Source organism: Streptomyces daghestanicus, assembly GCF_020521275.1.
Taxonomy (GTDB): domain Bacteria; phylum Actinomycetota; class Actinomycetes; order Streptomycetales; family Streptomycetaceae; genus Streptomyces; species Streptomyces griseoviridis.
In genome coordinates this window covers 1,826,335-1,941,677 of record NZ_BNDX01000008.1, presented here as the reverse complement: position 1 = coordinate 1,941,677, position 115,343 = coordinate 1,826,335, and the positions used below count along the sequence as shown (strand labels likewise).

The following is a 115,343-nucleotide window of genomic DNA, read 5'->3' as shown; positions in this document are numbered from 1 at the left end:
CATCGACCTCGTCGACGAGGCGGCCTCCCGCCTCCGCATGGAGATCGACTCCTCCCCGGTCGAGATCGACGAGCTCCAGCGCGCCGTCGACCGGCTGAAGATGGAGGAGCTGGCGATCGGCAAGGAGACCGACGCCGCCTCCGTGCAGCGCCTGGAGAAGCTCCGCCGCGACCTCGCCGACAAGGAGGAGGAGCTGCGCGGCCTCACCGCCCGCTGGGACAAGGAGAAGCAGTCCCTCAACCGGGTCGGTGAGCTGAAGGAGAAGCTCGACGAACTGCGCGGGCAGGCCGAACGCGCCCAGCGCGACGGCGACTTCGACACCGCCTCCAAGCTCCTGTACGGCGAGATCCCGAACGTGGAACGCGATCTGGAGGCCGCCTCCGAGGCCGAGGAGGAGGTCGCCAAGGACACCATGGTCAAGGAGGAGGTCGGCGCCGACGACATCGCCGACGTCGTCGCCTCCTGGACCGGCATCCCCGCCGGCCGCCTGCTGGAGGGCGAGACGCAGAAGCTGCTGCGCATGGAGGACGAGCTGGGCAAGCGGCTCATCGGCCAGACGGAAGCGGTCCGCGCGGTCTCCGACGCCGTACGGCGTTCGAGGGCCGGCATCTCCGACCCGGACCGCCCCACCGGCTCCTTCCTCTTCCTCGGGCCGACCGGCGTCGGCAAGACCGAACTGGCCAAGGCGCTCGCGGACTTCCTCTTCGACGACGAGCGGGCGATGGTCCGCATCGACATGTCGGAGTACAGCGAGAAGCACAGCGTCGCCCGCCTGGTCGGCGCCCCTCCCGGCTACGTCGGCTACGAGGAGGGCGGCCAGCTCACCGAGGCGGTCCGCCGCCGCCCGTACAGCGTGGTCCTGCTGGACGAGGTGGAGAAGGCCCACCCCGAGGTCTTCGACATCCTGCTCCAGGTGCTGGACGACGGCCGGCTCACCGACGGGCAGGGCCGCACGGTCGACTTCCGCAACACCATCCTGGTGCTCACCTCCAACCTGGGCAGCCAGTTCCTGGTCGACCCGCTCACCAGCGAGGCGGAGAAGAAGGAGCAGGTGCTGGAGGTGGTCCGGGCCTCCTTCAAGCCGGAGTTCCTCAACCGCCTGGACGACCTGGTCGTCTTCTCGGCCCTCACCAAGGACGAGCTGAGCCGCATCGCCCGCCTCCAGATCGGCGCCCTCACCCGCCGCCTGGCCGAACGCCGGCTCACCCTGGAGGTCACCGACGCGGCCCTGGAGTGGCTCGCCGTCGAGGGCCTCGACCCGGCGTACGGCGCCCGCCCGCTGCGCCGCCTGGTCCAGACCGCCATCGGCGACCGCCTCGCCCGCGAGATCCTCTCCGGCGAGATCAAGGACGGTGACACGGTACGGGTGGACCGGTTCGAGGACGGTCTGATCGTGGGGCCGGTGTCCGGAAAGACACTCTGACGCCGCCGCGCCGCGGCACAGGGCCGCCGGGGCTTGCCACCCCCCTCCCCGGATGAGGGAGGATGGCGGAATCCGTACGAAGGGAAAATCACGGTGAGCATCGACCCGTCCTCGATTCCGAACTTCGGGGGCAAGCCCGAGCCGCAGCCCCAGGGCCCGGCGGGCCCCGTGGTCCCGGATCAGGACCTCGTGAAGCAGCTCCTCGACCAGATGGAGCTGAAGTACGTCGTCGACGACGAGGGTGACCTCGCGGCGCCGTGGGAGCAGTTCCGTACGTACTTCATGTTCCGCGGCGAGGGCGACCAGCAGGTCTTCTCGGTGCGGACGTTCTACGACCGCCCGCACGACATCGAGACCAAGCAGCAGCTGCTGGAGTCGGCCGACGACTGGAACCGGCGCACCCTGTGGCCGAAGGTGTACTCGCACACCCACGACGACGGCACGGTCCGTCTGATCGGTGAGGCGCAGATGCTGATCGGCACGGGCGTGAGCCTGGAGCACTTCGTCTCGTCCACGGTCAGCTGGGTGCGCGCCGCCATCGAGTTCGACCGGTGGCTGGTGGAGCAGCTCGGCCTGGAGCAGGAGATCGACGGGGCGGAGAAGCCCGAGGACGACGACGAGTAGTCCCGGTCCGTCCCCGCTGCGCCGGCGGCGCCGTCCACAGGCTGTGGACGGCGCCGTTCTCGTGTCAGCCGAGGGCCTTCAGGCGCCGCACCGCGTCGGCGAGGACGGCCGTCCTCTTGCAGAACGCGAAGCGGACGAAGGGGGCGCCCGCCTCCCGGTGGTCGTAGAAGACCGCGTTGGGGACGGCGACCACGCCCGCGCGTTCGGGCAGGGCCCGGCAGAAGGCGACGCCGTCGGTGTGGCCGAGGGGGCGGATGTCGGTGGTGACGAAGTAGGTGCCGGTGGGCCGGTGGACGCCGAAGCCGGCCTCCGCGAGGCCCGTCGCGAGCAGGTCGCGCTTGGCGCGCAGGTCGTCGCGGAACGCGGTGAAGTAGCGGTCGGGCAGCGCGAGGGCCTCGGCGATCGCGTACTGGAAGGGGCCGGCCGAGACGTACGTCAGGTACTGCTTGGCCGAGCGGACCGCCGTGAGCAGGGCGGGGGCGGCGGTGATCCAGCCGACCTTCCAGCCGGTCAGCGAGAAGGTCTTGCCGCTCGACGAGATGGTGACCGTGCGTTCGCGCATGCCGGGGAAGGACGCCAGGGGGATGTGCTCGGCGTCGTCGTAGACCAGGTGTTCGTAGACCTCGTCGGTGATCACCAGGAGGTCGCGGGCCACGGCCAGCTCGGCGACGGCGGCCAGCTCGGCGCGGGTCAGGACGGTGCCGGTGGGGTTGTGCGGGGTGTTGATCAGCAGCAGGCGGGTGCGGTCGGTGACCGCGTCGCGCAGCTCGTCCAGGTCCAGGCGGAACTTCCCCTCGTGCGGGCGCAGGGTGACCGGGACGCGGGTGCCGCCGGCCAGCGCGACACAGGCGGCGTAGGAGTCGTAGTACGGCTCCAGCGCGATCACCTCGTCGCCGGGTTCCACCAGGGCGAGCAGGGCGGCGGCGATCGCCTCCGTGGCGCCGGCGGTGACCAGGACCTCCGTGTCGGGGTCGTACGACAGGCCGTACCAGTGCCGCTGGTGGGCGGCGATCGCGGTGCGCAGCTCGGGGACGCCGGGGCCCGGCGGGTACTGGTTGCCGCGGCCGTCGCGGACCGCCCGGACCGCCGCCTCCCGGACCTCCTCGGGGCCGTCCGTGTCCGGGAAGCCCTGGCCCAGATTGATCGCGCCGGTCCGCACGGCCAGGGCGGACATCTCCGCGAAGATCGTCGTCCCGAACTCGGCGAGACGGCGGTTGAGCAAGGGGCGCGCGCTGGAGGTCATGCCGGCCATCCTGCGCCGAAGCCCGGACGATCCTCAACCGCTCTCGTCGGCTCACCCGGGACGCGCGGGGACCCGTATGGACCCGAATGCCCCGGTGTGGTCGCCGCGCGGACGCCCCCGGGCGACGCTGTGACGGTGACGGATGCGCTCGTTCCCGCCGTGCCGTGCCGTGCGGCGCGGTGCGCGACCGCGCCAGGACGAAGGGCTGACAGGCGATGACGGACATGCCGCACGGAGCACGACCGCGGACCACGGGCGCGCGGGACGACGGCCGGGCGGCCGGACCGCTGCGGTACTTCGGGGTGTTGCTCCTGCTCAGCGGTGTGCTGAGCGTCCTCCAGGGCATCGCCGGCATCGCCGAGGACCGCCTCTTCGGCGTGCCCCGCGCCTACGAGTACCGGTTCGACCTCACCGGTTGGGGCTGGATCCACCTCGTCGTGGGCGTCGCGCTGATCGTGGCCGGGGTGGCGGTGCTGCGGGCGATGCCCTGGGGCCGCGCGGCGGGGGTGGCGGTCGCCGCGATCAGCCTGGTCACCCAGTTCATGTTCATCCCCTACTACCCGCTGTGGTCGATCAGCGTGATGACGCTCGACCTGATCATCCTGTGGGGCATGGCGCGGATCGCGGTCACCTGACCCGGGCTGTCCGCACGGCCGGCCCCGGAGGCCCCCCACCAGCGCTTCGGCGCAGGTGAGGGGGCTTTTCCGAGCCATGACCCTCAGAAGTTGCTCAACTCTGCTTTGGCGCGTCGTGGCCGCGGGCATCTCCGGTGCAGCGCAACGGGCGGAGCACCCACGGGGGGTCGCTCAGGGGTTGCTCGTCGGGTCGCTCAGGGGAAGGAGGGTGGCGCCATGATCATCGGCATCATCCTGGCAGTGATCGTGATCTTCATCGTGGTGCGCAGCGTGTCCGTCGCGCGCTCGGGAGCGCGCGCCGGTGGGACGCGCCGGCGGGCGGGCCGTCGGACGGGGGGCGGGGACGGCGGGTACGCCGGTGGCGGCGACTCCGGTGACGGCGGGAGCTGGTGGGCGGACGGCGGCTCGTCGTCGGACGGCGGCCACTCCGGTGGTCACTCCTGCGGTGGCGGGTCGTCCTGCGGCGGTGGCGGGGGATGCGGTGGCGGAGGCGGTGACTGACACGGGGCAGTCGGCGCCGCGCGAAGGGGGAACCGCATCCCCGGACCGGGAAGGCGTCCGCCGGGCCGTGCGCCCGGCGGGCGCCTTCGGCGTACTGGCGCGCGGTGTACCGGTAGGCGCACGCCGTGGTGGAACAGGTGAGCTGTTGAGCCCCCTGAGGGATGGAAATACCACGAAGTTGGGTAAAAACGCTGTGGCGCCGCCACCGTCCATGATTGCCTCTCATTCACCCAAGCAGCCCCTCGGGCGTCCCGCGGACCTCTTCTGACCGGCCGACCGGGCTGTGACAGGGCCGCGCCCGGCCGTGGCCGGGATCACGGGACCCTGCCCTTCTTCCCCCCTGTGTGCTTGCGGAGCCTTCCATGCTCACGACCCTGAACACCGCCTACACCGACACGCGCGCGGCCGACCTCGCCTGGGCCCTCGGGCGGGAGCCGCTCCCGGCCCTGGCCACCCTCGAAGTCGAACTGGAGGGCGCCGCACTTCAGTTGAGACTCCTCGGCGCCTCCCACCAAGTGCTCCTGGAGGAGGAGCGGGGCCTCTGCTCGGAGACGGTCGCGTGCATCCCGGGCAGCCGGACGCCGCTGCCGCTGGGCGTCGCCAAGCGGGTGGGCGACTGGGAGTACGAGTTCGCCGCCCGGGTGGAGGTGCTGTCGCCCGACGCGTTCGCCGGCCGCGCGCAGGAACTGCTCGCCCTGGTCGCCGACCACCCGCACGGACTGGTCGGCGTCTTCCCGGGCAGCCCGTACGCCTTCACCGCCCTGCTGGCGCAGCGCACCGACGGCCAGGTCACCTGGCGCACCTGGCACGCCTATCCGCAGGAGGGCCATCTGGTGGCCACCCGGACCCGGGTCGGCGTCCGCGCGGCCGCGGGCCGTCCGGCGCGTGCGCCCGCTGGACCGGGGTGCGCGCCGATAAACCTGTGACCGCCCACCGCGCGCCCTTTCCACTCCTGTGGGTGACGAAGCGCGATAAGATAGTGACGTAACGTCACAGCGTGATCGAACGGCACGCCCCCGCCCCGCCCGGCTCCCGGCCACCCCGGGGCGGTCCGAGCGGCCCCCGTGGCACCCCCGCGCCGCTGCCCGTGCGGCCGGCCACCGCACGGTTCCTGGTCCTCGCGGGGGTCTTCGTCTGCGCCGCCTGCGGCCTCGTCTACGAGCTGGAACTGGTCGCCGTCGCCTCGTACCTGACCGGCGACTCGGTCACCCAGGCGTCCATCGTCCTGTCGGTCATGGTGTTCGCGATGGGCATCGGCTCGCTCGTCGCCAAGCGGCTGCGGCGGCTCGGCGCGGCGGGCTTCGGCGCGGTGGAGACCGCCCTCGCCCTGGCCGGCGGCTCCAGCGCCATGGCGCTGTACGCGGCCTTCGCCTGGACCGGCGACCGGGGCGGTCTGTGGGCCGACGCCCCCCGCGCGCTGCTGGTCGTCTTCTCGCTCACCATCGGGCTGCTGATCGGCGCCGAGGTGCCGCTGCTGATGGAACTGATCCAGCGCGTCCGCCGCCAGGACGTGGGCGGCGCCGTCGCCGACCTCTTCGCCGCGGACTACGTCGGCGCGCTGATCGGTGGTCTGGCCTTCCCCTTCCTGCTGCTGCCGTTCCTCGGCCAGCTGACCGCGGCCCTGGTCACCGGGACGGTCAACGCGGTGGTGGGCGCCGCCCTGGTGCTCGGCCTGTTCCGGCGTGACCTGACCGGCCGGGCCCGCCGGCTGCTGCTCACCGCCGGCGTCCTCGTCATCGCCCTGCTCACCACCACCGCCGTCCTCGCCGACGACTTCGAACGGGCCGCCCGGCGCGCCCTGTACGGCCAGGACGTCCGGGTGGCCGTGCGCACCGGCACCCAGGAGATAGTCCTGCGCGGCGACGCCGACGGCCGCCCCCTCGACCTCTTCCTGGACGGCCGGCTCCGGGTCGCCGGCGGGGACGAGCGCCGCTACCACGAGGCGCTGGTGCACCCCGCCATGGCCGGCCCGCACGCGCGCGTGCTGATCCTCGGCGGCGGGGACGGACTCGCCGCCCGCGAGGTGCTGCGGTTCCCCGGGGTGCGCCGGGTGGAGATCGTCGAGGTGGACGCCGGGCTGTCCCGGCTGGCCCGGCACGACCCCGGACTGTCCGCGCTCAACGGGCACGCCTACGACGACCCCCGGGTGCGCGTCACGACGGACGACGCCTTCCACCGGCTGCGCGGGGTGCCGGCCGGGGCGTACGACGTGGTGGTCTCGGACCTGCCCGACCCGGGCCTGACGGCCGGCGCCAAGCTGTACTCGCAGGAGTTCTACGGCCTGGCCCGGCGGGTGCTGGCGCCCGGCGGGCGGCTGGTGGTGCACGCCGGGCCGTACGCCGCGCGCCCCCGGGTGTTCCACACGGTGGAGTCGACCCTGCGCGCGGCCGGTCTGCGGACGGCGTCCTACCGGGTGAGCGGTTCCCCCGGCGGCGACTGGGGGTTCCTGCTGGCCGGGGCCCGGACGCCCCCGGCGCTGCGCCTCGCCCCGCGCGGGCCGCGGCCGGCCACGCTGACCCCCGGGTCGCTGGCCCGCGCGGGCCGCGCGACGGCGGACCCCCGCGGCGGGGAGCGTCCGCCGCCGTCGACGCTGGTGCATCCGCGGTACTGACGCCGCCGCCCCGGGTCCGTCCCCCTCGTACAGGGAGAGTTCCGGCCGACGGGGCGTGTTCCCGTCGCACGCTGGGTAGGCTCGGCTGACATGGAGCATGAGGTGTTCGTTCCGGTTCCGGCCGAGCGGCTCAAGGAGGCGCTGGCCGACCCCGCCCGGGTCGCGGGCGCGGTGCCCGGGCTCCAGCAGGAGGCCGGCGCCGAGCCCGTCACGGGACGGCTGAAGGTCCGCGTCGGCAGCCACTCCGTCACCTACCGCGGCACCGTGCGGCTCACCGCGCGGGACGACGGTGCGTACGGCGTCGAGGGCGAGGCCGCCGAGGCGCGCGGCACCGGCACGGCGGCGCTCGCGCTGACGGTCCGGATCGCCGGCGCCGAGGGCGGCGCCACGCTGACGTTCACGGGGACGGCCACCGCGGACGGCCGCCTCGGCGACCTGCCGCCGGACGCGGTGAGCGCGGCGGTGACGCGGCTGCTGACCCGGTTCGCGGAGAACCTGGGCCGGGCGGCGGACGACCGGGACGAGCCGGAGACGGCGGAGCCGAACGACGCGGCGCGTGCGGGGGACGCGGCGGGCACGGCGGACGCGGTGCGGTCGGCCGACGCGGAGGACGTGAACGACGTGAACGACGCGGAGGATTCGGCGGACCCGGCGCGGACGACGGACGCTGACGGCTCGGCGGACGCGGCGCGGTCGACGGACGCTGACGGTACGGCGGACCCGGCGCGGTCGACGGACGCTGACGGTACGGCGGACGCGGCGCGGTCGACGGACGCTGACGGCTCGGCGGACCCGGCGCGGACGGCGAACCCGACGAACGCGACGGACGGGGCGGACGCGACGCAGCGGACGGACCCGGCGCAGACGGCGAATCCCGCGGACGCCGCGGAGCCGCCCGCCGACGCGCCCCCGTCCGTCTTCGAGACCGAGGTGCCCCCGCCCTCCCTGGACCGCGGTGCGGACGAGCAGGGCGGGGCCGCCGCCGAGCCCCCCGCCGAGGCCGCCCACGCCCGCCGCACGATGATCGGGCGCAGCGCCGAGGAGGTCGACCACGCCCCGCCGCGCGGCCGGTACGCGCCCGTGCCCGCCCCCGAGGCGGTCACCGCCGGTACTCCGCTGCGCTGGGCCGCCCCCGCCGCCGCGCTGGTCGTCGCCTCCGCCATCGTCGTCGGCCGCGCCCTGCGCAGACGCCGCTGAGCCCCGGAAGCCGGGTCGCCAGTAGGGTCAGGGCGTGAGCAACGAAGAGATCACTCTGAGGGCGGGCGACGCGGAGGCCACCGTACGGCCCGGCAACGGCGGCCGGATCGGCTCGCTGCGCGTCGACGGCGTGGAGCTGCTCCGCCAAGGCGACCGGTACGGCTGCTTCCCGATGGCCCCCTGGGTCGGCCGCATCCGCGACGGCCGCTTCCGGGACGGCGCCACCGTCCACCAGATGCCGCTGAACTCCGCGCCGCACGCCATCCACGGGCCCGCCCGCGACGGCGCCTGGGTCACCGCCCGCGCCAGCGCCGACGAGGCGGTCCTCACGTACGACCTCGGTGACCCCTGGCCCTACCCGGCCAAGCTCACCCAGGTCGTCGCGCTCGCCCCGGACGCGCTGACGCTCACCCTGGCCGTCGAGACGTACGGCTCCTCCTTCCCGGCGCAGCTCGGCTGGCACCCCTGGTTCAACCGGACCCTCGACGGCGGGACCGGCGTCGAGATCGCCTTCGACGCCGCCTGGCAGGAGGAGCGCGGCGCCGACCACCTCCCCACCGGCAACCGGATCGACCCCCGCCCCGGCCCCTGGGACGACTGCTTCGGCATGCCCGACGGCGTCGACGTCACCCTCACCTGGCCGGAGCGGCTCGAACTGAAGGTGACCAGCCGCGAGCAGTGGGTCGTGGTCTACGACGAGCAGGAGGCCGCCGTCTGCGTGGAGCCGCAGACCGGCCCGCCCAACGGGCTGAACACCCTCCCGCGCCTGGTCACGCCCGTGGAGCCGCTGGAGGCGACGACGACCTGGAGCTGGCGGCGCCTCTAAGCTGGCCCCCATGAGTGACGTACGTGGCGCGCTGCTGCAGCAGATCAAGGACAAGGCCGTGGTGCACGGCAAGGTGACCCTCTCCTCGGGGCTGGAGGCGGACTACTACGTCGACCTGCGCCGCGTCACCCTGGACGGCGAGGCCGCGCCGCTGGTCGGGCAGGTGCTGCTCGACCTGACCGAGGACCTCGACTTCGACGCGGTGGGCGGGCTGACCATGGGCGCCGACCCGGTCGCCGCGAGCATGCTGCACGCCGCCGCCGCGCGCGGCCGGCGCCTCGACGCGTTCGTCGTCCGCAAGGCCGCCAAGGCGCACGGCATGCAGCGCCGCGTCGAGGGCCCGGACATCGCCGGCCGCCGGGTGCTGGTCGTCGAGGACACCTCCACCACGGGCGGCTCCCCGCTCACCGCGGTCGAGGCGGTGCGCGAGGCCGGCGCCGAGGTGGTCGCCGTCGCCACCATCGTGGACCGCGCGACCGGCGCCGCCGAGAAGATCCAGGAGGGCGCCGGGGTGCCGTACCGGTACGCCTTCTCCAAGGACGAGCTGGGCCTCGACTGAGCCGTCTGGGAAGATGGGGCCGACGATGACGTCGCCCCAGGTGCCCCACGGCGCCGCATGGTCTAGGTCAGGGCCGTAAGCACGCACCACACAGCCCACCCGCACATACAAGGAGCGGACAATGCCCATCGCAACTCCCGAGGTCTACAACGAGATGCTGGACCGGGCGAAGGCAGGCAAGTTCGCCTACCCGGCCATCAACGTGACCTCCTCCCAGACGCTCCACGCGGCGCTGCGCGGTTTCGCGGAGGCGGAGAGCGACGGCATCGTCCAGATCTCCACCGGCGGCGCCGAGTTCCTGGGCGGCCAGCACAACAAGGACATGGTGACCGGCGCGGTCGCCCTGGCCGAGTTCGCGCACATCGTCGCCGAGAAGTACGACGTGAACATCGCGCTGCACACCGACCACTGTCCCAAGGACAAGCTGGACGGCTATGTGCGCCCGCTGCTGGCGCTCTCCGCCAAGCGCGTCCAGGCCGGCCTGAACCCGCTGTTCCAGTCGCACATGTGGGACGGTTCCGCCGAGACCCTGGCCGACAACCTCGCCATCGCCACCGAGCTGCTGGAGCAGGCCCGCGCCGCGAAGATCATCCTCGAGGTCGAGATCACCCCGACCGGCGGCGAGGAGGACGGCGTCTCCCACGAGATCAACGACTCCCTCTACACCACGGTCGACGACGCCCTGCGCACCGCCGAGGCGCTCGGCCTCGGTGAGAAGGGCCGCTACCTGCTCGCCGCGTCCTTCGGCAACGTGCACGGGGTGTACAAGCCGGGCAACGTCGTCCTCCGTCCCGAACTGCTCAAGGAGCTGAGCGTGGGCGTCGCCGCGAAGTACGGGCAGGAGGCCGGCTCCAAGCCGTTCGACTTCGTCTTCCACGGCGGTTCCGGCTCCACCGCCGAGGAGATCGCCACCGCGCTGGACAACGGCGTGGTCAAGATGAACCTCGACACCGACACCCAGTACGCCTTCACGCGTCCGGTCGCCGGCCACATGTTCGCGAACTACGACGGCGTCCTGAAGGTCGACGGCGAGGTCGGCGACAAGAAGACCTACGACCCGCGCACCTGGGGCAAGCTGGCCGAGGCCGGCATGGCCGCGCGCGTCGTCGAGGCCTGCGGCCACCTGCGCTCGGCGGGCACCCGCATCAAGTAGCGCCTCGCGCTCGGCGGGCACCGCGTCAAGCAGTGCCCCGCGCCGGGCGGGCACCCGCGTCCGGCGGTGACGCCTCGCGTACGACGGGCCCGGCACCCTCGCGGTGCCGGGCCCTCGGCATGCCGCAGACTGGGAGCTATGGCCATTCACGAGAACCTGCTCGGGGGACCGCCCCCGACCCACCTCCCCGACGACCCCGGGCCGCGCGAGCTGCTCGCCGCCGGCACCTCGCCCGCCGAGGTCGCGGCGCGGTACCCGACGTCCTCCCTGGCCTGGGCGCAGCTCGCCGACGACGCCTTCGAGCGGGGCGGCGTCGTGGAGTCGTACGCGTACGCCCGGACCGGCTACCACCGGGGCCTGGACGCGCTGCGCCGGAGCGGCTGGAAGGGGCACGGGCCGGTGCCGTGGGAGCACGAGCCCAACCGCGGTTTCCTGCGCGCCCTGCACGCCCTCGCCCGCGCCGCCCAGGCGATCGGCGAGAAGGACGAGTACGAGCGCTGCACGCAGTTCCTGCGCGACTCCTCGCAGGAGGCGGCCGACGTCCTCGGCTGACCCCGCGCCCATCCCCTAGGGGCCCGTCCGAAGGGGCGGGCCTTGCGCGTGCCCGGGACGATTGCGGAGTATGCCGGTGGGGACCGGGGCCCCGTGCCGGTAACGGCAGGGCGGACCGCCACCCGAAGCACATACGCAGGAGACAGCGATGTCCCAGGAAGCCCCGAACCTCGATTTCGAGGGCAGCACGCCGTACGAGGACTACGTCAGGGCGGACGTCCTCACCCACCTCCAGCACACCGTCTCCGACGATCCCGGCGAGATGGTCTTCCTGGTCACCAGCCAGGTCATGGAGCTGTGGTTCACCGTCATCGTCCACGAGTGGGAGACCGCCGCCCGCGCCCTGCGCGAGGACCGCGTCGGCGTGGCGAAGGACGCGCTGAAACGGTCGGTGCGGGAGCTGGAGGCGCTCAACGCCTCCTGGAAGCCGCTCGCCGGACTCACCCCGGCCCAGTTCAACTCCTACCGGGGCGCCCTCGGCGAGGGTTCCGGTTTCCAGTCGGCCATGTACCGCCGGCTGGAGTTCCTGCTCGGCGAGAAGTCCGCGTCCATGCTGGTCCCGCACCGCGGCACCCCGCGCGCCCACGCCGAGCTGGAGAAGGCGCTGCACGAGCCGAGCCTGTACGACGAGGCGGTCCGGCTGCTGGCCCGGCGCGGGTACCCGATCCCGGAGACGGTGCTGCACCGGGACGTGTCCCGGCCGTACGAGCCGTCGCCCGAGGTCGAGGCCGCCTGGACGGACGTGTACGCCGGTGACCAGGACGGCGAGCTGGCGCGACTGGGCGAGGCGCTCAGCGACGTCGCCGAGCTGGTGTGGCGCTGGCGCAACGACCACCTGGTCGCCACCCGCCGGGCGATGGGCGCCAAGACCGGCACGGGTGGTTCCGCCGGGGTGGCCTGGCTGGAGAAGCGGGCCCGCAAGAACGTGTTCCCGGAGCTGTGGACGGCGAGGTCGTATGTCTGAGCTGATGAGCGCCGCGTGGGAACTGGACGCCGAGGACCCCCTGGCCGGGGTCCGGGAGCGCTTCCTCCTCGACGACACCGTCTACCTGGACGGCAACTCGCTGGGCGCGCTGCCCGCGCACGTGCCGGGCCGGGTCGAGGACGTCGTCCGCCGGCAGTGGGGCGAGCTGCGCATCCGTTCCTGGGAGGAGAGCGGCTGGTGGACCGCGCCCGAGCGGATCGGGGACCGGATCGCGCCGCTCGTCGGGGCGGCCCCCGGCCAGATCGTCGTCGGCGACTCCACCAGCGTCAACGTCTTCAAGGCCCTGGTCGCCGCCGTGCGGATGGCGGGGGAGGGGCGGGACGAGATCCTCGTCGACGCCACCACCTTCCCCACGGACGGGTACATCGCCGCGTCGGCGGCCCGGCTGACGGGCCGTACGCTGCGGCCGGTGCTCCCGGCCGAGGTGCCCTCGGCGCTGACCGGCCGCACCGCCGCCGTGCTGCTCAACCACGTCGACTACCGCACCGGCCGGCTGCACGACCTGCCCGGCCTCACCGCCGCCGTGCGCGCGGCGGGCGGGTACGCGGTGTGGGACCTGTGCCACAGCGCGGGCGCGCTGCCGGTCGGCCTGGACGAGCACGGCGTCGACCTGGCGGTGGGGTGCACGTACAAGTACCTCAACGGCGGCCCGGGCGCACCCGCGTACCTGTACGTCCGCCGCGGTCTCCAGGGCCGCTTCGACTCGCCGCTGCCGGGGTGGAACTCGCACGCAGAGCCGTTCGGGATGACGTCCGCGTACACCCCGGCCGACGGCGCCGTGCGCGGGCGGGTGGGCACGCCGGACATCCTGTCGCTGCTCGCGCTGGAGGCGGCCCTCGACGTGTGGGACGACGTCCCGGTCGCGCGGGTGCGGGCCAAGTCCCTCGCGCTGACCGACTTCTTCCTGCGGTGCGTCGAGGCGTACGTGCCCGCGGGCCGGGTGGAGAACCTGACGCCGGTCGCGCACGCCGAGCGGGCCAGCCAGGTGGCGCTGCGCTGCGCGGACGCCGGCGAGGTGATGCGGACGCTGATCGAGCGCGGTGTGGTCGGCGACTTCCGGGCCCCGGACGTCCTGCGGTTCGGCTTCACCCCGCTGTACGTCGGCTTCGCGGACGTCGAGCGGGCGGCGCGGGTGCTGGGGCAGGTGCTCGGCACCGCGTAGGGGCCGGGGAGGGGCGGGCGGCGCGCGAGCGGGGCCACCCTCCTCACCCAGCGTGATATCCCCGTGTCGGTGCACGTCACCGGCCTGGTACCGTCCCGGCAGCGGCCGATTTCCATCTCCTGGTCGGCCAACACCGTTTCCCCGCTGAGAGGTTGGAGCATGCCGGACGCCGCCGCTGAAAAGGGGACCCCCGCCGGGCGGAACGAGGCGGAGGAGAAGTCGCTCCTCGCGCACCCTGCGGTCGCCCCCGACCTCACCGCCGCCTACGGCACCCACCCCGACCAGGTGATCGACTTCTACGTCCCCCGGGTCCAGGCCGGTCCGGGCGGTCCCGCGCCCGTGGTCGTCGTCCTGCACGGCGGGGCCTGGCGGGGTCCGTACGACCGGCGGCACATCAGCCCGTTCGCCGGGTTCCTGGCGGGCCGGGGGCTCGCGGTGGCCAGCGTGGAGTACCGGCGCGGTGACGGGGGCGGGGCCGCGGGGCGCTGGCCCGAGACCCTCGACGACGTGGCCGCGGCCCTGGACGCGCTGCCCGCGCTGGTCCGGGAGCACCTGCCGGACGCCGATCCGCGCCGTACGGTGCTCACCGGTCACTCGGCGGGCGGTCACCTCGCCCTGTGGGCGGCGGCCCGGCACCTGCTGCCCGCCGACGCCCCCTGGCGCACCGACCGGCCGGCGCCGCTGCGCGGCGTGGTCGCCCTCGCCCCGATCGCGGACCTCGCGGTCGCCGACTCGCTGGCGGTGTGCGGCGGCGCGGTGCGGCAGTTCCTCGGCGGGGACGAGACCTTCGCCGAGCGGGTGCCGTACGCCGACCCGGCGCTGCTGCTGCCCACCGGTATCGCCACCACCCTGGTGCAGGGCCGGGCCGACGCGGACGTGCCGCAGGAGGTCGCCGAGGCGTACGCCGACGCGGCGGCCCGCGCCGGGGAGGTGGTGGGGGTGACCCTGCTGGAGGACGTCGGCCACTTCCCGCTGATCGACCCGGCGGCGGACGCCTGCGCGGTGGTGGCGGAGGAGATCGCACAGCTGGCGTGGTGAGCGGGCGGTACGGGAGTGCCGCGGGCGGTTCGGGGAGTGCCGCGGGCGGTTCGGGGAGTGCCGGTAGTACGGGGGAGTACCGGTATGGGGGGAGTACCGGTAGTACTTGAGACGGACCCGGCGAAACCCGTCTCGCTGCGGACGACGGGGTGCCGCACCGCCCCCTACGGTGCTGTACGTGACCGAGACGACCCGTATACCGTCCTCCCCGCCGCGCAGCCCGGAGGCCCGCCTCGCGGCGGACGCCCTGCGCGGGCTGCGGCAGGACCTGATCCACGACGCCTTCGCCTACCGCCCGCTGCCCCCGATGCGCACCGACGGCCCACTGACCCGGCGGCTGCCGGGCGCGCTGCGGGAGTACGCGCAGTGGACGCCGCACGCCGTGGTGGTGGCCGCCGGCCTGATCGCGATGGCCTTCTCCTTCGCCGGGACGACACAGGGAAGCGAGGCCCTGGAACTCTTCAACGCCCTCCTCGCCCTGGTGCCCGTCCTGCTCACGCTGGTGCGGCCGGTCGGTGCCTTCTGGGTGTCGTGGGCGGCGGCCCCGTTCGTCGTGCTCTTCTCCGAGCGGTGGGACGACTGGCCCTGGTCGCCCGGCAGTTTCGCCTGCCACCTGATCGTGCTGACGCTGGTGGCGTTGCGGACCCGGCCCCGGACGGCGGCCTGGATGTGGCTGCTCACCGCCGTCTACAGCCTCGGTGCCGACACCCTGCTCGGTGGGGAGTACCAGAATTCCAACAGCGCCCCGCTGCTGGTGCTCACCGCGATGGTCCTGCTGGTGGTCGCCGTACGGCAGGTCCGCCGGGAGGCCCGGCAGGAGGTCACCGCCCAGCGGACGGTGACGGCGCGGGAACGGTCCCGGCGCACGCTGCTGGAGGAGCGCACCACCATCGCCCGCGAGCTGCACGACGTGGTCGCCCACCACATGTCGGTGGTCGCCATCCAGGCCGAGGCGGCGCCCTACCGGGTGGAGAACCCGCCGCCGGAACTGGAGCGGGCCTTCGCCACCATCCGGGAGAACGCGGTGGCCGCCCTCACCGAACTCCGCCGCGTCCTCGGTGTCGTCCGCGCCGAGGACTACGAGGCCCCCGACGCCCCGCAGCCCACCCTCGCCGACCTGGACGCGCTCCTCGCCAACGTGCGGGACGCGGGCCTGCCGGTCGACAAGGCGGTCACCGGCGCGGTACGCGAACTGCCTCCCGGCGTGGAGCTGTCGGCGTACCGCATCGTCCAGGAGGCCCTGAGCAACACGCTGCGGCACGCACCGGGCGCGTCGGCCCGCGTGGAGGTGTCCTACGTCCTCGGCGGCCTGGGCCTGCGGATCGTCAACGGCCCGGTCCCCGCGCCCGCCCTGGTCAAGCCGTCACCGGGCGCCGGCCACGGCATCACCGGCATGCGGGAACGGGTGTCGATGCTGAACGGCGAGATGACGGCGGGACCGACCGGGGAGGGCGGCTACGAGGTGGCGGTCTTCCTGCCGGTGGCCCTGGCGTCCGGGGACGAGGCATGACCGGCCGGCCGATCCGCGTCCTGATCGCCGACGACCAGATGATGGTCCGCGAGGGCTTCTCGGTCCTGCTGAACGCGATGCCGGACATCGAGGTCGTCGGCGAGGCGGTCAACGGCCGCGAGGCGGTCGCCATGGTCCGCGAACTCGTCCCCGACGTCGTCCTCATGGACATCCGGATGCCGGAACTGAACGGCATCGAGGCGACCCGTGAGATCGTCGCGGCCGACAGCACGTCGAAGGTGCTGGTCCTGACCACCTTCGACCTCGACGAGTACGTCTACCAGGCACTGCGCGCGGGCGCGTCCGGCTTCCTCCTGAAGGACGCCTCGGCCCGCCAACTCGCGGACGGCGTACGGGTGGTGGCCTCCGGCGAGGCCCTGCTCGCCCCGTCCGTCACCCGCCGCCTGATCACCGAGTTCTCGCGGCTGGCGGACAGTCCGCGTCTGCTGCCCGCCGCGCACGCGGCGTACGGCGACCTGACCGAGCGGGAGACGGAGGTGCTGGTCCTGATCGCGCAGGGCCTGTCCAACAGCGAGATCGCCGAGCGCCTGATGGTCGCGGAGTCGACCATCAAGACCCACGTCAGCCGCGTCCTGGTCAAACTGGGCCTGCGCGACCGCACCCAGGCGGCGGTCTTCGCCTACGAGGCCCGGCTGGTGACACCGGGGTGAGACGGGGCCGTCCCCAGCTCGCACCACACGTACTTCCCCCGGTCCCCGGACCGCGACAGCGGCTGCCACCCCCACAGATCGGAACAGGCCCGCACGAGAGCGAGCCCCCGCCCTCCCTCGTCCTCCGCGTGGGCCATCTCCCCGCCCCCGGGCGGCGGTTCGGGGTCGGCGTCCCACGCCCCGATCCGCAGCACCCGCCCCGACCAGCACACCCGCAGCGCGGCGGGCCCTTCGGTGTGCAGTACGGCGTTCCCCACCAGCTCGGCGGCGAGCAGCTCCGCGACGTCCACGAGCCCGATCAGCCCGTGCACCGTGAGGACCAGCCGCAGGGTCCGCCGGCAGACGGTGACGGCACGGGGGTCGTTCGGGATGTGGAGGGAGTACTCCCAGGACTCGCTCTCGGACATACGTGTGGCTCCGTCGGTGTAGGGGGGGTCGCCCACCGGGCGGGGGTGTCATTGCCGCGCCCGTCACGACACGACGGGGCGGTGCGCTTCCGGTGCCCGGGGCTTCGCAGCGTGTGCGGCGCGTCACCGACGGTAGAGGAGAAATTTCTCCCGGTGCAAGCTGTTGGCGTAGCCTGGCACCCGAACGAGGCACGCCGAAGCGGCCTTCGGGGACGGGAGAACGAGTGGCGCCGAGAAGCAACCCCACGGCCCGGCAGATCCGGCTCGGTGCCGAGTTGCGCAAGCTGCGGGTCGCGGCCGGCCTGAAGGCGCGCGAGGTCGCGGCCTTTCTGGACTCCACGTCGGCGCAGATGAGTCAGATCGAAGCAGGGATCTCCGGAGTCAGCGCGGAGCGCGTTCGCCGCCTCGCGAATCATTACGAGTGCGAGGACGAGGCATTCGTCGATGCCCTGGCGACGGTGGCCGAGGAGCGCTCGCGCGGTTGGTGGGACGACTACCGAGGCGTCCTGCCTCAGGTGAACCTGGACGTGGCCGAGGCGGAGCACCACGCCACCTTCATGCGGGAAGTCGTGATCACGTACGTGCCGGGACTGCTCCAGACCCCGGACTACGCGCGCGCTGTTTTCAGGTACATGCGCCCGGACCTGACCGAAGCCGAGCTGGCGCCCCGCGTGGAGCACCGCATGATGCGGCGCAGGGCGATCGAGGGCGACAAGCCGACTCCGTACGAGACGATCGTCCACGAGTTCGCCCTGCGCATCCGGGTGTCCGACCGCCGGACGTCGTTGTCCCAGCTCCAGCTCATCCTGGAAGAGATCGAGAGGGGGCACGCCGTCGTGCGGGTCATCCCCGTCCACCGGGACGGCTTCCCCGGTGCTGACGCGTCGATGATGTACCTGGGCGGACGGGTGCCCAAGCTGGACACGGGGCTCCTCGACTCGCCCACCGGCACCCTTTTCATCGACGCGGAGGAGCACTTGAATCGACTCCGAACACTTTTCCGCACGGTGAGGGAATCGTCGCTGGAGCCCTTGGAGTCGCGGGACTTCATTCACCGGTTGATGAAGGAGCTTTGATGTCCTGGCGCAAGTCCACGTACTCCGGTGGAGGCGAAGGGAACACCTGCGTCGAAATAGCGACGTCACCCACCCGCATACGCATCCGCGACTCCAAGGCCCCCGCCCGAGCGACGCTCTCCGTACCGGTGTCCTCGTTCGCCGCCCTCGTCGAGAGCCTGAAGGCGGGCGCCCGGCCCGACGCGGCCGGCCGCTGACCCGCCACCGCGCCCACGGAACACCCTGGTCCACCGGACGGCGTCCCCCTTACCGTGACCCCCATGACCGACACCCCCGCCACCCCCGTCCCCGCCCACGAACCCCCGTACTACGTCGCCGTCTTCACCACCGTCCGCAGTGACGACCAGGACGGTTACCGGGAGACCGACGCGCGGATGGAGGAGCTGGTGAAGGAGATCCCCGGGTATCTGGGGATGGACCACGCGCAGACGCCCGGCGGGCTCGGGATCACCGTCGGGTACTTCCGGGACGGCGACGCGCTCGCGCGGTGGAGGTCGGACGCCGAGCATCGGGCGGCGCAGCGGCGCGGGCGGGAGCAGTGGTACCGGAGTTACACGCTGCACGTGGCGAAGGTGGAGCGGAGTCACGGGTTCACGCGGGAGATAGGGGGGTCGTAAATCCGTCGTCTTCCGCCGTCCTGGCCGGTACGGTCGCCGCGTCCGCGTTCCCCTCGAAGGCAGGTAATCCATGGCGTGTCGTATCGGTGAGCTGGTGCTCGGGTGCAGGGAGCCGGAGGTGCTGGCGCGGTTCTGGTGCGAGGTGCTGGACTTCGTCGTCCTCGACCGGGAAGGCGACGACTGCGTCGAGATCGGGCCGCGCGAGGGCTTCGGGGGACCGCAGCCGACGATCATCCTCAGCCGCCGGGACGAGCCGGAACCGGGGAAGGCCCGGCTGCACATCGACGTCAACCCCACCGACCGGGACCAGGACGCCGAGCTGGCACGCCTCCTGGCACTAGGCGCGCGCCCGGCCGACATCGGCCAGACCGGCGAGGAGCAGTGGCACGTCCTCGCCGACCCGGAGGGCAACGAGTTCTGCCTGCTCAAGGCGCGTATCGACCCGGTGTGACACGGGCGGGCGCGGGCGGTTGTGTCTCCGTCCTGCTGCCCGTGTCCGCGTTCTGTCACGGCGCGGTCGTGGAACACCCGTGTCGCTGGTGCCGGGGTCCGTGGGCGGTGCATGGTCGTCTCACAGCGGCGCACAGGCCGCGTACCGCTCACTCCGACCGCCGCACACCTCCCGAAGGGGTCTCCTCGCCATGACCACGCTGCGTGCCCGTTCCGTCCTGTTCGCCGCCGCCGCCGTCGCGGGCACCCTGCTGATGACGGCCTGCCAGAGCGACGACACCGCCGGGAGCACCGGCGCCGGCACCACCACCGAGGAGACGGTGAGCGCGCAGGCCGCCGCCGCGACGAAGCAGGGCGGCGTCAGCGGCACCTTCTCGGGCGGCGAGGTCGCCTACCTCGCGCCGGGCACGTACACGGTCACCGCCGGCGGCAAGGAGCAGCAGTTCTGGATCGCCGAGGACACGAAGATCTGGGGCTCCGGCGGGGTGTGCGGGGACGCCGCGGGGCAGGCGGCCACCCAGTGCACCGAGGCGCAGCTGGAGAAGGCGGCCCGGGCCGGCGCGGTCGACGCGGACGTCGTGCTGAAGGACGGCATCGCCGTCACCGTCACCGAGCGGCACACCGGTGACGGCGGCGCGGACGACTCGGCGCCCTCCGGTGAGGACACGGCCGGTCAGGGCGGAGACGGCGTCAGCGGCACTTGGCTGGGCACCGTCTCCTACCTCGCCCCGGGCAAGTACACCGTGTCCGACCTGAAGGACACCCAGCAGCAGTTCTGGATCGCCGAGGACACCGAGATCTGGGGCGTCGGCGGCATGTGCGGCGACGCCGAGGGGCAGACGGCCACGCAGTGCACCGAGGCCGAGCTGGAGGCGGCGGCCAAGGCCGGCACCCTGGCCGCCGAGGTCGAGATCACCGACGGCATCGCCACCCGCATCACCGAGGAGGGCTGAGCCTCCCGCCGTACCCCCTGGTCAGCGGCGCCCCGGCCGGGCTAGCGTCCGGTCATGGCAGCCTTCGACCCGTGGGACCCCGCGTTCGTCGCCGACCCGTACCCCGCCTACGCCGGACTCCGCGAACGGGGCCGGGTCCATTACTTCGAGCCCACCGGCCAGTGGCTCGTCCCCCGCCACGCGGACGTCTCCGCGCTGCTGCGTGACCGGCGCCTGGGGCGGACGTACCGGCACCGCTTCAGCCACGAGGAGTTCGGCCGGACCCCGCCGCCGCCCGAGCACGAACCGTTCCACACGCTCAACGACCACGGCATGCTCGACCTGGAGCCCCCGGACCACACCCGCATCCGGCGGCTCGTCTCGAAGGCGTTCACCCCGCGCACGGTGGAGCGGCTCCAGCCGTACGTCCGTGACCTCGCCGGCCGCCTGGTGGACCGGCTCGTCGCCGCCGGCGGCGGTGACCTGCTGACCGACGTCGCCGAACCCCTCCCCGTCGCCGTCATCGCCGAGATGCTCGGCATCCCCGAGTCCGACCGGGCCCCGCTGCGGCCCTGGTCGGCCGCCATCTGCGGGATGTACGAGCTGCACCCGTCCGAGGAGACGGCGGCGCGGGCGGTGCGCGCGTCGGTGGAGTTCTCCGACTACCTGCGCGGCCTGATCGCCGCCCGCCGCGCGGACCCCGGCGACGACCTGGTCTCCGGCCTGATCGCCGCGCACGACGGGGACGACGACCGCCTCACCGAGCAGGAGATGATCTCGACCTGCGTCCTGCTGCTGAACGCCGGTCACGAGGCCACCGTCAACGCCACCGTCAACGGCTGGCACGCGCTGTTCGGCAACCCCGGCCAGCTCGCCGCCCTGCGCGCCGACCACTCCCTCGTCCCCACGGCGGTGGAGGAGCTGATGCGCTACGACACCCCGCTCCAGCTCTTCGAACGCTGGGTGCTGGACGACATCGAGATCGACGGGACGACCATCCCGCGCGGCGCCGAGATCGCGCTGCTGTTCGGCTCCGCCAACCACGACCCGGCCGTCTTCGCCGACCCCGGCCGCCTCGACCTGGCCCGCCGGGACAACCCGCACATCTCCTTCAGCGCCGGCCTGCACTACTGCATCGGCGCCCCGCTCGCCCGCATCGAACTGGCCGCCTCCCTCACCGCCCTCCTCGAACGGGCCCCCACCCTCACCCTCGTCGCCGAACCGGAACGCAAGCCGACCTTCGTCATCCGGGGCTTGCGCGGACTCCACGTCGAGGCGTGAGGGAGGGCGCCCCGGGTCAGCCGCCCACGTCCCGCCTCCGCAACCCCACCACCCCGGTCGCCACCAGCACTCCCGCCAGCCCCAGCAGCACCAGGACCGGGCGCCACTGCATCCCCGCGCCGGGGAGTTTCGGCAGGTGGGCGAAGGGTGACAGGTCCAGCAGCGCCCCCGGCAGGTCCAGCGCCGGGCCGATCCAGCCGAGCAGCAGGGCCGCGCCGGCCACGGCCCACGCCACCGGGGCCGCGCGCGGCAGCAGCCCGAGCAGCAGGACCGCCGCCCCGCCGACCACCCACACCGCGGGCACCTGCACCAGGCAGGCCGCGAGGATCGGGCCGAGGTCCCGGCCGTAGCCGAGGGCGTATCCGCAGCCGGCCGTCAGCAGCAGGACCACCGCGCCGCCGAACGCGGCCACCAGGTGCCCGGCGGCCCAGCGCAGCCGCCCCACCGCCCCGGCGAGCACCGGCTCCGCCCGCCCGGAGGTCTCCTCGGCGTGCAGCCGCAGCGCCGAGGCGACCACGTACAGCGCGGCGACCATCCCCAGCGTGCCGACCATCGCGGAGACGAAGGAGTCGGCCGGCCCGGCCTCCCCGCCCATCCGGGCGATGACCTCCCGGGTGCCCTCGTTGTCCGCGAGCAGCTCGGCCGCGCCCTTCGTCATCGCCCCGTACACCACCCCGGCGACGAGGAAGCCGAGGCTCCAGCCGAGCACACCGCCCCGCTGCAACCGCCACGCCAGCGCCCCCGCCGTGCCGAGCCGGCCGTACGCCGGTCCCGGCCGGGCCGGCCGGAAGCCCGCGCCGACGTCCCGGCGCCCGGCCAGCGCGTACGCCACCGCCCCCTGGGCCAGCACCGCCCCGGCGGGCACCGCCAGCACCCACCACCGTTCGCCCGTGAACGCCCGGACGTTCTCCGCCCAGCCCAGCGGGGACAGCCAGGTCAGCGGGGAGGAACCGTCCGCCGTCCCCGAGTCGCCCGCCGCCCGCAGCACGAAGGCCGCGCCCAGCGTGCCGGCGGTCAGGCCCCGGGCCGCCCGGGCGCTCTCGGTGAGCTGGGCGGCGATCGCCGCCATGGTCGCGAAGACCAGGCCGGCCCCGGCGACGCCGAGCGCGAACGCCACCGCCCCCGCCGTCCCGTGCGCCGACAGCCCCGCCGCGAGCAGCAGCGCGAGGACGGCGTCGGCGACGGCCGCCGCCAGCAGCGCCGCCGTCAGCGGCGCGTGCCGGCCGACCGCCCCGGCCCGCAGCAGCTCGTCCCGGCCGCTCTCCTCCTCGTCCCGGGTGTGCCGTACGACGGTCAGCAGGCTCAGGCCGGCCGCGAGCACCGCCGCGTACACCCCGACCCGCCAGGCGGTCAGCGCGCCCAGCGAATCGCCGAGGAGCGGGCCGGTCATCGCCCGCAGCGCGGAGTTCGCCCGTAACTGCCCTACGAGATCGGCGCGTTCGGCCGCCGTCCCGTACAGGCCCTCCAGGGTGCCCGGCATGGACAGCACCATCACCGCGGTCACCGCGATCCACACCGGGAGCGTCACCCGGTCCCGGCGCAGCGCGAACCGCAGCAGCGTGCCGGTGCCGGCGAACGGACGGGAACCGCCCTCCCGGGCGGCGGCGGCGACGGCGGCGGTCATCGCTCCGCCCCCTGGTCCCGGTAGTGACGGAGGAACAGCTCCTCCAGCGTCGGTGGCGCCGAGGTCAGCGACCGCACCCCGGACCGGCCGAGCGACCGCAGTACGGCGTCGAGATGGCCGGTGTCGACCTGGAGCCGCACCCGGCTGCCCCGGACGTCGAGGCCGTGCACGCCGGGCAGCGCGGCGAGGCCGTCCGGCGGGCCCGCCAGCTCGGCGGTGACGCTGGTGCGGGTCAGGTGCCGCAGCTCGGCCAGCGAACCGCTCTCCACCGTCCGTCCCCTGCGGACGATGCTGACCCGGTCGCACAGCTCCTCCACCTCGCCGAGGATGTGCGAGGAGAGCAGCACGGTCCGCCCGCGCGCGCGTTCCTCCGCCACACAGTGCCGGAACACCTCCTCCATCAGCGGATCGAGCCCGCTGGTCGGCTCGTCCAGGATCAAGAGGTCCACGTCCGAGGCGAACGCCGCGACCAGGGCGACCTTCTGCCGGTTGCCCTTGGAGTACGTCCGGCCCTTCTTGGTCGGGTCCAGCTCGAACCGCTCGACCAGCTCCGCGCGCCGCCGCCCGTCGAGGCCGCCGCGCAGCCGGCCGTACAGGTCGATGACCTCGCCGCCGGAGAGGTTGCGCCACAGGGTCACGTCGCCGGGGACGTACGCGATCCGGCGGTGCGCGTCGACCGCGTCCGCCCACGGGTCGCGGCCGAGCACCCGCGCGGTGCCCGCGTCGGCGCGCAGCAGGCCGAGCAGGACCCGGATGGTGGTGGACTTGCCGGCCCCGTTGGGCCCGAGGAAACCGTGCACCTCACCGGTCTCGACCTCCAGGTCGAGTCCGTCGAGCGCGTGCGTCCGGCCGAACGACTTGTGGAGTCCGGCGACGCTGATGGCCTTCGTCATGCTTCGGAACGTACGCTTCTTTCAGAAAATTGTGAAGTTAAGAAACTGTTAGAGGTGTGCGGGATGATCGAGGGATGACGGACGACACGGGAGCAGGCCGGGAGCGGGACCGGGACCCCGAGGCGGTGTCGCGCTTCGTGGAGGGGTTCGCCGCGCAGCTGGTCGAGGCGGGCATGCAGCGGATGCCCGCCCGGATCTTCGCCGCGCTGCTCGCCTCCGACTCGGGCGCCCTCACCTCGGCGGAACTCGGCACCCAGCTCCGGGTCAGCCCGGCCGCCGTCTCCGGGGCCGTGCGCTACCTCGCCCAGCAGCACATGGTGTCCCGGGAGCGCGAGCCCGGTTCGCGGCGCGAGCGGTACCGGGTGCACAGCGACCAGTGGTACGAGGCGCTCACCAACCGCGAGACGGTGATCAAGCGCTGGGAGGCCGCCCTGCGCGAGGGTGTCACCAGCCTCGGCGCCGGCACCCCGGCGGGCCGCCGCATGGCCGAGACGCTGGCCTTCTTCGAGTTCGTCGACGGCGAGATCGCGGCGATGATGGAACGGTGGCGGGTGCACCGGGAGAAACGGTTCCCATGACGGCTGAGTGATCAGCCAGGTACTTCCGTGATGACCGGTCCGCGTCAAGGGGGGCGCATCATGACGGTCATGGCGGAGCGACCGACGACGGGCGGCACCGGGTCCCAGAGCTTCGAGGAGCTGTTGACGGCCCTCGACGAACTGGACGTACCCGACGGCTTCCGGGCCGAGATCATCAGGGGGAACATCGTCGTGTCGCCGTGGCCCCAGGGCCATTACCACCGGGTCATGCGTTGGGGACACCGTCCGCCGAGGGGTACGCGTCCCGCTGCACCCGGCCGTTCGGCGAGGAGCTGCCGATGCCGGAGCCCTTCGACTGCCTGCTCGACACCGCCGGCTTCGAGGCTCCGGCCGGCTGACCCGAGCGCCCGGCCGGCCTCAGCGCGCCGGCAGCGTCAGCCCCCACGCCGACTCGCGGACCGTCCAGGTCCGCGTCCCCACCGGGCCCGACTCCACCGCGTCCGCCCGGTAGCGGAAGTGCGCCCCCGAGACGGTCACCGTCCGGCCCCGCGCCGTGATCGGGGACGCCTCCGCCCCCACCGACAGCGGCCGTACCTCCACCTCGGCCAGCCCCGGGCCGCCCGGGATCAGGGAGACGCCCGCCACCGGCTGGTCGAGGTCCACCAGCGTCACCCCGTCGACCTCCACCCGCAGCCGCGCCGGGCCGGGACCCGTGGCCGGCCCGGACCGGGCGGGGCGCGGGTGCGCCAGCGTCCGCACCAGCGACTGGCAGGTCCGCAGCCAGGGCCGCACCGACGCGTCGTCGTCCGCCCCGGCGGCCTCCTGGGCCGCCCCCGGCGCCGGCGGGATGCCCACCGCGCCCAGCACCACCCCGTCACTGTCGTCGACCAGCAGGTCCAGCCGCCGTTCCGCCCCCTCCAGGACCGCCCGCGCCGCCGCCACCGCCCCCGACGGCACGCCGAGCGAACGGGACAGCTCCTGCGCCGGGCCGACCGGCACCAGCGACAGACCACATCCGGCCAGCTCCCGCCACCGGTGCAGCAGCCCCACCGCGCGCAGCAGCGCCCGGTCGTCACCGACCACGACCGGACGCCGGGACCCGCGCCGGCCGAGCATCCGGGCGAACTCCTCCGGGCTGTCCGGCAGACACACCTTGGTGTGCGCCGCACCCGCTCTGAGCACGTCTTTCGCTATCCGGACGGACTCCCCGTCCACCCGCCGGGCGACCGGGTCGACGACCACCAGAAGCGGATCGGACAGCGCGGAAGAAGTCCCGGACGATCGCGCGGAAGTCGCCACCTCGGCCATGCCTCACTTCCTCGGGTAGCATCTTTGTGCAAGAGCCCCTTGCGCTATTGCGCCAGGGGCTTCGTCTATACCGGGGCACCCGGTCCGACGGTTGGCGGCCAACGACGGTCGCGGTGCACGCGGCAGCGAACCCGCCGCGTCCGCCCTCGACCTTGGACATGCCCCGCCCGGAAGGGGTGTACGCGCGTGCCCGCACTTGTGCTGCTCGGTGCTCAGTGGGGTGACGAAGGCAAGGGAAAGGCGACGGACCTGCTCGGCGGCTCCGTCGACTATGTGGTGCGCTACCAGGGCGGCAACAACGCCGGCCACACGGTAGTCGTGGGCGACCAGAAGTACGCCCTCCACCTGCTCCCTTCCGGGATTCTCTCCCCCGGCTGCACGCCGGTCATCGGCAACGGCGTCGTCGTCGACCCGTCGGTCCTGCTCTCCGAGCTGAGCGGTCTGAACGAGCGTGGCGTCGACACGTCCAAGCTCCTGATCAGCGGCAACGCTCACATCATCACGCCGTACAACGTCACCGTCGACAAGGTGACGGAACGCTTCCTCGGCAAGCGGAAGATCGGCACCACGGGACGCGGCATCGGCCCGACCTACGCCGACAAGATCAACCGCGTCGGCATCCGGGTCCAGGACCTCTACGACGAGTCGATCCTCACCCAGAAGGTCGAGGCGGCGCTCGACGTCAAGAACCAGATGCTCACCAAGCTCTACAACCGCCGGGCCATCGCCACCGGCCAGGTCGTCGAGGAGCTGCTGGGCTACGCGGAGAAGCTGCGCCCGTACGTCGCCGACACCGTCCTGGTCCTCAACCAGGCGCTGGAGGACGACAAGGTGGTCCTCTTCGAGGGCGGCCAGGGCACCCTGCTCGACATCGACCACGGCACGTACCCCTTCGTGACCTCGTCCAACCCGACCGCCGGCGGTGCCTGCACCGGCGCCGGCGTCGGCCCGACGAAGATCAGCCGGGTCATCGGCATCCTGAAGGCGTACACCACCCGCGTCGGCGCCGGCCCGTTCCCGACCGAGCTGTTCGACGAGGACGGCGAGGCCCTGCGCCGGATCGGCGGCGAGCGCGGCGTGACCACCGGCCGCGACCGGCGCTGCGGCTGGTTCGACGCGGTGATCGCCCGCTACGCCACCCGCGTCAACGGCCTCACCGACTTCTTCCTCACCAAGCTCGACGTCCTCACCGGCTGGGAGCAGATCCCGGTCTGCGTGGCGTACGAGATCGACGGCAGGCGCGTCGAGGAGCTGCCGTACTCGCAGTCCGACTTCCACCACGCGAAGCCGGTCTACGAGACGCTGCCGGGCTGGTCGGAGGACATCACCAAGGCCAAGACCTTCGACGACCTGCCGAAGAACGCGCAGAACTACGTCAAGGCCCTGGAGGAGATGTCCGGCGCCCCGATCTCCGCGATCGGCGTCGGACCGGGCCGGGACGAGACGATCGAGATCAACTCCTTCCTGTAGGCCGCCGCAGGCCCCCGCACCACCGCCGCGACCGTCGTTCGGCCCCCTCCCAGGGGCGCCGGCGGCGGTCGCGGTGTCGTATCGGGGCATGACCCTCTCCTGTCAGGGCCCCTACGGCTGCCAGGGCCCCTACGGCGCCGAGGGCGACCCCGGCGACTGCCCGGACCCGGCCCGGTTCGAGGTCGTGCGGCACGGGCTGCCGCCGCTGCGGGTGTGCCCGGTGCACCTCGGGCCGTCGCTGCTGCTGGCGGCCGGGGTGCTGTGGCCGCCGGGGATCTTGCTGATCGGGTGACGGTCCGGTGGCGGGCATAGCCTGGGGGGAGAACCGCGTATCGACGACAGAAGAAGGTGAGTGCGATGCGCGTGATGCTCAGAGCGACCATGGACACCGAGAAGGCCAACGAGATCATCCGCAGTGGCAGGATGCCCGGGCTGATGAAGGAGACCCTCGACCGCATCCGGCCGGAGGCCGCCTACTTCGGCCCCCTGAGCGGCCGACGGACCGCGCTGCTCGTCTTCGACATGGCGGACAGCTCCGAGTTGCCCGCCGTCGGGGAACCGTTCTTCACCCAGTTCGGCGCCGAGGTCGAGGTGTTCCCGATCATGACCCGCGAGGATCTCCAGAAGGGCCTGGAGAGCATCGGCCGGAGCGCCGGTCTCGACTGAGGACCGCCGCCCGCCGGGGACGTCAGCTGAAGACGATCATCGAGCCCTGCGCCAGGCTCCGCGTCGCCGCCGCGTGCAGCCCCAGCCACACGTGCCGTTCCCGCGCGAACGGGCTGGGGTCGTGCGGCCCCGGTGCCGCCGGCTCCTCCAGCTCGGTCGGCCCGGCGGGCGGTCGCGGGGCGGCCGGGGGGTTGGCCGGGTCGATGCCGAGGGCCGGGGCCACCGCCTCCAGCTCGCGCAGCAGGGCGTGCGAGGAGCCCAGTGGGCCGCCGCCCGCCAGGAGTTCGTCGTTGGCGAGGGGGTGCGGGAAGTCGACCGGGACGTAGGCACCGGCGTGGTCGTAGTGCCAGACCAGGTGGGACTGCTGGGCCGTGGTCTCGAACATCTCCAGCAACTGCTCGTAGTCGCCGCCGAGTTCGTCCACCGGCGTCACCGGAAGGCCGCAGAGCCGGAGCAGATGGGCGCGGCGCAGGAAGTGCAGCGCGTCGTAGTCGAACCCGGCCACCGGGGCGACCTCGCCGGACAGGCCCGGCATGTACGCGAACACCGGCACCGGCGGCAGGCCGGCCTCGGCCAGGGCCTTGTCGTACTGCGCGAGTTCCTCGGCGAAGGGGTTGTCCGGCGCGTGGCACAACACGTCGACGAGCGGTACCAGCCACAGGTCACAGGCCAAAAGAGTGCTCCTCACACAGCACGGTGGTCAGGGCAGGGTAGTCGGTGCGGCGGGAGTGCGGCTCCCCTGGGAGAGCCCTCGTTCCCCCTCCCCTACCCAGGTGCGCGCCTCCCACCCCGCGAGCCGGGCGCACGCGGCCCCGCGCGGGTGGGCGCTCAGGTGGCGGAGAGCCGCTCGATGACCCGGAGCGAGTGGGTGTTGTACGCCGTCACCAGCGCGCGGGCCGCCTCGGGGTCCCGGCGCACCAGGGCGTCGACCAGTTCGGTGTGCCCGGACCACAGGACGCCCCGCAGATCGGCGGCCCGGCGCAGGTGCTGCACCGTGCACACCCAGCTCTGCACCCGCAGCCGGTGCAGGAAGTCGGCGAGGTACGGGTTGCCGAACAGGGCCGCCAGCTCCCGCCAGAACCGCAGGTCGTAGCCGATGAGCACGTTGAGGTCGCCGGCGGTGGCGGCCCGCTGCGCCTCCTCGCCGCGCCGCCGCACCCCGGCCAGCGCGGCCGTCAGCCGCTGCTCGTCGCCGGGCGTGACGGTTCCGGCCCGGCCGTCGGCGAGGGCGTGGAACATCCCGTCCGTGACCAGGCAGCGGGCCTCGATCATGCCGCGGAAGTCGGCGGGGGAGTACTCGTGGACCCGGAAGCCGCGGTGGTGGTCCGCGTCCAGCAGCCCCTGCGCGGACAGGTCGACCAGGGCCTCGCGCACCGGCGTCGCGGAGACGCCGTACTGCTCGGCGATCTCCTTGACGGTGAACTCCTGCCCCGGCTGGAGCCGGCCGGCCAGCACCTCGTCGCGGAGCGCGTCGGCGATCTGCTGCCGCAGGGTGCTGCGCGTCACGGCACCGGTGCCGCTGGGGCCGGGCATGGTCGGGCGTCTCCTCGTCGCGTCCGGGGCGTACGCGCGCCGGCCCCGCGGGCGTGCGCGTGAGCACGGATCGCGCGGGCGTGCGCGTACACACGTATATATGTACGAGCACGCCACCTTACGCGTTCACGCCCCGGCCCTCGCGGCGGCCGGTCAGCCGGTGTACGTGTCCGCGACGGACAGCGCCGCGTCCAGCGCCGCCAGGCCCTCCTTCAGCTCGGCCTCGCTCACGTTGCACGGCGGCACCACGTGGGTGCGGTTCATGTTCACGAAGGGCCACAGGCCGTGCCGCTTCGCGGCGGCGGCGAAGGCGGCCATCGGGGCGTTCGCCTCGCCGGTGGCGTTGTACGGCACCAGCGGCTCCCGGGTCTGCTGGTCGCGGACCAGCTCCAGGGCCCAGAACATGCCGGTGCCGCGCACCTCGCCGACGCTCGGGTGCCGCGCGGCCAGCTCCCGCAGCGCGGGCCCGAGCACGTCCGAGCCGAGCCGGGCCGCGTGCTCGACGACGCCCTCCTCGGCCATCACCCCGATCGTGGCGACGGCGGCGGCGCAGGCCAGCGGGTGCCCGGAGTACGTCAGCCCGCCCGGGTAGGGCCGCTTCGCGAAGGTCTCCGCGATCGCCGGGGAGATCGCGACCCCGCCGAGCGGCACATACCCGCTGTTCACGCCCTTGGCGAAGGTCATCAGGTCCGGTACGACCCCGAACAGGCCGGCCGCGAACCAGGTCCCGGTCCGCCCGAACCCGGCCATCACCTCGTCCAGCACGAAGACGATGCCGTGCCGGTCGCAGATCTCCCGCACCCCGGCCAGATAGCCGGGCGGCGGCACCATGATCCCGGCCGTCCCCGGGATCGTCTCCAGCACGATCGCGGCGATCGTCGCCGGCCCCTCGAAGGCGATCGTCGTCTCCAGGTGCTCCAGCGCCCGCGCGCACTCCTGCTCCTCGGTCTCGGCGTGGAACCGCGAGCGGTACAGGAAGGGCGCCCAGAAGCGCACGACCCCGGCCGTGCCGGTGTCCGAGGCCCAGCGGCGCGGGTCCCCGGTGACGTTCACCGCCTGCTGGGTGCCGCCGTGGTACGAGCGGTACGCCGACAGCACCTTCGGCCGCCCGGTGTGCAGCCGGGCCATCCGCAGGGCGTGCTCGACGGCGTCCGCGCCGCCGTTGGTGAAGAAGATCTTGTCGAGGTCGCCGGGGGTCCGCTCGGCGATCAGCCGGGCCGCCTCCGACCGCGCCTCGATCGCGAAGGCGGGCGCGAACGTCGTCATCCGCCCCGCCTGCTCCTGGATCGCGGCGACGACCTTCGGGTGCTGGTAGCCGATGTTGGTGAAGACCAGGCCGCTGGTGAAGTCGAGGTAGCGCCTGCCGTCGTAGTCCCAGAAGTACGACCCCTCCGCGCCGGCGACGGCGAGCGGGTCGATGAGGTCCTGCGCGGACCAGGAGTGGAAGACGTGTGCGCGGTCGGCGGCCTTGACGGCGGCACCGGAAGGGGAGGAGTCCGGGGTGCTCTGAGGGGTCATGCGGCCGAGGGTAGGCGGCGCGGGCGCGGGGAGGGTATCGGCGTCCTGTCTGCGGGGCGGGCCGATCCGCGACAGGGTGTCGACGACCGTCCGTCGGCGGACCCGCACCACCTGTTACGGAACCGTCGAGGCCCCGTGGTCCGTGCGGCCGCCAACGCGGCACTATTCTCGGGCTGTTGTTCATGGACGGGTGTGCGGCTGTCCGGGTGCCCGGAGGCCCGGGTGGCCGGGTACGCACGGGGCTGGTTCGGGGAGGGCGGCGCGACGATGGAGCGGCTCGCGGCGGGGGACCCGCGGTTCATCGGCGAGTACCGGCTGCTGGCGCGGCTCGGCGCGGGCGGCATGGGGCAGGTGTTCCTGGCCCGGTCAGAGCGCGGCCGCACGGTCGCCGTGAAGCTGGTCCGGGCGGACCTGGCGGCGCGGGAGGAGTTCCGGGCGCGGTTCCGGCAGGAGGTCGCGGCGGCCCGGCGGGTCGGCGGCCCCTGGACCGCGCCGGTGCTGGACGCCGACACCGAGGCCGCCGTGCCCTGGGTCGCCACCGGGTACGTCGCCGGGCCCAGCCTCCAGCAGGTGGTCGGGCACGACCACGGGGCGCTGCCCGAGCGGTCGGTGCGCATCCTCGGCGCCGGGCTCGCCCACGCGCTGAAGGACATCCACGCCGCCGGGATGGTGCACCGCGACCTGAAGCCGTCCAACGTCCTGGTCACCATCGACGGCCCCCGCGTCATCGACTTCGGCATCGCCCGCGCCCTGCTGACCGACACCGGCGCGGGGCTCACCCGGACCGGCGCGCTCGTCGGCTCGCCCGGCTTCATGGCGCCCGAGCAGGTCCGCGGGGAGCGTGTCACGCCCGCCTGCGACGTCTTCTGCCTCGGCTCGGTCCTCGCCTACGCGGCCACCGGCGTCCCGCCCTTCGGGAGCGCCGACAGCGGGGCGCCCGCCCAGCTGTTCCGCATCGCCCACGAGGACCCGGACCTGACCGGGGTCCCCGAGGGCATCGCCGACCTGGTCCGCGCCTGCCTGCGCAAGGACCCCGCCGCCCGCCCCTCCCTGGACACCGTCCTGGCCCGCACGGGCGCCGAGGACACCGTCGCCGAGGGCCGCTCCCGCGACCCCTGGCTGCCGGGCGCCCTGGTGGCCCAGCTGGGGCGGCACGCGGTACGGCTGCTGGAGGTGGAGGACCCGGAGACGGCGGAGCTGCGGACGGTCACCGGGCCGGTCGCGCCGGGCGGGGGAGGGGGCGGGGTCTCTCCGCTGCCCCCGGCGGGCGCGGGCCGGAACCCGTTGCCGTCCGTACCCTCCGTGAACGCGGGGCCTCCGGGAACCGTGAACGCGGGGCCTCCCGGGGCCGTGAACGCCGGGAGCCCGCCGCCGTACGGCACGCCGCACGCCGGTGCCGGCCCGACCGCGCCGCCGTACGGCGTCCCCGGAGCGGCCTCGCCCTACGGCGTCCCCTACGGCACGCCCTACGGCGGCCCCGGCCCCACCCCGCCGCCCCACGGCACCTCCCCTTACGCCAGTTCCCCGTACGCCAGCGCCCCGCAGAGCCCGCCGCCGAAGGCGCCCGCGCCGCCGAACCGGACCCCCTCCACCGTGCTGCTCCTGGTGATCGCCCTGGTCGTCGCGCTGGCCGCCGGCGCTTCGGTCTACGCGCTGATGAGCGGTGGCGGCAGCGGCGACGGCGACGGCGGCCGGGCGTCCGACGACCCCCGCCCCGCCCCCACCGCGGCCACCTCCTCCGCGTCCCCGGCCGGCAGCCCCGCCGAGGAGACCGAGGCCGCGAAGGAGACCGGGGGCGCGCTCCCGGCCGCCTACCTGGGCACCTGGACGACCACCGTCGACAACGCCACCGGCCACCACCGCCGGAGCCTGACCCTCCGGCAGGGCGAGGTGGGCGACACCGTCCTCTCCCTGGTCGCGGACGGCGACGGCTACCACTGCGCCTTCGAGGCCGCCCTCACCGCCGACCCCGGCACCGACGGGCCGCTGCGGTTCGGGCCGTCCACCGTGACGACCGGGGAGCCGGCCTCGGCCTGCACCCCGGGCTCGTCCTCCGAGGTGACCCTCCTGCCGGACGGCCGCCTGGAACGCGTCCTCGCCGACGACGGAAAGGCGCTGGCCTTCACCCGCGGGTGAACGGCGGGCGAACTGTCGCCCGCCGGCGTGAACATCCCGCCACGGCGCACGCCGGTTCCCTCGCACAGCCGTACGGTGACCGGACGACGGGACCGGTGACCCGGACGGACGACGGGCGGCCGGCCGGACGGGCGGCCGGACGGTGGCTGGGGGCGGGGGGCCCACTGTGCAGTGGTTGAGCGCGGAGAACCTGATCGCCGTGGCCACGGCGGTCCTCGGCATCGCCGCCTCGGGCGTGATGCTCTGGTTCGAACGGCGGGTGCCGCGCCGCAAGAGGATCGGTTACCGCGTCCAGATGGACAACCCCATCGGCGACGACGCCCGGTCCGGCCGGCTCAACCGCCGCCTGGGCCTGTTCGACGAGGCCCCGGACATGACGGACGCCACCCTGGTCCTGCTCCGCGTCGAGAACGACGGCTCCCAGGCCATCGACCGCGACGACTACACGGGACCCGAACTCCACGGGCTGACCGCGGTGTTCACCGACCGTGTCATCCGCGGCGTCTCGGTGACGCAGGCGTCCACCACCGCCCACCTGACCGACCACTTCACCGCCGCCCGCGGCTTCGGCTACGAGGGCAACACCCTGCGCATCCCCCGCGTACCGCTGAACCAGCGCGACCACTTCAAGCTGCTCGTCCTCCTCTCCGGCGGCTCCGTGGGCGGCGAGATCCGGCTGACCGGCGGCCTGCGGGACGGCGAGGTCCACCCCAACCGCAGCGCCACCCCGGACGACACCCCGCCGCTGTTCGGCCGCGCCGCCCGGCTGGTCACCGTCCTGCTCACGGTGTGCGTGGTCACGCTCGCCACGCTCGTCGTCGCGCGGGACGGCACCCGCCCGCCGATCGGCTGCGCGAGCGGCCGGCTGACCCTCATCGGCTCCACGGCCTTCGCTCCCGTCCTGCGGGAGGCGGCCGAGCGGTACGAACGGGACTGCGCGGACGCGGAGGCGGAGATCGAGGTCGACGCGCACGGCTCGACGTCGGGCGTACGGGAGCTGGCGGCGGCCGGCGAGAAGGCGGCGGACGGCGCCCCGCCGGTGGTGGCCTTCTCCGACGGCGCCAAACCGAACGGCCTGCCCGAGCTGCGGGAGAGCCGGGTCGCCGTCTCCGTCTTCGCGCTGGTCGTCAACGACGGCGTACGGCTGCCCCGCGGCGGCCTCGCCACCGCCGACGTCCAGCGCCTCTACCGCGGCGAGATCACCGACTGGCGCGAGCTGGGCGGCCCCGGCCTGCCGGTACGCCTGGTCAGCCGGGACGCCGACTCGGGCACCCGGCAGGTCTTCCAGCGCCGGGTGCTGGGCCGGGGCGAGATCGCCAACTCCTCGCTCGACTGCGTCCACAAGGACGACCCGGCGGCCGACGTGGTCCGCTGCGAACTCGACTCCACCGACCAGGTCCTGTCGGCCGTCGCCGACATCCCCGGCGCGATCGGCTACAGCGAGCTGAACCTGGCCGGCCGCGCGAAGGGCGTCCGCAGCCTGGACCTCGACGGCCACCCGCCGTCCGTCGACGCCCTCGAGCGCGGTACGAACGACTACCCGTACCGCGAGATCGAGTACGCCTACACCTACGGCCGCCCCCCGGCCGACTCCCTGGCCTCCAGCTTCCTCACCTACCTCACCCGGGGCAACGGCCAGAACATCACCCGGACCCACGGCCACGTCCCCTGCTACACCCCGGAATCCCTGACCCTCTGCGCCACCTAGCCGCCCCCGCTGCGGGCAGTCGTGCCTCCCCCAGTGCCTGAACGGCCTGGGAGGTACCCCCAGGGCGGCACGGGTGGGCGCAGCGGCACCCCGCCGGCGCCGGACGCGCGACACCCTCCCGACCCCGGTCCTCACCCCGCTCACCGGCCGGCGCCGGGCGCGTGACACCCCCGACCTCATCCCCGCCCCACTCACCCGCCGGCGCGGGACACCCCCCGACCTCGGTCCTCACCCCGCTCACCGGCCGGCGTGTGGCGCCCTCCCGACCTCGGTCCTCACCCCGCTCACCGGCCGGCGTGTGGCGCCCTCCCGACCTCGGTCCTCACCCCGCTCACCCGCCGGCGTGTGGCGCCCTCCCGACCTCGGTCCTCACCCGCCGGCGCCGGATGCGCGACATCCCTGGCCTCATCCCCGCCCCACTCACCCGCCGGCGCGGGACACCCCCCGACCTCAGCCCCCCCACCCCCCGCTCACCAGCGAAACGCCGGCCCACTGGACCCGAAACGCCTTCACCGAGCCTCAGGAGGCCGCTGCCGAGGCATGTTCGGCCGCCCTCCCGGCGGCACCCCGAACCTCCCCTGCACCACAGCCCCCTCACCCCCCGCCCCGCCCCGCCCCGCCCCACCGCCACCATCCGCCCCCACGCGCATCCCCCACGGCGCCACCCCCGCCCGGAACGACACCATCCAGTCCGCCGTCTCCGCCCGCACCAGCTCCGTCACGTCCTCCGAGAACCTCCGCAGCACCAGCAGACACCGCTCCGCCGCCTCCCCCGCCGTCCCCTCCGCGGGCCCCAGCACCTCCCGCGCACTCTCCGACGCCCAGTCGAACTGCAGCGCCTGCAACCGCCGCTGCACCGCCTGCGCCGTGGCCACGTCCCGCATCCACCCGGACGTCACCCCGAAGTACCGGTCCACGGCCACGCACGCCACCCCCAGCAGCAGCGCCACATACCCCCAGACCGCGACCCCGCCCACCGCCCCCGCCAGGTCCAGCAACGGCAGCGCCGCCCCGGCGACCGCCCCCGCCGCCGCCCCGCCCCGCAGCACCCGCGCCGCCCGCCGCTTCCACGTACGGTCCGCGAGATACCACGCCACCGTCTCCAGCGCCCCCCGCTCCACCCACCGGTACAGCTCCTCCAGCCGCTCGGCGGGCAGCCCCCAGTCGCCGAGCGGCAGGGCCCGCCCCGCCAGGTCACCCGGCTCACCCCGCCCCTCCCGCTGAGGCGGACCCTCGGGCTGCATCTCCGGCTGACCCACCCGGCACTCCCCACTCCTAGCGAACACGCAGCGTGACGACTGTGTGACGAATCGGTGACGACTTCGACGCGCCGGACCCTTCCTACCCCCCATCGGGTGGCGAAAGCCCCGGTATCACCCGTTTTCCGTCCGGGAGGGGTCGCTGATCAGGTATAGGGATCACCCACTCTCACTCGAAAGAGTGCCGGGGCGAGGGCCGCCCGGACCACGTAGGCTCGTGCCGAACGGAAAAACCGAGCGAACCCGCGAAGCGGACCGCGGCGACAGGAGCTGATCGTGATCCCCGGTGGTGGCCAGCCCAACATGCAGCAGCTGCTCCAGCAGGCCCAGAAGATGCAGCAGGACCTGGCGAAGGCGCAGGAGGAACTGGCGAGGACCGAGGTCGACGGCCAGGCCGGCGGCGGCCTGGTGAAGGCCACCGTCACCGGCTCCGGCGAGCTGCGCGGCCTCGTCATCGACCCCAAGGCGGTGGACCCGGAGGACACCGAGACCCTCGCCGACCTGATCGTCGCCGCCGTCCAGGCGGCCAACGAGAACGCGCAGACGCTCCAGCAGCAGAAGCTCGGCCCGCTGGCCCAGGGCCTGGGCGGCGGCAGCGGCATCCCGGGCCTGCCTTTCTGAGCCGGCCCGCCCCCTTTACCGTCGTACGTAGCGCAGGAACCCAGGAAGGACGGCAGTCCGTTGTACGAAGGCGTGGTCCAGGACCTCATCGACGAGCTGGGGCGGCTGCCCGGCGTCGGTCCCAAGAGCGCGCAGCGGATCGCCTTCCACATCCTCCAGGCGGAACCGACCGACGTACGGCGTCTCGCGCACGCCCTGATGGAGGTCAAGGCCAAGGTCCGCTTCTGCGCGGTCTGCGGCAATGTCGCGCAGGAGGAGCACTGCAACATCTGCCGTGACACCCGCCGCGACGCCTCCGTCATCTGCGTGGTCGAGGAACCGAAGGACGTCGTGGCCATCGAGCGCACGCGCGAGTTCCGCGGCCGGTACCACGTGCTCGGCGGCGCGATCAGCCCCATCGACGGCGTCGGCCCCGACGACCTGCGCATCCGGGAGCTGCTCGCCCGCCTGGCCGACGGCACGGTCACGGAGCTGATCCTCGCCACGGACCCGAATCTGGAGGGCGAGGCGACAGCGACGTACCTCGCCCGCATGATCAAGCCCATGGGCCTCAAGGTCACCCGCCTGGCCAGCGGCCTCCCGGTGGGCGGCGACCTGGAATACGCGGACGAGGTGACCCTCGGCCGCGCCTTCGAGGGGAGACGACTCCTAGATGTCTGACGCCACGCTGCACGCGACCGACCAGAACCCGGACGACTTCGCGGTCCAGATCGCCGACCAGATCGAGAGCTTCCTGGTCGCCGTCACCGAGGTGGCCCGGGGCGACGAGCCGGCCTCGGCCGTCCCCTTCCTCCTCCTGGAGGTCTCCCAGCTCCTCCTGGCCGGCGGCCGCCTCGGCGCCCACGAGGACATCGTCCCGGACGAGCGCTACGAGCCCGACCCGGGCCCGGAGCTGGACGTGGACGAGCTGCGCGAGAACCTCGCCCGCCTCCTGGAGCCGGTCGACGTCTACTCCGAGGTCTTCGACCCCTACGAACCGCGCAAGGCGAGCGTCCCGGCCCGGATCTCCGACGACCTCACCGACGTCATCTCCGACCTGCGCCACGGCATGGTCCACTACCGCGCCGGGCGCACCACCGAGGCCCTGTGGTGGTGGCAGTTCTCCTACTTCTCCAACTGGGGGTCCACCGCCTCCGCGACCCTGCGCGCCCTCCAGTCGGTCGTCGCCCACGTCCGCCTCAACCAGCCCCTGGCCGCCCTCGACGGCCTGGACACCGACGAGGACCTCGGTGACGAGACGCTGGAGGCCGAGGCAGGCCGCGTCATGGTGGAGGAGATCGCGGGCCCCCTCGGCCTGCGCCCGGTGAAGTAGCGGCACCCGAGTGTGCCGAGAGCCCTGACGACCACCGTGTGCCGGCGCCATCATGTGAGGTATGAGTGGCGTGTTCGATCGGCGGCCGGGTGTGGCCGCGTCGGGGGACGAAGCGGTCGCGGCGGGCCGCGACATCGGCACGGCTGTCACAGCGCCGGGCGCCATCGGTAAGCAGCACATCGAACATCTCACGCTGCTCGCGGCCGCCCCGCCCGCACCCGTGCCCCGTGCCGACCTGGTCGACGCTCCCCCTGGGCTGACGAACCTTCCCGAGCGTCCCCGGCTCTTCGTCGGCCGCCGACGGGAGCTGGATGTGCTGCGGGCGGGCACGGCGACCGGGACGGCTCCCCTCGTGCATGTGGTGCACGGCCTGGGGGGCGTCGGCAAAACCACGCTCGCCGCCCATTGGGCGGCCGACCACGCGGCGTATTCACCGGTGTGGTGGATCGCCGGCGACGACCGGGCAGCGGTCGATGCGGGGCTCGGTGCCCTGGCGACGGCCCTCCTGCTGCGGACCGGCGCCGCTTCCCTGCAGGAGCCCCAGCTCCGCGACTGGGCGCTTCAGTGGCTGGCCGCGCACGACGACTGGCTGATCGTCATCGACAACGTCAGCGAGCCGGCCGACGTGAAGCACCTGCTGGCCGCGGTCCGGGGTGGGCGGTTCCTCATCACCAGCAGGCGGTCCACCGGGTGGCACGGTATCGCCGAGACGATGGCCCTTGACGCCCTCACGTCGGAAGAGGCCGTCGAGTTGTTCGCCCGTATCGCCCCCGACGCGGGAGATGCCGTCGCGGACGTCTGCTCGGAGCTGGGGCACCTCCCGCTGGCGATCGAACAGGCCGCTGCCTACTGTCTGGAGAGCGGCACGGCGGCCGAGCGGTATCTGGCCCTGCTCGCCGACTACCCGGCCGACATGTACACCGCCACTTTCGCGGGCCGGAACGAACAACGCACGGTCGCCCGGGTCTGGCGCGTGACGCTGGACCGGCTGGCCGACGTCCCGCTGGCCGTCACCATCCTGCTCACCGTGGCGTGGTACGCGCCCGACGACATCCCGCGTTCCTTCCTGGACGGTCTCGGTTCTCCGCCGGCCGTCGACCGGGCCATCGGCCGGCTGGCCGCGCACAGCATGGTGACCCTGCGCGGCACGTCGGCGCTGTCCCTGCACCGTCTCGTGCAGGCGGTGTCCCGTACGGCGGACCCCGAGGACCCCCACCGCGACGCCGGGGCCATCTCTGCGGCACGTGAGATCGCCGCGGAGTGTCTGGTGGAGGCGGTACCGGAGGACAGCGCGGACCCGGGCCAGTGGCGGACCTGGCGGAGACTGCTGCCCCACGTGGAGGCCCTCGCCGGCCATACGGACCCTGCAGAGGATTCGGTGGACCTGGCACGAGTCTTCAGCCGGGTGGGCCAGTTCGCCGGGCACCAGATGACGGGGAGCCGTGCCAAGCGCCTGCTGAGGCGGGGTGATGCGGGAGTCGTCCGGCACCTCGGCCCCGATCACCTCCTGTCACTCGTCGCACGCAACCGGCGGATGGGCTTCCAGCCTCTGCCGCTCCGACAGGCGCTGGACCACGTCGCCCGGTGTGAGCGGGTCCTCGGCTCCCGGCACCCGGAGACCATCACCGCACGCTACGAACTGACCGCGTCCTACCTGGAGGCCGCCGACCTGGACCGGGCACTGCTGAACGTGCGTGAGGCCGTAGCTCTGCGCGGTCGCGTTCTGGGGCCCGAGCACCCCGAAACGCTGGAGGCGCGGTGGGGAGAACTGAGGGTGATGGCGATCCAGGACGACGGCGAGGCCGCGGTCGACCTGGTGGAGCAATTGTTGACCGACTGCACGCGGGTGTTGGGGGACAAGCACCCGCTCACTCTGACCGTACGAGGATCGCAGACGCAGGTGATGAGCAGCGTCGGGCGGAGTATCACCGCCATGATGTTCCGCGCCACCCGGGAGATCGCCGCACAGGGGGAGAAGGCCCTGGCCGAGGTCCGGACAGCGGCGGACGACCTGCGGGAAGCTCATAGCCGGGAAGCGGTGGAGGCATGGGTCCAGGAAGCCCTCCCGGAGGCTGTCGGACGCCTCGCCGACTGCGAGGCGGCACTGGGGCGCGAGCACGCCGACACCATCGCGGCGCGGCTGAACCTGGCGCACATGCACCTCGGTACCGGTGACTTCGACGCGGCACTGGGCCTCGCCCGTCAGGCCGCGCAGGAGGCGGACCGCTACGTGGGAGCGGACTCCTTCCTCAGCGCCATGGCCCGCGCGTGCATCATGAACACCGCCATCGCCACCCGGGACGTGGCCACCGGCACGGAGACGCTGGACTGGTTCCGCCGGTTCCTACGTGCCAATGTCTCCGGTGGTTCCGAGGCGCAGGAGCGGGCACAGGCGCAGATCGACGCCATGGAGAACGCCTGGGCACTGGCCCTCGCCGAACCGCCCGCCGAGGAATGAGACGAACCGCCTTCACGGCCGCTCGCCGTCGAGCACAATGTCGGTCATGTCAGCCAAGCCTCTGATGTGGACCGGCGTCGGGCTCTGCGCGGTAGGCGCGGTCACGCTCGTGGTGGTCGCCTTCTTCGACCTCGGCCGGGCGGATCAGGCCGCCAGTGTGACGGGCGCGGTGGCCGGCCTCGCCGGCCTGGCACTGGCGCTGGTCGCCGGTGGCGCGGCCCGGAACCCGGCATCCGGCGCCAGTGCGTCCGGCGACGGCGCGATCGCCGCCGGCGGCAGCATCGGTACGGCCTCGACCGGCGGTACCACCCCGCCGCCCGCTCCACCGGGGCCTCCGCCCTCCTCCTCCCCGTCGGCGCCGGGCGGAGTCAGCGCCTCAGGCAAGGGCTCCATCGCGGCGGGCGGTGACATCGGTTCGGCGTCCACCGGCACGTGAGGGGTCACCCACGCCCCAGAACCACACAGCATGGCCGGGTCCAGGTACGGCGCCGTCGCCGTGGGGCCGCTGTACCAGCGCAGCGGCCAGGTGTTGCCCCCGAGCGCGGGGATGCCGATGTACGTCACGGTCCGGGTCCCCGTCCCGCCGAGCGACTGCACGCCGAGCGGCCACTCCCGGGCGGCGACCGTCCCCGGCGGCGGCAGGAAGTACACCCACCGCCCGCCGCTCGCCTCGCACACGATCGGTCCGGCGTCCTCGTCGGTGGCGTCGATCAGCGGTCGGCGACGAGTTCCCCGCGGATGCCGTCGAGTCGTACGGCGAGCAGGGAGACGTTCCCGGCCCGAGCCCAGGAGTACATGGAGCGCGAGCCGGAGGCCACCAGTATCTGGTGGTACGAGGTCGCGCTCATCCCGGGCTGTTGCAGACGGCCGCGTACGCGCGGAAGCTGATCAGTGACCGCCTGCCGCCGCAGAACGACGAGACGGTGGAGGAGCGGGTGGTGACCCGGCTGGAGCGGCAGGCCCTCCTCACCGGACGAAAGCCGCCGGTGGCGTGCTGTTTCCTCCTGTACGAGGCGGCGCTGGGGAGTCCGCTGGTCGACCGGGAGCAACCGGAGCGGTTGTCGGAGGCGTCACGCTTGCGGAACATCGTGACCCAAGTACCGTCGTTCGAGCGGGCGTTCAGCAACGCTCCGGAGGGTCCCACGGTGCTCATCGAGACGCGTGACCATGAGCGCTACGCCTTCGCCGAGGGGGCGTTCGCCAGCGAGCTGACGGCCGATCCCGGGTCTGTCGCCCGTGTCACCGAGTCACTTGGCATGATCCGCACGCGTGCCCTCGACCCCGACGAGTCGGCCCGTTTCATCGAGCGGATGGTGAAGGGCCGTGAGTGACCAGGTGAAGTGGGTCAAGTCGAGCCACAGCGAGGTGAAGGCGGCGCCTGCGCAGAGGTCGCCCGTTCGACCGTCGTCCGCGACTCCAAGCAGCGGACCGGCCCTGAGGCCCACGTCACGGCGCCCGCCTGGGCGGCGTTCATCGCCGCAGTCCAGCCCCTCCCCGTCCCATCCGGTGGCCAACCTGGGGTACGGAAAGCGCCCGGCCGGTGACGAAGACCCGCACACGCGGACCCGGACTTCGCACACTTGCGCCTACGAGACCGCGAGTTCGCCGTCTTCATCGATCACCTCGAAGTCGGGCATGCGGTGGGCTACAAGGCCATCGCCGCCGTACACCCCCGCTATGGCCAGCCGGCGACCCGTACGTCCCTGCGCGGCCTGGACGAGGGCGGACACCTGCGGCACATCCGGGAGCACCTGACCGTCGAGGACGGGTCCCCGCGCTGGGTGACGCGCGCGTACTGGTCGCGGACGCGCAGGTCGAAGGAGTGGTGGGAGACGTTCGCCCGGGAGCGCAAGGGGCGGATCGTCATCGAGGACTGCACGAGGGGCCTGGCCAGGACGGACGAGCCCGAGCCCCCTACCCCCGAGCCGGAACCGGGGCCGGAGCCGGACCCGGAGTCTCAGGCTGCGGCCGGTGCTCGGTCCTGGGGGTCATGACGTCGCCTCCTCGACGCCATGGTGCCCCGACCGGCACCTCCCGCACGCTCGCAGCGCCCGTTCGGAGCGGGGGCGGATGCCGGCGCGGACCTCTGCCGCGCGGAGGGTACCGTCGACGATCTCGTGGACGGCGTCCGGGGCGGCGAGGAAGGATGACCGTCGAGGAGTTCGAGGAACGGGCACACCACGCCCCCGAGACCGTGCGGCTGGCGTTCCCTCACGGGAAGGTCCAGGTCGAAGCGGCCGCACGGTCACGGTCTTCAGCGAACCGGAGGGCGGCCGTTACCGGCGACAGGTGAACAGGCCCTTCGGCTCCACCGTCGAGATCCCCGCGTCCGTCGGCGGCACCCTCGACACGGCCTTCCTCGCGGAACTAGCCGACTGACCCCCTCCGCTTGTGAACGTGTGACACACGGCACGTTCCGAGTGGCTCGCGAAGAGCCTGGGCATGAGCCTGCCTGGACGAGCGGGCGGACGGCAGGTCTCACCATGCGATATCGCAGGGGGGAAATTCGGACGCTCGTTAGACTGAGCCGACCGCAGTACATACACGTACGTGCGGAAAGAGACGGATTGAGCGAGGAGCGCACGTGGGCCTTGTCGTGCAGAAGTACGGAGGCTCCTCCGTAGCCGATGCCGAGGGCATCAAGCGCGTCGCCAAGCGGATCGTGGAAGCGAAGAAGAACGGCAACCAGGTGGTCGCCGTCGTTTCCGCGATGGGCGACACGACGGACGAGCTGATCGATCTCGCCGAGCAGGTTTCCCCCATGCCTGCCGGGCGCGAGCTCGACATGCTGCTGACCGCCGGGGAGCGGATCTCCATGGCCCTGCTGGCGATGGCGATCAAGAACCTGGGCCACGAGGCCCAGTCGTTCACGGGCAGCCAGGCAGGTGTCATCACCGACTCGGTCCACAACAAAGCCCGGATCATCGACGTCACGCCGGGCCGCATCAAGACCTCGGTGGACGAGGGCAACATCGCCATCGTGGCCGGCTTCCAGGGCGTCAGCCAGGACAGCAAGGACATCACCACGCTGGGCCGCGGCGGCTCGGACACCACCGCCGTCGCCCTCGCCGCCGCGCTCGACGCGGACGTCTGTGAGATCTACACCGACGTCGACGGCGTCTTCACCGCCGACCCGCGGGTGGTCAGCAAGGCGAAGAAGATCGACTGGATCTCCTTCGAGGACATGCTGGAGCTGGCCGCCAACGGTTCGAAGGTGCTGCTCCACCGGTGCGTGGAGTACGCCCGCCGGTACAACATCCCGATCCACGTCCGGTCCAGCTTCAGTGGGCTCCAGGGCACCTGGGTCAGCAGCGAACCGATCGAGCAAGGGGACAAGCAGGTGGAGCAGGCCATCATCTCCGGTGTCGCGCACGACACCTCCGAGGCCAAGATCACGGTCGTCGGTGTGCCGGACAAGCCGGGCGAGGCGGCCACGATCTTCCGTACGATCGCCGACGCCGAGATCAACATCGACATGATCGTGCAGAACGTGTCCGCCGCCTCCACCGGCCTCACGGACATCTCCTTCACCCTGCCCAAGAGCGAGGGCCGCAAGGCCATCGACGCGCTGGAGAAGAACCGCTCCGGCATCGGCTTCGAGTCCCTGCGCTACGACGACCAGATCGGCAAGATCGCCCTGGTCGGCGCCGGTATGAAGACCAACCCGGGCGTCACCGCGGACTTCTTCAAGGCCCTCAGCGACGCGGGCGTGAACATCGAGCTGATCTCCACCTCCGAGATCCGGATCTCCGTCGTCACCCGCAAGGACGACGTCAACGAGGCCGTGCGCGCCGTGCACACCGCCTTCGGCCTGGACTCCGAGAGCGACGAGGCCGTGGTCTACGGAGGCACCGGCCGCTGATGGCCGAAACCGAACGGTCCCCGCGGGCCGGCCGCCCGACGCTCGCCGTCGTCGGCGCGACCGGCGTCGTGGGGTCCGTCATGCTCCGGATCCTGTCCCAGCACGCGGACATCTGGGGCGAGATCCGCCTCGTCTCCTCGCCGCGCTCGGCCGGCCGCAAGCTGGCCGTGCGCGGCGAGGAGACCGAGGTCGTCGCGCTCACCGAGGACGCCTTCGACGGCGTCGACGTCGCGCTGTTCGACGTACCCGACGAGGTGGCCGCCGCCTGGGCGCCGCTCGCCGCCGCCAAGGGCGCGGTCGTGGTCGATGACTCCGGCGCCTTCCGGATGGACCCGGACGTCCCCCTCGTCGTGCCGGAGGTCAACCCGCACGCGGCCCGCAACCGCCCGCGCGGCATCGTCGCGGGACCGGGCTGCACGACGCTGTCGATGATCGTGGCGCTGGGCGCGCTGCACGCCGAGTCCGGCCTGCGCGAGCTGGTGGTCTCCACGTACCAGGCGGTGAGCGGGGCCGGCCGGGACGGCGTCGAGACCCTGCGCCGCCAGCTCTCCCTGGTGGCCGGCACGGAGCTGGGGACCAACCCCGGTGACCTGCGGCGGGCCGTCGGCGACGACACCGGCCCCTTCCCCGAGCCGGTCGCGCTGAACGTCGTACCGTGGGCCGGTTCCGTGCGCGAGGACGGCTGGTCCTCGGAGGAGATGAGGGTCCGGGACGAGTCCCGCAAGATCCTCGGGCTGCCGCGCCTCCCGGTGGCCGTGACCTGCGTACGGGTGCCCGTGGTCACCACCCACTCCCTGACCGTGCACGCCCGCTTCGAGAACGAGGTCACCGTCGGCCGGGCCCGCGAGATCCTCGCCACCGCCCCCGGCGTCGTCCTCTTCGACAACCCCGCCGCCGGTGAGTTCCCCACACCCGCCGACGCCGTCGGCACCGACCCGACCTGGGTCGGCCGGGTACGCCGGGCGCTGGACGACCCCACGGCGCTCGAACTCTTCGTGTGCGGGGACAATCTGCGCAAGGGCGCGGCGCTGAACACCGTGCAGATCGCGGAGTTGATCGCGGGCGAGCCGGGCTGAACCGGAATTCCGGTGGGTTTCACGTGAAACGTTTGTAGGATCGGCGTAAGCGGTGTGATCCGGTCGATGGCCCGGATCTCTTGATCGATGACCGGGTCCCGTCAGAGGATTTCCCTCCCCGCCTCCGCAACCACGCGGAAGGCGGGGAGCGTCTTTGCGGTCACCTCGAACGAGGCGTGGGGACGCCGGGGTGCGGACGTGGGGACGTCCACGCCATAGGGGACATAGGGGAAGAGCGGGACGCATGACGGCGATTGACGCACCATCGGGGGCACTGCCGGACGCGAGAGCGAACGAGACGCTCGACACGTACAACCCTCAGGGGGTCGGGCGGGTCCAACTGGCGTGGCAGAGGTACTCGACTTGGCCCCCAAGCTCTTCGAGCAGGGGGTGTCCCCGGCGGCGGCACGCGGCGCGGCCCTGCGGCCGACCCGTCGGCTCGCGCGGCCCGGCGCGGCCGGCGGCATGCCGGTGATCGCCCCCATGCCCGCAGCCCAGCCGGCGCCCCTGCCGACGCAGCGAGAGGGGACCGAGGACGCCGTGGCGGCGGGCACCACCGTCGACCACCTCACCGAGACCTACCGCGTCCACTACCGGTCGCTGCTCGGTCTCGCGGCGCTCCTGCTCGACGACACCGCCTCCTGCGAGGACGTCGTCCAGGAGGCGTTCATCCGCGTGCACTCGGCGCGCAAGCGGGTCCGCGACCCCGAGAAGACGCTGGCGTACCTGCGGCAGACGGTCGTCAACCTGTCCCGGTCGGCCCTGCGCCGCCGGATCATCGGCCTGAAGCTGCTGTCGAAGCCCATGCCCGACATGGCGAGCGCGGAAGAGGGCGCCTACGACCAGCTGGAGCGCGACTCCCTGATCAAGGCGATGAAGAACCTCCAGCGCCGCCAGCGCGAGGTCCTGGTCCTCAGGTACTTCGCCGACATGACCGAGGCGCAGGTGGCCGAGACGCTCGGCATATCCCTGGGCTCGGTCAAGGCATACGGTTCGCGCGGCATCGCCGCCCTCAGGCTGGCCATGGGGGCGCCGGCATGAGCGACGGCACCGCTGCCTCGCGCGGACCGGACGGACAAGAGCCGAAGCACTCGCACGCTGGGAACGGAACTGTGAACCACGGCCCCGACGATCCGGGACCCGACGCGCTGACCCCGGACGAACTCGACCCGGACGAACTCGACCCGGACGAACTCGACCCGGACGAGCTGGCCCTGCGCAGGCTGCTCCACCAGGCCGTCCAGGACGTGGCGCCCCGCGAGGGCGCCCTCGAACACCTGCGCAGGGAGGTCCCCGCCCGGCGGGCCCGCAAGCGGCAGGCCGCCGTGGGCATGGCCGCCGCCGCGCTCTTCATCGGCACCGCGATCCCCGCGCTGCTCCACGTCTCCCACTCCACCGGCCCCGGCGCCGACCCGTCCGTCGCCGGCAACGTCTCCCAGGCGCAGGGCGGCTCCGGCCAGGGCAAGCACCCGGCCGGCGGGCAGAGCGCCACCGTCGGCTCCGCCGAGCAGGGCGGTCCGAAGGGCGGGCCCGACCACGCGGAGAAGGACGAGGACAGCACGGCCGCCCCCGGCGGCGGTGGCGACACCGGCGCCGACCCCTCCACCAGCAGCGGCACCGGCACCGCCGCCTGCACGGCCGGCCAGCTCGGCGGCGCCGTCGCCTCCAGCGCCGCACCCGACTCCACCGGCGTGGTCTACGGCTCCTTCCGGGTCGGCAACATCTCCTCGGCCGGCTGTACCGTCGGCGGCCCCGGCTCGGTCGGCGTCACCGCCCAGGGCGCGGCGGACCCCACCAGGATCGGCACCGCGCGGCACGCGGCCGGCGACCCGGCGACCGGGCTCCCCGACCCCTCGCTGGAGCGGACCCAGCTGCTGCTGGAGCCGGGCGCGGCGTACGAGGTGCAGTTCGCCTGGGTGCCCTCGGAGACCTGCCCCACCACCGGCGGCGGCACGGACGGCGGCACCGGCGGCACGCCCTCACCGGACCCGACGCCCACGGAGACCCCCGCCGGCGGCGGCACCGACACGGCGAACACCACCGGCACCTCGGCCCAGCTCGTCGCGGACGCCCCGGCCGCCGGGAGCGTGGCCGTGACGTACACGGCTCAGACCGGGGCGGGCGCGGCGACGGCCACGGTGTCCAACGCCTGCGCGGGGACCGTGTACTGGACGGGCGTGCTGGCGGGGTCGTAGGACCGCTCGGGATGGCTCGGAGGGCGGCGGCGGTCACACACCGGACGGGTGGGTCCGCGCCTCCTTCTCCTCATCGGCGAGGGGCTGCTCGTCCGCCGGGGCCAGCCCCAGCTCCGCGTCGCGGGCCAGCTCCACCTCGCGGCGCAGCAGCCGGAACCACATGAAGAGCACGAAGCCGACGAACGCGAACCACTCGGCGGTGTACCCGAGGTTCTGGAACGCCTTCAGGTCCAGGCCGGAGTCCTGCGTCTCGCTGATCGGGACGGCCTTCATCCCCGAGTCGCCCCGGTTGAGCGTGACGTACGCGTCGTACACGTCGTACGGCACCAGGTTGATCAGCGAGGCCGCGCTGATCGCGGCGGTCTGCCCGGCGGGGAGGCCGCCGCGCGCGCTGACGCCGTTGTCCCCGGGGGTCTCGGACGCCTGGAGCGCGCCGGTGACCGTGACCTCGCCGGACGGCGGGGCCGGGGCCTTCGCCGGATCGGCGGCACCGGGCAGCCAGCCCCGGACGACGGGCAGCGCCTCGCCGGAGCCGGTGCGCAGCATGGTGAGGACGTAGTAGCCCTCGCGGCCGTCCAGCTCCCGGTCGGGGACGAGCAACTGCTCGGCGTACCGGCCGGTGGCGGTGGCCTGCCGGTTGACGGTCGCCTTGTCGACGGGCAGCAGGTCGGCCAGCGGGGCGGCGGCCTGCCGCCGGGCGGAGTCGGCCTGCCGGTCGGCGCTGTGGTGGTCGTCGACGCGGTCCTCGAACCGGCCCAGCTGCCAGGACCCCATGAAGATGCAGAACGGGATCGCGAGCACGACGAAGACGTTGATCCCCCACCATCGGGGCGTCAGCAGAAACCGGTACACGCCCTCAACGGTACGGCTTCGCGCGCGGAGTCCGGTCGCGGGGTCGGAGTTGTCCACAGGTGGTTGTCCACAGGTGGGGACCGGATCTACGCGGAAACGGGACCTCGGGGCACTATGGGGCCATGACTGAGAGCAACGGGTCCATGCCGGACTGGGAGAAGCGGTTCCGCGCGCCGAGGGTGTCCTTGCCGGACTGGGCGGAGGACGCGCCCGACCGCGCCCTGTTCGTGTCCAATGTGACGGGGACGAGCGAGCTGTACGCCTGGGACCGGTCCACCGGTGAGCAGCGCCAGGCCACGGACCGTCCCAACGGCACGACCGACGGCGTGCTCTCGCCCGACGGCGCGTGGATCTGGTGGTTCGACGACAAGGACGGCGACGAGTTCGGGATCTGGCGTCGTCAGCCCTTCGCGGGCGGCCCCGACGAGGCCGCGGTCCCCGGCCTCGACCCCTCCTATCCGGCGGGCCTCGCCCTCGGCCGGGACGGGCGGACGGCGGTGATCGGCCGCTCCACCGACGAGGACGGTACGACGATCCACCTCGCCCGCGGGGACGACGCCCCCGTGGAGATCTACCGCCACCCCGAGTCGGCGGGCGTCGGCGACCTCTCCCACGACGGTTCGCTGATCGCCGTCGAGCACACCGAGCACGGCGACGCGATGCACTCGGCGCTGCGCGTCCTGCGCCCCGACGGCACGGTCGTCGCCGAGCTGGACGACACCAAGGGCGGCACCGAGGAACTGGGCCTCGAGGTGCTCGGCTTCGCCCCCGTGGACGGGGACACCCGGCTGCTCATCGGCCACCAGCGGCGGGGCCGCTGGGAGCCCCTGGTCTGGGACGTGGCGACGGGAGAGGAGACCGACCTCGCGCTGGAGCTGCCCGGGGACGTCAGCGCGGAGTGGTTCCCGGACGGCACCGGCCTGCTGATCGCGCACGGCTTCGAGGCCCGCAGCGAGCTGTTCCGCTACGACCTCACGACCCGTGCGCTGGTGGAGATCCCCACCCCGGCGGGCACGGTCTCGGGCGCGACGGCCCGCCCCGACGGCAGCGTGGAGTACCTGTGGTCGTCGGCCGCCCAGCCGCCCTCGGTCCGCTCCACCACCGGCCGGGTCGTCCTGGAGCCGCCCGGCATGAAGTCGCCCGGCTCGGTGCCGGTGGAGGACGTGTGGGTGGAGGGCCCCGGCGGCCGGGTCCACGCCCTGGTCCAGAGGCCGGCGGGCGCGACGGGACCGCTGCCGACGGTCTTCGACATCCACGGCGGCCCGACGTACCACGACAGCGACTCCTTCGCCGCGGGCCCGGCCGCCTGGGTCGACCACGGGTACGCGGTGGTCCGGGTCAACTACCGGGGCTCCACCGGCTACGGCCGCGCCTGGACCGACGCCCTGAAGCACCGGGTCGGCCTCATCGAACTGGAGGACATCGCCGCGGTCCGGGAATGGGCGGTGGCCTCCGGTCTCGCCGACCCCGCCCGCCTGATCCTCACCGGCGGCTCCTGGGGCGGCTACCTCACCCTGCTCGGCATCGGCGTCCAGCCCGAGGCGTGGGCGCTGGGCATCGCCGCGGTCCCGGTCGCCGACTACGTCACCGCGTACCACGACGAGATGGAGGCGCTGAAGGCCCTCGACCGCACGCTCCTCGGCGGCACCCCCGAGGAGGTCCCCGAGCGCTACGAGGCGTCCTCACCCCTGACCTACGTCGACCAGGTCAAGGTCCCGGTCTACATCTCGGCGGGCGTCAACGACCCCCGCTGTCCCATCCGCCAGATCGAGAACTACGTCAAGCGCCTGGAGGCGAGGGGAGCGACCCACGAGGTCTACCGCTACGACGCGGGCCACGGCTCCCTGGTCGTCGACGAGCGCATCAAGCAGGTCTCACTGGAACTCGACTTCGCCGCCCGTCACCTTCCCCAGCCCTGACGCCGTCCGGCCCACCCACCCACCGACGGTGCCCTCCAGGCCGGCCGAGCCGGGTGGTGGGTGGGCACGGGCCCGGGGGTCCGGCGGGGCGGAGCCCCCTGGGCGGCGTGGCAGCCGGCCGTACTGCCTGACCGGGGCGTGAGCGACGGGCGGCGTGATCGACCGGCGGCGTCACTCCGAACCCCCGGAGGGACGCCGTCGCCCTCGCCGCCCCATCAACTCCGCCAGCCCCCTGCGCGTGGCGGCCAGCACCACCCGGTCCTCTCCCCGCAGCACATACGTCTCCGGCAACTCCCACACCAGCCCCGCCCCCCGAGCCACCCCGCCCCCGTCACCGGCCTCCCCCTGGCCGCCGGAGGCCCCCGTGTCCAGCGCCAGCACCCGCCACGCCCCCGCCCGGAACGCCTCCCCGACCGTCCGCCCCTCCAACTGCGGATGCCCCGCCACCCGCACCGCCGCGAACAGCAGCACCCGCCGCTCGACCGGGATCGCCCCCAGGATCTGCCGCCCCATCATCGCCCCGGCGAAGGCGGGCGCCGCCAGATGCGTCACGCTGCGGCTGCGCGTCAGCGCCCCGGGGTGCGCCGCCCGCAGCGTCCGGTACACGGCCGTCGCGAAGTCGTCGTCGTACAGCCGCAGCACCACCCGCAGATCCGCCCGCACCGACCGCGCGTACAGCACCGCCTCCAGATTCGTCGTGTCGACGCTGGTCAGCGCCAGCAGTGAGTGCGCCCGGTGGATCTTCGCCGCCTCCAGCACCCCCTCCTGCGTGACGTCGCCCAGCACCACCGGCACCCGCAGCCGCCGCGCCGTCGCCATCCCGCGCGCCTCGGGATCGGACTCGACGCACACCACGGGGATGTGCAGCTCCCGCAGCCGCGTCAGCACCCGGGTGCCGATCTTCCCGAGCCCGAGCAGCACGACATGCCCGCCGAGCCCCCGCGGCGGCTTCCGCAGCGCCGTCGCCGTGCGGAACGTGCCCAGCGCCTCCAGTACCGCCGCCAGCAGCACCGGCAGCAGCAACAACCCCATCAGCCCGGTGAGGAGTTGGAGGACCTGCTCCCCGGTCGTCCCCTCCAGCGCCGGCTCGTTGATGGCGAACAGGTCCAGCAGCGTCACGTACGTCGCGTGCAGCGGATGCTCCCCGGTCACCAGCGTCAGCGCCACCGCGAGCGCGACCACGCACGCCACCAGCCCCGCGATCGACCACCGCAGCCGGCGCGAGAACAGCGAGGCGAACGGCGGCACCACCCCGCCCCTCGTGGACAGCGCGGGCCCGGAGTACGACACCTGCTCCAGGACGACCGTGCCCCGTCCCGTCGCCCGCGCCACGGCCGCCGCGTCCGGCAGCAGCCGAGGCCCCTGGTCGCCGCTCCCCTCCGAACCGTCCGTACCGGCGGGGTCGTTGCTCGTCGCGGACAGCAGCGCCAGCGTGCACAGCCCCGGGTCGGCGACCTCGCCCGGCCGCGGCGGCTGCCGTTCCACCGCGCGCAGCAGCAGCCCGTCCGTCTCCACGATCTTGCTGGTGCCCACCAGCGCGGTCGCGGCCAGCGCGGGCGCGGCGGTGTCGGCGTCGGAGAGGACGGTGGTGGAGGCGTCGAAGCCGTGCGCGGCCCGCGCCTCGCCGGTCGCCAACGCGGCGGCCTGGTCGAGGAGTTCCTCTATGTGCTGGCCGAGTCGCCGGTTGTACAGCCGCAGCACCAGCCGCAGCCGGGGGTTGAGCCGGCGGGCGGTGAGGGCGGCGCGGATGTTGGTCTCGTCGTCGTCGTAGACCAGGGCGAGCGCGGCGGCCCGCCCCACCCCCGCCCCGGCGAGCACGTCCTCGGTCGGCTCCCCGGCCTCGATCTCCAGCCCGCCGCCCCCGGGGCCGCCGCCCGGACCCGTGCCGCCTCCGCCGCCTCCGCCGCCTCCGCCGCCTCCGCCGCCTCCGCCGCCGGCCGGGTCGGCCGTACCGCCGCGGTTGACGGCCGCGTTGACCAGGTCGAGCAGCGCGGCGGAGGCGGCCCGCGCGCGCCCCACCACCGGCTGGCGGACCCGTCGCCCGGAGGGCGGCACGACGAGCGTGACCTGTTCGCCGTAGACGCCGCGCAGTTCGGCGGCGAGCCGGTGCGCCAGTCCGTCGTCACCGCAGACCACCATGTGCGCGGACCGCTCGCCCTGTTGGCCGCGCTGGCCCTGCTGACTCTGTTGCGGAACGCTCGTCACGAGGGAACAGACTGCCCCGTCCGGCCGGCGGGTTCCACCCCTGCCCGGTCCACCCGGGGCGGCGGTGTCCGCGAGGGGTGGGGACGCGGCATCAAAGCCACGTAAAGATTGCCGGAACCCGGCAATGACGCCCCGAGCCGGGGACTGCCAGAATCCGACGCACCGGAGGTCAGCGACGGGGCGAGAGGGGGACAGCACGCATGGCCTGGTTTCTCGGACTGGGCAGCGCGGGGGTCGTGCTGCTCGCCCTGTCGCTGGTCTTCGACGGCGTGCTCGACGGCGTGCTCGACGGTGCGCCGGACGGCGTCCTCGACGGGTGGCTGTCGCTGCCGGTCGTCGCCGGATTCCTGGCGATGACGGGTTTCACCGGCGCGATCGTGCTCGGCGCCGGCTGGTCCGGCCCCGGGGGCGCCACCGCGGCCGGGGTGCTCGCCGGCGCGGGCACGGGCTGGGCGGCGTACCGGCTCAGCCGGGCGCTGATGCGGGACCGTACCGCCGTCGCACCGGCCGTGGAGCAGTTGCTGGGCACCCCCGGCAAGGTGGTCACCGCCATCCCCGCCGACGGGTTCGGCGAGGTCCTGCTGCACCTCGGCGGCCAGCCCCTCAAGTGCGCGGCGCGCAGCGCGGAGCCGCTGGCCCGCGGCACCCGCGTCTGGGTGGAGGCGACCCCGACCGCGACGTCGGTGCTCGTCCGCCCGGTGGACGACTGACCACCACCCCTTCCTACCCACCCTTTCCGCGAAACGGGGGCACAGCCATGAGTCCTGTCCTGTTCGCGGCGCTCGGAGTCGTCGTACTCCTGGTGCTGCTGGCACTGGTCGTCGTCAGCCGGTACAAGGTGGCCGGGCCGAGCGAGGCGTTCATCGTCACCGGCCGGCGCGGCAAGAAGGCCACCGATCCGGAGACCGGCCGGATCTTCACCGACAACAGCGGCCAGAAGGTCGTGGTCGGCGGCGGCGTCTTCGTGGTGCCGTTCGTGCAGCAGAAGTTCACCCTCGACCTGTCCTCCCGGCACATCCCGGTCGCCGTGCGCGGCGCGGTGACACTGCGCGGCGTCAAGGCCCATCTGGAGGGCGTCGCCATCGTCAAGGTGGGCGGCACGGAGGACGCGATCCGGGCCGCGGCGCAGCGGTTCCTGATGCAGCAGGACGGCATCGTCGGCTTCACCCAGGAGGTGCTGTCCGGCGCGCTGCGGGCGATCGTCGGCCGGATGTCGGTGGAGGACGTCATCCGTGACCGCGCCGCCTTCGCGGGACAGGTGGCGGAGGAGGCGGAGGCCAGCCTCTCCGGCCAGGGCCTGGTCCTGGACGCCTTCCAGATCCAGGACATCACCACCGAGGGCTCCTACCTGGAGGACCTCGGCCGCCCCGAGGCCGCGCGGGCCAAGCAGGAGGCCGACATCGCCGAGGCGGTCGCCCGGCGCGCGGCCGAGCAGGCCCGGCTGAAGGCCGAGGAGGAGATCGCGGTCGCCCAGCGCACCCTGTACCTGCGCCAGGCCGAGATCAAGGCCGAGACCGACCAGGCCGCGGCCCGCGCCAACGCGGCCGGCCCGCTCGCCGAGGCGGCCCGGCAGCAGGACATCCTCGCCGAGCAGGAGAAGGTCGCCGAGCGCCAGGCCGCCCTGAAGGACCGCCAGTTGGACACCGAGGTCCGCAAGCCGGCCGACGCCGCGCGGTACGAGGCCGAGCAGGAGGCCGAGGCCCGCCGGGTGTCCCGGGTGAAGCAGGCCGAGGCCGAGCGCGCCGCCGAGATCGCCGCCGCCCAGGCCGAGGCCGAGCGGGCCCGGCTGACCGGTGAGGGCGAGAAGCAGCGCCGCGGCGCGCTGGCCGAGGCGCAGGCCATCGAGGGGCTCAAGCAGGGCGAGGCCGAGCGGTCCCGGCGCGCGGCGATCGCGGAGGCGGTCCGGCTGGAGGGCGAGGCGGAGGCCGCGGCGATCGGCGCGAAGGGCGCGGCCGAGGCCGAGGCGATGCACAAGAAGGCGGACGCCTTCGAGCGGTACGGTGACGCGGCGGTGCTGCAGATGCTGGTGGAGGTGCTGCCACAGGTGGTGGCCAAGGCGTCGGAGCCGCTCTCCGCCGTGGACAAGATGACCGTGATCTCCACGGACGGCGCGAGCAGCCTCTCCCGTACGGTCGCCGACAATGTCGCCCAGGGCGTGGAACTCCTCGGCGCCACCACGGGCGTCGACCTCGCCGGCCTCCTGAAGAACCTCACCGCCGGGAAGACGGCACCGGAGCGGCCCGGCGCCGACGGCAAGGTCGAGATCACCGGCTGACGACCCCCCGCGCCCACCCCCGCCTACGCTGGTACGACACGGAAGAGGCATGCACGGAGCACGGTGGGGGTGGACGGGTGTGACGGACGACCGATCCGATGCGCAGCCGGACCCGGCGGCCTACCTGGAGGGATACGCGGCGCTCCTCGCGGACGCCGCCCCGACCGGCCGCCGGCTGACCCGGGCCGAACTGGACACCCGCCGCGAGCTGGGCAGACGCGCGGCGGAGGCCGGTGTCAAACTGCGCGCCCTGGTCGTCGCCCACCTCACCGCCACCCGCGCCGGCTGGCCGGCCGGGCCCGGCGTCACGCCCGACAGCGTGCTGGCCGCCGCCACCCAGGCGGTGGACGCGCTCGCCGAGGGGTACGAGCGGGCGCAGCGGCTGGCCGTCCGCCAGGAGGAGGCGGCCCGCCGGGAGTTCATCGACGACCTGCTCTACGGCCGCAGCGACCTGGGCCGCCTCGCCCAGCGCGCCGAGCGGTACGGTCTGCGGCTCGCCTACGAGCACGCGGTCGCCGTGGCGCGCGGCGCCGTGGCCTACGACGACGGCGACCCCGTCCCCCGGGAAGTGGAGACCGCGCTGATCGGCCGCTTCGGCGACCGCCGCATCCTCCTCACCACGAAGGACGGGCGCCTGGTCTGCGTGGCCCCGGGCGACCAGCAGGAGATCCTCACCTTCTTCGCCAAGCTGGCCCACGCCGCCACCGACGGCGGCCAGGTCGCCGTCGGCCGCGCCCAGCCCGGCGCGGCCGGCGTCGTCCAGTCCTACGAGGAAGCCCTGAACGCTCTCGACCTGGCCGAACGCCTCGAACTGGACGACCCGGTGCTGCGCGCCGCCGACCTCCTCGTCTACCCGGTGCTCACCCGCGACCGGCAGGCCATGGCCGACCTGGTGAAGAACACCCTCAGCCCGCTGCGCGAGGCCCGCGGCGGCGCCCAGCCCCTGCTGGACACCCTCACCGCGTACTTCGACTCCGGCTGCGTGGCGGCGGAGGCGGCCCGCCGCCTCTCCCTGAGCGTGCGCGCCCTCACCTACCGCCTCGACCGCATCCACCGCATCACCGGCGCCGACCCCGCCGACCCCGTCCACCGCTACACCCTCCAGACCGCGGTGATCGGCGCCCGGCTGCTGGGCTGGCCGTCGACCCCTCTGTGAAGCCGACCCCTCTGTGAAGCCGACCCCTCTGTGAAGCCGAACCCTCTGTGAAGCCGAACCCTCTGTGAAGCCGACCCCTCTGTGAAGCCGACCCCTCTGTGAAGCCGACCCCTCTGTGAAGCCGACCCCTCTGTGAAGCCGACCCCTCTGTGAACAGGAGAAAGAGCACCATGGCGAAGAAACCGGTCCGCGCGGCGGTCGGCGACATCTGGATCACCTGCCAGGTCTGCGGCAGCGAGCGCTTCCGCGACCGTTCCGTCCTCCTCAACAGCTCCGGCATGGAGTTCATGAAGATGGCCTGGGCCAACGAGTCGGCGACCGGCCTGATCTGCTGGCAGTGCGGCTACGTCCACCTGTTCGCGAACCGGGACGTGAAGCTGTACGAGACGGACGAGCGGTAGCCGGACGCACGGCACGCGGACGAGCGGCACGCGGACGGGCGGCATGCGGACGAGCCGTCACCGGAACCGAACCGTCCGCCTCCCGGTCACGTCCTTCCCGCCAAGCGGTACCTCGACGGGAGGTGCCCATGGGAAAGGAGCACCGGAAGGTGTCTGCGAGATACGGAACGAGACGGGCCGGCCGACGCACCGGCGGTCTGCTGACCGGCGGTCTGCTGACGGCGGCGCTGGTGGGTCTGACGGGCTGCTCGGACGGTACGGACTCCACGGAGGCCGACGACAAGCCGACGGCGAGCAGCGCGTCCACCGCGCGGCCGACGCCCACGCCGACGGCGGCACAGGACACCTCCGCCGCGCAGTCCTCGCCCGAGGAAGCGGTCGCCGCCTGGGTCACCGCGGTCGTCAAGGGCGATGCCGAGCAGGCGTGCCTGTTGATGGCGGAGGCCGGCACCGGTTCGTCCCCCGCGGTGATCGGCAGCGCGGAGACCTGCGCGGACGACTCGGCGCAGGGCAAGCAGATCAAGCAGAGCGTCGGCCAGTTCAAGGAGTCCTTCACCCCCGACCCGCCCACGGCCGACCCGAAGGTGGAGGTCACCGAGGCCACGCCCACCGGCGACAAGGCGACCTACCCGGCCGACAAGATATCCATCGACGGCCAGACCCTCGCGGACGTCATCGTCTCGAACTCCACGGGCCTGAAACCGGACCAGCTGAACGTCTCGGTCGAATCCTCGAAACTGAACGACGCCTGGTACGTGACCAACATGGACTTCGACATCGGCTGACCCCGCCCGCGGTGCCCGGCCGGTGCGATGCGCCCGCCGGCACCGCGTAACGTTCGCACCCTGTGAGGCGCTGGACCAGGGGGGGACAGCGGGAGCAGGGCCCTGCCTCTTCTCTCCTGGTCTCGTGTCGTCACGTCTCGTCCGATCCTTTCCGTCAGCCCTTTCTGTTTCTCTGTCCTTTCTGTTTCTGTCCTTTCTGTTTCTTGCCGTCAGCCTTGCTGACGGCGTGGGGGGTATCCCGTCGTGAGTCGTCGTTCGTCGCACGCCTACAGACCGCTGAGCCTGAGGCGAAGAGCCTGGGTGTCGCTCGGCGCGGTGATATTGGGGGGCGGCGGTGTGGCCACCTACGCCGCCGCCAGCCCGTCGTCCGGCCATGGTCCCGAGGCCCGCGCCAAGCGGCCGGTACGGGTCTACGACCTGGCACTGGAGAACGCCGGGAGCGACAAGCGCCGGCTGCCGCGCACCGAGACCAAGCAGTTCTCGCTGCTCGGTGTCTCCTGGCAGGACGCCGACCGGCAACTGGACGGCACGGTCCAGGTGCGTACCCGCGACGCCGGGACGGGGGAGTGGACCGGCTGGCGGGACCTGGAGGCGGGCGTCGATCCGCTGGAGGTCCCCGAGGCGGACTCCGAGGAGCGCGGCGCCACCGAACCGCTGTGGACCGGCCCGTCCGACGGTGTCGAGGTCCAGGTCGTCCATGCGGACGGCACCACGGCCGCCGGCCTCCCCAAGGGCCTTCAGGTCAACCTGGTCGACCCCGGCGTGGTGACCACGGCGGAGACGAAGCTCGACCCGGCCGCCTTCGTGACGGCGGAGACGCCGACGCCCACGCCCGGCACGTCCACCGAGCCCACCGGGTCCCCGGCTCCCGCCACCCCCACGGCTCCCGCCACCCCCACGGCTCCCGCCACCCCCACGGCTCCCCCCTCCTCCGTCCCCCAGCCGCCGGTTGTCGCACGGGCCGGCTGGGGCGCCGACGAGGCGATGAGCCCCGAGGCGCCGGAGTACAACCCGGACGTGAAGGCGGTCTTCGTCCACCACTCGGCCGGCACCAACGACTACTCCTGCGCCGAGTCCCCCGCCCTCGTCCGGGGCATCTACGCGTACCACGTGCAGACCAACGGCTGGAAAGACCTCGGCTACAACTTCCTGGTCGACAAGTGCGGCACGGTCTTCGAAGGCCGCAAGGGCGGCATCGACCAGCCCGTGCTCGGCGCGCACACCTACGGCTGGAACCGCGAGTCCGCCGGCATCGCGGTGCTCGGCGACCACACCTCCACCGGTGCCTCCCAGGCCGCGCTGACCTCGGTCGCGCGGGTGGCGGCGTGGAAGCTCGGCCAGTACGGCGCCGACCCGGCCGGCACGGTCCAGCTCACCGCGGGCGCGACGCAGGACAACTACTTCGGCACCAGCTACACCGCGGGCACGGCGTACGAGTTCGACCGCGTCTCCGCGCACCGCGACGGCTTCAACTCCGAGTGCCCAGGGAACTCCCTGTACGCCCAGCTGCCGAGCATCCGCACCCTGGCCGCCGGTCCCGTGCAGGGCCTGAAGGTGACCTCGCTCGACGGCACGGGCCTGTCCGGCACCACGTACTACACCAAGGGGAAGGTCACCGCCCGCTGGTCGGCCACCACTCCCACCAGCCTCATCAAGGAATTCCGGGTCCTCGTCGACGGCAAGACGGCCGCCACCGCCGCACCCACCGCGACCTCCCAGAGCGTCACCCTCGCCGCGGGCGCCCACACCGTCGCCGTACGCGCCGTGCACCAGTCCGGCAGGAGCGCCACCACGGCCGCCCTCAAGGTCGTCACGGACACCACCGCGCCGACCTTCAGCACCGCGCCGAAGCTGTCGCTGCGCACCGGCACCGTGAACACCACGGCCGTCCCGGTCACCCTCGCCTGGAAGTCCGCCGACGACGCGGCGCTGCGCCGGACACAGCTGCTGTCCCCGACGACGGCCACGTTCGGCCCGACCACCACCTCCTCCCAGCGCACCGCCAAGTCCGGCACCGCCTCCACCTGGTCGATGCGCGCCTCCGACTGGGCCGGCAACACCCGGACCTCCTCGCCCTCCTTCACCCCGGTGATCCTCCAGGAGAGCAAGGCCACCAAGTCCGGCAGCTGGAGCACTCGTTCGTCCGGTGAGTATCTGGGCGGGAAGTCGTACTCCAGCGCCTCCAAGGGCGCGAGCCTGTCCTGGACCTTCACCGGGCGCTCCGCGTCCTGGGTGGTCTCCCGCGCCTCGGGCTCGGGCCAGGCGTACGTCTACGTCGACGGCAAGAAGACCGCGACCGTCGACCTGAAGTCCAGCACCACCAAGTACCGCCAGGCCATCTGGACCAAGTCCTGGTCGAGCAGCGCCAAGCACACCGTCAAGATCGTCGTCGTCGGCACCTCCGGCCGCCCCACGATCACCACCGACGGCCTGGTCCACCTCAAGTGACTCCCGCTCCCGTACGCCGGCCAGGGGCCTGACCCGCACCGCGGGCCGGGCCCCTCCTGGTGAAGGGGGACGTCGGCCGGCCGCCCGGACCCGGCCATGGCCGCCCCCGAACTGCCCGGGTCCTCCCGCGCTCGCACCGGAGGGCTCTGCGCCGGTCAGGTCCAGCACGCACATCCGCCGGGCGGTGTCGCCGCTGAGCCGGCCGACGGCGGCCGTGCCGGTGGCTGATCCGGGCTCCGGCGCGGCGCCGCGTCATCTGACGCGGGCGGTGACCATGAGGTAGCCGAGATTCTCATAGGCTTCTGCCACTTGTCCGACGAGCCGAGCCATCCGCTCGACGGTGCCGCTCCCGAGGGCGGCGGCCAGTTCCTGCCGGTGGTCGTCGAAGACCTCCTGGGTTCGCCGGCCGCCGTGCCGGACGTGGGGACTGATGTCCGTCACGTCCCGTACTTCGAGGCCGGCGGCCACGAGAAGCTCCAGCAACCGCTGCCGGGTGGTGAGGTGTACGGAGGGCACGTCGTCCATCCAGTTCCGTCTCTCCGCGGCGGCGGCCGAAGGGGCGGTCATGTCCACCAGGGCGAGGAGCCCGTCCGGCCGCAGGCATCGTGCCGCTTCCGCGAACGCCGCCTGCTTGCCGTCCTCGGCCGTGTCGGGCACATGGGAGACCACCTCGATCATGAGGGCACGGTCGAAGGAACGGTCGGGGAAGGGCAGCTTCGTGGCGTCCGAGTGGTGGAACGAGATCCGGTCGGCGGCGACCGAGCCGGCGGCCTGGCACCGGCCGAGTTCGAGCATGTCGCGGCTGGCGTCCACCCCCGCCACGCGGCACCCGGTCTCCTCGGCCAGCAACACCGCGGGCTGGCCCGTTCCGCACCCGATGTCGAGGAGATGGTGACCCGGTCCCAGCCCGAGCTGCCGCCCGGCCAGCCGGACGAGGCGGTCGGCGGCGTCGGCGATCGTGGCTGTGTCTCCGGCGCCGGTGTAGTACCCCGCGTGCATCGCCCGGGTGCCCCGCAGGCCGACGAACGCGTCGGCCCACCTCGCGTAATGGTGGCTGACGGTGGGATTCCTGTCCGGTGACGACATGGTGGCCCCGTCAGTTCGAGGCCGGCCGCGGACGACGGTCCGGAAGCCGGGCCGACCACCGGACGCGGGCGCGGCCGTAGCCGAGGGCGAAGCCGGCGCAGGCGCGGGCCCCCCACGTCAGTCTGGCCCGCCTCCGGGGGGCGAACAGGTCGTACTCGGCGCCGACCGTGCGCCGCAGGGTGTGCAGCGTCAGGCGTACGTACTGGCGGGGCAGTTCCCGTGCGACGGGGTCGGCCGTCCGCCACCAGCCGTCGGCCTGTTCGAGGTACCGGTACGCCCGGTCGGCCTCGAAGCGCACGAGGTCACGCACCGGTCCCGGCATCCGCCACTCCCGGACAGCCCTGGCGAGGTCGTCGCGGTCGAGCCCGAAGGCCCGTAGGTCCTCCACCGGCAGGCAGAGCCGGCCGGCTGTCAGGTCCTCCGCGAGGTCCTGGAGGTTGTCGGTCAGGGCCAGGCCGAAGATGGCGGCAGCGGCCTTCTCCCGGGCCACCTCGCTGGTGTGGGCGCGGCGGCCCAGCAGCGCGTTGATCCAGTGGATGTACGGGACTCCGGTGCCGCGGATGTACTGGTCGAGGTCGGCGAACGTGGGGTACTCGGTGGCCTCCGCGTCGCCGGCCATGGTGTCCAGGAGCCGCCGGACCGACTCGGGGGGAACGTCCCAGACCCGCGTGAAGTGCGCGAAGGCACGGGCGAGGTGCCGGCCGACGGTGTCCTCGGGGGAGCGCGGACCGTCCCATCGGTCGGGGTCACCGGTTTCCAGGAGCGCGAGGACGGCTCGCGAGTAGTCCTGATAGCGCCGGCGGCGGTCGGCGACGGGAACCCGGGGGTCGTCGATGAGCTTGTCCGCGTAGATGGTGAACGCCTGGACGGCGTCGCAGTAGGGACGCCGGTCGGGCGGCAGGAGCATCCGAGGCATGGCGTAGACCACGGCGCCGCGGCGGCGCATGAAGGCGGTACAGGCGGCGAAGTCCGCACGGAGACCGGTCTGGTCGATGGCCGCGGTCATGACCCGGTCCGCACCATGGTCCAGGTGTCGTACAGCGTGTGGGGGCCGGACGGGTCGGAGGAGTAGTTGTCGTGGGCCCGGGGGTCGGTGAAACCGTGCTCGGCGGCCAGGCGGAGGACGGTGGCGTGGGGCAGCGGGTAGTAGCGATGCAGGTCACGGGTGCGGATGAAGGCAGGCTCACCGTCGACCGCCCGTGAGGCCGGGCTGAACTGGGTGTACGACATGTCGACGAACGGGGCCTCGGCGGGCTTGGTGAAGGTCCAGATGTACGAGATGTCGTCCAGTTCCAGGGCCATGACCCGGGGCGCTGACGGGTCGAAGAACTTGGCGTAGAAACCCTGGCCGAAGACGTCGAAGGTGAAGGTGCCCCCGGCCGGCAGCAGTCGGGCGACGGCGCCGAACGTCGCGGAGATCTGTGACTCCGACAGGTAGTTGAGCCCTCCCGCGGCGCTCACGACGGCGTCGAACTCTCCCGCCGGGGCGGGGATGTCCGGCAGTTCCGCACGGATCAGAGTCGTCTTCCCGCCCATCCGGGCCCGTGCCTGTTCCAGCATCGCCGCTGACCGGTCGAGACCGGTGACGACGTATCCGCGGCGAGCCAGCTCGGCCAGCATCAGGCCGGTGCCGCAGCAGATCTCCAGCACGGTTCGCACCGGCCGGTCCTGGGACTGCCAGAAGGTCTGCAGGAAATCACCCACGCGGTCCCGTGGGGATTCCTGCTGCTGGTCGATGGCCCACTGGGCCAGCCGGTCGTAGGACTCCGCGAGATTGCCGTAGGGGTCGGGGGTGACCGTCTGGGAACTCACGTCGGCTGCTCCTTTGCTGGTCCGCTCGGCCGCGGGCGGCGCGGATCTGGTCGTGGCGTGCGAAGCGGGTGCGCGATGACGGGACCGGGCGCGGACGGCCAGGGGCCTCGTCTGTGCGGGGTGGAGGTTCTCGGGCGGGGCGGCATCCCCGCGTCGTCGCGGGGTCACGTGTCGGGGACCGCCCGCTGCGCCGCGGGCCCGGCCGGGGGAGCGACGGGTCTCACTAGCGCGTAGCCCTGCTGGGGCCCGGGCTTGAGCACCGTGCGCCCGGAGAAGACCAACTCGGCCAGAGGCAGCGGGCGGTGGTAGAAGCACAGGGACGAAGGGACATCGAAGATGTCGGCCGAGGCGATGAAGAACGGGAGTTCCGCGAGCAGGTAACGCATGGCCTGCTCGACCGCCTCGGCGGTCGGCTCGCTGCCGGGGCGCCGCGCCCTCAGTACCACACGGCTGGCTTCGCGGCAGGTGACCCTCAGCGTCTCGTCCTCGCGCAGGGCCTTTTCACACGCCGCGCGAGCGGTCCGGTAACGCGAGCGGTCCACCAGGTCCGACATCAGGTGCAGCCCGTCGCACGGACGCGGACCGCCGAGCGCCTGCCAGGCTCGTACGACACGGTTGCGCACCGCGTTGACCTCCGCCAGCGCCTTGCGGGCCGCGCGGCCGGGGGGATAGCCGAGGGAGGTGAACGTGGTGCTCAGTTCCACGTCCGGGACGACGATGTCGAGGCGCGCGAACTCCCGGCTCAACCAGCGGATCAGGTCGGTGAGCAGCGGAACCTTGAAGAAGCTGTTCCCGGGACTCACGCCGAGCACCACGTGTTCACGTCTCTGGCAGACGGAATAGCAATTCTCGGTCATCGGCTCGATGGAGAATTCCATGTGTGCGGGCACGCTGCAATAGGTACCCGGCCCGAGCCCGTTCGGCACGTACCGCACACCCCTCTTGCGGGTGAATCGTCATGCCCTGGAAAGGAGGATCGGGAAATCCGAAAATGGTCTCGACCGAGGAAATGAAAAACCGTCCCCGTCACCATGGGGGCGAGCGTGGCCAGAGTGCAGTATTTCACATCTGCGCCAAGAGTGATGAAAGGGGAGAAGAATCTCTCCTTTGAATGTCATGGCCTGTGTTCAGTGGCACGTCGGCCGCCCGGCGAGCTGGTCGACGTCGACTCCAACCGCCGTGTGGGCTCGCACCGGAGGCCGCGGGCGCGGCACCTCGAACACCACTGCCCGACTCGCGTCGGCCGCGCGCTTCTCACCCTCTGGGCTCAAATCAGGCCGCACGGCGGAACAGGGCAATGGGTGCTTGACGCGAGTGCCGAAGTGACGCAGGGCAGACCTGTCAAAGTCTCACACGAAATCTCGGGCACGCCGGGAAAACACCACTACCGCAGTCACCCGCCCCTCCCAAGGCCCGTAACAGGATATGGGAGAGAAGTCCTGATACTCCAGCCGCAGACCGTGATCCCGAGGGTGAGCGGTGCCTCTCCGCCTACCCGAGTTCACCGAGACGGAGGGCGTTCTCGATCTCGCCGAGCTTCGCGGAGGACAGGACGCCCGCCCGCTCGATCAGGTCGTCCTGGGACACGGTGGTCAGCCACGTGCAGGGGGTGAAGCCCGGGCGCGGGAGCGCGAACCGCAGCACGCCCTCGAAGGGCAGTCCTTCCATGGCACCTACGCGCACTTCGACGCCCAGACCGCTGATGTCGACGCCCGCAGGAGTGACGACCTGCATCGCCCGAATCCTGGACGCGTCGTCTGCCGCCAGCAGTACGACCAGCCGCCGCTCGTCGAACTCCACCCACCAGACCTCGCCACGTTGCACACGTCCTCCTGACTCAGGGACGGCAGGCGGAACTGCGCGACCCTGACGCGTTGTGGAGACGGGCGCGGTCACCGTTGATCATCGTGCGTTGTGTGCACCGACGAAGAGACGGCGGCCGCGGGTCACAGCCTAGAACCCACCCGTTGGCGGGACGCGTTCGAGGCCCTGAAGGGCCGGATCGCGGGGCGCTTTCGCCCGGGCCGAACCCCGGCGCGGCGCGGCGCGGTCGGTGCTCGGTCTATTGGCCGGCCTGCCGCGCGAGAACTGCTGGACCATCGCCGAGAGGGCTGGCGAGACCGCTCCGGACGGCATGCGGCACCCGTTGGGCAGGGCCGAGCGGGATGCCGATCAGGTCCGCGACGACGTGTGCGGCCACGTGGTGGAGCACCCGCACGACAACCGGGCGGTGCTGGTCGTCGACGAGACCGGCGATGTGAAGAAGGGCCCTGGCACGGTCGGCGTCCGGCGCCGACACACCGCTACCACCGGCCGGGTCGAGAACTCTCAGGTCGCCGTCTCCCTGGTTACGCAGGCAAGCGCGGCCACACCGCAGTCGACCGGGAACGACCCCGGCCGCTGCCGCGCCGCGGGCCTCGCCGAGGAGAACCACCTTCACCACCGAGCCGGAGCCGGCACTCGTACGGCCGCCCGGTTTCTGGACGCCGGCCACCAGGCCGCACGGGTAGCCGGCGACGAGGTCCACGGCGGCACCGGGGGGCCGTGCGGACATCTTGGCCAAGAAGGTGCCCGAGCGGCCTGGCAGAGGCTCTCCGCAGGGGCCGGAACCAAGGGGCCACCGCGTCACAACCGGGCAGTCATCGGCTTCCCCGGTCCCCGCCCGGTGAGTCGTCAGCTACCGGTCCGCCGACACCGCAGCACAGCCGAACTCGCCTACTATCGCTGCTGCTCGCCCGCATCCGTGCCGCTGACCGTGCTGGTCGGAGTCGCCGGATCAAGGTGGCGGGTGGAGGAGTCCTTCCAGTCGGACAAGGGCCTGGCCGCACTCGACGAGCACCAGGTTCGCCGCTGTACCTCCTGGTCCTCGCTGGAGCACCCTCGCCATGCTCGCGCACGCTCTCCTCGCCGTCGCACGCGCGGACGAGCACACCCGCCCCGCACCCGAAGCCCTCATCCAGCTCACCCGCAACGAGATCCAGCGCCTGTTCGCCACCCTCGTCGTCCGACCCCAGCCACTACCGACGACAAGCCATCCGCCCTGTCGGCGCGCACCGGAGCGGTGATCACGCAGATGGACACGCACACGGAACAGGTGAGGCTCCTGCTCTTGAGAGCAGGAGCCTCACCTGGTGTTTCAGCTGTCGGGGTGGCGGGATTTGAACCCACGACCTCTTCGTCCCGAATGAGGTCCGGTGGGTGAGCCTGCCAGCCTCGCTCGCGTTTCCGCAGGTCAGATGGGTGGGCTCGGTTGGTGTCGCGCGCCCTGGCAGGGGATCGGGGAACGGGTCGGCTCCCGGATGGCTCCCAGCACCTGCACTCCTACCCTGAGCATTTGTCACGTGTCCCGGGGTGTCCTTACGCCAGACCCGACAAGTCGTTCACCAGAAGGTCAAGGGTGACCTCTTCATGGAGCGCTACCCCAAGAGCGGTCATCGCAGGAGCGAGGCCCGGGTCCCAGGCCGCGCTGACAGGCTGGCCGTCGAGCGGCAACTGAGGGATCCCCTCCGCCTGGCTTCGAGCGGCCAGGTGCTCGTAGTCCTCGGCGCAGATGCGCCATGGCTGGGCTCCGTAACGGCGGATGATCCGGTTCGCCAGCGCGATGCCCGGCCAGTCGAAATCGCCGTGGTACGCGAAGCGGCAGCCGGTGGTGGCGAGAGCGTCGAGGAGTGTGAGGACCACGGTGGCGGCGCTGCCGGACGTACACACCAAGGGCCGGACGCAAGCAGCGTCCGCCGCAGCTTCCACCACGCGCGGATTCTCACAGATGTGGACCACTTCTCCGGCAGGTAGTCGCAGCTGGAGGTCGTGCAGATCGCGCGGCGTGAGATGAGCTTCGGCGTGATGGTCGGCGCGCTGCCTCAGGGCCTGCTCCCGCCAGCCCCCACCGACGGGCCGCAGCCCGTACGTCAGCACGGTGCTGGAGACCTCGTCCGGTGTGACGGACACCAGACGCCACAGTGCGCGTCGGCCGGCCGCGTCGCCGGGAAACTCGGTGCCGTGGGCGAGGGCGATGCCGCGTTGGACGAGGCGTGCGAGCCAGGTGCCGTCGTCCAGGCCGTGTGCAGAACCGGTCGCCAGGGCGGCGAGTTCTCCTCGGCCTCGGGTGCCACCCCGTTGCCGGCCGAGCAGTACGGTGAGGACCTGCACTGCCTGCTGAAGCGTGCGTATCGCCGTTTCAGGTGTCACTCCTCTCGGTACGCCGGTGCGGCGCAGCAGGTCGTACCACTGCCCGGTCCAGTCCTGTCCGGCGAGTGGAGAGGCGTCCAGCGCCGAGGCGAGCGACGACCAGACGTGCTCGCGCCGTGCCGCGATACCCGCGCGGACGGCACGGCGGTCGGTGAGCGGAGGGCCCAGTTCCTCCAGCACCTCTCTGAGACCGAGTCCGGCCGCCGAGGCGCGCAGCCGCGTGTCGAGGGCGTCGAGGCGCACAGTTACGGCAGCACCTGTGACGGGTTTGCCCAGCAGGAGCGACAGGTCGTCGCGTTCCTGGGTGCTCACCGAGGTCAGCCGGAGGGAGCCGGTGGCCTGCACGCCGTTGCTTTCCAGGCGCTTGCGTACGGCTTCCCAGAGCCGGGTGAGGCCGGGACCGGCCAGCCAGTCCCGTGTCGCCGTGGGCAGCTTGCTCATACGGACACCAGACGCCGGTGCCGGCCGTTCCAGGTGTAGTGCAGGGTGGCCACTCCGCGCACATGAGGATCGCGGAGGCACTCGTAGATGTGGAGGGACGGCACCTCCGGCCAGTTGCCCATGAGCCGTTCGCTGGTGAGGACGAAGTCGAGATCGAGATCGACGAGGATGCGTCCCAGCCGCCCGTGGGTGGGTTCGTCGACCTTGGCGAAGGCGTCGTCGAGCAGGATGAGCCGCGGGGCGTGGGGTGCCGACTCGGCGAGGCTGGTGAAGTGGGCGGCGGCTGCGGCGAAGAGCACGAGGTAGGAGAGCACTCGCTGCTCGCCCTGGCTGAGCCCGGTGCGGCCGGTCAGTTTCCGCCGCCGTCCCGGAGCGGCGTCCTCGACCACGAAAGTGTGGAAGCGGAACCAGTCGCGGTAGTCGAGAGCGGTCCGCAGGTGGGCGGCGTAACCGGCTGAGGGATCGGCCCGCCGGGCGTCCTCGATCCGGCGTTGCAGCACCTCGCGGAGCTGCTCGGTCTGCTCACGCGTGCGCAGGCTCGACGGACTGCGCAGCAGGTCCACGGCCGCCCGCACGTCCGCGTCGACGTCCTCGTCCAGCTTCCACAGCAGTTCCACGCCGAGACCGTGTGAGGTGCGTACGGTGCGCAGGGTGTCGTTGAGTGCCGCGACCAGGTTCGCCGCGGTGATGACCTGGGCCGAGAGATGGTCGCCGAGCTCGCCGGTCAGGAACCGCTGGAACACCTCGCGTTCGCGTTCTGTGAGCCGTCCCCGGGCCTCTGCCGCCTGGACGGCGATTCGCTCGCCCACGGCCGCTACGTCGTGGGAGCCGTGGTCGTCGATCAGGCGGCATACCTTGATTCCGTCGCGTTCGTCCAGTTGCGCGTCGTAACCGCCGGCCAGCTGGTCGCGCAGGTCGGTGTGCCGGTTGAGCAGGGTGTTGTCCGACACCTCGGCCTTCGGGCGGCCGAGGGCCTGCTGTACCGCGTCGGCCAGTGTCTGCAGCGCGCGCAGCCGGCTGCGGACGTTCAAGCCGGGATCATCCGCCGTGTCCTCGGGCAGTGCGGACCGGTCCAGCCCGGCGCCATGCACCACCTCTGGCCGGCCGAGTGCGCTGCGAAGGGCGCCGCCGGTCGCGATGACCGCCGTCTCCTGCGCGGTCAGGGCCTCGCGCAGGCGCTTCTCCTCCTCTTCCGCGCGCACGCGCCGGTCGTGCAGATCGTTCCGGATACGTTGTGCCGCCGGAACGGCCCGGGCGGTGTGCGCGATGCGCCGTCTTGTTTCCTGCTCGCGGGCGAGGATCTCTTCTTCGGTCGCCCCGATGGCCTCCTCGCGGGTGCGCAGGTCCTGTTGTGCGGTACGCAGCCCGGTGAGGCGGAGCCGGTAGTTCTCCTCCGTGGCCAGGCGTTCTTCACGGGCGTGTTCGTATCGCTCGGCATCGGTGTGATGGGTGCCGAGCCGCTCGCCCGTGCTGCCGATCGCTCGGCGAAGATGCCCGATGCCGGTGAGAAGGGCGGCCAGCGCGGTGCGTACGCGTTCCAGCTCGGCGGGGTCGCTGCGCAGGTCATAAGCGGTGGCGGTGGCGTCCGCCTCGGTGCGTGCGGCTACGGCGAGGGCGCGGGCCTCCTCGGCCAGCCGCGCCGCGCTGGTGGCCTTGGCGGTCAGGTCACGCAGCGTCCTCTCGTCCGACTCGGCTCTGCTCCAGGCGTCGGCGAGACCGCGTGCCCGGGGGAAGTCCTGTTCCGCGAACCTGAGAGCCCGGCGCCGGGCGTCGGCCTCGGTGAGTTCGTGACGGGCGTCGGTCAGCCGCTGCTCTGTCCGCGTGAGCTGCTCCTCCAGCTCGGCCAGGATGCGCCGCCGGGTCTCGGCGCGTACGGCGGCTCCCACGTACTCGGCGTCACTTTTGTGGTGCCGGCCGCTGAGGATGCCCAGACGCCAGCTTCCGTCATAGTGCACCGCGTCATGTGCAGTCGTTTCCTCGGCCGGTGCGACCGCGATGGTGGTCAGCAGGTGCTCCACCTGCTCGGACGCGACCCCGCACCCCGGTTGTGGTGCCGGGCGCAGGGCCGAGGCGAGGGTCGGCCCGTCCGGCGCCGCGGAACCGGGACGCAGCAGAGTGTCACGGGTGCCGGAATTGACAAGGGCGCCGTCCGCGCTGACCCACGCGTCCAGGATTCCGCTGGCTTCCAGCGCTGCTTCCAGACCGGCCCGGTACGCGGGGCTCAGCCCATCCTTGAAGTCCACCAGCCGGTAGAAGGGCGCCCCGTTGCCTGGTGTCCTTTCGGCAACGCGGTGGTAGGGGACCGGCGGCTCGGGATCAGTACGTCGCTCCCAGTCACGCTTCTGACTCGCCAGACGACCGAGTTCCTCATCGAGCCGGCCGACGGTGAGGGCGAGGGCGTCGCGGCGTCCGGTGAGTTCCTCGCCGTACGGCTCCAGTGCGGCATGGGCGGCCTGCCATGCCTGGCCGTCGATGTCGGGCGGGAGCGTCCGGTCCGCGAACGGGGCACCGGCGAAGCTTTCGCAGGTGACCACTGCGTGGACGGCGTCCAGCGGCGGGCAGCCGGACCCGACGGCGGCCCGCGTGCGTGTGACCCACTCGGCGACCCAGCGGGCATAGGCACCGCTCTCCTCGGCGACCTTCTCGCGGCCGGCGTCGAGACGGTCGGCGGCCTCTTCCGCCTCGCTCTCCAGCCGTTCCCGCTCGGTGTCGGCCTGTTCCGCCCGGCTTCGGGCCTTCTCGGCCTGCGCTGTGAGGCGCGTCACCTCCTGGACCATCCGGGTCCGGTTCTTCACGACCGCCTCGGCGTTTTCCAACTGCCCCTGCCAGGAGAACAGTCCGTCGTGCACCGCCGCCGTGTCCACACGGACGACCGACCGGTGCTGCACCATGTGCGTCTCCCCATCCGGAGCGGTCAGCTCCGCCTCGCCGGCCTGGGAGCAGACCGTGCGGGGCAGGGCGACTGCCTCGCCGAGATGGCCGGTGGGAAGCCCGGCCTTCTCCGCCTGCGTCAGCAGTTCCTTGCGTTCGGTGCTCAGTTCGGCGAGTCGGCCGCCGAGGTGTTCGGCACCGTCGGCCAGCCGCTCAGCCGCGCCGTCCTCTGCGCTGTGTGCGTTGCTGAGGGCGGTGAAGGCGGCCACTGCGGCGGTGTGCAGTGCCTCGACCGCGGTGCGGCGTTCCGACAGTTCACGCAGGCTGCGGTAGGCGTGGCTGGCGTGCAGGGCGGCGAGGTCGGTCCGGGCGGCTTCTTCCTCGTCGCGCAGGGTCTCCAGCCGGGCTTCCGCCGCCTCTTCCTGCGTCATCAGCTCGCTGGTCCGCTGTGCGGCGTCTCCGGCCGCCCGGCGTCGCTGCGCGAGGACCTCCAGCTCCCCACTCACCGCCTGCGCGCGGGTGCGCAGGACTCCGGACAGGTATCCGCGGTAACTGGTGAGGAAGGTTCGCAGCGCCGTATCGGTGCGCTCCAGGCGGCCGAGTTCGTCGCGCACGGCGTCGAGGTCGTGGAGGTTCCGCGCGACCTTCTCGACCACGTCCTCGTCGAGTCCCGGCAGGGTCTCGCTCAGCAGGGAGGCGAGTCCTCCGTGCTCGATGCGGTCCCCGACGGTGGGCCGCCGCAGCCGGTGGAGGAGCTGGGTGAGGTTGCGGTAGCGGGTCGCGTCGGTGATGCCGAACAGTTCCCGGGCCACCCGCGAGCGGTGGACGACCGCGCGGTCGGTGACGTTGTCGGAGCCGACGATCTCTTTGAGCCGGTCGACCGGCAGGGGCCTTCCGCTCTCGACCAGGTGCAGGTCCTCACCGACGCGCAGCGGCGTGACGAAGAACGTCGGCAGCGCCTTCTGCGTCGACTTCGAGGCGCGGATGGCGGCGCCGAGGGTGAGGTGGCGATGGTCGCCGCCGTCGGTCGTGCCCTGGAACTCCACCCACAGGTAGCCGAGACGGTTGGTCTGCTCGAACCCGTCCAGCATCAGCCAGGCGAGAGTGGTCCGGCCGGTGCCCGTCGCGTCCAGCGCCCGTGAGTCGCCGTCCAGCAGATACGGGAGCAGCATTTCCAGGGCCTTGGACTTGCCCGCGCCGTTCTTGCCACGCAGGAGCAGCCGTCCGTCACCGAAGGCGAACTCCTGCTCGTCGTACTGCCACACGTTCTGGATGCCCGCCCGGTGCAGCCGGAAGCGGGTGCCGGCGGTGGTCGTGGGGCCGGACCGCGGCAGCGGGACGAGGCCACGCGCATCGGTGGTCACAACGGCAACTCCTCTTGAACATCAGTGCCCTTGCCGGCTGCGGTGGCCGGGCGCACGGTCACGTGGGTGGCGTAACGTGCCGACGCGGCCAGCAGTACCCAGCCGTCACCGCCGGGACGTACCCCGCGGACATCAGTCACGGTGCGCCCCTCCGGCGCCTCATCGGTGTACCCCTCCGGCAGGCCATAGCCCTCGGCGCGCAGACGGCCGGTCCGGGCCATCAGCCGCATGCGGGCCAGCAGGTCCAGCACGGCCTCCCGCAGGGCAGGGATGTCTTCCAGGTAGTCACGCTGCCAGTTGCTGCGCTGTCCGTACTCGGCGACCAGTTCGGTCAGCAACTCGTCCACGAGGCCGTCCGGGACAGCTGCACCGATGACGAGCGCCCCTCCGGTCGCCGGGTGCCCGGGTTCCTGCGGCCGAAGGCGCTCCACGAGCCGTTCCACCAGCAGGAGCGCGGCCTGCGCGACCGTCCCGGTGCCGGGCAGGTGCAGATCCGTCAGCTCGTCCTCTGGATCCACCAGCGCCACTCCCTCGGCGCGGATCTCCATCTCCAGGCCCAGAAGTTCGGAGAACGCCTGCGCTTCGCGGCGCTGCCGGGTCCGCAACCAGTCGCGTTCGGCGTCAGTCAGCTCGTCCAGGTAGACGACTGGTGTCTCGACGAGCATCCGGCGCACATAGGTGCGGGGTCCGCCGAATCCGGGGTCTGCTGCCCGCCGGACCAGGTCGGCGCCGTCACGGGCCTGGGCGAGCGGGCCGGCGACGACGACGCGGGCCAGCTCGCGGTCCACTGTGATCAGGGCCTCTCCACCCGCATCCTGTGCGAGAGCGGCCACATGACCCTCGGTCTCGATGAGGACGCCCCACTCGACCAGCAGGCGCAGAGCCGCTACCAAGGTCCGTTTCCCCGCCGCCCTGCCTGTCTCCTCCAGCTCGATCTCCGCGTCGGCCGCGGCGGCCCTGATGTCGGCCACCAGCTGCGACAGCAGCAGTTGTTCGGGTGCGGTCACCAGCACGGACAGGGCCAACGCGAGACAGGCGTAGGTGTGCGGGGTGAAGGGGGTGCCGGTGGAGCGCTCCAGCCGGCGGCCCGCGCCTGCTCCCAGCCCCGCCTTGAACAGCCGGGCGTAGGAGCTGTCGACCAGCAGGCGGTAGCCGAGAACCTGCTGGAACCGCTTGCTCAGCCAGTCGGCATGCCTGCGGATCAGTGGGAAGAGGTCGGCGTGCGGGCCGTCCGAGGTGACCAGCGGATGGGCGAGCAGCAGCCGTGCGGCGCTGCGGCGCTCGGCGGCCAGGGCGACGTCGTGTGTCGAGGGGAGGGTCATGACACGCTCACCTCCGCATCGCCGTCGGCCGCGTCGGAGGAGGTACGGCCGACGTCCAGCTCCAGGCCGTCCAGCAGCAGGTCGCCGTCGACCGAGTGCAGGACGCACCGGGCGCCTGCCGTGCGTCGCACGGTGAGCCGGATCCCCAGCTCGGCGTCCTCGCTGTGCGCCTGGTCGAGGTCGAATTCAGTTGCGCCCTTTCCGTCCGTGCCGGCGCGACGCCTCAGCTGCGCGTTCCCGAGTGCGGTGGCGAGCAGCTCCAGGAGCAGACCGAGCGCTGCAGAGGTGAGGCGCACCTCGGCGAACCGGCCTGAGGCGCTGCGCAGTTCGTCCGCCGCCGCTGCCCTGGCCGCGGCTCGCTCACGGGCTGCCTCCCGCAGCCGCCTTTTCTGCGTGGAGTGGTCCTCCACCGCGGACGTCCGGCCCCGTTGGGCGCGGCTGCCCCTTTCCCGCAGGGCCACCGGCACCTCGACCACCGGCCCGGTCCACCAGCTCGTGTACGCGGGCACCACCTCGTCGGTGGCCGGAGGTATGCCCAGATGACGGGCGCCGTACAGCCCGAAGGCGGCGACGGCGATGTCGTGCGCGTCCTGCGGCGCCGCTTCCTCGAACCACCGGGCCAGCCGCAGCAGGTCCTTGCGCCGGGACATCTCCCCGGTGGCTGACCGCAGCATCCGCTTGGCGTTGGCGAGCAGCGACTGCAACGCGCGCAGGGTGGCGTCCCGCAGTTGATCGACCTGGCTGCCCTGCCCATCGGTGTCACTGAACCAGCCGCGCAGGCCCTCCCAGTCCGCGAACTCGCGCCCCCGGCTGCGCTGCACCCGTGTCTCCAGGCGGCCGTCGCTCTGCGGTGACAGGCCGGTGAGCCCTTGTGCGTGGGCGTCCAGCCGGGCGAGCAGATCCGGGATGTGCGGCCACAGCTTTTCCAGTGCCGCCGAGATCCGGGGTGCGCGGAACGCCACGTCTTCAGTGATCGCCTCGACGTAGTCGAGGAGCAGCTCCTTGAAGCCCTGGTACTCGGCGCTGTCCAGGTCGTACCGGGCCAGGACCTGGCCGAGGTAGGCGTAGAAGTCCCGGATGGAATCCGCGAACTCGGTGAACTGCACGAACAGCGTGCTGACCCGCTCCAGTCCGTCCTGCGGTTCGATGCCGCCGGGCGCGGTCACGAGCTCGGCCAGCTCCCTGAGCCCGCGCTCCACCAGGGCGAGCAGCTCGTTGCTCACTTCCCGGGCGGCGTCCGCCTCGGCCAGGACACCGTCGGCGTCCCGCTGGATGCGTTCGCCCAACTTCGACAACTGGTAGCGAGCACGGGACCGCTGGTACTCGCTGATACTGGACGCCTTGACCGTGTGGCTGCTGCGCAGCAGGTTGCCCCACTTCACCAGCCGTTCCAGTCGGTCGGTGAGGGTGTCGGCATAGAGCTCGGCGGCGGGGCCGCCGGCCTGGCGCAGCTTCGCCAGGACATCCGGTGCGGCCAGGTCCGCCAGCAGGGTCCCGCAGAAGACCCGCATGATCGCCAGGTACTCCAGCCGCTCGGGGGCGCTGAGGTAGGTGTAGGCGTCCAGTCGGCGGCGCGCCTCGCTATGGGCGTTTTGCGCGGCCTGATCCTGCGGTCCGGCGTCCCGCGCGGCCCCGGATGCGGGTGGCTCCATGCCTGCGAGGTTACGCGGCGCGTCCGCCTGCTAGCGGCGGGTGGCTGAAAATGTCCCAGTCCTCGCCCGGCCGAGGCTCTGCTCCCCCCTCCCCGCCCAAGGCTCTGCCCCCGTCCACAACCGCTTTCGGCCGCTCTCTCTCGCGATAGGCTCGACCAGGCACTTTCGCATCGTGTCCGTGAGGAAAGCCTGGGGAGGCCGGACGGTGACAGCTCAGTCAGGCACGTCGGCATCGAAGCCCGGCGTACCCAAGCCGGGGCCGCCGCGCCCCGCCCGGCAGTGGTTCCAGGACCGTCCCTCGCCATACCCGTGGGAGCAGGACGCGCTGGACCATGTGCGGGGGCTCATGCCGCAGGCCGAGCCGTTCCGCGCCTGGGCCACGTTCTCCTTCACCGCGATGTCCGGCCGCGTCAACGAGTGCGATCTGCTGGTCGCCGTCCCCGCCGGACTCTTCCTCATCGAAATCAAGGGGCATCCCGGGCAGCTCCGCAACACTGGGTCTACCTGGAACTTCCAGGGATCCGACCGCATGCGGACCATCAACAACCCGCTGCACCTGACCGACCTGAAGTCGAAGGAGCTGAAGAGCCAGCTCCAGTGGGCGGCCCGCAAGCTGGGCTTGTCCGAGCGAGTGGTCCCGCGCGTCGAGCCCGCCGTGTTCCTGTCGTCGCCCGGCCTGGAAAGCCACTTGGACGAAGTCCAGCAGATCAAGGTCTACGGGCGGGACGACGGCGGCAGCGGCCTGAAGCGGATCTGGCAGGACTTCCTCGGCCTGCCCCCCGACCGTCCCGACCGGCGTATCACGCCGGAGTTCTCGCGGCACACCCTGCCGCAGCTGCTCAAGACGATCGGGATCCGCCAGTCCACCGCCCACCTCCGCTTCGGCGACGCCTGGAAGATGGAGCCGCATCCGCTGGACGCCGGACCCTCCTGGGAGGACCGGCTGGCCGTCCGGGACGACGGCCTCGTCCAGGAGGAGGGCCGGGTCCGCATCTACCTGGTGAGCCAGAAGGCGACGGAAGCGGCCCGCCGGGCCACCGAGCGCGCCGCGCGCCGCGAGTACCAGGTGCTGCAGGGCATCACCCACCGCGGCATCGTCGACGCGCTCGATTTCCGCGAGCACCAGGGCGGACCGGCGATCCTCTTCCGCCACCGGCACGGGGATCTCCGCCTCGACCAGTACCTGGACACCTACGGCGGCAGGCTCACGCCCGAGATCCGCCTGGACCTCGTCCGGCAGCTCGCCGAGGCGGTCCGCTACGCGCACAACCGCTCCCTCTACCACCGGGCGCTCGCGGCCCGCTCCGTCTATGTGTCGTTCCGGGTCGACGGGGCGGCTCCCGAGTTGCGGATCACCGACTGGCAGACCGCGGCACGGGACTTCGACAGCAACGCCACCTTCTTCCGTTCCATCGGCGGCTCCGCCCTCGACGCCGCCCTGATCGAGGACGCGGCCCGCGTCTATCTCGCCCCCGAGTCGGATCAGCCGTACGCCGACCCCGCCGACCTGGACATCTTCGGTCTCGGCGCGATCGCCTACCTGATCCTCACCGGCCGCCCCCCGGCCACCCAGCGCAGCGACCTGGCCGAAAGGCTACGCAGTGACGGCGGCCTGCGCCTGTTCGCGGTGACCGACGGCCTGCCCGACGTTCTCGACGATCTGGTCTTCCGGGCGACCCGCGCCGACGTCAACGAGCGGCTCGGCTCGGCCGAGGCGTTCCTGGATCTGCTGGACGAGGCGGAACGCGCCAGTATCCTCCCCGACTCACCGGCGGCGGCCTGCGTCGACCCGCTCGAAGCGGCGCCAGGCCAGTCGCTGGACGCCGAGTGGACGGTACGCCGTGTCCTCGGCACCGGCGCCACGGCCCGCGCCCTGCTCGTGGAGCGGGCCACCGAGGACGAGGACGGCCGCACCCAGCTCGACGAGCACGTCTTCAAGGTCGCCCTCGACGAGGAGAAGGCGGGGCGGCTGCGCGCCGAGGAACGGGCCCTGCGCAAGGTCGGCGGCGGCTCCGTCGTCCAGCTGCGCGGCGAGGGGCTGCGGGAGCTCGGCGGGCGGACCGTCCTGGAGCTGGAGTACGCCGGTGAGCAGTCGCTCGGCGAGCGGCTGCGCGGCAAGGGGCGGCTCACTTACCACGAGCTGGAGCGTTTCGCGGACGACCTGTTCCACGCCCTGGACCAGCTCGCCGCGCAGGGCGTGCGCCACCGCGATATCAAACCGGACAACTTCGGCATCCAGCGCCGCAAGGACCGCACCTGGCAACTCAAGCTGTTCGACTTCTCCCTGACGGACGCCTCCGACCGGGATGTGAAGGCGGGCACACGCGGCTACCTCGACCCGTTCCTCGGCTCGATGCGCCGCGCCCACTACGACGATCACGCGGAGCGGTACGCCGCCGCCGTCACCCTCCACGAGATGGCGAGCGGCGAGCGCCCGCTCTGGGGCGAAGGACAGCTCGACCCGCTGACCAACGAGTCGGCCGAACTCCACGTCGCCACCGAGCTGTTCGAGCCCGCGCTGCGCGATGGACTGACCGCTTTCTTCCAGCGCGCGCTGCACCGCGACACCGAGCAGCGTTTCGACACGCTGCGGCAGATGTGGGACACCTGGCGGGAAGTGTTCCGGGCGGCCGACGCGACCGCGCCCGCCACGACCCCTTCCACTGTGGGTACCGCGTCCGACGATCCGGAGGAGGCCCGCGACCGGGCCGCTGCGGCGGCCGACCTGACGACGCCGCTGGATGCCGCCGGCCTGTCTCCGCGTGCCGAGTCGGTGGCCGGCGGACTCGGCGCGACCACGGTCGGGGAACTGCTGGACATCCAGCCGTACGCCATCTCCAAGGCGCGCGGCGCGGGCGCCCTCGTCCGCAAGGAACTCAACCGGCGCCGCAAGCAGTGGGCCACCGCGCTGCGCCCGGCGGCGCCGTACGCGCCCCGCGGGCAGGTGCCGGACGACTCCGGCCGAGTGCACTCGGCCTCCGGCGAGGGCGAGCCCCGCATCCTGTCGATAGACGACATGGCCGCGCTCCTCGCCCCCGAGCCGGGCCGCAAGGGCTCTCACCGGGCCGACGTCGTACGCCTCACGCTGGGCCTGCCCCCGGACGACGGCGGACTCTCCCCGCTCGGTGTCTGGCCCGTGCAGGCCCGGATCGCCGACCATCTGGGCATCAAGCAGACCTCCGTCTCCCGGCATCACCGCATCGAGATCAGGAGGTGGGCGAAGGCGGACTGGCTGGACCCGGTCCGCACCGAGCTGACCGAGATCCTCCAGTCCGTCGGCCGGGTGATGACCGCCGACGAGGCCGCGGCCGAACTCCGGGCCCGCCACGGCGCCGGATCAGACACGCCCGAGCGGACGCTCGCCAGGGCCCTGGCCGTCGTACGGGCCGCCGCCGACGCGGAGACCACCGAGCGCCCGGACGAGGACCCCGACGGGCCGCACGAGCCCCGCTTCGCCGTGCACCGGCGGGGCGAGACGGTCCTGCTCGCCGCCGAGTCCCTGCCGGGCGCGGACGACCCGAGCCCGCGGGAGCTGGCGGACTACGCGGCGCTCCTCGGCCAGGCCGCCGAACGGCTGGCACGGCAGGACCCGTTGCCCGGCCGCGGCGAGGTCCTGCGCGTCCTGCGCGCCGTGCCCGCACCCGACGGGTTCGCCCCGCTCGCCGACACCCGTCTCGTGTCCCTGGCCGCCGCGACGGCCCCCGGCGTCGCGGCCACCCCCCGGCTGGAGCTGTACCCGCGTGACCTGAGCCTGGAGCGGGCGCTGCGTATCTCCCAGGCGGGCGCGGGCGTCCGCCGCGACCGGGGGATCACCGTCGGCGAGCTGGTGGCCCGCCTGCGTGCCCGCTTCCCGGGGCTGGACCTGGTATCGGGCTCCCGTGAACCCACCCACGTGGAGCTGCTGGACGCCCTGGAAGGGGCGCGCTTCGACCTTGTGTACGACGACGATGCGGAGAAGTTCTTCCCCAGGGCGCCGGAGTCGACGGGCACCTGGAGCTCCACCGGTGCCCTCACCAGCTACCAGCCGCCCACCCCGGTCACCCGGGCCGAACGGGAGGACCCGCACGGCCCGCTGCGGGAGCGGCTCACCGCCGTGGCGGCACGGGGCGGCTTCCTCGCCCTCACGGTGAAGCCGAACGCGTTCGCGGGAGCCGCGGAGACCGTGGCAGCCGCCTTCCCGGTCGAGGCGGTCGATCTGTCGGACGTGTTCCTCACCGCCTTCCGCGCCCTGGCCGCGGAGAAGGGCCAGGACTGGCGGAAGGTCCTGCGCGCCGACAGTCTCTCCGCCCCCGGCAGCATCAAGCCGGGGCTGGCGTCCTTCGTCCGGGTCGCCTGGCAGCGCGTGGAGGAAGCGGTCCTCGCCCGCGCCGGTGCGCCCCGCACCGTGCTGTTCCTCCACGACGCCGGCCTGGTCGCCCGCTACTGGGACGAGGGCGGCCACGCCTTCCTCGTCCGGCTCCAGAACGCGGCCCGCCGCCCCGCCGACACCCCGCACGGCCTGTGGCTGCTGTGCACGGTCGAGACACGCGCGCAGGAGCCGAAGCTGGACGGGCGGACCGTGGAGGTGATCGGCGGGGACGGGGAACGGGAGCACCTGGACAAGGAGTTCCTGGACTCGCTGCGGGTGCCGGCCGTGACCGGCTGAGCGGACCCGGCCTGCACCGGCTGCCGACTCAGGACCTGCGGCGCACCCCGCCCTTGCGGCCGATGTCGAACGCCAGCCGGTACACGTCGGGCAGGTCGAGGGCGCCGGTGGTGCGTTTGGTCAGAACGCCGAGTTCCACCAGCTCCTCTATCAGCGCGAAGGGATCGTCGGCGTCACGGGGGCCGCTGTTCTCGTCGTCGTTCTCCCCCCTGCGACGCAGAATCTCCGCCAGCCCGCCCTGCGCCCAGAACTGGCGGACGTGGGACGGCTCCATGGGTACCTGTCCGCCCTCCAGCAGCTCAATGGCGGTGGCGGCCCAGCCGATGTCCTCCTTCAGCTCGTCCACCCGGACCCGCGACGCCTCGTGCAGGCTCTCCCGCAGCGCCTCGTAGTGCAGCGGGTACGGCTGTGTGGCGTACCGCTCCGCCGTCAGGTCCGCGGCCGTGCGCAGGGCGAGCAGCCAGGTCCTCGGGCTCACCCGCCCCTTGCCGTCCTGGAGGTGGTTCGGCACCCAGGTGAACGTGTGGCCCTTGCGCCGGTCGGTGCCCATGTAGGACCCCGCCAGAGCGACGAAGGCCCGCTCCTGGCACTTCTCGTCGGCGATCAGGTCGACCGGCGCGATGAACCGCCCCTCACCTTGCGTCTCCCACGTGCCGTACTGCGCCCGGAACTTCTCCGCCTCCCTGCTCGGATGGTTCCCCAGCCGGTGGAAGAGAAGACCGTAGAGGTTCTCTCGGCTCCACGTCAGATCGGCCGCGTTGGCCCCCAGTTTCGAGGCGTCCGCGAACGCCTTGGGCGCGCTGTCGTACATGTCCGGGCGGACGAAGATCTTGGCGCGCAGCGCCCCTGTGGTCAGCCGCAGTTCCAGCGCAACCTGGAACAGCGCCGACACCAGCCGGTCGGCCGTCCCGCGGTCGGAGTGAAGGTGGTCCAGGGCGTCGAAGAGCAGCACACGCGTCTCGCCGCTGTCCCGGGCCTCCCGGTCGGCCCTGCCGAGCGCGTCGTCGTACGCGTCTTCGTTCGCCGCGGCCCAGCGGATACGGTCGGGCCAGTCAGCCAGGCTCGCGATCTGCGGTACCTCGAGCGCCATCATCACGACCGCGCGCCAGAAGATGTCATAGGCATAGCTGTCGGGGTCGATCACGTCCCGTAGCAGTCTGGCGATCTTCCGCTTGCCCGGGTAAGGGGTCTCACTGTTGCCGCCCGCCCTGAACGCGGTGGTGACCCGGACTCGCCGTAGCCGCGGCATCATGTACGACCGCGCGGCCACCTCCCTCAGCTCTGGATCGATCAGCGCCTTCGCCCAGTACGTCTTGCCGGTGCCGCGGGCGCCCCGGACCACGGTCACGTCGGGGTCGAGGGCGAGGCGGTGGCTGGACGGGGTGAACAGGCGTTGCCGGTCCGGACCGTCCGTGTCCGCGTCGAGTGCGGCACCGAGGGCCCTGGAGATCAGGGAGCGGTACTCGTCGGTGGTCGGCGGGGCGGTCATGAGGACTCCGGGGCGGGGTGCGGTGGCGGCAGCAGACGCTCCACCGTAGTCGTGAACGTCCGGTACGCGGCCTCGACGAACGGCAGCTCGGGCCAGTCGCGGCTGCGCAGGGGGTCAAGGCCCACCAGGTCGTTGCCGAAGAGGATCGGGATGGGGGCGTGCGGCGCGTCGTCGTCCTCCAGGGGAGGGTGGTACAGCTCGTCTCCCTCGTCGCCTGCGTCGTCCACGTCGTCCACGTCGTCCGGGCCGTCCTCGTCCGTGCCGAGCTGGTCGTAAAGGGTGTCGGCGAACAGCTGCTGGGCGCGGTCGCGCAGGGCGGGCAGCCGCTTCGCGTCCCCGGCCGAGTGGAACATGGCCGCCACGACCCGCAGCCGCTCCCGCAGCTCCCGGGCCAGGGCGGGCCGCTGCTGCCACTGCTCGAACAGCATCTTGTAGCCCTCCCAGGTGGAGGGATTGTCCACGGCGAACAGCAGGGCGAGCCCGCTGAGATGAGTCAGGGTGACCGCCGCGATGTCGTGCATGCCGGCCCTGCTGTCCAGCAGGACGACGTCCGGTGGCCGCGACAGCTCGGTCACCTGGTCCTCGCAGGCGGCGATGGCCTCCTCCAGCCGCGCGGCGAACGGCCGGTCGCCGTCACCGGGGTTGAGTCCGGCGAGGTCGCTGTAGATGCGGTTCAGTTTGGCGAGGTAGTCGTACGGCTCCCCCGCCAGCGGTGAGCCGCCCGCCGGGGCGAGCCACACCTCCCCGTTGCCCTTGACGGGCAGTGCGGAGCTGCGTGCCACCAGTTCCAGCCCGTCGGCGTTGCCGACGCCGCTCTCTATCAGGTGGTCGACGATGCCGTGTCGGGGGATGCCGGCGGGGTCCTCCAGCAGGTTCGAGACGCCCGGGGACTCCAGGTCGAGGTCCACCACGAGCACGCAGCGGCCTGTTCCGGCGAGGTACCGGGCGAGGACGGCGGTGGCGGTGGTGCGCCCCACCCCGCCCTTGAATCCGTACAGCGCCACCCTTCGGTCCCGGCGCCCGAGGGCCCCGTCTGTCGGGGTGCGGACGCCCCGGGCCCAGTCGGTGCCGATGACGGTCCGCTCCAGCGCGTGGACGCTGCCGGCGGAGCCTTGCCGTGGGCTGACCGGTGCGCGGTCCTCGGCGTCGAAGTACAGCTCCGGTGCGAAGAGCTTTGCACCGAAGAGGAGGGGTTCGAGGCCCGTGAAGGGGCGCGTGGCGGCCACGAACGCGTCACGGAGGGCGACGACGTCCGCGTCGTCGTGCGCGAGGGGGCGTCCCTGGTCGTTGATGAGCAGACAGGCCCGGCCGAGCACGTCGCGGGTGACGACGACGTCCATGCCGAACTGCGCCGCCGCCTGCCGGGCGTGGTCGAGGGCGGCTTGCCAGGCGGTGTCGAAACGCGCACGGGAACGGCTCATGAGTGGGTCCTCGTGCCCAGGATGCCGGCCTGTTCATGGGCGGCGATGAGGTCGTACGCGGCCTTGAGGTGCCGGTCGACCTCCGCGTCGGTGATCGCGGTGCCGTCGCAGTAGCGGTTCGCGACGTCCCAGCCGGCGAAGGGGTTCTTCCAGATGAGCTGCGTGAAGAGCGCGCCCGATCCGCCTCCCCGGCGGCGGTGGGCGACGGCGGTGAGGTGTTCCCACAGCTCGGGGAGGTGCCCGTGCTGCTTCTTCCACTTCATGGCGTTGCCGACACGGTACAGAGCCTCTACTTCCGGATTCTCCGGCATGTTCCGCGCGTTGAGCCGGGACCCCAGGAAGTCGATCAGGATCGCCTTGACAGCGCACTCCGCCGCCAGGCCGGCGAGATGATCAGCGGATATCCGCAGGTCCTCATCGGCGGCCAACCTGGCCGCGCAATAGTGGTTCCTGCTGGCCACTGCGAACGCGGGTGGCTGTGTCGCGGAGGGTGTCGAGGCCGTCACGACGATCACTCTATCGAGCCGATCAAGAGGCTCGCGGCGGCTTTTCCCAGATCGCGACCACCCTGGGCCGCCGTACGGGGGCGCGGGTGCGGCAGGATGGGAGGTCCGGTCCGCGGCTGACGCGGTGGGGCGCTGACGCGGTGCAGGGAGAAGGAAGCGAAGAGTGACGGTGACGACGACGGGTACGGACAAGGCGGCCCTGCTCAAGGACCTGAAGAAGCTGGTCGTCGACCTGGAGGACGACCTGCGGGCCCGCAGCGAGTCCGAGGAGGAGTTCCGCACCCGCCTGGACCGCGAGTGGCGCGAGGCCAAGGAGGCCCGGCGCACCGCCCTGTCCTACCCGGCCTGGCGGGACGAGCGCGTCACGCAGGCTGCAGTGGCGTGGGTGCTCGGCTGCGTCTTCGTCCGCTTCTGCGAGGACAACGGCCTGATCGACGAGCCGTACCTCGCCGGCCCCGGCGAACGCCTCGCCGAGGCGGAGGCCCGGCACGAGACCCACTTCCGCACCTACCCCCACCACAACAACCGCGACTGGCTGATGGAGGCGTTCCGCCACCTGGCGGGCACCAACGAGACGGCCGCCGGCCTCTTCGACGAGCGGCACAACCCGCTGTGGGGACTGACCCCGAGCTACGAGACGGCGACGGAACTGCTGATGTTCTGGCGCCGCTGGGACGCGGACGGCGAGATCCGCTACGACTTCACCGACCCCGAGTGGGACACCCGCTTCCTCGGCGACCTCTACCAGGACCTCAGCGAGCACGCCCGCAAGACGTTCGCGCTGCTGCAGACCCCGGAGTTCGTCGAGGAGTTCATCCTCGACCTGACCCTGGAACCGGCGGTCGCGGACGACGGCCAGGGTTTCGGCCTCAACCCGGTCTGGACCGGCCCCGACGGCCGGGAGCGCCGCGGCCTGCGCACCATCGACCCGGCGTGCGGCTCCGGCCACTTCCTGCTCGGCATCTTCCACCGTCTGCTGGACAAGTGGCGCCAGGCGGAACCCGGCACGGACGACTGGACGCTGGTCCGCCGGGTCCTGGAGTCCGTCCACGGCTGCGACAAGAACCCCTTCGCCGCGAGCATCGCCCGCTTCCGGCTCCTGGTGGCGGCGATGCGCGCGGCCGGTACGCGGCGGCTCGCGGACGCGCCGCCGTTCCCCATCAATGTGGCGGTGGGCGACTCCCTCCTGCACGGCCGGGACGCGGCGGGCATCCAGACCGACCTGGACACGCTGTTCGCGGAGGCGGTCGTAGGACGCGAGGAGGGGGAGACGTACGCGTACGCCACGGAGGACGTGTGGGAGTACGCGAAGCGGGTGGACCTGCTGGGGCGCGGGTCGTACCACGTGGTGGTGGGGAACCCGCCGTACATCACGGTGAAGGACAAGCAGGAGAACGAGAACTACCGGGCGGCGTACGACGCGTGCGCGGGGACGTACGCGCTGTCGGTGCCGTTCGCGCAGCGCATGTTCGAGCTGGCGGTGAAGGGGCCCGGCGGACGGCTGGGCGGGGGCGGGTTCGTGGGGCAGATCACCGCGAACTCGTTCATGAAGCGGGAGTTCGGCAAAAAGCTGATCGAGGTCGTTTTCCGGAACCGGGTCGAGCTGTCGCACGTGATCGACACCTCGGGCGCCTTCATTCCGGGGCACGGTACGCCGACGGTGATTCTGGTCGGGCGGAACCGGGTTCCGAGTCCGGAGCGGACGCTGCGAGCGGTGCTGGGGGTACGGGGTGAGCCTGCGCAGCCCGAGGACGCGTCGCAGGGGGCCGTGTGGCGGGCGATTGTCGAGCAGGTGGGCAGGCCGGGGAGCGAGTCGGAGTGGGTGTCGGTGGAGGATGCGGCGGCGGCTGCCTTCTCCGCGCACCCGTGGTCGGTGAGCGGCGGTGGGGCGGCGGAGCTGTTCGCGCACTTCGACCGGATTCGCCGCAGGTTGTCGGACGTGCTGCTGGAGAGCGGCCGCACCACGCATACGGGGCTGGATGACGCGTTCTACCTGCCGTACACCGCTGCGCATACCCGAGGTCTGGTGAACGGGTGTGTCCCTGTCGTGTTGGGCGATGGGCTGCGGGACTATGCCCTGACAGCGCCGACTCGGACGTTCTTCCCGTACTCATCGGACGGGGAGCCGCGCGAGCTGGATCAGCGTGAGCACGAGTTCCTCTGGCCCAACCGGACCGTGTTGCGGCAGCGCATCGACTTCGGTCAGACGCCGGAGCAGCGAGGGCTGCGCTGGTACGACCACAGCATGTTCTTCCCGCGCCGCTTCCGGAGCCCGCTGTCCATCGCCTTCGCGTTCGTGGCGACGCACAACCACTTCGTGCTGGACCGGGGCGGGAAGGTGTTCAAGCAGTCTGCACCCGTGATCAAGCTGCCCGAGGGGGCCACCGAGGACGAGCACCTGGAGTTGCTGGGGGTGCTCAACTCTTCGGCGGCTTGTTTCTGGTTGAAGCAGGTCAGCCACGACAAGGGCAGCCAGGGAGTCAACGAGGGCTTCAAGTCCCAGGAGTGGGAACGTTTCTATGAGTTCACCGGGACCAAGCTGCAAGAGTTCCCCCTCCCGGCCAAGCTCCCGCTCCACCTCGGCCGTGCCCTCGACGCCCAGGCGCAGACTCTCGCCGAGTTGGAGCCTTCGGCCGTGGCCGCAACCGTCGTACCCACGCGGCAAGCCCTGGATGACGCGCAAGCCGAACACGCCAAGATCCGTCGCCGCATGATCGCCCTCCAAGAGGAGCTGGACTGGCAGGTCTACGGCCTCTACGGGCTGCTCAGCGACCGCGAGGTCGCCCGGACCGTGACCCCCGAACCCGACCCCGAGACCATCCCCGAGGTCAAGCTCGGTGAGCGTGCCTTCGAGATCGTCCTCGCGCGCAAGGTCGAGGCCGGGGAGGTGGAGACCGCCTGGTTCACGCGCCACGGCTCCACCCCCGTCACCGAGATCCCCGCCCACTGGCCGGACTGGTACCGCGAGATCGTCCAGGCCCGCATCGACCTGATCACCAGCCGCAAGGACATCGCCCTCATCGAGCGCCCCGAGTGCAAGCGCCGCTGGGCCACCGACTCGTGGGAGAAGAAGGAACGCGCCGCGCTGCGGAACTGGCTGCTGGACCGTTGCGAGGACGAGGATCTGTGGTTTGAGGTACGTGACGGCCTGCGCCGTCCACGGACGCTGACCATCAACAACCTTGCCGACGGGCTCGGTTCCGACCCCGACTTCACGTCCGTCGCCGCGCTGTACGCCACCGACCACCTTAAAAAGCCGGACCTCCCCCTCGCGCAGATCCTCAACGAGATCATCGCCGATGAGCACGTGCCCTACCTCGCCGCGATGCGCTACAAGGACTCCGGCCTGCGCACCCGCCGCGAGTGGGAGAAGGTCTGGGAGAAGCAGCGCGAGGAGGACCGTACGGGCACGCGGCTCGACATCGACCCGCCGACCAGGTACAAGTCCTCCGACTTCCTCAAGCAGTCCTACTGGGCCCACCGCGGCAAGCTCGACGTGCCCAAGGAACGGTTCATCTCCTACCCGGAGGCGGGCCCGGACAGCGACTCCACGCTGATGCTCGGCTGGGCCGGCTGGGACCACAAGGACCAGGCGCTGGCCCTCACGCAGCTGATCGAGACGCGCGTCAAGAGCGACGCCTGGGGCGCCGAACGGCTCGTGCCGCTGCTCGCCGGGCTGCATGAGGTCATGCCGTGGGTACGTCAGTGGTACAGCGCGTACGACGACGAGTGGGAGGGCTCCCCGGCCGAGGACCTGGAAGCGGAGTTCCAGCGCTACCTGCGCATGCACGGCGTGAGCGAGGCGCAGATGAAGGACTGGCGTCCGGTGCGGAAGACGCGGGGGCGCAAGGCCGTACAGCGCCGGGAGACGACCGAACAGCCGGAGCTGGATGACGCGTAGAGCGAGGCGAAGGGGGAGAACCACCGCGCTCTCCCCCCGGAGCTGCCGACCGGTGACTCAGCGGGCGGTGCCGGAGGCGTGTTCGGTGAACGCCGACCAGGCAGCGGGGAACATCGCCGAGCTGGCCGCCAACGCCGTCCGGCACGGGCGCGTACCGAGGCGTGACTTCGCACTGCGGCTGGTGCACCGGCCCGCCGCCGCGCTCATCCGCGTCGAGGTGTCCGACACGCATCCGGCGCTGCCCGTGCGCCTGGCCCCGGCGCCCGCGGACGCCGACGGGGGCCGGGGCCTGCTCCTGGTCGACGCGCTTGCCTCCCGCTGGGGTGTGACCGAGCGCACCGGGCCGGGCAAGACGGTGTGGGCGGAGCTGGACCTCGCGGTGGGGACCCGCGCCGGGCACTCCACGTGAGTGCACCCGGCCGTCCGGGCCCGGCCGATCACCCACGGTGAGACCCCTTCCTGGAGGTGTAACGATCTCTCCTCCCGCTGTCGGACCCACCTGGCAAGATGGACGGTGCGCCAACGCCTGAGGGGGGCGCTGTCCGGGCCGGCCGCCAGCACAGTGAGGGAATGATCGCCTGATGTCGACCACAGAGCTGTTCCTCCGCGATGTCATCGACATCAAGGAGGACGTCCACGCGGGCGATTTCAAGGTCGACCTCTCCCAGGGCTTCCACGAGGCCGACGAGCGGGTGGCGGAGTACGTCGTCACCGAGCAGTTGCAGAAGGCGTTCCGGCAGGCGCTCGGCGTCGTCGGGAAGGCCGTCCGCACCGGCGACTCGCACGCCGCGTACCTGCACGGCTCGTTCGGCGCCGGTAAGAGCCACTTCCTCACCGTGCTGCACGCCGTGCTCAAGGGCCACGAGGGGGCTCTGCACAAGCCGGGGCTGAAGGAGGTCGTCGCCGAGCACCGGGACTGGCTGGGCGGCAGTCGGTTCCTGATGATCCCGTACCACCTGGTCGGATCGACCGACCTGGACTCGGCGCTGCTCGGCGGGTACGTCCACACCGTGCGGGAGCTGCACCCGGAGGCGGCGACCCCCGCCGTCTACCGGTCGGACGCGCTGCTCGCCGACGCGGACCGGCAGCGCAAGTTCCTAGGCGACGACGACAAGTTCCGGCAGTGGCTCGGCGCCGGGGCGGCGGCCACCTCCGGCAGCGGGGGCGCGGACGACGAGGACGACCTGCCGGGCATCGACGCCGGAACCGAGCTGCCCGGCAGCGACGGCTGGAGCAGTGCCGAACTGGACCGGGCCTTTGCCGTGCCGCCCGGCAGCGAGGAGCGGGAGCGGCTGGTGTCGGCGCTGCTGACCGGGCCCATGGCCGCGTACACGCAGGCCGCCCGCGGTGACGCCCAGTCCTTCATCCCGCTGGAGAACGGCCTGAAGGTCATCTCCCGCCACGCCCAGTCGCTGGGCTACGACGGTGTCGTCCTCTTCCTCGACGAGCTGATCCTTTGGCTCCAGGCGCACATGGGCGACCAGGACTTCGTCCGCGACCAGGTGCAGCGGCTGGTCAAGCTGATCGAGTCCGCCGACAGCGGCCGGCCCGTGCCCCTCGTGTCCTTCATCTCCCGCCAGCGTGACCTGTCCCAGCTCATCGGCTCCGACGTGGCCGGCGCCGACGTGCAGAACCTGGAACAGCAGGTCGACTACCTCGCCGGCCGGATCGACGTCGTCGAGCTGGAGGACAGCAACCTCGTCGAGATCATCAAGCACCGGGTGCTCGCCCCGCGTCCAGGCATGGAGCAGGCGCGCGACGATGCGTTCAAGATCGTGGAGTCGTCGCGGGACGAGGTGCGGCAGGTGCTGCTCGACGCGCAGGGGCGCACCGAGGCGAGCTGGGACGACTTCCGCACCCTGTACCCGCTGTCCCCGGCGCTGCTGAACGTGCTGGTGGATCTCTCCGGCGCGCTCCAGCGTGAGCGGACCGGTCTGAAGCTGGTGCAGGAGCTGCTGCGGCGGCACCGCGACGACCTGCGGCTTGGCCAGCTCGTCCCGATCGGCGACCTGTGGGACGTGATCGCCGCGCGGACCGGTGAGGCGTTCACCGCCAGGCTCCGCAAGGAGTCGGAGATCGCGCACCGCTTCCACGCCCGCGTCCGCGAGCACCTGCTGACCAAGTACGGCTCGGCGGACGACAAGCGCTTCCAGACCGACGAGCGGCTGGTCAAGACACTGCTGCTGGCCTCCCTCGCTCCCAACGTGCCCGCCCTGACCCGGCTCACCGGCGGCCGGCTCGCCGCGCTGAACCACGGCACGATCAGGACCCGGGTGGGCGACGCGGGCGCCGTCGCCGTCAAGCGTCTGCAGGAGCTCCAGGCCGAGGGCTTCGACGGCGAGCTGCGCAGCGAGGGCGACCCCGCCGACCCCGTCTTCCACCTGCACCTGTCCGACCTGGACGTCGAGCCGCTGCTGGAGGAGGTGCAGGGCGTCGCCGACCAGGACGGCTACCGCCGCCAGTGGATCAAGGACCAGCTGTGGGCCGCGCTGAGCATCCCCGACACCCAGGCGTTCGTGTGCGAGCGGACCGTCGTCTGGCGCGGCACCAAACGCACCGTCGAGTTCATCTTCGGCAACGTCCGCGACCCCCACCTGCCCGACGCCGAGTTCGCGCCGCAGACCGAGGGCAACATCCGTTTCGTCTTCGACTACCCCTTCGACGGTCACGACCACTCGCCGATGGATGACGCCCAGCGGGTGGAGCGGCTGAAGCGTGCCGGGAAGACGGCGCCGACGATCGTCTGGCTGCCGCACTTCCTGTCCGAGCAGAAGGCCCGCAGCCTCGGACGCCTCCTGAAGATCAACTACCTGCTGGAGCGCGACCGGCTGGACGATCACACGGCGACCCGCCCCGCCGAGGAGCGCATCCAGATCCGCAACCAGCTCAAGGCGTCCCGCGACAGCCTGACCACCCAGCTCACCGACGCGCTGCTGCAGCTGTACGGCATCAACAGGGCCGAACCGGGCACCACGGGAGCCGAGGTCCGCGACGGCGAACACCTGATCTCGCTCCAGCCGGGCTTCACCCGCACCCGGCCCGAACCGGCGGTCGGCTTCGAGGAGAACCTCTTCCTGCTCGCCGACGGGCTCCTCAGCGCCCGCCACCCCAAGCACCCCGACTTCGACCCGCGGCTCACCCGCAAGGCCGTCACCACCCGCGAGCTGAAGACCGCGCTCGAATGGATCATGAAGGCGATGGAGGACGGCTCACGGCGTGTCGTGGTCGACAGCCACCAGCTGCCCGTCGTCCGCCGGATCGTGCACGCCCTCCAGCTCGGCGAGGTCCACGACGGCCCGCTGAACGTCACCACCGACTGGCGCCTGCGCATCAACAAGAAGGCCGCCGAGACCCCTGACGCCGGCCCGGACCTGTCCGTGGAGGACATCCGCGACTGGATCGAGGAACTCGGCTACACCGGCCTCGACCGCCACGTCAGCAACCTGATCATCGCCACGTACGCCCTGCTGGACGACCGCACCTGGGTGTACCAGACCTCACCGCTGCCCAAGGCCCCGGAGCTCGAGCGGGTCGGCCCCGGATACGGGCTGAGGGCCGTGGAACTGCCCACCGAGGAAGAATTTCACACCGCGCTCGGCCGTGCCGGGACGATCTTCGGCAGGACCGTCTCGCGCGTCCTGTTCGCACGCAACGTCGCCCGGCTCGCCGAAGGCGTGCGCGCGGTCGCGGAAGAACACCGCGTGGCCCTCGGCGAGGTGCGCACCCTCCTGACGGAGCACGCGCGCCACCTCGGGCTGACCGGCGCCGACGCACCCCGCCTGAAGTCCACCAAGGCCGCCGCCGACCTCGTCGCCCGGCTGCTGCGCACCACCGAACCGGCCGCGTGCGTGCGGGAGCTGGCCGCCGCCGCGTACGACGTGACCGACGAGGAGATCGCGGGCGCCCTGCGGCACGCTCCCGAGGTCGCCGCCGCGCTGCGCGGCACCCAGTGGTCCCTGCTGGAAGACGTGCGCCGCGACCTCGCCGTACGCCAGGACGGCCTCGGCGAGCGAGCGGCCCGGTTCCTGGACGAGGTGCACTGCGCTGCCCGCGAGCACGAGCAGACCGTCTCGCTCGTGCCCGTCCTGGACCGGCTCCCGGACACCGTCATGGCCCTGATGCGCGAGGCCACCCGCCTCGCCCAGCCCGCCCGGCCGGCCACTCCGTCCGTGGCGCCCCTCACGCCGGAGCCGACCGCCGAGGACGTCAGCCTCACCGACCACGGCAAGCCCCCCGTTCCCTCGACGCCTGTCCCGGAACAGCCCTCCACAGCGGACGACGCCTCCCACGGCGGGAGCGGCGCCCAGGCCGTGGTCCCGGCACAGGCTGGTCGCCGGCGCGCCGTCCACCTCGTCGAGCCCACCCAGCTGGAGGTGTCGCTGGCCACCGCGGTCACCGAGATCGACGCGGAGATCCGCGCCTACCTCGCCGCCCACCCCGGCACCCACATCCAGGTCACCTGGCAGCCGGTCACCGACACCGGGTCCGCGACCGACACCTCCGCCGGCACCGAAGCGGAAGCGGACGGCGAAGGGACCGCCGGCTGATGGCCCCGGCCCTGCCCCGGGTGGGCCGCCGTACCGTCGAGGCCCTGCTCGCGGCGAACGCCGAGGATCTCGGCGAGCGCAGCCTCGTGCTCGTCCACGGTCAGTACGCGCCCGGCGCCCCGCCGCAGTTCACCATCACCGTGGACGGCGAGGCGCGGCGCGTTCACGTACGGGACGAAGCCTCCGTCCTCGGCGTCGTCGACGCCTTGCACGAGCACCGGAGCGCGGCTGCTTCCTCCGAATTGCTCGTGGTGACCACGGGCGTCGACGACGAGCAGCTCGGCTGGGACGTACGCGGCAGAGCCGTACGGCGAAAGACCCTTACCGTCGAGAACGCCGAGGTCGTCCTCCAGCGTTTCGGTGCCACCGGCCTGGACCCGCGGATGTACCGCGAGCGGTGGCTGCTGGAAGCCCTGGTCGAAGCGGAGCCCGCCGAAGCCGGCTGGCCGCGCGTCGGCGGCGTGCTGACCCGGGACGCGGCCCTGCGCGCCCTGACCGCAGAACGGCTCGGCCTGCGTGCGGTGCACGGCTCCCCCGGCCAGGACGGGCAGGTCGCCCTCGACGCCGACACTCTGCTCGCATGGTCCCGCACACCCGCCGGTCCCCGGCGGTTCGCCGAACTGGGCGCCACCGAGCGCGCCGAACTGAAGAAGTGGCTCGCGGAGGTGGCCGGACCGGCCGTCCCCGTCCTGCTGTCCCTCGCCGAAGCCGGCCTCGGCCACGACGCCCTGCCGCTCGGACTGCTCGGCGCCGCACTGCGGGACCCCGCCGCCCAGCCCGACACGGTGCTCGCCCTCGGCGGACTGTTCGGGCAGGTCATGCCCCGGCGGTCGGAACTCGCCGTGTTCACCGACGCCGTGGAGGGAACCCTCACCCGCTGGATCGCCGACGCCCGCACCAGCCACGACGCCCGCCTGCGCGTCGTCGCCGTACTGGAGAGGGCCGACGAGCTGGCCGAGAAGGCGGGACTCACCCCCGGCCTCACCGCGAGCCGGTTCCTTCCCTCCAGCTTCACCGCGCAACTGCGCCGGACCGTTGCCGAAGCCCGCCGTACCCCGGCCGCCGGCGAGGCCGCGCTGGCCGACCTGCTCGGCCACGCCCTGGCCGGCCTCCGCCCGGACCACGTCCAGGCCGCCGAGACGGCCGTACGGGTGGCGCGCTGGCTCAGCCGCCCCGAGCCCGTCGTCACCGGCGTGGCCGCCGCCGTGCGGGCGCACGTCTGCGACTGGGGCTGGGTGGACCGGGAGCTCACCGTGCTGTGGGCGGGCGACCCCGACGGCGACCTGGAGACCGGCCGGGACCTGCGCGCCCTGTACGAGCAGGCACGTGAGCGCAGGCAGCGCCTCGATCAGGAGTTCGCCTCAAGGCTCGCCGCCTGGGCCGCGCACGCCACCGCCCAACACCCCGACGACTGCCTCGTCGTCGAGAACGTGCTGGACACCGTCGTACGCCCGCTGGCCGGCCAGGCCGCTCCGCTCCTCCTCGTCCTCGACGGCATGAGCAGCGCGGTCGCCGCCCAGCTCGGTGAGGAGGCGGAACGCGACGGCTGGCGTGAGATCGTGCCGCGCCCGGAGCCCGGCCAGTCCCCCGCACGGCTCGCCGCCGTCTCGATGCTGCCGTCCGTCACCCGCGTCAGCCGTGCCTCCCTACTGGCGGGCGAGGCGGCCGACGGCGGCCAGTCGGCCGAAACGAGCGGCTTCACCGCCTTCTGGAAGCGGCGGCGCAAGGCGGCGGCCCTCTTCCACAAGGCCGCCATCGGCGGCGAGGCGGGCCACGCGCTCTCCCACGAGCTGATGACCGCCCTCGCCTCCGACGCCGTGGTGGGCGTGGTCCTCAACACCATCGACGAGGCACTCGACAACGGCCGGCACGGCCGCGGCACGACCTGGTCCCTGGCCGACGTCACGCACCTGCGGGAACTGCTCGCCGCCGCCCGCAGCTACGGTCGCCCGGTCGTCCTCGTCGCCGACCACGGACACGTCCTGGAGCGCGGCAGCCGCAGCGACGGCCCGATGACGGCCGCCGACGGCGTGGAGTCCGCCCGCTGGCGCACCGGCGACGCCGTGGAGGACGGGGAGATCGCCGTCCACGGCCCGAGGGTGCGCGACGGCGGGGGAGCGGTGATCCTGCCGTGGCGCGAGGACATCCGCTACACCGGGCGGCGCGCCGGATACCACGGCGGGGCCTCCCTGGCCGAGGTGACCGTCCCGGTGCTCGTCCTGCTCCCGGCAGGGGAGGAAACCGCGAAGGACTGGGTGCCGCTGCCGCGCGAGCTGTCCACGCCGGGATGGTGGCGGACGCACGTCAACCGGGAAGCTCCCCAGCCCACTGTCGTGCCCGCTGATCAGCCGGTGGTGCCCTCGCCCGCGCGACCCACGGCACCCTCCGAGAGCGCGCCGGCCACCGAGGCGCGGCCGTCTGCCCGGACGGAAGCCGCACCGCCGGTGGCGGAGTCTCTGGGGACGTTGGTGGTGGGCAGCGAGGTCTACGCGGCCCAGAAGGAGTACGTCCGCAAAGCGCCCGAGGCGAAGGTGGTGGCCGCGGTCGTCGACGCGCTCGTCTCCGCGGGCGGAACCATGTCGCCGGCCGCTCTTGCCACGGCGATCTCCGCCACCGGGCGGGTCCGCCGCAACATCGAGGGCTTCGTCGCCACGGTGCAGCGGTTGCTGAATGTCGAGGGGTACCCCGTCCTCGGGTTCATCGACGGCGGGCACGCGGTGAAGCTCGACGTGCCGCTCCTGAGCGAGCAGTTCCTGCCGAAGCAGAGCGCGCAGGAGACGGACGAGGCCGAAGACGGACAGCGGGAGGAGGAGCAGGCGTGACCGGGCCCGCCTCCGTGAGCGCGGTCCGCCGCCGCGAGGTCATCGACGCCCTGCGGCGCGGCACCGTCCCGCAGTCCGGCCTCGACCTGTTCGCGGTCGGACTGGACCGTTTCGAAGCCGCCCTGGACGACGACCTGGCCACCGTCACCCGTGGCGGTGCCGCCTTCCACGCCGTCCGCGGCGACTACGGCTCCGGCAAGACCTTCTTCGCCCGCTGGCTGGCCGAACGCGCCAAACGTGCGGGACTCGCCACCGCCGAGGTGCAGATCTCCGAGACCGAGACACCGCTGCACCGGCTGGAGACCGTCTACCGCCGGCTCACCGAGCGCCTGGCCACCGCCACCCACCAGCCCAGCGCACTGCGCGCGGTCGTCGACTCGTGGTTCTACACCCTGGAGGAGGAGGTCCTCGACGGCTCGGAGATCGATGAGGATGACGAGGAAGCCCTCGCCGAGGCCGTGGACACGCTGATGGAACGCCGGCTCGCCGATGTCGCCCGCACCACGCCCGCGTTCGCCGCCGCCCTGCGCGGCTACCGCCGTGCTGTCACCGCCGGGGACGGCGCCACGGCGGAGGCCCTGATCGCCTGGCTCGGCGGCCAGAAGTCCGTGGCCGCCTCCGCCCGTCGGGCCGCAGGAGTGCGCGGAGATCTCGACCACTTCGCCGCGCTCGGCTTCCTCCAGGGACTCCTGACCGTGCTGCGCGACTGTGGCCACCCGGGGTTGCTCCTCGTCCTGGACGAGACGGAGACCCTGCAACGCGTCCGCGGTGACGTCCGGGAGAAGGGCCTCAACGCATTGCGCCAGCTCCTCGACGAGATCGACGCCGGACGCTTCCCTGGCCTCTTCCTCGTCATCACCGGAACTCCCGCGTTCTACGACGGGCAACAGGGCGTCCAGCGTCTCCCGCCCCTGGCCCAGCGGCTCGCCACCGACTTCACCACGGAGGCCCGCTTCGACTCGCCCCGCGCCGTCCAGCTCCGCCTGCCCGGCTTCGACCTGCCGCGCCTGGGGGAACTCGGCCGGAAGGTGCGGGACCTCTACGGGGGCGCGGCCCGCCACCCCGAGCGGGTCACCGCGCGGGTCGACGACTCCTACGTCGGCGAACTCGCCACCGCCGTCACCGGAGGTCTGGGCGGCAACGTCGGCATCGCCCCCCGCGTCTTCCTGCGCAAGCTCGTCGCCGACGTACTCGACCGTGTCGACGAGTTCGACGACTTCGACCCGCGTAAGCACTACCAGCTCACTGTCTCGTCGGGCGAGCTGACGGACACCGAACGCAACGCCGCCGCCGACCGGGCGGACGACATCGAGCTGGAACTGCCGTGACCACCGCCGACGGCCTGGAACCGGCGCTGGTCCACCACATCGTCAACACCCTGGGCTGGAAGGACCTGCGCCCGCTCCAGAAGGCCGCCGTCACCCCGCTCACCGCAGGAGACGACGCCCTGCTGCTGGCCCCGACGGCCGGCGGCAAGACCGAAGCCGCCTGCTTCCCCCTGCTGTCCCGGATGCACGCCCAGGGCTGGTCCGGCACCTCGGTGCTGTACGTGTGTCCCCTCAAGGCGCTGCTGAACAACCTGCTTCCGCGTGTGGAGACCTACACCGCCTGGCTCGGCCGGTCCGCGGCCCTGTGGCACGGCGACACACCGGGCGGCGCCCGGCGGCGCATCCTCGCATCCCGGCCCGACGTGCTGCTCACCACTCCCGAGTCGCTGGAAGCCATGCTGGTCAGCGTCAACGTCGACCACGCGTCCTTCTTCTCCGGGCTGCGGGCCGTGGTCGTCGACGAGGTCCACGCCTTCGCCGGCGACGACCGCGGCTGGCACCTGCTCGCCGTACTGGAGCGCCTGCAGCGCGTCGTGGGCCGCTCCGTGCAGCGCGTCGGTCTCTCCGCGACTGTCGGCAACCCCGAAGCCCTGCTCACCTGGCTCCAGGGATCGGGAGCAGGCCGGCGCCCCGGCCGCGTGGTCGCGCCCCACCTGGCCGAGGCCCAGCCGACGCCGGCCTCCGTACCGCCGGGTGACATCCAGCTCGACTACGTCGGCTCGCTCGACAACGCGGCCACCGTCATCAGCGCTCTCCACCGGGGGGAGAAGAGGCTCGTCTTCTGCGAGTCGCGGCGCCTGGTCGAGGAACTGGGCGCCAAGCTGCGGGCCAAAGGTGTGACTACGTTCCTCTCGCACGCCTCCCTCTCCCTCGACGAACGCAGACGCGCGGAACTTGCGTTCGCCGAGGCGCGCGACTGCGTGATCATCGCCACGAGCACCCTGGAACTGGGCATCGACGTCGGTGACCTGGACCGCGTCATCCAGATCGACGCCCCCACCTCGGTCGCCTCCTTCCTGCAGCGCCTCGGTCGCACCGGGCGCCGCCCGGGAACGACCCGCAACTGTCTCTTCCTTACCCTCGACCAGAGCGGACTCCTGGCCGCCGCGGGTCTACTGCTCCAGTGGTCACGAGGCTGGGTCGAACCGGTCACCGCACCACCCGAGCCCCGGCACATCGTCGCCCAGCAGCTGCTCGCCCTCTGCCTCCAGGAACACCGCGTCGGAGACCGGCTCTGGCAGGAGTGGTGGAACGGCCTGGGACCGTTCGGAGGGGCGGCGGAGCCGATCGTCCGCCACCTGGTGGAAGAGGGATACCTGGACCAGGACGGCGGCATGCTGTTCATCGGGCCCGAAGCCGAACGGCGCTTCGGCCGCCGCCACTTCATGAACCTCACCGCCGTCTTCACCGCGCCCCCGCAGTTCACCGTCCTCCAGGGCCGCACCGAGATCGGCCGCACCGACCCCGCCCTGCTCACCGAGCGCGTCGTCGGCCCCCGCAGACTCCTCCTCGCCGGCCGCAGCTGGCAGGTCACCTATATCGACTGGCGCCGCAAACGCTGCTTCGTCGAGCCGGTCGACGGCGGCGGAAAGGCCAAGTGGAGCGGCACGGGCCTCGGCCAGGGCACCTCCTTCGAGGTCACACGTGCGGTGCGCGAGGTGCTGCTCGGCACGGATCCGCCCGTCGCCCTGACCCAACGTGCCACCACGACGCTCAAGGAGGCGCGTGAGGCTTTCCTGGAGAAGGTTCACCCGGGCGGCACGTTGATCGTGCACGACGAATCGGGGCAACTTCGCTGGTGGACCTGGGCAGGTCACCGGGCGAACGCGACGCTGGCGGCCACGCTGGAGGGAATCGCCGTACCGGCTCAACGCATCAACGATCACTGGATCCGTCTGCGGGAAGACCTCACGCCACCGGTGTGGAAGGAAGCCCTGAACGAGGCTCCGGACCGGCTCTGCCTTCCCGCAGTCGACGAAAGGGCGGTACGAGGACTGAAGTTCGGGGATGCGCTGCCGCCACGCTTGGCGGAGGCGACGCTGTCGGCCCGGCTGGCGGACCTGAAAGCCGCAACAGCAGTGCTGGCCGAACCTGTACGTTTTGTCGCCGCCTGTAAGTGAAGCGGTACATGGCTTGCCGAATGATCACAACGCACGACCACCAGGTCATTACGCCAGAGATCGGCGCACTGCCTCGGCCAGCGAGGCCGCTCGCACATCGTCGCCGCCTCCGATGACGCGGTTCATCGCGTAGGCGAATGCAACCCCGTGCTCCGGGTCGGCGAAGGCGAGTGACCCCCCTCGGCCGGTGTGACCGAAAGAGTTCGGCCCGATCATCGGGTTGCTCTCGGTGGGCAGCATGTAGCCGGCGCTGAAGGGCTAGGGATCAGCATGACCTGGTCCTTCCCGCTGGACTGCTCCTCGGTCGCCGACGCCAGGGCGTCCGGGGAGAGAAGACGCACTCCGCCCACCTCGCCGATCAGCGCGGCGTACATGCGCGCCAGCGCACGTGCGGTGCCGATGCCGTTGGAGGCCGGGAGCTCCGCGGCCTGTACCTCCGGTGAGTCGAAGTCAATCTCGGGAGGGTCGGTGAGGCGTAGGCCCTGTTGCTGAATGAGTTCGGGTCCCGCCAAGCGGCGACCTGTTCGCGGAGTTCCTCGGGGACCGACTCGGTGGGCAGGGTGGTGAGGTCGACGTCCGGCCGCTGGTACACCATGCGGCTGACTCGGTCGCGTTCGCTGGCGGGCAGGCCGATGAAGAAGTCCAAGCCCAGTGGGGCCGCGATCTCGTCGGCGAAGAAGCGGCCTGGTGAGCGGCCGGACACCCGGCGGATCGCCTCGCCGACCAGCCAGCCCCAGGTCCGGCCGTGGTAGCCGTGCGCTGTGCCCGGAGTCCAGGGGGGGCGTTGAGCGGGGCCAGGCCAGCGCCTCCGTCAACGGCACCGGCTGATCCAGCGCGACCAGGCCGGCCTGGTGGGCCAGGAGCCAGCGCACAGGGATGTCCGCCTTGCCGTTCGCGGCGAACTCCGGCCAGTACTTCGCGGAGCCTGCCGACGTGTCTCTCACCAGCGCGGAACTCACGCGTGCGCTTGCAGAGGGAAGCAACTACTCACTCGTCATCGCCTCGAACCTGGAAGAGGGCAGAGGGACTCCGACACTGGGGATCATCACCGATCCGTTGTGCTTCTTCGAGGTCGAATCCATGGCTGACGTGAAGCTGAAGGGCGTACGTGACGCGGATGCCGACGCGGCCGTGTGGCAATGGCCGGATGCGGGGGTGTGAGAGGTCTGCCCCGTGCGGCGCGCCGATGCTCGCGGTTGTGAGGGAGGAAGAGTACGGCTTCCCACCCGCCGCGCTTGGTGAGAGATCGAGCGGCCTTGGCGATGGGGTGATGGGAGCCGTTTGGGAGCCGGGATACGGAGTCGGCTCCCAAACGGCTCCCAAAATGGCCCCCGAACCACTCAGGGGCCCGACCCGCTCTCGCGGATCAGGCCCCTGACCTGGTGTTTCAGCTGTCGGGGTGGCGGGATTTGAACCCACGACCTCTTCGTCCCGAACGAAGCGCGCTGCCAAGCTGCGCCACACCCCGAGTGTCGTCGTTTTCGCGGCGACGACGTTTACTTTAGCCCACCGTGCGCCGGAGACGAAATCCGGTTCAGCAGGGGCGGCGGAGGGGGTTCGGGCGGATGCGGTCCACGGCGATGAGGAGGACGGCCAGGGCGTAGAGGGCGAGGCCCAGGAGGAGGGCGTTGCCGAGGACGCCCCTGTAACCGTGCTGGTCGACGTCGAGGAAGGGGTAGAGGTAGCGGGCCGTGCTGCCGGGGAGGAGCAGCTCTCCGCGGAGGAGGGAGAAGGCCAGGTAGGCCAAGGGGTACAGCATCCATCCGGCGGCCTGGCGGAGCCGCATGCGGCCGGGGACGGTCAGCAGGAGCCAGTCGGCGGTGGCGGCGAGGGGCAGGGCCGTGCTGAGGAGGTGGGTGGCGACGGCGTGCCAGCCGGTGGGGGTCTCGGGGAGGGCGAAGGGGCTCGCCGGGTTGGCCAGCAGGAGGTGGTGGACCAGGGCCGACGCCACGGTGTAGAGGAGGGCCGCCCCGGTCACGGCGGAGGGCAGGGGGCGGGCGGCCGTCCAGGCCCTGCGGGCCGAGAGGGCGAGGACGACGGCCAGCAGGATGCCGCTCTGGACCGTGAAGTGGCTCAGGGCGCGGGTGGGCGGGCCGGGCAGGGACAGCTCGACGGTGACGCCGGCCGCGGCCAGTGCAGCCGCCAGCAGGCGGAAGGCGGCCGTCAGGGGGCGGCGTACCGGTGTCACCACGGCCGTGGCCGGGACCGGGGAGGGCAGCAGCGCGGGCGGGCCCGGGACCGCGGGCAGGTCCGGGATGTCCCTGGGTATCGGTGCGGTCATGCCCTCAACGTAGGGACAGGCGGTGGGAGGGGCGATGTGGGTGGGCTGTGTGGGTTACCCCCCCGGCACAGCCCCCGCTACGTCAGTCCCCCGTCACTCCCGCCCCACCAACGTGAGCAGTGTCGCCTCCGGCGGGCATGCGAAGCGGACCGGGGTGTAGCGGTTGGTGCCGCAGCCGGCCGAGACGTGGAGGTAGGACGTGTGGCCCTCCGCCGTGTGCGTGGACAGCCCCTTCACGCGGTCCGTGTCCAGGTCGCAGTTGGTCACCAGGGCGCCGTAGAAGGGGATGCAGAGCTGACCGCCGTGGGTGTGCCCGGCGAGGATCAACGGGTAGCGGTCGGCGGTGAAGGCGTCCAGGACGCGCAGGTACGGCGCGTGCACCACGCCCATCGAGAAGTCCGCCGAGGAGGACGGGCCGCCGGCCACCTCCGCGTACCGGTCCCGCTTGATGTGCGGGTCGTCCAGGCCGGTCAGCTCGACCGAGACGCCCTCGATCTTGAGGGTGCCGCGGGTGTTGGTGAGGTCCAGCCAGCCCGCGGCGTCGAAGGTGTCGCGGAGGTCTTCCCAGGGGTTGTGGACGACGTTCTTCGCGGGCGGGTTGCCGTTCAGACCGTGGCGGCCCTGGAGCTTCTCCACCACGTAGCGGGCGGGGTTGCGCAGGGCGGGGCCGTAGTAGTCGTTGGAGCCGAAGACGTACGCGCCGGGGAACTCCATCAGCGGGCCGAGCGCGTCCAGGGCCTCCGGGACGCCCTCGGGGTCGGAGAGGTTGTCCCCGGTGTTGATCACGAAGTCGGGGCGGAGGCCGGCCAGCGAGCGCAGCCAGCGCTGCTTCTTGCGCTGGCCGCCGACCATGTGGATGTCGGAGACCTGGAGCACGCGCAAGGGGCGCATACCGGAGGGGAGGACGGGGACCGTCACCCGTCGCAGGCGGAAGGAACGGGCTTCGAAGCCCGCCGCGTAGACCAGGCCGGCGGCGCCGGCCGCGGCGAGGGACAGGGGCACTCGGTATCGCGCGCGCATACGACCATCGTGTCAGATTCCCGGGGGTGCGATGCCGCGTCGGACGGCCCCGCGGAGCGCGAAGTTCCCGGTGCCGCGGGGCGGGGGGAACGCGTGGGCGTCCCCCTGGGCCTGCGATGCCCCGCCGGACGGCCCAGGAACGCACCGGCTCCCCCCTCCCTCCGGTACCGGGGAGCCCGCAGGCGTCCCCCCTCCCCCGCAGACGCGACACCGCCCCGGACCGCCCGAAGTCCCCGTCCCGCCGGTATCGGAGGAAGCAGCCCGCAAGCGTCCCCCCGGAGGCGCGATGCCCCGCCGGACGGCCCGGGGAAGGGCGAAGCCCCCGCCCCGCCGCCCCCGGAGGAAATCCGTGGGCGTCCTGAACCGCGTACCTGCGACAATCGACCCATGACCACGCTCAAGTCGAAGCTGCAGGACGACCTCAACGCCGCGATCAAGGAGCGCGACGAGCTCCGCTCCTCGACGCTCCGGCTGACGCTCGCCGCGATCACCAAGGAGGAGGTCGCGGGGACCACCAAGCGCGAGCTGTCCGACGACGAGGTGCAGAAGGTGATCACCCGCGAGGCGAAGAAGCGGCGGGAGGCCGCGGAGGCGTTCGCGGGTGCCGGGCGGGCCGAGCAGGCCGAGCGGGAGAAGGCGGAGGGCGAGGTGCTCGCCGGGTACCTGCCCAAGCAGCTGTCCGACGAGGAGCTGACCGCGATCGTCGCGCAGGCCGTCGAGGAGGCGAAGGCCGCCGGTGCCGAGGGGCCGCGGGCGATGGGTGCCGTCATGAAGATCGTGAACCCGAAGGTGGCCGGGCAGGCCGAGGGCGGCCGGGTCGCCGCCGCGGTGAAGAAGCTGCTGGCCGCCGGCTGAGCGGTGCGGGAAGGGGAACGGCCCCCGCGCTCCTGAGGGAGCGCGGGGGCCGTTTTGCTGCTGCGCGCGAGGGGCGCCGAGGCGCTCAGCCGCGTCCGCCGCCGTTGCCCTGGCCCCGGAAGATGTCGCCCCAGTCGCCGCCGTTGCCCAGGTCGCCGATGAAGTTCTCGCCGTCGCCGGTGCCGTCGTCACCGCCGGCCCCGTTGTCACCGGTGCCGTCGTCACCCGGCGAACCCCCGTCGTCCGACGGGTCGTCGTCACCGTTGCCGGCGTCGTCGTTGCCGCCCTTGTCCTTGTCGCCGCCCTCGGGGATGTCGACGTAGGAGAAGTCGGTGGCCGGCTTGCCCTCCAGGGCGCCGGTCATCATGTCGCGCCAGATCGGGCCGGGGACCTCGCCACCGAAGACCTTGTCGTGCGGGACGCCGCCGATGGTGATGTCGACCATCTGCCGCTTGTGCGCCGGGTCACCGACCCAGACCGCGCCCGCCATGTTCGGCGTGTAGCCGACGAACCAGGCCGCGTAGCGGTAGTCCGTCGTACCGGTCTTGCCCGCGCTGGGACGGCTGCCGAGGCCGGCCTCCGTACCCGTACCGTCCTCGACCACGCCGCGCAGCAGCGTGTTGATGGTGTCGGCGGTCGTCTCCGACATGGCGCGCGAGCAGGTCGACTTCGGGACCTCCAGCGACTTGTTCTGCTGGCCGACGCGCTGCGTGATCGACTGGATGGCGACCGGCGTGCAGTACATCCCGCGCGAGGCGAAGGCCGCGTACGCGCTCGCCATGGTCAGCGGGGACATCTCCTGGGTGCCCAGGGCGATGGACGGCGCCTGCTGCATCGTGCCGCCGTCGGCCCGCTCGACGCCCATCTTCTGCGCCATCTCGGTTACCGGGCAGATGCCGATGTCGCTGATCAGCTGCACGTAGTAGGTGTTGACCGACTTCGCGGTCGCCTCCTTCATCGAGTACGGGCCGACCTCGGTCTCGTTCTCGTTCTGCAGCTTCGCCGGGTTGTTCGGGTCGTTCCGCCAGGTCTTGCCGTCACAGGCCGCGATCGGGCTCGGGTACTCCATCTCGTACGGCGACGAGTACGACTTGGTCGCCGGGGTGCCGCCCTCGATGGCCGCCGCCGCGACGATCGGCTTGAACGTCGAACCGGGCTGGTAGCCGACGCCGCCGCCCATGGCCTGGTCCACGGACAGGTTCATCTGCGTCTCGTTCTTGCCGAAGCCGTACGGACGTGACTGGCCCATCGCGAGGATCTTGCCGGTGCCGGGCTCGACGACGGTGGCCGCGGTCGCCACGTCGTCGGTCTTGTACACGTGCTGCTTGATCGAGTCCTGGGCGGACTGCTGCGCCGTGGGGTCGAGGGTGGTACGGATGGTCAGGCCGCCCTGGTTCCAGACCTTGGCCCGTGCCTCCTTGGTCTTGCCGAAGACCGGGTCGCTCAGGAAGACCGCGCGCACGTAGTCGCAGAAGAACCCGGCGCCGTCCACGGCCGTGATGCAGCCGTTCTTCGGGGTGCTGACCTTCAGGCCGAGCGGCGCCTTCTGCGCCTCGGCGGCCTCCGCCTCGGAGATGTCGCCGACCTCGGCCATGCGCGCGAGGACCACGTTGCGCCGCTTGGTGGCCTCGGCCTCGTCGTTGACCGGGTCGTACCGGCTGGGCGACTGGACGATGCCGGCCAGCAGGGCCGACTCGGCGAGGGTGAGGTCCTTGGCGTGCTTGGAGAAGTAACGCTGGGAGGCCGCCTCGACGCCGTACGCCTGCTGGCCGAAGAAGGTGATGTTCAGGTAGTTCTCAAGGATCTTCTTCTTGCCCAGCTCCTCCTCGACCTGGATCGCGTACTTCAGCTCGCGGATCTTGCGGCCGATGGTCTGCTGGGTGGCCTGGGCGACCTTGGTCGGGTCGTCGCCGGCCTCCTCCACGAAGACGTTCTTCACGTACTGCTGGGTGAGGGTGGAGGCGCCCTCGGAGACGCCGCCGCTGCGGGCGTTCTTGTTGACCGCGCGCAGCACGCCCTTCAGGTCGACCGCCCCGTGCTGGTAGAAACGCGAGTCCTCGATCGCGACGATCGCCTTCTGCAGGTACGGCGAGATGTTCTTCAGGCTCACCACGGTGCGGTCGCGCGAGTAGACCGTCGCGATGGTGCCGCCGTCGGCGTCGAGGATGGTGGTGCGCTGACTCAAGGGGGGCGTCTTCATGTTGGCCGGCAGCTCGTCGAAACTCTCGACCGAGCCCTTCGCGGCCAGCCCCAGCGCGCCTACCGCGGGCAGCGCGATGCCCGCCAGGACGGCTCCCGCGAGCACACTGACACCGAGGAACTTGGCGGCCTGCTGGGCAGGTGACAGACCACCGCCGGAGCGCTTCATTGCCATGGGGGCAGCCTAATCCGTAGGTATGAGCGATCCGTAGGAGCGGGTGTTCCTCGGAGCGTTCGCGTACGAGACTGTGACATCGGACCTGTGGCACCGGACCAGCGGCGCCGGACCCGTGACACCGAAACCTGTGGCACAGGACGCGGCCGGGGACCCCGGCGCCGGTCGGGCGACCTGACGTCACGGCGACGTGAGGGACCTGCGTTCTCATTCGCCGGACACGCGTATATGCCTTGGCCTAAGCTGCTCTCGACCGTCATCGACAGTCACAGCAGTGCGGCCATGTATCAATACGCCCGGCGGCGCCGGATCGTTCCGCGTCCGTTCGACTTTTCCGAGTCCGCTCCGGCCGGGGCCCGCAGAGGGCCTGGTGGAAGCGTTCGGGGCGCACGGGTGCGTGCCGGAGCGAGTGCGGCGCGTGTCCGAATTGGCCTTGTGTGTCGAACGGAGTCCGTTGTGACGCAAGGGAAACGACCCTGATGTCGGGTTCGCCCTGTATGTCGCCAGCTCACTCCCCCGGGTGATCTGCCGCTTACCCATAGTCCGTTCGGGCCATTCAAGATTGGGCCCGCTGGGGGTGTTGCGCCGTGCCCACCTTCCGTAACGTCCTCAACTGGCGGCGGTGAATATGCCGCTGCCGCCGTGGGGGAGCCTCGATTCGGGAGAGGACGGCGCCGGTATGGGCTGGGTTACCGACTGGAGTGCGCAGGCCGCCTGCCGCACTACCGATCCGGATGAACTGTTCGTTCAGGGAGCAGCGCAGAACAGGGCCAAGGCGGTGTGCACCGGATGCCCGGTGCGGACCGAGTGCCTGGCCGACGCGCTGGACAACCGCGTCGAGTTCGGCGTGTGGGGAGGCATGACGGAGCGGGAGCGCCGCGCACTGCTGCGCAGGCGGCCCACCGTGACCTCCTGGCGCCGGCTCCTGGAGACCGCGCGCACGGAGTACGAGCGAGGAGCCGGCATCGTGCCCCTCGACGACGACGAGGTGTACGAGAACTACGCGGCCGTGGGCTGAGGCCACCCGGCCCGCCGGGCCCGCCTCACCCGCACCACCGCCCGGCACCCGCACCACCGCCCGGCACCCGCACCACCGCCCGGCACCCGCATCCGCGCCGGACCGCACCGCCGGGCAGCCACGGCAGGGCTCCGCGGCACACCTGCCCCGCCGGACGTCACACCTGCTCGTCCGGCAGCTCGGGCCGGCCCGTCGCCAGGCGGTCGCCGATGTCCCGCAGCCCCGCGAGGTCGTGCACATCGCCGGGGAGCGCGGCCACCTCGGTCACCGCCACCTCGGGGTGCAGCGCGGTGAAACGGTCCCGCGTGCGCTGCTCGCGGGAGAGCAGCTGCATCCGGTCGGCGTGCAGCCTGAGCAGGCCCGCGGCGAGCCGGTCGGCGGAGCGGTCCGCGTCCACCGCGTGCTCGGCGCCGGCCGCGTCCTGGGCGTCCGTGTCCTGGGCGTCCGTGTCCTCGGCGTCCGTGGCCTCGGGGGAGCCGGAACCGCCGTGTGTGCCGGGGGAGTTACGAAGACCAGCTTTCCCGTCGCGTTGATCCACAATGCCGGCGTCCTCAAGATTTTCCGCCGCCGCCAGCGCCCGCTCGGCGGAGAGCCGGTCCGCGCCGCTGCCGTGCACCCGGTTGAGGACCAGACCCGCGAGCGGCATGTCCTCGGCGGCCAGCCGCTGGACGAAGTACGCGGCCTCGCGCAGCGCGTCCCGCTCCGGGGCGGCGACCACCAGGAACGCCGTACCGGGCGCCTGGAGCAGCTTGTACGTGGCGTCCGCGCGGGTGCGGAACCCCCCGAACATCGAGTCCATCGCCGCCACGAACGTCTGCACGTCCTTCAGGAACTGCCCGCCGAGCACCTTGCCGAGGACGCCGGTCATCATCGACATCCCGACGTTCAGGAACTTCATGCCGGCCCGGCCGCCCACCTTCGCCGGGGCCAGCAGGACCCGGATCAGCTTGCCGTCGAGGAACGAGCCCAGGCGCTTGGGCGCGTCCAGGAAGTCCAGGGCCGAGCGGGACGGCGGGGTGTCGACGACGATCAGGTCCCACTCGTCGCGGGAGCGCAGCTGCCCCAGCTTCTCCATCGCCATGTACTCCTGCGTGCCCGCGAAGCCCGCCGAGAGCGACTGGTAGAAGGGGTTCGACAGGATCGCCCGGGCCCGCTCGGGGTCCGCGTGCGCCTCGACGATCTCGTCGAAGGTCCGCTTCATGTCGAGCATCATCGCGTGCAGCTCGCCGCCCGCCGAGTCGTCGATGCCCTTCACCCGCCGCGGCACGTTGTCCAGCGAGTCGATGCCCATGGACTGGGCGAGCCGGCGGGCCGGGTCGATGGTCAGCACGACCACCTTGCGGCCCCGCTCGGCCGCGCGCAGCCCCAGCGCCGCCGCCGTGGTCGTCTTGCCGACGCCACCCGAACCGCAGCACACCACGATGCGGGTGTCGGGGTCCTCCAGCAGGGGGTCGATCTCCAGGACGCGGGTGGGGGACAGCCGCCGTACGGCCTCCCGGTCGCGGTCCTGCTCCGGTCGGCCTCGGCCCGTGCTCATGCGATCCCCTGCTTCCGCAGCTCGGTGGCCAGCTCGTACAGACCCGCCAGGTCCATCCCCTCGATGAGCAGCGGCAGTTCGTGCAGCGGCAGGTCCAGCTCGCCGAGGACCGCCCGCTGCTCCTGCTCCAGCTCGTACCGCGCGGCGTACTGCCCGGCCTGGTCCAGGAGCGGGTCCACCAGCCGCTCGGCGTGCCCGCCGCGCCGCGCCCCGCCGAGCCCGGCGGCCGACAGGGCGCGCGCGAGGGAGGCCCGCGGCAGCGTCCGTACGCGCCCCAGGTCCTCGGCGTCCAGCACCTCCGGGCGGACCATGTTCACCATGACCCGGCCCACCGGCAGCCCGGCGGCGCGCAGCTCGGCGATGCCGTCGGCGGTCTCCTGGACCGGCATCTCCTCCAGCAGCGTCACCAGGTGCACGGCCGTCTCGCGGGACTTCAGGACGCGCATCACCGCCTGCGCCTGATTGTGTATCGGGCCGATCCTGGCGAGCCCCGCCACCTCGTCGTTGACGTTGAGGAAGCGGGTGATGCGGCCCGTCGGGGGCGCGTCCATCACCACGTAGTCGTAGACGAACCGGCCGGCCCGGTCCTTTCTGCGGACCGCCTCGCACGCCTTGCCGGTCAGCAGGACGTCCCGGACCCCGGGCGCGATGGTGGTCGCGAAGTCGATGGCGCCGAGCTTCTTCAGGGCCCGGCCGGCACCGCCCAGTTTGTAGAACATCTGGAGGTAGTCCAGAAGGGCCAGTTCGGGGTCGATGGCGAGGGCGTACACCTCCCCGCCCCCGGGAGCGACGGCGATCTTCCGCTCCTCATAAGGCAGCGCTTCGGTCTCGAAGAGCTGCGCGATGCCCTGCCGGCCCTCGACCTCGACGAGAAGCGTCCGCTTCCCCGCCGTGGCCAGGGCCAGCGCTAGGGCGGCGGCCACCGTGGTCTTGCCGGTTCCGCCCTTGCCGCTGACGACCTGGAGCCTGCTCACGTATTCGAGCGTAACCAGTCCTGGCCCGGGCTACGCGGAGGGCTGTGGACAACAGCGGATACAGTCGCCCCATGACCAAGTGGGAATACGCGACCGTACCGCTGCTCGTCCACGCCACGAAGCAGATCCTGGACACCTGGGGCGAGGACGGCTGGGAGCTCGTCCAGGTCGTGCCGGGGCCGAACCCGGAGCAGCTCGTGGCCTACCTGAAGCGGGAGAAGCAGGCGTGAGCGCGGTCGAGGCGCGCCTCGCCGAGCTGGGCATCACGCTGCCGGAGGTCGTTCCCCCGCTGGCCGCCTACCAGCCGGCCGTGCGCTCCGGCGCGTATGTCTTCACCGCCGGCCAGCTCCCGATGGTCGACGGCGCGCTGCCGATGAGCGGCAAGGTCGGCGGCGAGGTCACGCCCGAGGAGGCCAAGGAGCTGGCGCGGATCTGCGCGCTGAACGCGCTGGCCGCCGTGAAGTCCGTCACCGGCGACCTCGACCGCGTCGCGCGGGTCGTGAAGGTCGTCGGCTTCGTCGCCTCCGCCCCCGACTTCACCGGGCAGCCCGCCGTGCTCAACGGCGCCAGTGAGCTGCTCGGCGAGGTCCTCGGCGACAAGGGCGTCCACGCCCGCAGCGCGGTCGGCGTCGCGGTGCTGCCGATGGACGCGCCCGTCGAGGTCGAGATCCAGGTCGAGCTGACCGGGTCCTGACCCCGGGGCCGGGATGTTGCCGGATCGGCAACGGACCTCGCCCCCGGCGCACCGGGCGGCCCAGGATCGTCGGCGGGTGCCCGTACGGAACCGAGCGGGCACCCGGACGACACCCAGCGCCCGGGAGGCACCATGACCCAGCCCCGTCCGACCACCGCCCCCGCCCATCGTCTGGTGCCCGGCCCGGCCGGCCGGGTGCACCTCGTCGAGCAGGGCAGCGGCCCGCTGGTCCTGCTGGTGCACGGCTTCCCCGAGTCCTGGTACTCCTGGCGCCGCCAGCTGCCCGCCCTGGCCGCCGCCGGGTACCGCGCCGCCGCCCTCGACGTACGCGGCTACGGCCGCTCCTCCCGGCCCGCCGATCCGGCCGCGTACCGGATGCTCGACCTGGTGGCGGACAACGTCGCCGTCGTCGAGGCGCTCGGCGAGCGCGAGGCGGTGATCGTCGGCCACGACTGGGGCGCGACCGTCGCCGCGACCTCCGCGCTGCTGCGGCCCGACGTCTTCCGCGCGGTCGGCCTGCTGAGCGTTCCGTACACCCCGCCGGGCGGCCCGCGGCCGAGCGAGGTCTTCGCCGCGATGGGCGGCCCCGACGCGGAGCAGGAGTTCTACGTCTCGTACTTCCAGGAGCCCGGCCGCGCCGAGGCCGAGATCGAGCCCGACGTACGCGGCTGGCTCGCCGGTTTCTACGCCGCCCTGTCCGCCGGCACCCAGCCCGGACCCGGCGCCCCCGACCCGCACTTCGTGTCCCGCGGCGGCACCCTGCGCGAGCGCTTCCCGGCCGGCCGGCTGCCGTCCTGGCTCACCGAGGAGGACCTCGACGTGTACGCCGGGGAGTTCGAACGGACCGGTCTGACCGGCGCCCTGAACCGGTACCGGAACATGGACCGCGACTGGGCCGACCTCGCCGCCCACCACGGCGCCCCCGTGAAGCAGCCCGCCCTCTTCCTCGGCGGCGCCCTGGACGCCTCCACCACCTGGCTGTCCGACGCCATCGCCGCCTACCCCGCCACCCTGCCCGGTCTGACCGCGTCGCACCTGCTGGACGGCTGCGGCCACTGGCTCCAGCAGGAACGCCCCGAGGACACCAACCGGCTGCTGACCGACTGGCTGGCCGCGCTGCCCGCCTGACCGGACATCCCGGCCACTCGAACATCCGCCGGTCACCGGATAGCCTCCGGCCATGGTGAACGGGCAGTGGTACCCACCGGAGTGGCCGGACCGCATCCGCGCGCTGGCGGACGGCACCCTCACCCCCGTCGTCCCCAGACGCGCGGCCACCGTGCTGCTGCTGAGGGACCCGGGGCCGGCCGTCCACCTGCTGCGCCGCAGCACCTCCATGGCGTTCGCGGGCGGCGCGTACGCCTACCCGGGCGGCGGCGTCGACCCGCGCGACGACGACCGCGCGGTCGGCTGGGCGGGCCCCTCGCGCGCCTGGTGGGCCGAGCGGCTCGGCGTCGCGGAGAGCGCCGCGCAGGCCATCGTCTGCGCGGCCGTCCGGGAGACGTACGAGGAGGCGGGCGTCCTCCTCGCCGGGCCGGACCCGGAGTCCGTCGTCGGGGACACCACCGGTGACGGCTGGGAGGCCGACCGTGCCGCGCTGGTCGCCCGGGAGCTGTCCTTCGCGGAGTTCCTGGACCGGAGAGGACTCGTCCTGCGCTCCGATCTGCTGGGCCCGTGGGCGCGCTGGATCACCCCGGAGTTCGAGGCCCGGCGCTACGACACCTGGTTCTTCGTGGCGGCCCTCCCCGAGGGGCAGCGCACCCGCAACGCCTCCACGGAGGCCGACCGCACGGTGTGGACCACCCCGGCCGAGGCCGCCGCCGGGTACGACCGGGGCGAGCTGCTGATGATGCCGCCGACGATCGCGACGCTGCGGGCGCTGACGCCGTACGGCACGGTGGCGCAGGTGCTGGCGGGCGCGGCCGGCCGGGACCTGACGCCGGTGCTGGCGCGGGCCCGCATGGAACGCGGCGAGCTGGTGCTGTCGTGGCCGGGGCACGAGGAGTTCACCAGACACGTACCGACCACCGGCCGGGCCGTTCCGGCCACCACCACGGACCGGGCCGTTCCGGCCACCACTACGGACCGGGCCGTTCCGGCCACCACCGACCGGACCGGGGGACTTCCCGCATGACCGACGCGACCGCCCTGCCCGGACAGCCGCGCGGCGGGGCGCTGAGCGGGCCCGCCACCGCGCGGGCCGTCAACGTCCTCGCGCCCAACGCCTCGCCGATGACCCTGGACGGCACCAACACCTGGATCGTCGCCGAGCCGGACTCCGAGCTGGCCGTGGTGATCGACCCGGGCCCGCTGGACGACGGGCACCTGCGGCACGTCGTGGACACCGCCGGGCGGGCCGGCCGGCGCGTCGCCCTGACGCTGCTGACCCACGGGCACCCCGACCACGCCGAGGGCGCCGCCCGCTTCGCCGAGCTGACGGGGACGCGGGTGCGGGCGCTGGACCCGGCGCTGCGGCTGGGCGACGAGGGGCTGGGCGCCGGGGACGTGGTGACGGTCGGCGGCCTGGAGCTGAGGGTCGTACCGACGCCGGGGCACACCGCCGACTCGCTCAGCTTCCACCTGCCCGCCGACCGGGCGGTGCTGACCGGGGACACGGTGCTGGGGCGCGGCACGACCGTCGTCGCCCATCCCGACGGCCGGCTCGGCGACTACCTGGACTCGCTGCGGCGGCTCAGGTCGCTCACGGTCGACGACGGGGTGCGCACGGTGCTGCCGGGACACGGGCCGGTCCTGGAGGACGCCCAGGGGGCCGTGGAGTACTACCTCGCCCACCGCGCCCACCGCCTCGCCCAGGTGGAGACGGCGGTCGAGGACGGCTACCGGACGCCCGCCGAGGTCGTCGCCCACGTCTACGCGGACGTCGACCGCTCCCTGTGGCCGGCGGCGGAGCTGTCGGTACGGGCGCAGCTGGAGTACCTGGAGGAGCACGGGCTCATCCGCTGAGCCCGCGCCGGGGGTGGTGGGGCCGGGCCGGGCTCAGCGGGAGCGCTTGGCGAGCCGCTCCACGTCCAGCAGGATCACCGCGCGGGCCTCCAGGCGGAGCCAGCCGCGCTGGGCGAAGTCGGCCAGCGCCTTGTTGACCGTCTCGCGGGACGCGCCGACCAGCTGGGCCAGCTCCTCCTGCGTGAGGTCGTGCACGACGTGGATGCCCTCCTCGGACTGCACGCCGAACCGGCGGGACAGGTCCAGCAGGGCGCGGGCGACGCGGCCCGGGACGTCGGAGAAGACCAGGTCGGACATGGCGTCGTTGGTCTTGCGCAGCCGACGGGCGACGGCGCGCAGCAGCGCGGTGGCCACCTCCGGCCGCACGTTCAGCCAGGGCTGGAGGTCGCCGTGGCCGAGGCCCAGCAGCTTGACCTCGGTCAGTGCGGTGGCGGTCGCCGTGCGCGGACCCGGGTCGAACAGCGACAGCTCGCCGATCAGCTCGCCGGGGCCCACGACGGCCAGCATGTTCTCGCGGCCGTCGGGCGAGGTGCGGTGCAGCTTGACCTTGCCCTCGGTGACCACGTACAGGCGGTCGCCCGGGTCCCCCTCGTGGAACAGCGAGTCACCGCGAGCGAGGGTCACCTCACTCATGGAGGCGCGCAGCTCGGCGGCCTGCTCGTCGTCGAGCGCCGCGAAGAGCGGGTTGCGCCGCAGAACGTCGTCCACGAGTTCTCTCCTATTCGACCTGCTCAGGGGAGCTTTCTCCCCGGTGGTTCCAGGGGACCGAGGTGCCCATTGTGCGGGACGGTCCAAACAGTGTGATCTGTCACAAGGATGCCGCACTGGTGTCCCGGGGTACGCGGCAGGGGTCCAATCGGGCGCCGATCTTCGGGGCCCGGGGCGGTTGTCGGTGCCGGGCCGTAGGCTGGCCGGGTGTCCAAATCGCCGGTGAGAGCGCAGGCCGAGGGGGCTGGGCAGGTGGCTGCACGTCGTGATTCCGCTGTGGGCGAACAGAGCCCCGATGGCGGTAGGAAAACCATGAAAACGCTCCGCGGCGAGACGGCCGCCGGGAAGGCCGCCGGCGAACCCGAGGCGGGGGAGACCGCCGCCGAGAAGCCCGCCGCCAGCAAGCCGGCGGCGAAGAAGCCCGCCGCCAGGAAGCCGGTCGCCAGGAAGCCCGTCGTCGCCCCGGAGAAGGCCACCGCCACCGTCAAGGGCGCGGGCCCCGCGAAGAGCGTCGCCGCGACCTCGCCGCGCGAGGAGTCCCGTACCGCGCTGGTCCGCCGCGCCCGCCGCATCGACCGCGAGCTGGCGGAGGTCTACCCGTACGCCCACCCCGAGCTGGACTTCGAGAACCCCTTCCAGCTCCTGGTCGCCACGGTCCTGTCCGCCCAGACCACCGACCTGCGGGTCAACCAGACCACCCCGGCCCTCTTCGCCAAGTACCCCACCCCCGAGGACCTGGCCGCCGCCAACCCGGAGGAGGTCGAGGAGATCCTCCGCCCGACCGGCTTCTTCCGGGCCAAGACCCGGTCGGTCATAGGGCTGTCCAAGGCGCTCGCGGAGGAGTTCGGCGGTGAGGTCCCCGGCCGCCTGGAAGACCTGGTCAAGCTGCCCGGCGTCGGCCGCAAGACCGCCTTCGTCGTCCTCGGCAACGCGTTCGGGCGCCCCGGCATCACCGTCGACACCCACTTCCAGCGCCTGGTGCACCGCTGGCAGTGGACCACCGAGACCGACCCCGACAAGATCGAGGCCGCGGTCGGCGCCCTGTTCCCCAAGAGCGCCTGGACGGACCTCTCCCACCACGTCATCTGGCACGGCCGCCGGATCTGCCACGCCCGCAAGCCCGCCTGCGGCGCCTGCCCCATCGCCCCGCTCTGCCCGGCGTACGGCGAGGGCGAGACCGACCCCGAGAAGGCGAAGAAGCTGCTCAAGTACGAGAAGGGCGGCTTCCCCGGACAGCGGCTCAACCCGCCGCGGGCGTACCTGGACGCGGGCGGCACGCCGGCGCCGCCCCTGGGGCGTTCCTGATGCCGCACGCCCCGGCCGGGCGGGACGCCGCGCATACCGGCGCCCGGACGGCGGAACGATCTCGGGGACACCGGGCGTTGGACACGACAGAACGGGGGTGGCGATGACGCGTGCGAGCGACATGCGGGAGGTCGCGCTCGACCGGGCCGGCCTGCCCGCCTGGCTGGAGCCGGTGGCGCGGGCGGTGGACACCGTACGGCCTTCCGAGCTGAGCCGGTTCCTGCCCCCCAAGGACGGCGGCGGACGGCAGTCGGCCGTGCTGGTCCTCTTCGGGGAGGGAGAGCGCGGGCCCGAGCTGCTGCTGATGGAGCGCGCCGGTTCGCTGCGCTCGCACGCCGGACAGCCCGCCTTCCCGGGCGGCGCGCTCGACCCCGAGGACGGCGACCCGCTGGGCGACGGCCCGCTGCGCGCCGCCCTGCGCGAGGCCGAGGAGGAGACCGGGCTCGACCCGGCCGGCGTGCGCCTCTTCGGCGTGCTGCCGAAGCTGTACATCCCCGTCAGCGGTTTCGTCGTCACGCCCGTCCTGGCCTGGTGGCGTGAGCCCAGCCCGGTCGGGGTCGTCGATCCGGGCGAGACGGCCCGGGTCTTCACGGTCCCCGTGGCCGATCTCACGGACCCCGCCAACCGGGCCACCACCGTCCACCCCAGCGGCCACCGGGGTCCGGCGTTCCTGGTCGAATCGGCCCTGGTGTGGGGGTTCACGGCCGGCATCATCGACCGGCTGCTGCACTTCGCGGGCTGGGAGCGGCCCTGGGACCGCGGCCGGGAGGTCCCGCTGGACTGGCGCGCATGACAGGGTGGGCGCCGTGCCGTGCCCACCGGGGGGACGCGCCCCGGGCCCGCGAGCGGGCCGAAGTGAGCGGATCGACGAGGCGAGGCTAAGAAGCGGTGAACGTGCTGGACATCCTGTTGCTGGTCGCCGCCGTCTGGTTCGCCGTCGTCGGCTTCCGCCAGGGCTTCGTCGTCGGCATCCTGTCGGTGATCGGTTTCCTCGGCGGCGGCCTGGCCGCCGTCTACCTGCTGCCCGTCGTCTGGGACCTGCTGACGGACAACGCGGAGGTGCAGACCACGGCCGCGGTCGTCGCGGTCGTCGTCGTCATCGTCTGCGCCTCGGTCGGGCAGGCCCTCACCACCCATCTCGGCAGCAAGCTGCGCCGGCACATCACCTGGTCGCCGGCGCGCGCCCTGGACGCCACCGGCGGCGCCCTGGTCAACGTCATCGCCATGCTGCTGGTCGCCTGGCTGATCGGCTCGGCCGTCGCCGGCACCACCCTGCCGACCCTGGGCCGGGCGGTGCGCGACTCCAAGGTGCTCACCGGCGTCGCCGAGGCGCTGCCCCAGCGGGCCGACGGCTGGTTCACCGACTTCTCCTCCATCCTCGCGCAGAACGGCTTCCCGCAGGTCTTCAGCCCGTTCTCCGACGAGCCGATCGCCGACGTCGACCCGCCCGACCCGGCGCTCGCCCGGAGCGCCGTCGCGGTGCGCGCCCAGCGCTCCATCGTCAAGGTCGTCGGCACCGCCACCGGGTGCGGCAAGGTGCTGGAGGGCACCGGCTTCGTCTTCGGCGAGCGCCGCGTGATGACCAACGCGCACGTCGTGGGCGGCGTCGACGAGCCCACCGTCCAGATAGGCGGCGAGGGCCGCACGTACGACGCGACGGTCGTCCTCTACGACTGGCGGCGCGACATCGCCGTCCTCGATGTGCCGGACCTGCGGGCGCCGGTGCTGCGGTTCGCCGAGGAGGACGCGCGGGTCAACGAGGGCGCCATCGTGGCCGGTTTCCCGGAGAACGGGTCGTACGACGTCCGGGCGGCGCGGCTGCGCGGGCGCATCACGGCCAAGGGGCCGGACATCTACCACCGGGGCACCGTCGGCCGCGACGTCTACTCGCTCTACGCGACCGTGCGTCAGGGCAACTCGGGCGGACCGCTGCTCACCCCGGACGGCGAGGTCTACGGGGTGGTGTTCGCCAAGTCCCTCGACGACCCGGACACCGGGTACGCGCTCACCGTGGACGAGATCCAGCAGGACATCGCCCAGGGACGGACCGCCAACCAGCAGGTGGACAGCGACAGCTGCGCGCTGTGACCGACCGGCCTGCGGGCCCGGCGGCGGCTCAGTCGCGGGAGTGGCGCAGGCGCACGGAGACCCAGCGGGCGCGGCGGCGCAGGATACGCGGAATCCCCACCACCCTCAGCTCCGTGCCCGGCATGGGCGGGGCGCCGCCTAGCTGGTGGGGGCTCGGACCGCTCGTGGAGCGGCGGGTGCGTGGTGCGTCACTGTAGTCGTGCGTCCAGCCCATACCCCGACGTGTGCCCCCGCCCCAAGGTCCATAACCGCTCAGGAGACGTCCAATTGGCCTATGCGGCGGGCATGTGGCCGTCCGGGGAACGCGGGGCCCGGTCCGGGGCACCGGGCGCGTCGCT

General features: G+C 72.6%; 97 protein-coding genes, 1 tRNA gene and 2 pseudogenes (1 of these 100 running past the window's edge). 67 read left to right on the top strand and 33 right to left on the bottom strand.

Annotation, left to right across the window (positions count from 1 at the left end):
- Together clpB and Sdagh_RS18260 are read left to right on the top strand one after the other, a co-directional pair.
- Window positions 1-1,423: the 3' portion of an ATP-dependent chaperone ClpB gene (clpB, locus tag Sdagh_RS18265; RefSeq protein WP_189422209.1), read on the top strand. The gene continues 1,175 nt to the left of window position 1, outside the view; only the last 1,423 of its 2,598 coding nucleotides appear in the window; its start codon lies beyond the left edge, outside the window; its stop codon occupies window positions 1,421-1,423.
- Window positions 1,424-1,516: 93 nt separating this feature from the next.
- A complete protein-coding gene (locus Sdagh_RS18260) occupies window positions 1,517-2,047 on the top strand; it encodes a YbjN domain-containing protein (RefSeq protein WP_189422161.1) in 531 nt (176 codons plus the stop codon).
- Between the two features lie 64 nt (window positions 2,048-2,111).
- Here Sdagh_RS18260 and Sdagh_RS18255 read toward each other — a convergent pair whose 3' ends face one another.
- On the bottom strand, window positions 2,112-3,299 hold the full coding sequence (locus Sdagh_RS18255; RefSeq protein WP_190077006.1) for a pyridoxal phosphate-dependent aminotransferase: 1,188 nt from the start codon (window positions 3,297-3,299) through the stop codon (window positions 2,112-2,114).
- Window positions 3,300-3,514: 215 nt separating this feature from the next.
- Between Sdagh_RS18255 and Sdagh_RS18250 the strand changes: the two genes are divergently transcribed.
- The 14 genes from Sdagh_RS18250 to Sdagh_RS18185 all read left to right on the top strand — a co-directional run bounded on the left by Sdagh_RS18250 (window position 3,515) and on the right by Sdagh_RS18185 (window position 16,690).
- On the top strand, window positions 3,515-3,925 hold the full coding sequence (locus Sdagh_RS18250; protein WP_226535298.1) for a DUF7144 family membrane protein: 411 nt from the start codon (window positions 3,515-3,517) through the stop codon (window positions 3,923-3,925).
- Window positions 3,926-4,141: 216 nt separating this feature from the next.
- A complete protein-coding gene (locus Sdagh_RS18245) occupies window positions 4,142-4,426 on the top strand; it encodes a hypothetical protein (RefSeq protein ID WP_190077005.1) in 285 nt (94 codons plus the stop codon).
- A gap of 362 nt (window positions 4,427-4,788) precedes the next feature.
- Window positions 4,789-5,352, top strand: a complete 564-nt coding sequence (locus Sdagh_RS18240; RefSeq protein ID WP_189422158.1) for a DUF2617 family protein — start codon at window positions 4,789-4,791, stop codon at window positions 5,350-5,352.
- 71 nt (window positions 5,353-5,423) lie between these two features.
- Window positions 5,424-7,037, top strand: a complete 1,614-nt coding sequence (locus Sdagh_RS18235; RefSeq protein ID WP_190077004.1) for a polyamine aminopropyltransferase — start codon at window positions 5,424-5,426, stop codon at window positions 7,035-7,037.
- Window positions 7,038-7,127: 90 nt separating this feature from the next.
- Window positions 7,128-8,234, top strand: coding sequence for an SRPBCC family protein (locus Sdagh_RS18230; RefSeq protein WP_190077003.1), 1,107 nt, complete (start codon window positions 7,128-7,130; stop codon window positions 8,232-8,234).
- A gap of 34 nt (window positions 8,235-8,268) precedes the next feature.
- Window positions 8,269-9,060 (top strand): aldose epimerase family protein, encoded by a 792-nt coding sequence (locus Sdagh_RS18225; protein ID WP_190077002.1) that lies wholly within the window; start codon window positions 8,269-8,271, stop codon window positions 9,058-9,060.
- 10 nt (window positions 9,061-9,070) lie between these two features.
- Window positions 9,071-9,619, top strand: a complete 549-nt coding sequence (pyrE, locus tag Sdagh_RS18220) for an orotate phosphoribosyltransferase (protein WP_189422154.1) — start codon at window positions 9,071-9,073, stop codon at window positions 9,617-9,619.
- 121 nt (window positions 9,620-9,740) lie between these two features.
- On the top strand, window positions 9,741-10,772 hold the full coding sequence (fbaA, locus tag Sdagh_RS18215; RefSeq protein ID WP_189422153.1) for a class II fructose-bisphosphate aldolase: 1,032 nt from the start codon (window positions 9,741-9,743) through the stop codon (window positions 10,770-10,772).
- Window positions 10,773-10,910: 138 nt separating this feature from the next.
- Window positions 10,911-11,324, top strand: coding sequence for a DUF3151 domain-containing protein (locus Sdagh_RS18210; RefSeq protein ID WP_189422152.1), 414 nt, complete (start codon window positions 10,911-10,913; stop codon window positions 11,322-11,324).
- A gap of 148 nt (window positions 11,325-11,472) precedes the next feature.
- Window positions 11,473-12,288, top strand: coding sequence for a tryptophan 2,3-dioxygenase family protein (locus Sdagh_RS18205; RefSeq protein WP_189422151.1), 816 nt, complete (start codon window positions 11,473-11,475; stop codon window positions 12,286-12,288).
- Window positions 12,281-13,471: a kynureninase gene (gene kynU, locus Sdagh_RS18200; RefSeq protein ID WP_189422150.1), complete on the top strand. Its 1,191-nt coding sequence runs from the start codon at window positions 12,281-12,283 to the stop codon at window positions 13,469-13,471. Before Sdagh_RS18205 ends, kynU begins: the two co-directional genes overlap by 8 nt.
- A 159-nt stretch (window positions 13,472-13,630) precedes the next feature.
- Complete coding sequence (locus Sdagh_RS18195; protein ID WP_189422149.1) at window positions 13,631-14,509, top strand: alpha/beta hydrolase; 879 nt, start codon at window positions 13,631-13,633, stop codon at window positions 14,507-14,509.
- A 178-nt stretch (window positions 14,510-14,687) separates the two neighbouring features.
- Window positions 14,688-16,019, top strand: coding sequence for a sensor histidine kinase (locus Sdagh_RS18190; RefSeq protein ID WP_370594908.1), 1,332 nt, complete (start codon window positions 14,688-14,690; stop codon window positions 16,017-16,019).
- Window positions 16,016-16,690, top strand: coding sequence for a response regulator (locus tag Sdagh_RS18185; protein ID WP_190077001.1), 675 nt, complete (start codon window positions 16,016-16,018; stop codon window positions 16,688-16,690). Before Sdagh_RS18190 ends, Sdagh_RS18185 begins: the two co-directional genes overlap by 4 nt.
- Here the strand turns inward: Sdagh_RS18185 and Sdagh_RS18180 are convergent.
- Window positions 16,660-17,097: an ATP-binding protein gene (locus tag Sdagh_RS18180; RefSeq protein ID WP_190011476.1), complete on the bottom strand. Its 438-nt coding sequence runs from the start codon at window positions 17,095-17,097 to the stop codon at window positions 16,660-16,662. The genes Sdagh_RS18185 and Sdagh_RS18180 overlap by 31 nt on opposite strands.
- 224 nt (window positions 17,098-17,321) lie before the next feature.
- Here Sdagh_RS18180 and Sdagh_RS18175 point away from each other — a divergent pair, with 224 nt between their 5' ends.
- The 6 genes from Sdagh_RS18175 (at window position 17,322) to Sdagh_RS18150 (ending at window position 21,453) form a co-directional block, all read left to right on the top strand.
- Entirely contained in the window at window positions 17,322-18,173 is an 852-nt protein-coding gene (locus Sdagh_RS18175; protein ID WP_190077000.1) for a helix-turn-helix domain-containing protein, read from the top strand.
- On the top strand, window positions 18,173-18,370 hold the full coding sequence (locus Sdagh_RS18170) for a DUF397 domain-containing protein (RefSeq protein ID WP_189422144.1): 198 nt from the start codon (window positions 18,173-18,175) through the stop codon (window positions 18,368-18,370). The genes Sdagh_RS18175 and Sdagh_RS18170 overlap by 1 nt, the downstream gene beginning before the upstream one ends.
- Window positions 18,371-18,433: 63 nt before the next feature.
- Complete coding sequence (locus tag Sdagh_RS18165; RefSeq protein WP_190076999.1) at window positions 18,434-18,790, top strand: antibiotic biosynthesis monooxygenase family protein; 357 nt, start codon at window positions 18,434-18,436, stop codon at window positions 18,788-18,790.
- A 70-nt stretch (window positions 18,791-18,860) separates the two neighbouring features.
- Window positions 18,861-19,241, top strand: coding sequence for a VOC family protein (locus Sdagh_RS18160; protein WP_189422142.1), 381 nt, complete (start codon window positions 18,861-18,863; stop codon window positions 19,239-19,241).
- A gap of 190 nt (window positions 19,242-19,431) precedes the next feature.
- The gene (locus Sdagh_RS18155) at window positions 19,432-20,193 is read left to right on the top strand and encodes a hypothetical protein (RefSeq protein ID WP_190076998.1); all 762 of its coding nucleotides are present in this window, start codon (window positions 19,432-19,434) and stop codon (window positions 20,191-20,193) included.
- Window positions 20,194-20,247: 54 nt separating this feature from the next.
- A complete protein-coding gene (locus Sdagh_RS18150; protein ID WP_190076997.1) occupies window positions 20,248-21,453 on the top strand; it encodes a cytochrome P450 in 1,206 nt (401 codons plus the stop codon).
- A 16-nt stretch (window positions 21,454-21,469) separates the two neighbouring features.
- Here the strand turns inward: Sdagh_RS18150 and Sdagh_RS18145 are convergent, their stop codons facing one another.
- Both Sdagh_RS18145 and Sdagh_RS18140 read right to left on the bottom strand, forming a co-directional pair.
- Window positions 21,470-23,077 (bottom strand): ABC transporter permease, encoded by a 1,608-nt coding sequence (locus Sdagh_RS18145; protein ID WP_190076996.1) that lies wholly within the window; start codon window positions 23,075-23,077, stop codon window positions 21,470-21,472.
- Complete coding sequence (locus Sdagh_RS18140) at window positions 23,074-23,970, bottom strand: ABC transporter ATP-binding protein (protein ID WP_190011470.1); 897 nt, start codon at window positions 23,968-23,970, stop codon at window positions 23,074-23,076. The genes Sdagh_RS18145 and Sdagh_RS18140 overlap by 4 nt, the downstream gene beginning before the upstream one ends.
- 74 nt (window positions 23,971-24,044) lie before the next feature.
- Between Sdagh_RS18140 and Sdagh_RS18135 the strand changes: the two genes are divergently transcribed.
- Together Sdagh_RS18135 and Sdagh_RS36710 are read left to right on the top strand one after the other, a co-directional pair.
- Window positions 24,045-24,548, top strand: coding sequence for a GbsR/MarR family transcriptional regulator (locus tag Sdagh_RS18135; RefSeq protein WP_190011469.1), 504 nt, complete (start codon window positions 24,045-24,047; stop codon window positions 24,546-24,548).
- A gap of 233 nt (window positions 24,549-24,781) precedes the next feature.
- A complete protein-coding gene (locus Sdagh_RS36710; protein ID WP_268253131.1) occupies window positions 24,782-24,907 on the top strand; it encodes a hypothetical protein in 126 nt (41 codons plus the stop codon).
- A gap of 19 nt (window positions 24,908-24,926) precedes the next feature.
- On the opposite strand, the gene Sdagh_RS18125 is transcribed toward Sdagh_RS36710, so the two are convergent.
- On the bottom strand, window positions 24,927-25,817 hold the full coding sequence (locus Sdagh_RS18125; protein WP_190076995.1) for a diacylglycerol kinase family protein: 891 nt from the start codon (window positions 25,815-25,817) through the stop codon (window positions 24,927-24,929).
- 186 nt (window positions 25,818-26,003) lie between these two features.
- On the opposite strand from Sdagh_RS18125, the gene Sdagh_RS18120 reads away from it, so the two are divergent.
- The 3 genes from Sdagh_RS18120 to Sdagh_RS18110 all read left to right on the top strand — a co-directional run bounded on the left by Sdagh_RS18120 (window position 26,004) and on the right by Sdagh_RS18110 (window position 27,953).
- Complete coding sequence (locus Sdagh_RS18120; protein ID WP_189422135.1) at window positions 26,004-27,287, top strand: adenylosuccinate synthase; 1,284 nt, start codon at window positions 26,004-26,006, stop codon at window positions 27,285-27,287.
- Between the two features lie 88 nt (window positions 27,288-27,375).
- Complete coding sequence (locus tag Sdagh_RS18115; protein WP_190076994.1) at window positions 27,376-27,579, top strand: hypothetical protein; 204 nt, start codon at window positions 27,376-27,378, stop codon at window positions 27,577-27,579.
- A gap of 65 nt (window positions 27,580-27,644) precedes the next feature.
- On the top strand, window positions 27,645-27,953 hold the full coding sequence (locus Sdagh_RS18110; RefSeq protein ID WP_189422133.1) for a hypothetical protein: 309 nt from the start codon (window positions 27,645-27,647) through the stop codon (window positions 27,951-27,953).
- Between the two features lie 22 nt (window positions 27,954-27,975).
- On the opposite strand, the gene Sdagh_RS18105 is transcribed toward Sdagh_RS18110, so the two are convergent.
- The 3 genes from Sdagh_RS18105 to Sdagh_RS18095 form a co-directional block, all read right to left on the bottom strand.
- On the bottom strand, window positions 27,976-28,626 hold the full coding sequence (locus Sdagh_RS18105) for a putative DNA-mimic protein (protein ID WP_190076993.1): 651 nt from the start codon (window positions 28,624-28,626) through the stop codon (window positions 27,976-27,978).
- A gap of 155 nt (window positions 28,627-28,781) precedes the next feature.
- Entirely contained in the window at window positions 28,782-29,486 is a 705-nt protein-coding gene (locus Sdagh_RS18100) for a GntR family transcriptional regulator (protein ID WP_189422131.1), read from the bottom strand.
- A gap of 153 nt (window positions 29,487-29,639) precedes the next feature.
- Window positions 29,640-31,004: an aspartate aminotransferase family protein gene (locus tag Sdagh_RS18095; protein WP_189422130.1), complete on the bottom strand. Its 1,365-nt coding sequence runs from the start codon at window positions 31,002-31,004 to the stop codon at window positions 29,640-29,642.
- Between the two features lie 267 nt (window positions 31,005-31,271).
- Between Sdagh_RS18095 and Sdagh_RS18090 the strand changes: the two genes are divergently transcribed.
- Both Sdagh_RS18090 and Sdagh_RS18085 read left to right on the top strand, forming a co-directional pair.
- Complete coding sequence (locus Sdagh_RS18090) at window positions 31,272-33,140, top strand: serine/threonine-protein kinase (protein ID WP_190077037.1); 1,869 nt, start codon at window positions 31,272-31,274, stop codon at window positions 33,138-33,140.
- Window positions 33,141-33,306: 166 nt separating this feature from the next.
- Entirely contained in the window at window positions 33,307-34,848 is a 1,542-nt protein-coding gene (locus tag Sdagh_RS18085; protein WP_189422129.1) for a substrate-binding domain-containing protein, read from the top strand.
- Window positions 34,849-35,357: 509 nt separating this feature from the next.
- On the opposite strand, the gene Sdagh_RS18080 is transcribed toward Sdagh_RS18085, so the two are convergent.
- Window positions 35,358-36,107 (bottom strand): SLATT domain-containing protein, encoded by a 750-nt coding sequence (locus Sdagh_RS18080; protein ID WP_190011466.1) that lies wholly within the window; start codon window positions 36,105-36,107, stop codon window positions 35,358-35,360.
- Window positions 36,108-36,383: 276 nt separating this feature from the next.
- Here Sdagh_RS18080 and Sdagh_RS18075 point away from each other — a divergent pair, with 276 nt between their 5' ends.
- From Sdagh_RS18075 to Sdagh_RS18055, 5 genes are all read left to right on the top strand, one after another.
- Window positions 36,384-36,728, top strand: coding sequence for a YbaB/EbfC family nucleoid-associated protein (locus tag Sdagh_RS18075; protein ID WP_188185262.1), 345 nt, complete (start codon window positions 36,384-36,386; stop codon window positions 36,726-36,728).
- 60 nt (window positions 36,729-36,788) lie between these two features.
- A complete protein-coding gene (gene recR / locus Sdagh_RS18070; protein WP_189422127.1) occupies window positions 36,789-37,388 on the top strand; it encodes a recombination mediator RecR in 600 nt (199 codons plus the stop codon).
- Window positions 37,381-38,040, top strand: a complete 660-nt coding sequence (locus Sdagh_RS18065; protein ID WP_189422126.1) for a DUF5063 domain-containing protein — start codon at window positions 37,381-37,383, stop codon at window positions 38,038-38,040. The genes recR and Sdagh_RS18065 overlap by 8 nt, the downstream gene beginning before the upstream one ends.
- A 61-nt stretch (window positions 38,041-38,101) precedes the next feature.
- Window positions 38,102-40,498, top strand: coding sequence for a tetratricopeptide repeat protein (locus tag Sdagh_RS18060; protein ID WP_190076991.1), 2,397 nt, complete (start codon window positions 38,102-38,104; stop codon window positions 40,496-40,498).
- 46 nt (window positions 40,499-40,544) lie between these two features.
- Window positions 40,545-40,934, top strand: a complete 390-nt coding sequence (locus tag Sdagh_RS18055; protein WP_226535297.1) for a hypothetical protein — start codon at window positions 40,545-40,547, stop codon at window positions 40,932-40,934.
- A gap of 274 nt (window positions 40,935-41,208) precedes the next feature.
- On the opposite strand, the gene Sdagh_RS18050 is transcribed toward Sdagh_RS18055, so the two are convergent.
- Complete coding sequence (locus tag Sdagh_RS18050) at window positions 41,209-41,346, bottom strand: hypothetical protein (protein WP_189422124.1); 138 nt, start codon at window positions 41,344-41,346, stop codon at window positions 41,209-41,211.
- Between the two features lie 9 nt (window positions 41,347-41,355).
- Between Sdagh_RS18050 and Sdagh_RS18045 the strand changes: the two genes are divergently transcribed.
- The 7 genes from Sdagh_RS18045 to Sdagh_RS18015 all read left to right on the top strand — a co-directional run bounded on the left by Sdagh_RS18045 (window position 41,356) and on the right by Sdagh_RS18015 (window position 47,631).
- Window positions 41,356-41,829: a DUF5753 domain-containing protein gene (locus Sdagh_RS18045; protein ID WP_190076990.1), complete on the top strand. Its 474-nt coding sequence runs from the start codon at window positions 41,356-41,358 to the stop codon at window positions 41,827-41,829.
- 9 nt (window positions 41,830-41,838) lie between these two features.
- A complete protein-coding gene (locus Sdagh_RS18040; protein ID WP_308288749.1) occupies window positions 41,839-42,042 on the top strand; it encodes a DUF397 domain-containing protein in 204 nt (67 codons plus the stop codon).
- Between the two features lie 36 nt (window positions 42,043-42,078).
- Entirely contained in the window at window positions 42,079-42,492 is a 414-nt protein-coding gene (locus tag Sdagh_RS18035) for a hypothetical protein (protein ID WP_190076989.1), read from the top strand.
- A 590-nt stretch (window positions 42,493-43,082) separates the two neighbouring features.
- Window positions 43,083-44,360, top strand: a complete 1,278-nt coding sequence (locus tag Sdagh_RS18030) for an aspartate kinase (RefSeq protein WP_189422121.1) — start codon at window positions 43,083-43,085, stop codon at window positions 44,358-44,360.
- Window positions 44,360-45,436: an aspartate-semialdehyde dehydrogenase gene (locus Sdagh_RS18025; protein WP_189422120.1), complete on the top strand. Its 1,077-nt coding sequence runs from the start codon at window positions 44,360-44,362 to the stop codon at window positions 45,434-45,436. Before Sdagh_RS18030 ends, Sdagh_RS18025 begins: the two co-directional genes overlap by 1 nt.
- 465 nt (window positions 45,437-45,901) lie before the next feature.
- Window positions 45,902-46,477, top strand: a complete 576-nt coding sequence (locus tag Sdagh_RS18020) for a SigE family RNA polymerase sigma factor (RefSeq protein WP_189422205.1) — start codon at window positions 45,902-45,904, stop codon at window positions 46,475-46,477.
- 71 nt (window positions 46,478-46,548) lie between these two features.
- Window positions 46,549-47,631, top strand: a complete 1,083-nt coding sequence (locus Sdagh_RS18015; protein ID WP_190076988.1) for a hypothetical protein — start codon at window positions 46,549-46,551, stop codon at window positions 47,629-47,631.
- Window positions 47,632-47,664: 33 nt separating this feature from the next.
- Here the strand turns inward: Sdagh_RS18015 and Sdagh_RS18010 are convergent, their stop codons facing one another.
- Complete coding sequence (locus Sdagh_RS18010) at window positions 47,665-48,483, bottom strand: SURF1 family protein (RefSeq protein ID WP_189422118.1); 819 nt, start codon at window positions 48,481-48,483, stop codon at window positions 47,665-47,667.
- Between the two features lie 122 nt (window positions 48,484-48,605).
- On the opposite strand from Sdagh_RS18010, the gene Sdagh_RS18005 reads away from it, so the two are divergent.
- Window positions 48,606-50,402 carry a S9 family peptidase gene (locus Sdagh_RS18005; protein ID WP_189422117.1) on the top strand — a complete coding sequence of 599 codons (1,797 nt, stop codon included), beginning with the start codon at window positions 48,606-48,608 and terminating at the stop codon, window positions 50,400-50,402.
- Between the two features lie 171 nt (window positions 50,403-50,573).
- On the opposite strand, the gene Sdagh_RS18000 is transcribed toward Sdagh_RS18005, so the two are convergent.
- Window positions 50,574-52,541: a potassium channel family protein gene (locus Sdagh_RS18000; protein WP_190011494.1), complete on the bottom strand. Its 1,968-nt coding sequence runs from the start codon at window positions 52,539-52,541 to the stop codon at window positions 50,574-50,576.
- 266 nt (window positions 52,542-52,807) lie between these two features.
- Here Sdagh_RS18000 and Sdagh_RS17995 point away from each other — a divergent pair, with 266 nt between their 5' ends.
- The 6 genes from Sdagh_RS17995 to Sdagh_RS17970 all read left to right on the top strand — a co-directional run bounded on the left by Sdagh_RS17995 (window position 52,808) and on the right by Sdagh_RS17970 (window position 59,672).
- Window positions 52,808-53,317: an NfeD family protein gene (locus tag Sdagh_RS17995; RefSeq protein WP_190011459.1), complete on the top strand. Its 510-nt coding sequence runs from the start codon at window positions 52,808-52,810 to the stop codon at window positions 53,315-53,317.
- Window positions 53,318-53,364: 47 nt separating this feature from the next.
- Window positions 53,365-54,882: a flotillin family protein gene (locus tag Sdagh_RS17990; RefSeq protein WP_189422115.1), complete on the top strand. Its 1,518-nt coding sequence runs from the start codon at window positions 53,365-53,367 to the stop codon at window positions 54,880-54,882.
- A gap of 79 nt (window positions 54,883-54,961) precedes the next feature.
- Window positions 54,962-56,038, top strand: a complete 1,077-nt coding sequence (locus Sdagh_RS17985) for a PucR family transcriptional regulator (protein WP_226535283.1) — start codon at window positions 54,962-54,964, stop codon at window positions 56,036-56,038.
- A gap of 170 nt (window positions 56,039-56,208) precedes the next feature.
- Window positions 56,209-56,439, top strand: a complete 231-nt coding sequence (locus tag Sdagh_RS17980) for a hypothetical protein (RefSeq protein WP_189422113.1) — start codon at window positions 56,209-56,211, stop codon at window positions 56,437-56,439.
- Between the two features lie 149 nt (window positions 56,440-56,588).
- Window positions 56,589-57,224, top strand: a complete 636-nt coding sequence (locus Sdagh_RS17975; protein ID WP_189425193.1) for a hypothetical protein — start codon at window positions 56,589-56,591, stop codon at window positions 57,222-57,224.
- 282 nt (window positions 57,225-57,506) lie between these two features.
- On the top strand, window positions 57,507-59,672 hold the full coding sequence (locus tag Sdagh_RS17970) for a peptidoglycan recognition protein family protein (protein ID WP_190077036.1): 2,166 nt from the start codon (window positions 57,507-57,509) through the stop codon (window positions 59,670-59,672).
- 252 nt (window positions 59,673-59,924) lie between these two features.
- Here the strand turns inward: Sdagh_RS17970 and Sdagh_RS17965 are convergent, their stop codons facing one another.
- The 5 genes from Sdagh_RS17965 to Sdagh_RS17945 all read right to left on the bottom strand — a co-directional run bounded on the left by Sdagh_RS17965 (window position 59,925) and on the right by Sdagh_RS17945 (window position 64,394).
- Window positions 59,925-60,758, bottom strand: a complete 834-nt coding sequence (locus tag Sdagh_RS17965; RefSeq protein ID WP_189425196.1) for an SAM-dependent methyltransferase — start codon at window positions 60,756-60,758, stop codon at window positions 59,925-59,927.
- A 10-nt stretch (window positions 60,759-60,768) separates the two neighbouring features.
- Window positions 60,769-61,764 (bottom strand): squalene/phytoene synthase family protein, encoded by a 996-nt coding sequence (locus Sdagh_RS17960; protein WP_189425198.1) that lies wholly within the window; start codon window positions 61,762-61,764, stop codon window positions 60,769-60,771.
- Window positions 61,761-62,570: a class I SAM-dependent DNA methyltransferase gene (locus tag Sdagh_RS17955; RefSeq protein ID WP_190011454.1), complete on the bottom strand. Its 810-nt coding sequence runs from the start codon at window positions 62,568-62,570 to the stop codon at window positions 61,761-61,763. Before Sdagh_RS17955 ends, Sdagh_RS17960 begins: the two co-directional genes overlap by 4 nt.
- A 164-nt stretch (window positions 62,571-62,734) precedes the next feature.
- Window positions 62,735-63,448: a tRNA-dependent cyclodipeptide synthase gene (locus tag Sdagh_RS17950; RefSeq protein ID WP_189425211.1), complete on the bottom strand. Its 714-nt coding sequence runs from the start codon at window positions 63,446-63,448 to the stop codon at window positions 62,735-62,737.
- Between the two features lie 613 nt (window positions 63,449-64,061).
- Window positions 64,062-64,394, bottom strand: coding sequence for a type II toxin-antitoxin system PemK/MazF family toxin (locus Sdagh_RS17945; RefSeq protein ID WP_190076986.1), 333 nt, complete (start codon window positions 64,392-64,394; stop codon window positions 64,062-64,064).
- Between the two features lie 165 nt (window positions 64,395-64,559).
- Here Sdagh_RS17945 and Sdagh_RS17940 point away from each other — a divergent pair.
- Window positions 64,560-65,578 (top strand): annotated as a pseudogene (locus Sdagh_RS17940) (transposase); the annotation flags it as partial.
- Between the two features lie 349 nt (window positions 65,579-65,927).
- Here the strand turns inward: Sdagh_RS17940 and Sdagh_RS17935 are convergent.
- From Sdagh_RS17935 to Sdagh_RS17920, 4 genes are read right to left on the bottom strand one after another with little or no spacing between them, the layout of a single operon-like run.
- A complete protein-coding gene (locus Sdagh_RS17935; protein ID WP_190076985.1) occupies window positions 65,928-67,199 on the bottom strand; it encodes a TIGR02679 family protein in 1,272 nt (423 codons plus the stop codon).
- The gene (locus Sdagh_RS17930; protein ID WP_190076984.1) at window positions 67,196-71,434 is read right to left on the bottom strand and encodes a TIGR02680 family protein; all 4,239 of its coding nucleotides are present in this window, start codon (window positions 71,432-71,434) and stop codon (window positions 67,196-67,198) included. The genes Sdagh_RS17935 and Sdagh_RS17930 overlap by 4 nt, the downstream gene beginning before the upstream one ends.
- Window positions 71,431-72,756, bottom strand: coding sequence for a TIGR02678 family protein (locus tag Sdagh_RS17925; protein ID WP_190076983.1), 1,326 nt, complete (start codon window positions 72,754-72,756; stop codon window positions 71,431-71,433). The genes Sdagh_RS17930 and Sdagh_RS17925 overlap by 4 nt, the downstream gene beginning before the upstream one ends.
- The gene (locus tag Sdagh_RS17920) at window positions 72,753-74,408 is read right to left on the bottom strand and encodes a TIGR02677 family protein (RefSeq protein WP_190076982.1); all 1,656 of its coding nucleotides are present in this window, start codon (window positions 74,406-74,408) and stop codon (window positions 72,753-72,755) included. Before Sdagh_RS17920 ends, Sdagh_RS17925 begins: the two co-directional genes overlap by 4 nt.
- Window positions 74,409-74,580: 172 nt before the next feature.
- Here Sdagh_RS17920 and pglW point away from each other — a divergent pair, with 172 nt between their 5' ends.
- Window positions 74,581-79,053 carry a BREX system serine/threonine kinase PglW gene (gene pglW / locus Sdagh_RS17915; protein WP_308288748.1) on the top strand — a complete coding sequence of 1,491 codons (4,473 nt, stop codon included), beginning with the start codon at window positions 74,581-74,583 and terminating at the stop codon, window positions 79,051-79,053.
- 28 nt (window positions 79,054-79,081) lie between these two features.
- Here pglW and Sdagh_RS17910 read toward each other — a convergent pair whose 3' ends face one another.
- From Sdagh_RS17910 to Sdagh_RS17900, 3 genes are read right to left on the bottom strand one after another with little or no spacing between them, the layout of a single operon-like run.
- Entirely contained in the window at window positions 79,082-80,542 is a 1,461-nt protein-coding gene (locus tag Sdagh_RS17910) for a hypothetical protein (RefSeq protein ID WP_190076980.1), read from the bottom strand.
- The gene (locus Sdagh_RS17905) at window positions 80,539-81,963 is read right to left on the bottom strand and encodes a KGGVGR-motif variant AAA ATPase (RefSeq protein WP_190076979.1); all 1,425 of its coding nucleotides are present in this window, start codon (window positions 81,961-81,963) and stop codon (window positions 80,539-80,541) included. Before Sdagh_RS17905 ends, Sdagh_RS17910 begins: the two co-directional genes overlap by 4 nt.
- Window positions 81,960-82,391, bottom strand: a complete 432-nt coding sequence (locus tag Sdagh_RS17900) for a hypothetical protein (protein WP_190076978.1) — start codon at window positions 82,389-82,391, stop codon at window positions 81,960-81,962. Before Sdagh_RS17900 ends, Sdagh_RS17905 begins: the two co-directional genes overlap by 4 nt.
- Before the next feature lie 241 nt (window positions 82,392-82,632).
- Here Sdagh_RS17900 and pglX point away from each other — a divergent pair, with 241 nt between their 5' ends.
- The 6 genes from pglX to Sdagh_RS17870 all read left to right on the top strand — a co-directional run bounded on the left by pglX (window position 82,633) and on the right by Sdagh_RS17870 (window position 97,187).
- The gene (gene pglX, locus Sdagh_RS17895; RefSeq protein ID WP_190076977.1) at window positions 82,633-86,370 is read left to right on the top strand and encodes a BREX-2 system adenine-specific DNA-methyltransferase PglX; all 3,738 of its coding nucleotides are present in this window, start codon (window positions 82,633-82,635) and stop codon (window positions 86,368-86,370) included.
- Window positions 86,371-86,455: 85 nt separating this feature from the next.
- A complete protein-coding gene (locus Sdagh_RS17890) occupies window positions 86,456-86,779 on the top strand; it encodes an ATP-binding protein (RefSeq protein WP_190076976.1) in 324 nt (107 codons plus the stop codon).
- A gap of 172 nt (window positions 86,780-86,951) precedes the next feature.
- A complete protein-coding gene (locus Sdagh_RS17885) occupies window positions 86,952-90,917 on the top strand; it encodes a DUF6079 family protein (protein ID WP_190076975.1) in 3,966 nt (1,321 codons plus the stop codon).
- Window positions 90,917-93,739 (top strand): BREX-2 system phosphatase PglZ, encoded by a 2,823-nt coding sequence (gene pglZ, locus Sdagh_RS17880; protein ID WP_190076974.1) that lies wholly within the window; start codon window positions 90,917-90,919, stop codon window positions 93,737-93,739. Before Sdagh_RS17885 ends, pglZ begins: the two co-directional genes overlap by 1 nt.
- On the top strand, window positions 93,736-95,067 hold the full coding sequence (gene brxD, locus Sdagh_RS17875) for a BREX system ATP-binding protein BrxD (protein ID WP_190076973.1): 1,332 nt from the start codon (window positions 93,736-93,738) through the stop codon (window positions 95,065-95,067). The genes pglZ and brxD overlap by 4 nt, the downstream gene beginning before the upstream one ends.
- Window positions 95,064-97,187, top strand: coding sequence for a DEAD/DEAH box helicase (locus Sdagh_RS17870; RefSeq protein WP_190076972.1), 2,124 nt, complete (start codon window positions 95,064-95,066; stop codon window positions 97,185-97,187). Before brxD ends, Sdagh_RS17870 begins: the two co-directional genes overlap by 4 nt.
- Window positions 97,188-97,235: 48 nt before the next feature.
- Here Sdagh_RS17870 and Sdagh_RS17865 read toward each other — a convergent pair.
- Window positions 97,236-98,110 (bottom strand): annotated as a pseudogene (locus Sdagh_RS17865) (serine hydrolase domain-containing protein); the annotation flags it as partial.
- On the opposite strand from Sdagh_RS17865, the gene Sdagh_RS17860 reads away from it, so the two are divergent.
- Window positions 98,064-98,348: a hypothetical protein gene (locus tag Sdagh_RS17860; protein WP_226535374.1), complete on the top strand. Its 285-nt coding sequence runs from the start codon at window positions 98,064-98,066 to the stop codon at window positions 98,346-98,348. The pseudogene Sdagh_RS17865 and the gene Sdagh_RS17860 overlap by 47 nt on opposite strands.
- Window positions 98,349-98,581: 233 nt before the next feature.
- Here Sdagh_RS17860 and Sdagh_RS17855 read toward each other — a convergent pair.
- The 3 genes from Sdagh_RS17855 to Sdagh_RS17845 all read right to left on the bottom strand — a co-directional run bounded on the left by Sdagh_RS17855 (window position 98,582) and on the right by Sdagh_RS17845 (window position 100,488).
- Window positions 98,582-98,655: transfer RNA gene (locus tag Sdagh_RS17855), tRNA-Pro, on the bottom strand.
- Window positions 98,656-98,721: 66 nt separating this feature from the next.
- Complete coding sequence (locus Sdagh_RS17850; protein WP_190076970.1) at window positions 98,722-99,468, bottom strand: Pr6Pr family membrane protein; 747 nt, start codon at window positions 99,466-99,468, stop codon at window positions 98,722-98,724.
- Window positions 99,469-99,561: 93 nt separating this feature from the next.
- Window positions 99,562-100,488 carry a metallophosphoesterase gene (locus tag Sdagh_RS17845; protein ID WP_189425206.1) on the bottom strand — a complete coding sequence of 309 codons (927 nt, stop codon included), beginning with the start codon at window positions 100,486-100,488 and terminating at the stop codon, window positions 99,562-99,564.
- A 387-nt stretch (window positions 100,489-100,875) separates the two neighbouring features.
- On the opposite strand from Sdagh_RS17845, the gene Sdagh_RS17840 reads away from it, so the two are divergent.
- The gene (locus Sdagh_RS17840) at window positions 100,876-101,343 is read left to right on the top strand and encodes a GatB/YqeY domain-containing protein (protein WP_189421903.1); all 468 of its coding nucleotides are present in this window, start codon (window positions 100,876-100,878) and stop codon (window positions 101,341-101,343) included.
- Between the two features lie 85 nt (window positions 101,344-101,428).
- Here Sdagh_RS17840 and Sdagh_RS17835 read toward each other — a convergent pair whose 3' ends face one another.
- Window positions 101,429-103,717, bottom strand: a complete 2,289-nt coding sequence (locus Sdagh_RS17835; protein ID WP_190076969.1) for a transglycosylase domain-containing protein — start codon at window positions 103,715-103,717, stop codon at window positions 101,429-101,431.
- A gap of 679 nt (window positions 103,718-104,396) precedes the next feature.
- On the opposite strand from Sdagh_RS17835, the gene wblA reads away from it, so the two are divergent.
- Window positions 104,397-104,735 carry a transcriptional regulator WblA gene (gene wblA, locus Sdagh_RS17830; RefSeq protein WP_188185285.1) on the top strand — a complete coding sequence of 113 codons (339 nt, stop codon included), beginning with the start codon at window positions 104,397-104,399 and terminating at the stop codon, window positions 104,733-104,735.
- 157 nt (window positions 104,736-104,892) lie between these two features.
- Here wblA and bagB read toward each other — a convergent pair whose 3' ends face one another.
- Both bagB and bagA read right to left on the bottom strand, forming a co-directional pair.
- Window positions 104,893-106,272, bottom strand: a complete 1,380-nt coding sequence (bagB, locus tag Sdagh_RS17825; RefSeq protein ID WP_190076968.1) for an ATPase BagB — start codon at window positions 106,270-106,272, stop codon at window positions 104,893-104,895.
- Window positions 106,269-107,246 carry an ATPase BagA gene (bagA, locus tag Sdagh_RS17820; protein WP_190076967.1) on the bottom strand — a complete coding sequence of 326 codons (978 nt, stop codon included), beginning with the start codon at window positions 107,244-107,246 and terminating at the stop codon, window positions 106,269-106,271. Before bagA ends, bagB begins: the two co-directional genes overlap by 4 nt.
- Before the next feature lie 71 nt (window positions 107,247-107,317).
- On the opposite strand from bagA, the gene sp36 reads away from it, so the two are divergent.
- The 5 genes from sp36 to Sdagh_RS17795 all read left to right on the top strand — a co-directional run bounded on the left by sp36 (window position 107,318) and on the right by Sdagh_RS17795 (window position 110,904).
- Window positions 107,318-107,476 (top strand): Sp36 family protein, encoded by a 159-nt coding sequence (sp36, locus tag Sdagh_RS17815; RefSeq protein ID WP_009189813.1) that lies wholly within the window; start codon window positions 107,318-107,320, stop codon window positions 107,474-107,476.
- On the top strand, window positions 107,473-107,940 hold the full coding sequence (locus tag Sdagh_RS17810) for a RidA family protein (protein ID WP_189421908.1): 468 nt from the start codon (window positions 107,473-107,475) through the stop codon (window positions 107,938-107,940). The genes sp36 and Sdagh_RS17810 overlap by 4 nt, the downstream gene beginning before the upstream one ends.
- 132 nt (window positions 107,941-108,072) lie before the next feature.
- Window positions 108,073-109,068 carry an alpha/beta fold hydrolase gene (locus tag Sdagh_RS17805; protein ID WP_189421909.1) on the top strand — a complete coding sequence of 332 codons (996 nt, stop codon included), beginning with the start codon at window positions 108,073-108,075 and terminating at the stop codon, window positions 109,066-109,068.
- 52 nt (window positions 109,069-109,120) lie between these two features.
- Window positions 109,121-110,074 (top strand): NUDIX hydrolase, encoded by a 954-nt coding sequence (locus Sdagh_RS17800; protein ID WP_190076966.1) that lies wholly within the window; start codon window positions 109,121-109,123, stop codon window positions 110,072-110,074.
- A complete protein-coding gene (locus Sdagh_RS17795) occupies window positions 110,071-110,904 on the top strand; it encodes an MBL fold metallo-hydrolase (RefSeq protein WP_190076965.1) in 834 nt (277 codons plus the stop codon). Before Sdagh_RS17800 ends, Sdagh_RS17795 begins: the two co-directional genes overlap by 4 nt.
- 33 nt (window positions 110,905-110,937) lie before the next feature.
- Here Sdagh_RS17795 and Sdagh_RS17790 read toward each other — a convergent pair whose 3' ends face one another.
- Window positions 110,938-111,612, bottom strand: coding sequence for a Crp/Fnr family transcriptional regulator (locus Sdagh_RS17790; protein ID WP_189421912.1), 675 nt, complete (start codon window positions 111,610-111,612; stop codon window positions 110,938-110,940).
- Between the two features lie 312 nt (window positions 111,613-111,924).
- Between Sdagh_RS17790 and nth the strand changes: the two genes are divergently transcribed.
- From nth to Sdagh_RS17775, 3 genes are all read left to right on the top strand, one after another.
- Complete coding sequence (nth, locus tag Sdagh_RS17785) at window positions 111,925-112,917, top strand: endonuclease III (RefSeq protein ID WP_189421913.1); 993 nt, start codon at window positions 111,925-111,927, stop codon at window positions 112,915-112,917.
- A 103-nt stretch (window positions 112,918-113,020) separates the two neighbouring features.
- Window positions 113,021-113,710, top strand: coding sequence for an NUDIX hydrolase (locus Sdagh_RS17780; protein ID WP_189421914.1), 690 nt, complete (start codon window positions 113,021-113,023; stop codon window positions 113,708-113,710).
- Between the two features lie 95 nt (window positions 113,711-113,805).
- Window positions 113,806-115,005: a MarP family serine protease gene (locus tag Sdagh_RS17775; protein WP_189421915.1), complete on the top strand. Its 1,200-nt coding sequence runs from the start codon at window positions 113,806-113,808 to the stop codon at window positions 115,003-115,005.
- Window positions 115,006-115,033: 28 nt separating this feature from the next.
- Here the strand turns inward: Sdagh_RS17775 and Sdagh_RS17770 are convergent, their stop codons facing one another.
- The gene (locus Sdagh_RS17770) at window positions 115,034-115,219 is read right to left on the bottom strand and encodes a hypothetical protein (RefSeq protein ID WP_226535281.1); all 186 of its coding nucleotides are present in this window, start codon (window positions 115,217-115,219) and stop codon (window positions 115,034-115,036) included.
- Window positions 115,220-115,343: the final 124 nt, after the last annotated feature.

Bases quoted from the DNA above. Each gene is read 5' to 3' on its own strand.
- Sdagh_RS18255 (WP_190077006.1), bottom strand. From the start codon at position 3,299: ATGGCCGGCATGACCTCCAGCGCGCGCCCCTTGCTCAACCGCCGTCTC.
- Sdagh_RS18250 (WP_226535298.1), top strand. From the start codon at position 3,515: ATGCCGCACGGAGCACGACCGCGGACCACGGGCGCGCGGGACGACGGC.
- Sdagh_RS18245 (WP_190077005.1), top strand. From the start codon at position 4,142: ATGATCATCGGCATCATCCTGGCAGTGATCGTGATCTTCATCGTGGTG.
- Sdagh_RS18240 (WP_189422158.1), top strand. From the start codon at position 4,789: ATGCTCACGACCCTGAACACCGCCTACACCGACACGCGCGCGGCCGAC.
- Sdagh_RS18230 (WP_190077003.1), top strand. From the start codon at position 7,128: ATGGAGCATGAGGTGTTCGTTCCGGTTCCGGCCGAGCGGCTCAAGGAG.
- pyrE (WP_189422154.1), top strand. From the start codon at position 9,071: ATGAGTGACGTACGTGGCGCGCTGCTGCAGCAGATCAAGGACAAGGCC.
- fbaA (WP_189422153.1), top strand. From the start codon at position 9,741: ATGCCCATCGCAACTCCCGAGGTCTACAACGAGATGCTGGACCGGGCG.
- Sdagh_RS18210 (WP_189422152.1), top strand. From the start codon at position 10,911: ATGGCCATTCACGAGAACCTGCTCGGGGGACCGCCCCCGACCCACCTC.
- Sdagh_RS18205 (WP_189422151.1), top strand. From the start codon at position 11,473: ATGTCCCAGGAAGCCCCGAACCTCGATTTCGAGGGCAGCACGCCGTAC.
- kynU (WP_189422150.1), top strand. From the start codon at position 12,281: ATGTCTGAGCTGATGAGCGCCGCGTGGGAACTGGACGCCGAGGACCCC.
- Sdagh_RS18195 (WP_189422149.1), top strand. From the start codon at position 13,631: ATGCCGGACGCCGCCGCTGAAAAGGGGACCCCCGCCGGGCGGAACGAG.
- Sdagh_RS18185 (WP_190077001.1), top strand. From the start codon at position 16,016: ATGACCGGCCGGCCGATCCGCGTCCTGATCGCCGACGACCAGATGATG.
- Sdagh_RS18180 (WP_190011476.1), bottom strand. From the start codon at position 17,097: ATGTCCGAGAGCGAGTCCTGGGAGTACTCCCTCCACATCCCGAACGAC.
- Sdagh_RS18170 (WP_189422144.1), top strand. From the start codon at position 18,173: ATGTCCTGGCGCAAGTCCACGTACTCCGGTGGAGGCGAAGGGAACACC.
- Sdagh_RS18165 (WP_190076999.1), top strand. From the start codon at position 18,434: ATGACCGACACCCCCGCCACCCCCGTCCCCGCCCACGAACCCCCGTAC.
- Sdagh_RS18160 (WP_189422142.1), top strand. From the start codon at position 18,861: ATGGCGTGTCGTATCGGTGAGCTGGTGCTCGGGTGCAGGGAGCCGGAG.
- Sdagh_RS18155 (WP_190076998.1), top strand. From the start codon at position 19,432: ATGACCACGCTGCGTGCCCGTTCCGTCCTGTTCGCCGCCGCCGCCGTC.
- Sdagh_RS18150 (WP_190076997.1), top strand. From the start codon at position 20,248: ATGGCAGCCTTCGACCCGTGGGACCCCGCGTTCGTCGCCGACCCGTAC.
- Sdagh_RS18145 (WP_190076996.1), bottom strand. From the start codon at position 23,077: ATGACCGCCGCCGTCGCCGCCGCCGCCCGGGAGGGCGGTTCCCGTCCG.
- Sdagh_RS18140 (WP_190011470.1), bottom strand. From the start codon at position 23,970: ATGACGAAGGCCATCAGCGTCGCCGGACTCCACAAGTCGTTCGGCCGG.
- Sdagh_RS18135 (WP_190011469.1), top strand. From the start codon at position 24,045: ATGACGGACGACACGGGAGCAGGCCGGGAGCGGGACCGGGACCCCGAG.
- Sdagh_RS18125 (WP_190076995.1), bottom strand. From the start codon at position 25,817: ATGGCCGAGGTGGCGACTTCCGCGCGATCGTCCGGGACTTCTTCCGCG.
- Sdagh_RS18115 (WP_190076994.1), top strand. From the start codon at position 27,376: ATGACCCTCTCCTGTCAGGGCCCCTACGGCTGCCAGGGCCCCTACGGC.
- Sdagh_RS18110 (WP_189422133.1), top strand. From the start codon at position 27,645: ATGCGCGTGATGCTCAGAGCGACCATGGACACCGAGAAGGCCAACGAG.
- Sdagh_RS18100 (WP_189422131.1), bottom strand. From the start codon at position 29,486: ATGCCCGGCCCCAGCGGCACCGGTGCCGTGACGCGCAGCACCCTGCGG.
- Sdagh_RS18095 (WP_189422130.1), bottom strand. From the start codon at position 31,004: ATGACCCCTCAGAGCACCCCGGACTCCTCCCCTTCCGGTGCCGCCGTC.
- Sdagh_RS18090 (WP_190077037.1), top strand. From the start codon at position 31,272: ATGGAGCGGCTCGCGGCGGGGGACCCGCGGTTCATCGGCGAGTACCGG.
- Sdagh_RS18065 (WP_189422126.1), top strand. From the start codon at position 37,381: ATGTCTGACGCCACGCTGCACGCGACCGACCAGAACCCGGACGACTTC.
- Sdagh_RS18060 (WP_190076991.1), top strand. From the start codon at position 38,102: ATGAGTGGCGTGTTCGATCGGCGGCCGGGTGTGGCCGCGTCGGGGGAC.
- Sdagh_RS18055 (WP_226535297.1), top strand. From the start codon at position 40,545: ATGTCAGCCAAGCCTCTGATGTGGACCGGCGTCGGGCTCTGCGCGGTA.
- Sdagh_RS18050 (WP_189422124.1), bottom strand. From the start codon at position 41,346: ATGAGCGCGACCTCGTACCACCAGATACTGGTGGCCTCCGGCTCGCGC.
- Sdagh_RS18025 (WP_189422120.1), top strand. From the start codon at position 44,360: ATGGCCGAAACCGAACGGTCCCCGCGGGCCGGCCGCCCGACGCTCGCC.
- Sdagh_RS18020 (WP_189422205.1), top strand. From the start codon at position 45,902: ATGCCGGTGATCGCCCCCATGCCCGCAGCCCAGCCGGCGCCCCTGCCG.
- Sdagh_RS18005 (WP_189422117.1), top strand. From the start codon at position 48,606: ATGACTGAGAGCAACGGGTCCATGCCGGACTGGGAGAAGCGGTTCCGC.
- Sdagh_RS18000 (WP_190011494.1), bottom strand. From the start codon at position 52,541: ATGGTGGTCTGCGGTGACGACGGACTGGCGCACCGGCTCGCCGCCGAA.
- Sdagh_RS17995 (WP_190011459.1), top strand. From the start codon at position 52,808: ATGGCCTGGTTTCTCGGACTGGGCAGCGCGGGGGTCGTGCTGCTCGCC.
- Sdagh_RS17990 (WP_189422115.1), top strand. From the start codon at position 53,365: ATGAGTCCTGTCCTGTTCGCGGCGCTCGGAGTCGTCGTACTCCTGGTG.
- Sdagh_RS17980 (WP_189422113.1), top strand. From the start codon at position 56,209: ATGGCGAAGAAACCGGTCCGCGCGGCGGTCGGCGACATCTGGATCACC.
- Sdagh_RS17965 (WP_189425196.1), bottom strand. From the start codon at position 60,758: ATGTCGTCACCGGACAGGAATCCCACCGTCAGCCACCATTACGCGAGG.
- Sdagh_RS17960 (WP_189425198.1), bottom strand. From the start codon at position 61,764: ATGACCGCGGCCATCGACCAGACCGGTCTCCGTGCGGACTTCGCCGCC.
- Sdagh_RS17950 (WP_189425211.1), bottom strand. From the start codon at position 63,448: ATGGAATTCTCCATCGAGCCGATGACCGAGAATTGCTATTCCGTCTGC.
- Sdagh_RS17935 (WP_190076985.1), bottom strand. From the start codon at position 67,199: ATGAGCAAGCTGCCCACGGCGACACGGGACTGGCTGGCCGGTCCCGGC.
- Sdagh_RS17925 (WP_190076983.1), bottom strand. From the start codon at position 72,756: ATGACCCTCCCCTCGACACACGACGTCGCCCTGGCCGCCGAGCGCCGC.
- Sdagh_RS17920 (WP_190076982.1), bottom strand. From the start codon at position 74,408: ATGGAGCCACCCGCATCCGGGGCCGCGCGGGACGCCGGACCGCAGGAT.
- Sdagh_RS17910 (WP_190076980.1), bottom strand. From the start codon at position 80,542: ATGACCGCCCCGCCGACCACCGACGAGTACCGCTCCCTGATCTCCAGG.
- Sdagh_RS17905 (WP_190076979.1), bottom strand. From the start codon at position 81,963: ATGAGCCGTTCCCGTGCGCGTTTCGACACCGCCTGGCAAGCCGCCCTC.
- Sdagh_RS17885 (WP_190076975.1), top strand. From the start codon at position 86,952: ATGTCGACCACAGAGCTGTTCCTCCGCGATGTCATCGACATCAAGGAG.
- pglZ (WP_190076974.1), top strand. From the start codon at position 90,917: ATGGCCCCGGCCCTGCCCCGGGTGGGCCGCCGTACCGTCGAGGCCCTG.
- Sdagh_RS17860 (WP_226535374.1), top strand. From the start codon at position 98,064: ATGTCCGCCTTGCCGTTCGCGGCGAACTCCGGCCAGTACTTCGCGGAG.
- Sdagh_RS17850 (WP_190076970.1), bottom strand. From the start codon at position 99,468: ATGACCGCACCGATACCCAGGGACATCCCGGACCTGCCCGCGGTCCCG.
- Sdagh_RS17845 (WP_189425206.1), bottom strand. From the start codon at position 100,488: ATGCGCGCGCGATACCGAGTGCCCCTGTCCCTCGCCGCGGCCGGCGCC.
- Sdagh_RS17840 (WP_189421903.1), top strand. From the start codon at position 100,876: ATGACCACGCTCAAGTCGAAGCTGCAGGACGACCTCAACGCCGCGATC.
- Sdagh_RS17835 (WP_190076969.1), bottom strand. From the start codon at position 103,717: ATGGCAATGAAGCGCTCCGGCGGTGGTCTGTCACCTGCCCAGCAGGCC.
- wblA (WP_188185285.1), top strand. From the start codon at position 104,397: ATGGGCTGGGTTACCGACTGGAGTGCGCAGGCCGCCTGCCGCACTACC.
- bagB (WP_190076968.1), bottom strand. From the start codon at position 106,272: ATGAGCACGGGCCGAGGCCGACCGGAGCAGGACCGCGACCGGGAGGCC.
- sp36 (WP_009189813.1), top strand. From the start codon at position 107,318: ATGACCAAGTGGGAATACGCGACCGTACCGCTGCTCGTCCACGCCACG.
- Sdagh_RS17805 (WP_189421909.1), top strand. From the start codon at position 108,073: ATGACCCAGCCCCGTCCGACCACCGCCCCCGCCCATCGTCTGGTGCCC.
- Sdagh_RS17800 (WP_190076966.1), top strand. From the start codon at position 109,121: ATGGTGAACGGGCAGTGGTACCCACCGGAGTGGCCGGACCGCATCCGC.
- Sdagh_RS17795 (WP_190076965.1), top strand. From the start codon at position 110,071: ATGACCGACGCGACCGCCCTGCCCGGACAGCCGCGCGGCGGGGCGCTG.
- nth (WP_189421913.1), top strand. From the start codon at position 111,925: ATGAAAACGCTCCGCGGCGAGACGGCCGCCGGGAAGGCCGCCGGCGAA.
- Sdagh_RS17780 (WP_189421914.1), top strand. From the start codon at position 113,021: ATGACGCGTGCGAGCGACATGCGGGAGGTCGCGCTCGACCGGGCCGGC.
- Sdagh_RS17770 (WP_226535281.1), bottom strand. From the start codon at position 115,219: ATGGGCTGGACGCACGACTACAGTGACGCACCACGCACCCGCCGCTCC.